This window comes from Nitrospira sp. KM1 (assembly GCF_011405515.1).
Taxonomy (GTDB): Bacteria; Nitrospirota; Nitrospiria; order Nitrospirales; family Nitrospiraceae; genus Nitrospira_C.
In genome coordinates, this window is record NZ_AP022671.1 from 1,267,376 (window position 1) to 1,382,718 (window position 115,343).

98 protein-coding genes and 2 pseudogenes (1 of these 100 cut by a window edge) are annotated in these 115,343 nt (G+C 53.0%); 5 read left to right on the plus strand and 95 right to left on the minus strand.

The features are described 5' to 3' along the window. On the plus strand, positions 1-543 hold the 3' end of the coding sequence (locus W02_RS05780) for a hypothetical protein (protein WP_173045656.1). 690 nt of this gene lie to the left of the window's left edge; the window shows 543 of its 1,233 coding nt (coding positions 691-1,233); its start codon lies off the left edge, out of view; it ends in the stop codon at positions 541-543. Positions 544-648: 105 nt separating this feature from the next. Here W02_RS05780 and W02_RS05785 read toward each other — a convergent pair whose 3' ends face one another. From W02_RS05785 to W02_RS05900, 24 genes are all read right to left on the minus strand, one after another. Continuing rightward, positions 649-1,449: an S-adenosyl-l-methionine hydroxide adenosyltransferase family protein gene (locus W02_RS05785; protein ID WP_173045658.1), complete on the minus strand. Its 801-nt coding sequence runs from the start codon at positions 1,447-1,449 to the stop codon at positions 649-651. A gap of 52 nt (positions 1,450-1,501) precedes the next feature. Beyond that, positions 1,502-1,978: a transcription elongation factor GreA gene (gene greA / locus W02_RS05790; protein ID WP_173045660.1), complete on the minus strand. Its 477-nt coding sequence runs from the start codon at positions 1,976-1,978 to the stop codon at positions 1,502-1,504. 21 nt (positions 1,979-1,999) lie between these two features. Beyond that, entirely contained in the window at positions 2,000-5,254 is a 3,255-nt protein-coding gene (gene carB, locus W02_RS05795; RefSeq protein WP_173045662.1) for a carbamoyl-phosphate synthase large subunit, read from the minus strand. 6 nt (positions 5,255-5,260) lie between these two features. Beyond that, complete coding sequence (locus W02_RS05800; RefSeq protein WP_197742152.1) at positions 5,261-6,241, minus strand: M48 family metallopeptidase; 981 nt, start codon at positions 6,239-6,241, stop codon at positions 5,261-5,263. Positions 6,242-6,249: 8 nt separating this feature from the next. Next, a complete protein-coding gene (gene sppA / locus W02_RS05805) occupies positions 6,250-7,221 on the minus strand; it encodes a signal peptide peptidase SppA (RefSeq protein ID WP_173045664.1) in 972 nt (323 codons plus the stop codon). Beyond that, entirely contained in the window at positions 7,214-8,386 is a 1,173-nt protein-coding gene (gene carA, locus W02_RS05810; RefSeq protein WP_197742153.1) for a glutamine-hydrolyzing carbamoyl-phosphate synthase small subunit, read from the minus strand. The genes sppA and carA overlap by 8 nt, the downstream gene beginning before the upstream one ends. Positions 8,387-8,400: 14 nt before the next feature. Continuing rightward, positions 8,401-8,904 carry a DUF4149 domain-containing protein gene (locus tag W02_RS05815; protein ID WP_173045668.1) on the minus strand — a complete coding sequence of 168 codons (504 nt, stop codon included), beginning with the start codon at positions 8,902-8,904 and terminating at the stop codon, positions 8,401-8,403. Between the two features lie 3 nt (positions 8,905-8,907). Beyond that, positions 8,908-10,194: a dihydroorotase gene (locus tag W02_RS05820; protein WP_173051379.1), complete on the minus strand. Its 1,287-nt coding sequence runs from the start codon at positions 10,192-10,194 to the stop codon at positions 8,908-8,910. Next, positions 10,194-11,114, minus strand: a complete 921-nt coding sequence (locus W02_RS05825; RefSeq protein ID WP_173045670.1) for an aspartate carbamoyltransferase catalytic subunit — start codon at positions 11,112-11,114, stop codon at positions 10,194-10,196. The genes W02_RS05820 and W02_RS05825 overlap by 1 nt, the downstream gene beginning before the upstream one ends. 13 nt (positions 11,115-11,127) lie before the next feature. Continuing rightward, a complete protein-coding gene (gene pyrR, locus W02_RS05830) occupies positions 11,128-11,703 on the minus strand; it encodes a bifunctional pyr operon transcriptional regulator/uracil phosphoribosyltransferase PyrR (protein WP_305080031.1) in 576 nt (191 codons plus the stop codon). 451 nt (positions 11,704-12,154) lie between these two features. Then, entirely contained in the window at positions 12,155-13,936 is a 1,782-nt protein-coding gene (locus W02_RS05835) for a hypothetical protein (RefSeq protein WP_173045672.1), read from the minus strand. Beyond that, positions 13,937-15,268, minus strand: a complete 1,332-nt coding sequence (locus W02_RS05840; RefSeq protein WP_173045674.1) for a glutamate-5-semialdehyde dehydrogenase — start codon at positions 15,266-15,268, stop codon at positions 13,937-13,939. Positions 15,269-15,428: 160 nt separating this feature from the next. Continuing rightward, positions 15,429-16,097, minus strand: coding sequence for a type II secretion system protein (locus W02_RS05845; protein ID WP_173045676.1), 669 nt, complete (start codon positions 16,095-16,097; stop codon positions 15,429-15,431). A gap of 15 nt (positions 16,098-16,112) precedes the next feature. Then, positions 16,113-16,682: a hypothetical protein gene (locus tag W02_RS05850; protein ID WP_173045678.1), complete on the minus strand. Its 570-nt coding sequence runs from the start codon at positions 16,680-16,682 to the stop codon at positions 16,113-16,115. Positions 16,683-16,700: 18 nt separating this feature from the next. Next, a complete protein-coding gene (gene pilO, locus W02_RS05855) occupies positions 16,701-17,252 on the minus strand; it encodes a type 4a pilus biogenesis protein PilO (RefSeq protein ID WP_173045680.1) in 552 nt (183 codons plus the stop codon). Positions 17,253-17,258: 6 nt separating this feature from the next. Further along, positions 17,259-17,888 (minus strand): PilN domain-containing protein, encoded by a 630-nt coding sequence (locus W02_RS05860; protein WP_173045682.1) that lies wholly within the window; start codon positions 17,886-17,888, stop codon positions 17,259-17,261. Further along, on the minus strand, positions 17,885-18,886 hold the full coding sequence (locus tag W02_RS05865; protein WP_173045684.1) for a hypothetical protein: 1,002 nt from the start codon (positions 18,884-18,886) through the stop codon (positions 17,885-17,887). The genes W02_RS05860 and W02_RS05865 overlap by 4 nt, the downstream gene beginning before the upstream one ends. Before the next feature lie 2 nt (positions 18,887-18,888). Continuing rightward, positions 18,889-20,637, minus strand: coding sequence for a GspE/PulE family protein (locus tag W02_RS05870; protein WP_173045687.1), 1,749 nt, complete (start codon positions 20,635-20,637; stop codon positions 18,889-18,891). 36 nt (positions 20,638-20,673) lie between these two features. Further along, positions 20,674-21,885 carry a type II secretion system F family protein gene (locus W02_RS05875; RefSeq protein WP_173045689.1) on the minus strand — a complete coding sequence of 404 codons (1,212 nt, stop codon included), beginning with the start codon at positions 21,883-21,885 and terminating at the stop codon, positions 20,674-20,676. 32 nt (positions 21,886-21,917) lie between these two features. Continuing rightward, positions 21,918-22,778 carry a LysM peptidoglycan-binding domain-containing protein gene (locus W02_RS05880; RefSeq protein WP_173045691.1) on the minus strand — a complete coding sequence of 287 codons (861 nt, stop codon included), beginning with the start codon at positions 22,776-22,778 and terminating at the stop codon, positions 21,918-21,920. Between the two features lie 8 nt (positions 22,779-22,786). Continuing rightward, the gene (locus tag W02_RS21870; protein ID WP_173045694.1) at positions 22,787-23,188 is read right to left on the minus strand and encodes a prepilin-type N-terminal cleavage/methylation domain-containing protein; all 402 of its coding nucleotides are present in this window, start codon (positions 23,186-23,188) and stop codon (positions 22,787-22,789) included. Continuing rightward, on the minus strand, positions 23,163-23,669 hold the full coding sequence (locus tag W02_RS05890; protein ID WP_173045696.1) for a type II secretion system protein: 507 nt from the start codon (positions 23,667-23,669) through the stop codon (positions 23,163-23,165). The genes W02_RS21870 and W02_RS05890 overlap by 26 nt, the downstream gene beginning before the upstream one ends. Further along, entirely contained in the window at positions 23,666-25,897 is a 2,232-nt protein-coding gene (locus W02_RS05895) for a secretin N-terminal domain-containing protein (RefSeq protein WP_173045698.1), read from the minus strand. Before W02_RS05895 ends, W02_RS05890 begins: the two co-directional genes overlap by 4 nt. Before the next feature lie 319 nt (positions 25,898-26,216). Then, a complete protein-coding gene (locus W02_RS05900) occupies positions 26,217-27,530 on the minus strand; it encodes a nucleotide sugar dehydrogenase (protein ID WP_173045700.1) in 1,314 nt (437 codons plus the stop codon). A 675-nt stretch (positions 27,531-28,205) separates the two neighbouring features. Here W02_RS05900 and W02_RS05905 point away from each other — a divergent pair. After that, on the plus strand, positions 28,206-29,564 hold the full coding sequence (locus W02_RS05905) for a fibronectin type III domain-containing protein (protein ID WP_173045702.1): 1,359 nt from the start codon (positions 28,206-28,208) through the stop codon (positions 29,562-29,564). Between the two features lie 36 nt (positions 29,565-29,600). Next, positions 29,601-30,467, plus strand: a complete 867-nt coding sequence (locus W02_RS05910) for a hypothetical protein (RefSeq protein ID WP_173045704.1) — start codon at positions 29,601-29,603, stop codon at positions 30,465-30,467. A 52-nt stretch (positions 30,468-30,519) separates the two neighbouring features. Here the strand turns inward: W02_RS05910 and W02_RS05915 are convergent. The 16 genes and pseudogenes from W02_RS05915 to W02_RS05985 form a co-directional block, all read right to left on the minus strand. Further along, a pseudogene (locus W02_RS05915) lies at positions 30,520-31,623 on the minus strand (IS3 family transposase). Between the two features lie 208 nt (positions 31,624-31,831). Next, the gene (locus tag W02_RS05920; RefSeq protein WP_173045706.1) at positions 31,832-32,719 is read right to left on the minus strand and encodes a decaprenyl-phosphate phosphoribosyltransferase; all 888 of its coding nucleotides are present in this window, start codon (positions 32,717-32,719) and stop codon (positions 31,832-31,834) included. A gap of 45 nt (positions 32,720-32,764) precedes the next feature. After that, positions 32,765-34,033: a glycosyltransferase family 39 protein gene (locus W02_RS05925; protein ID WP_173045708.1), complete on the minus strand. Its 1,269-nt coding sequence runs from the start codon at positions 34,031-34,033 to the stop codon at positions 32,765-32,767. A gap of 51 nt (positions 34,034-34,084) precedes the next feature. Beyond that, positions 34,085-35,203: a hypothetical protein gene (locus W02_RS05930; RefSeq protein ID WP_173045710.1), complete on the minus strand. Its 1,119-nt coding sequence runs from the start codon at positions 35,201-35,203 to the stop codon at positions 34,085-34,087. Positions 35,204-35,394: 191 nt separating this feature from the next. Next, positions 35,395-36,903 carry a hypothetical protein gene (locus tag W02_RS05935; RefSeq protein ID WP_173045712.1) on the minus strand — a complete coding sequence of 503 codons (1,509 nt, stop codon included), beginning with the start codon at positions 36,901-36,903 and terminating at the stop codon, positions 35,395-35,397. A gap of 60 nt (positions 36,904-36,963) precedes the next feature. Beyond that, the gene (locus W02_RS05940; protein ID WP_173045714.1) at positions 36,964-37,626 is read right to left on the minus strand and encodes an HAD-IB family hydrolase; all 663 of its coding nucleotides are present in this window, start codon (positions 37,624-37,626) and stop codon (positions 36,964-36,966) included. Then, a complete protein-coding gene (gene asnB, locus W02_RS05945) occupies positions 37,623-39,554 on the minus strand; it encodes an asparagine synthase (glutamine-hydrolyzing) (protein ID WP_173045716.1) in 1,932 nt (643 codons plus the stop codon). Before asnB (W02_RS05945) ends, W02_RS05940 begins: the two co-directional genes overlap by 4 nt. 152 nt (positions 39,555-39,706) lie before the next feature. Continuing rightward, on the minus strand, positions 39,707-40,525 hold the full coding sequence (locus W02_RS05950; protein WP_173045718.1) for an SDR family oxidoreductase: 819 nt from the start codon (positions 40,523-40,525) through the stop codon (positions 39,707-39,709). Positions 40,526-40,568: 43 nt separating this feature from the next. Beyond that, positions 40,569-41,618 carry an NAD(P)-dependent oxidoreductase gene (locus W02_RS05955; protein ID WP_173045720.1) on the minus strand — a complete coding sequence of 350 codons (1,050 nt, stop codon included), beginning with the start codon at positions 41,616-41,618 and terminating at the stop codon, positions 40,569-40,571. A gap of 46 nt (positions 41,619-41,664) precedes the next feature. After that, positions 41,665-43,194, minus strand: coding sequence for a GMC family oxidoreductase (locus W02_RS05960; RefSeq protein ID WP_197742154.1), 1,530 nt, complete (start codon positions 43,192-43,194; stop codon positions 41,665-41,667). Then, positions 43,145-43,537: a hypothetical protein gene (locus W02_RS05965; RefSeq protein WP_173045722.1), complete on the minus strand. Its 393-nt coding sequence runs from the start codon at positions 43,535-43,537 to the stop codon at positions 43,145-43,147. Before W02_RS05965 ends, W02_RS05960 begins: the two co-directional genes overlap by 50 nt. Positions 43,538-43,540: 3 nt before the next feature. Next, the gene (locus tag W02_RS05970) at positions 43,541-44,434 is read right to left on the minus strand and encodes a UbiA family prenyltransferase (RefSeq protein ID WP_197742155.1); all 894 of its coding nucleotides are present in this window, start codon (positions 44,432-44,434) and stop codon (positions 43,541-43,543) included. Positions 44,435-44,669: 235 nt separating this feature from the next. Continuing rightward, positions 44,670-45,911, minus strand: a complete 1,242-nt coding sequence (locus W02_RS05975) for a glycosyltransferase family 4 protein (RefSeq protein ID WP_173045726.1) — start codon at positions 45,909-45,911, stop codon at positions 44,670-44,672. A 69-nt stretch (positions 45,912-45,980) separates the two neighbouring features. Beyond that, positions 45,981-47,441 carry an NAD(P)-dependent oxidoreductase gene (locus W02_RS05980; RefSeq protein WP_232068662.1) on the minus strand — a complete coding sequence of 487 codons (1,461 nt, stop codon included), beginning with the start codon at positions 47,439-47,441 and terminating at the stop codon, positions 45,981-45,983. A 159-nt stretch (positions 47,442-47,600) separates the two neighbouring features. Further along, positions 47,601-47,975: pseudogene (locus W02_RS22040) on the minus strand (Gfo/Idh/MocA family protein); the annotation flags it as partial. Positions 47,976-48,022: 47 nt separating this feature from the next. After that, positions 48,023-49,165 (minus strand): glycosyltransferase family 4 protein, encoded by a 1,143-nt coding sequence (locus W02_RS05985; protein ID WP_173045730.1) that lies wholly within the window; start codon positions 49,163-49,165, stop codon positions 48,023-48,025. Positions 49,166-49,313: 148 nt separating this feature from the next. Between W02_RS05985 and W02_RS05990 the strand changes: the two genes are divergently transcribed. Then, positions 49,314-50,156 carry a class I SAM-dependent methyltransferase gene (locus W02_RS05990; protein ID WP_173045732.1) on the plus strand — a complete coding sequence of 281 codons (843 nt, stop codon included), beginning with the start codon at positions 49,314-49,316 and terminating at the stop codon, positions 50,154-50,156. 20 nt (positions 50,157-50,176) lie between these two features. On the opposite strand, the gene W02_RS05995 is transcribed toward W02_RS05990, so the two are convergent. From W02_RS05995 to W02_RS06255, 53 genes are all read right to left on the minus strand, one after another. Then, positions 50,177-50,911: a bifunctional 2-polyprenyl-6-hydroxyphenol methylase/3-demethylubiquinol 3-O-methyltransferase UbiG gene (locus W02_RS05995; protein ID WP_173045735.1), complete on the minus strand. Its 735-nt coding sequence runs from the start codon at positions 50,909-50,911 to the stop codon at positions 50,177-50,179. Positions 50,912-50,945: 34 nt separating this feature from the next. Next, complete coding sequence (locus W02_RS06000; protein ID WP_173045737.1) at positions 50,946-52,310, minus strand: O-antigen ligase; 1,365 nt, start codon at positions 52,308-52,310, stop codon at positions 50,946-50,948. Beyond that, positions 52,303-53,412 (minus strand): glycosyltransferase, encoded by a 1,110-nt coding sequence (locus W02_RS06005; protein ID WP_173045739.1) that lies wholly within the window; start codon positions 53,410-53,412, stop codon positions 52,303-52,305. Before W02_RS06005 ends, W02_RS06000 begins: the two co-directional genes overlap by 8 nt. A gap of 18 nt (positions 53,413-53,430) precedes the next feature. Continuing rightward, positions 53,431-54,078, minus strand: a complete 648-nt coding sequence (locus W02_RS06010; protein WP_173045741.1) for a hypothetical protein — start codon at positions 54,076-54,078, stop codon at positions 53,431-53,433. Then, complete coding sequence (locus W02_RS06015; RefSeq protein WP_173045743.1) at positions 54,075-55,280, minus strand: ATP-grasp domain-containing protein; 1,206 nt, start codon at positions 55,278-55,280, stop codon at positions 54,075-54,077. Before W02_RS06015 ends, W02_RS06010 begins: the two co-directional genes overlap by 4 nt. Positions 55,281-55,325: 45 nt before the next feature. Beyond that, positions 55,326-56,375: a polysaccharide deacetylase family protein gene (locus W02_RS06020; protein WP_173045745.1), complete on the minus strand. Its 1,050-nt coding sequence runs from the start codon at positions 56,373-56,375 to the stop codon at positions 55,326-55,328. Between the two features lie 47 nt (positions 56,376-56,422). Continuing rightward, complete coding sequence (locus tag W02_RS06025) at positions 56,423-56,575, minus strand: DUF5989 family protein (protein WP_173045747.1); 153 nt, start codon at positions 56,573-56,575, stop codon at positions 56,423-56,425. Between the two features lie 20 nt (positions 56,576-56,595). Further along, positions 56,596-56,991 carry an SxtJ family membrane protein gene (locus W02_RS06030; RefSeq protein ID WP_173045749.1) on the minus strand — a complete coding sequence of 132 codons (396 nt, stop codon included), beginning with the start codon at positions 56,989-56,991 and terminating at the stop codon, positions 56,596-56,598. 21 nt (positions 56,992-57,012) lie between these two features. Further along, complete coding sequence (locus W02_RS06035; protein WP_173045751.1) at positions 57,013-58,149, minus strand: glycosyltransferase family 2 protein; 1,137 nt, start codon at positions 58,147-58,149, stop codon at positions 57,013-57,015. A gap of 28 nt (positions 58,150-58,177) precedes the next feature. Beyond that, positions 58,178-59,449: a DegT/DnrJ/EryC1/StrS family aminotransferase gene (locus W02_RS06040; RefSeq protein WP_173045753.1), complete on the minus strand. Its 1,272-nt coding sequence runs from the start codon at positions 59,447-59,449 to the stop codon at positions 58,178-58,180. Further along, positions 59,446-60,489: a FemAB family XrtA/PEP-CTERM system-associated protein gene (locus tag W02_RS06045; protein WP_173045755.1), complete on the minus strand. Its 1,044-nt coding sequence runs from the start codon at positions 60,487-60,489 to the stop codon at positions 59,446-59,448. Before W02_RS06045 ends, W02_RS06040 begins: the two co-directional genes overlap by 4 nt. Before the next feature lie 3 nt (positions 60,490-60,492). Then, positions 60,493-61,875 carry a glycosyltransferase gene (locus W02_RS06050; RefSeq protein WP_173045757.1) on the minus strand — a complete coding sequence of 461 codons (1,383 nt, stop codon included), beginning with the start codon at positions 61,873-61,875 and terminating at the stop codon, positions 60,493-60,495. Positions 61,876-61,938: 63 nt separating this feature from the next. Then, positions 61,939-64,191 (minus strand): methyltransferase domain-containing protein, encoded by a 2,253-nt coding sequence (locus W02_RS06055; RefSeq protein ID WP_173045759.1) that lies wholly within the window; start codon positions 64,189-64,191, stop codon positions 61,939-61,941. A 54-nt stretch (positions 64,192-64,245) separates the two neighbouring features. Next, the gene (wecB, locus tag W02_RS06060) at positions 64,246-65,358 is read right to left on the minus strand and encodes a non-hydrolyzing UDP-N-acetylglucosamine 2-epimerase (RefSeq protein WP_173045761.1); all 1,113 of its coding nucleotides are present in this window, start codon (positions 65,356-65,358) and stop codon (positions 64,246-64,248) included. 44 nt (positions 65,359-65,402) lie between these two features. Continuing rightward, complete coding sequence (gene asnB, locus W02_RS06065; protein WP_173045763.1) at positions 65,403-67,349, minus strand: asparagine synthase (glutamine-hydrolyzing); 1,947 nt, start codon at positions 67,347-67,349, stop codon at positions 65,403-65,405. A 42-nt stretch (positions 67,350-67,391) separates the two neighbouring features. Further along, positions 67,392-68,396, minus strand: a complete 1,005-nt coding sequence (locus W02_RS06070; protein ID WP_173045765.1) for a UDP-glucuronic acid decarboxylase family protein — start codon at positions 68,394-68,396, stop codon at positions 67,392-67,394. A 277-nt stretch (positions 68,397-68,673) separates the two neighbouring features. Further along, positions 68,674-69,651 carry a hypothetical protein gene (locus W02_RS06075; RefSeq protein ID WP_173045767.1) on the minus strand — a complete coding sequence of 326 codons (978 nt, stop codon included), beginning with the start codon at positions 69,649-69,651 and terminating at the stop codon, positions 68,674-68,676. Between the two features lie 888 nt (positions 69,652-70,539). Beyond that, positions 70,540-71,697, minus strand: a complete 1,158-nt coding sequence (locus W02_RS06080; RefSeq protein ID WP_173045769.1) for a hypothetical protein — start codon at positions 71,695-71,697, stop codon at positions 70,540-70,542. Positions 71,698-71,775: 78 nt separating this feature from the next. Next, on the minus strand, positions 71,776-73,620 hold the full coding sequence (locus W02_RS06085) for a carbamoyltransferase (protein ID WP_173045771.1): 1,845 nt from the start codon (positions 73,618-73,620) through the stop codon (positions 71,776-71,778). Between the two features lie 44 nt (positions 73,621-73,664). Continuing rightward, positions 73,665-74,831 carry a glycosyltransferase family 4 protein gene (locus tag W02_RS06090; RefSeq protein WP_173045773.1) on the minus strand — a complete coding sequence of 389 codons (1,167 nt, stop codon included), beginning with the start codon at positions 74,829-74,831 and terminating at the stop codon, positions 73,665-73,667. A 16-nt stretch (positions 74,832-74,847) separates the two neighbouring features. Beyond that, positions 74,848-75,912, minus strand: a complete 1,065-nt coding sequence (locus tag W02_RS06095) for a hypothetical protein (protein WP_173045775.1) — start codon at positions 75,910-75,912, stop codon at positions 74,848-74,850. Positions 75,913-75,955: 43 nt separating this feature from the next. Beyond that, a complete protein-coding gene (locus W02_RS06100; protein ID WP_173045777.1) occupies positions 75,956-77,266 on the minus strand; it encodes a glycosyltransferase family 4 protein in 1,311 nt (436 codons plus the stop codon). 15 nt (positions 77,267-77,281) lie between these two features. Further along, positions 77,282-78,418 carry a glycosyltransferase gene (locus W02_RS06105; protein WP_173045779.1) on the minus strand — a complete coding sequence of 379 codons (1,137 nt, stop codon included), beginning with the start codon at positions 78,416-78,418 and terminating at the stop codon, positions 77,282-77,284. A 70-nt stretch (positions 78,419-78,488) separates the two neighbouring features. Next, entirely contained in the window at positions 78,489-79,751 is a 1,263-nt protein-coding gene (locus tag W02_RS06110) for a glycosyltransferase family 4 protein (RefSeq protein ID WP_173045781.1), read from the minus strand. 82 nt (positions 79,752-79,833) lie between these two features. Then, entirely contained in the window at positions 79,834-80,892 is a 1,059-nt protein-coding gene (locus tag W02_RS06115; protein ID WP_173045783.1) for an NAD-dependent epimerase/dehydratase family protein, read from the minus strand. 69 nt (positions 80,893-80,961) lie between these two features. Continuing rightward, positions 80,962-82,200 (minus strand): glycosyltransferase family 4 protein, encoded by a 1,239-nt coding sequence (locus W02_RS06120; RefSeq protein WP_173045785.1) that lies wholly within the window; start codon positions 82,198-82,200, stop codon positions 80,962-80,964. A 13-nt stretch (positions 82,201-82,213) separates the two neighbouring features. Next, a complete protein-coding gene (locus tag W02_RS06125; protein WP_173045787.1) occupies positions 82,214-83,671 on the minus strand; it encodes an SGNH/GDSL hydrolase family protein in 1,458 nt (485 codons plus the stop codon). Then, positions 83,664-85,052, minus strand: a complete 1,389-nt coding sequence (locus W02_RS06130; protein ID WP_173045789.1) for an SGNH/GDSL hydrolase family protein — start codon at positions 85,050-85,052, stop codon at positions 83,664-83,666. The genes W02_RS06125 and W02_RS06130 overlap by 8 nt, the downstream gene beginning before the upstream one ends. Before the next feature lie 95 nt (positions 85,053-85,147). Further along, positions 85,148-86,503, minus strand: coding sequence for a glycosyltransferase family 4 protein (locus W02_RS06135; RefSeq protein ID WP_197742156.1), 1,356 nt, complete (start codon positions 86,501-86,503; stop codon positions 85,148-85,150). Next, positions 86,434-87,414 carry a glycosyltransferase family A protein gene (locus tag W02_RS06140; protein ID WP_173045791.1) on the minus strand — a complete coding sequence of 327 codons (981 nt, stop codon included), beginning with the start codon at positions 87,412-87,414 and terminating at the stop codon, positions 86,434-86,436. Before W02_RS06140 ends, W02_RS06135 begins: the two co-directional genes overlap by 70 nt. Before the next feature lie 41 nt (positions 87,415-87,455). Then, on the minus strand, positions 87,456-88,379 hold the full coding sequence (locus tag W02_RS06145) for an aminotransferase class IV (protein WP_173045794.1): 924 nt from the start codon (positions 88,377-88,379) through the stop codon (positions 87,456-87,458). Positions 88,380-88,421: 42 nt separating this feature from the next. Then, the gene (locus W02_RS06150; RefSeq protein WP_197742157.1) at positions 88,422-89,273 is read right to left on the minus strand and encodes a sugar phosphate nucleotidyltransferase; all 852 of its coding nucleotides are present in this window, start codon (positions 89,271-89,273) and stop codon (positions 88,422-88,424) included. Then, a complete protein-coding gene (locus tag W02_RS06155) occupies positions 89,251-90,183 on the minus strand; it encodes a phytanoyl-CoA dioxygenase family protein (protein WP_173051384.1) in 933 nt (310 codons plus the stop codon). Before W02_RS06155 ends, W02_RS06150 begins: the two co-directional genes overlap by 23 nt. Positions 90,184-90,273: 90 nt before the next feature. Then, positions 90,274-91,893, minus strand: a complete 1,620-nt coding sequence (locus W02_RS06160) for a GMC family oxidoreductase (RefSeq protein WP_173045796.1) — start codon at positions 91,891-91,893, stop codon at positions 90,274-90,276. A gap of 21 nt (positions 91,894-91,914) precedes the next feature. After that, the gene (locus tag W02_RS06165; protein WP_173045798.1) at positions 91,915-92,511 is read right to left on the minus strand and encodes a gluconate 2-dehydrogenase subunit 3 family protein; all 597 of its coding nucleotides are present in this window, start codon (positions 92,509-92,511) and stop codon (positions 91,915-91,917) included. 105 nt (positions 92,512-92,616) lie between these two features. Further along, the gene (locus W02_RS06170) at positions 92,617-93,918 is read right to left on the minus strand and encodes a DUF4910 domain-containing protein (protein ID WP_173045800.1); all 1,302 of its coding nucleotides are present in this window, start codon (positions 93,916-93,918) and stop codon (positions 92,617-92,619) included. After that, positions 93,915-95,468, minus strand: a complete 1,554-nt coding sequence (locus W02_RS06175; protein ID WP_173045802.1) for a hypothetical protein — start codon at positions 95,466-95,468, stop codon at positions 93,915-93,917. Before W02_RS06175 ends, W02_RS06170 begins: the two co-directional genes overlap by 4 nt. Before the next feature lie 24 nt (positions 95,469-95,492). Then, positions 95,493-96,023 carry a dTDP-4-dehydrorhamnose 3,5-epimerase gene (rfbC, locus tag W02_RS06180; RefSeq protein WP_173045804.1) on the minus strand — a complete coding sequence of 177 codons (531 nt, stop codon included), beginning with the start codon at positions 96,021-96,023 and terminating at the stop codon, positions 95,493-95,495. After that, positions 96,020-97,255, minus strand: a complete 1,236-nt coding sequence (locus W02_RS06185; protein WP_173045806.1) for a class I SAM-dependent methyltransferase — start codon at positions 97,253-97,255, stop codon at positions 96,020-96,022. Before W02_RS06185 ends, rfbC begins: the two co-directional genes overlap by 4 nt. 52 nt (positions 97,256-97,307) lie before the next feature. Further along, the gene (locus tag W02_RS06190) at positions 97,308-98,360 is read right to left on the minus strand and encodes an NAD(P)-dependent oxidoreductase (protein ID WP_173045808.1); all 1,053 of its coding nucleotides are present in this window, start codon (positions 98,358-98,360) and stop codon (positions 97,308-97,310) included. 9 nt (positions 98,361-98,369) lie between these two features. After that, entirely contained in the window at positions 98,370-99,608 is a 1,239-nt protein-coding gene (lhgO, locus tag W02_RS06195) for an L-2-hydroxyglutarate oxidase (protein WP_197742159.1), read from the minus strand. Beyond that, positions 99,572-100,357: a glucose-1-phosphate cytidylyltransferase gene (gene rfbF / locus W02_RS06200; protein ID WP_173045810.1), complete on the minus strand. Its 786-nt coding sequence runs from the start codon at positions 100,355-100,357 to the stop codon at positions 99,572-99,574. The genes lhgO and rfbF overlap by 37 nt, the downstream gene beginning before the upstream one ends. A gap of 69 nt (positions 100,358-100,426) precedes the next feature. Beyond that, positions 100,427-101,308, minus strand: a complete 882-nt coding sequence (locus W02_RS06205) for a hypothetical protein (protein ID WP_173045812.1) — start codon at positions 101,306-101,308, stop codon at positions 100,427-100,429. 48 nt (positions 101,309-101,356) lie between these two features. Further along, a complete protein-coding gene (locus W02_RS06210; protein ID WP_173045814.1) occupies positions 101,357-102,640 on the minus strand; it encodes an ABC transporter ATP-binding protein in 1,284 nt (427 codons plus the stop codon). Positions 102,641-102,727: 87 nt separating this feature from the next. Next, entirely contained in the window at positions 102,728-103,561 is an 834-nt protein-coding gene (locus W02_RS06215) for an ABC transporter permease (RefSeq protein ID WP_232068663.1), read from the minus strand. Positions 103,562-103,644: 83 nt separating this feature from the next. Then, complete coding sequence (locus W02_RS06220) at positions 103,645-104,505, minus strand: XrtA system polysaccharide deacetylase (protein ID WP_173045818.1); 861 nt, start codon at positions 104,503-104,505, stop codon at positions 103,645-103,647. Beyond that, on the minus strand, positions 104,502-105,575 hold the full coding sequence (locus tag W02_RS06225) for a TIGR03013 family XrtA/PEP-CTERM system glycosyltransferase (protein WP_370467964.1): 1,074 nt from the start codon (positions 105,573-105,575) through the stop codon (positions 104,502-104,504). The genes W02_RS06220 and W02_RS06225 overlap by 4 nt, the downstream gene beginning before the upstream one ends. Further along, on the minus strand, positions 105,547-107,832 hold the full coding sequence (locus tag W02_RS06230) for an AAA family ATPase (protein WP_173045822.1): 2,286 nt from the start codon (positions 107,830-107,832) through the stop codon (positions 105,547-105,549). Before W02_RS06230 ends, W02_RS06225 begins: the two co-directional genes overlap by 29 nt. 13 nt (positions 107,833-107,845) lie before the next feature. After that, positions 107,846-109,399, minus strand: a complete 1,554-nt coding sequence (locus tag W02_RS06235) for a hypothetical protein (protein ID WP_173045824.1) — start codon at positions 109,397-109,399, stop codon at positions 107,846-107,848. After that, the gene (locus W02_RS06240; RefSeq protein ID WP_173045826.1) at positions 109,380-110,003 is read right to left on the minus strand and encodes a polysaccharide biosynthesis/export family protein; all 624 of its coding nucleotides are present in this window, start codon (positions 110,001-110,003) and stop codon (positions 109,380-109,382) included. Before W02_RS06240 ends, W02_RS06235 begins: the two co-directional genes overlap by 20 nt. 85 nt (positions 110,004-110,088) lie before the next feature. After that, positions 110,089-110,781 (minus strand): polysaccharide biosynthesis/export family protein, encoded by a 693-nt coding sequence (locus W02_RS06245; RefSeq protein WP_173045828.1) that lies wholly within the window; start codon positions 110,779-110,781, stop codon positions 110,089-110,091. Between the two features lie 98 nt (positions 110,782-110,879). Continuing rightward, a complete protein-coding gene (locus W02_RS06250; RefSeq protein ID WP_173045830.1) occupies positions 110,880-111,383 on the minus strand; it encodes a transcription termination/antitermination NusG family protein in 504 nt (167 codons plus the stop codon). 68 nt (positions 111,384-111,451) lie between these two features. Then, positions 111,452-111,805 carry a PilZ domain-containing protein gene (locus tag W02_RS06255; protein ID WP_173045832.1) on the minus strand — a complete coding sequence of 118 codons (354 nt, stop codon included), beginning with the start codon at positions 111,803-111,805 and terminating at the stop codon, positions 111,452-111,454. 416 nt (positions 111,806-112,221) lie between these two features. Between W02_RS06255 and W02_RS06260 the strand changes: the two genes are divergently transcribed. Continuing rightward, positions 112,222-112,728, plus strand: coding sequence for a response regulator transcription factor (locus tag W02_RS06260; protein WP_197742160.1), 507 nt, complete (start codon positions 112,222-112,224; stop codon positions 112,726-112,728). Between the two features lie 733 nt (positions 112,729-113,461). On the opposite strand, the gene glgA is transcribed toward W02_RS06260, so the two are convergent. Together glgA and W02_RS06270 are read right to left on the minus strand one after the other, a co-directional pair. Beyond that, the gene (gene glgA, locus W02_RS06265; protein WP_173045836.1) at positions 113,462-114,958 is read right to left on the minus strand and encodes a glycogen synthase GlgA; all 1,497 of its coding nucleotides are present in this window, start codon (positions 114,956-114,958) and stop codon (positions 113,462-113,464) included. 19 nt (positions 114,959-114,977) lie between these two features. Continuing rightward, positions 114,978-115,211, minus strand: a complete 234-nt coding sequence (locus W02_RS06270; protein ID WP_173045838.1) for a hypothetical protein — start codon at positions 115,209-115,211, stop codon at positions 114,978-114,980. Positions 115,212-115,343 lie beyond the last annotated feature (132 nt).

A 115,343-nucleotide genomic window follows, 5' to 3' on the forward strand; every position in this document is an offset into this window, starting at 1 on the left:
AGCGCCATGGACCCCGCAGGCATCGCGCCGCAGCGCATGATGAGCCACACCTTGGAAGCCGCCCTGGCTTATCAGAGCGCGTCTTGGGACGCGCTCTTGGCCTCGAGCTACAATCTCGGCAACGACTTGATGCGCAACGGCGCAGACAGCACCGTGAAGGTGCAGATGATGACGGCATCGTTTCGCCCGCTCAATACACTCACGATTGCTCCGACCTTCACCTACCGGGCTGAAATCCAGGACTGGTCCGGTGTCCGGATCAATTCTCCCATCGCCTCCCTAGCCCTGCACTACATGCAAAGCTACAATGTCCGGATCAGCGCCATGGGCAACTACATCGGTACCCGTTCAAGCGACGGGCTTATCGATACGGAAAATGTCGGAGGAAGGGGAACTCTCGCGTGGAACATGCAGCGGTCCAACCATTGGGCGACGCTCGTCTCCATTGAAGCGGGATACAACCGGCTCAGCAACCGCGTCATGCCCGCGGATGAAACCGAAGACATTTCCGGCCTCATACGCTTCGTCGTTGCCGCTCTCTAACCGTTCTGCGGTCTTTCCCCGCATCCCCAGCTAGCAGTGCGTTGACAAACCCTGTGCTGACCTCGGAAATGGCGTCATGCCTGAGACACGATTGTCAACAGCCTGCTAGGACAATCGCACCGGCTCACGGACAGCCACATTGAGCGATGACGCGGCGCTTCCCTGCTTGAGAAACACTTCCAGCCGGCCGTCGCTGTTCATCAGCGCATGCGCGCTGGCGGCGTCCCCTGCTTCGTAATTTCGGACCAATCCGTCGATGACATACCCGCCGATCCGGATCGACGGATTCGGCCTCTTCGTCAACTCTTGCACTTCCCGGACGTGGGCCATCGTGAAATTCGTGATGAGATTTCCAAACCGATCGACGTGGACGACCTCACCGACCAATGCCTGTTGTTGCCATTGCGGCACGCGAACCGGGAACGAGACGTAATCCTGCAGCACCGGACCGTAGGAAGCCACCGACTGCTGTTTCGTCAACCACGCCGCCGCCGGAGCAAACACATCGCGCCCGTCGAACGTCTGTCCGTCCGGCTCAAGACTATACTGCTTATTTCGGATTTCCCGCACCTCCGCCTCACCCTCTTCCGCGAGCACATGCGTGAGCACGCCGTTATCGGGAGCCAGGAAAAAATAGCGTGGAGTTTTGACGATCAGCGGCAGCCGGGCGCCCCCGACGCCAGGGTCGATGACTGCAACATGCACGGTTCCGGGGGGGAAGTAGCGATAGCACGACTTCAGGAGAAAGGCCCCTTCATCGACGGCATGAGGAGTGACGCGATGGGCGAGATCGATGATCGTGGCTTGCGGATTGATGGAAAGGATCACACCCTTCATGCTCGCCACGAACCAATCGTGGTCTCCGAAATCCGTCAGCAGCGTGATGATCCCGAGCGGATGCGTCACGGATGTCCTGTGGGGAAGACCGAATCAGAGCGAGACACCCACCGCCGGTCCTTCAGAATTCCTCGAATTTGATTCCCACCACTTCGTATTCGACGGTTTTTGCCGGGGTCGTGACCTCGACAAAATCGCCGACACGCTTACCGATCAACGCACGGCCGACCGGAGACTGGATCGAAATTCGGTTGAACTTCATGTCGGCCTCGTCCTGGCCTACCAACGTATACTGTCTCTTGGATTGCGACTCTTGCTCGACCACGAGCACCGTTGCTCCAAACACGACGGTGTCGGACGTCCGTCCGGCAATCTCCACAACCCGGGCTTCGGCGAGTTTTCCTTCGATTTCAGCAATGCGAGATTCGATAAATCCCTGACGCTCTTTCGCAGCATCATACTCGGCATTTTCGCTCAAATCTCCGTGCGCCCTTGCTTCCGCTATCGCTTCTATCACTTGCGGCCGTTCGACTTTCCGGAGTCGGTCCAATTCGGCTTTGAGCGCGTCATACCCTTTTTTTGTGATCGGTGTCGGCATGAGCCTGGTACCCTCTCTGCGTTATCGGTGATATTCCTGTAATGTTCGGATTGATAAATCTTTTCCGAGTACCGCCTCGATTCCCATGACGGCCGCCCGGGCCCCTCGCATGGTCGTAAAATACGCGAGGCCCTTGTTCAGCGCCTCCCGCCTGATCGAAATCGAATCGGTATGGGCGGATGCCGTTATCACGGTGTTGACGACCAGCGCGACTTCGCCGTTCTTGATGTGATCGACGATGTGAGGGCGGCCCTCGTTGACCTTATGAACAGTTTTGACCTCCAAGCCGTGCTCGCGCAAGTACAAAGCGGTGCCACTGGTCCCTTGGATCGAAAACCCGAGTTTCTGAAGCCGTGTGGCGATGTCGAGGGCGGCCGCCTGGTCGCTTTGTTTCACACTGATAAAGGCGGTACCTTGACGCGGCAAGACTGCGCCCGCGCCGGCTTGCGATTTCGCGAATGCCCAACCGAAGTCCGCATCGATGCCCATGACTTCACCGGTCGATTTCATTTCAGGGCCGAGCAGCACGTCAACCCCTGGAAACTTGTTGAAGGGAAAGACCGATTCTTTCACCGACAGATGAGCCGGTGTTTTCGCTTCGGTAAATCCCAGTTCCTTCAAGCTCTTCCCGATCATCGTCTTCATCGCCAGCTTGGCCAGAGGCACACCGATGGCTTTGCTCACGAATGGTACGGTCCTGGATCCGCGAGGATTCACCTCCAGCACATATACCGTACGGTCCTTGATCGCGAACTGCGCATTCATCAGTCCAATGACCCCGAGTTCCAGCGCCAGCGCCGTCATCTGACGCCTGATCTCCTCGACAATCGATTGATCGAGCGAATACGGCGGCAGGGAGCAGGCCGAATCACCTGAATGCACGCCGGCTTCCTCGATATGCTCCATGATGCCGGCCACGACCACCCGGGTGCCGTCGGAAATCGCATCCGCATCGACTTCAATGGCATCCGAGAGGTACTTATCGATCAGGACCGGATGCTTGGGCGAGGCTTTGACGGCCGAGGCCATATAACCGAGGAGACCCGCTTCATCGTAGACGATCTGCATCGAACGACCGCCGAGAACATATGACGGCCTGACCATGACCGGATAGGTAATCTGCGCAGCGACGCGGACCGCCTCATCGACCGATCTCGCGATGCCACTCTCCGCCTGCCGCAGTCCCAGCGTATTCAATAAATCGCGAAACCGTTCCCGATCCTCTGCCCGATCGATTGCATCAGGGCTCGTCCCCAGGATCTGCACACCGGCCTTGGACAAGGGCAGGGCAAGTTTGAGAGGCGTCTGCCCTCCGAACTGCAAGACGACACCCAGCGGCTGCTCGCGCTGGATGATGTTCATCACGTCTTCTTCCGTCAATGGCTCAAAGTACAATCGGTCAGACGTGTCGTAATCGGTACTGACCGTCTCGGGATTGCAATTCACCATGATCGTCTCGATGCCTTCTTCCCGGAGGGCCATGGCGGCATGCACACAGCAGTAATCGAATTCGATTCCCTGTCCGATCCGATTCGGCCCACCCCCGAGAATGACCACCTTCTTACGATCCGTTGGACGGGCTTCGCATTCGCTCCCGTACGTCGAGTAGAGATACGGGGTATGAGCCTCGAATTCCGCCGCGCACGTATCGACTCGTTTGTACGTGACCGCCCGAGCCCCGCGAGTCATGCGGGTGCGCGGCGTGCGGATCGACGGCAGCGAGAGACCGGTAAGTTGTGACAGGCGATCATCCGAGAATCCCAATTCCTTGGCTTCCCATAAAATCGTTTCGTCGAGTGTAGTCGCTTTCCCCTGGTCCTGCGATACCAAGTGAGATTCGAATTCCACGATATCCCGCAATTGGTTCAAGAACCAGACATCGATCTTCGTCAGCGCGAAGAGCTCATCATTGGACAGGCCGAGTCTCATGGCATCGGCCACGTGCCACACCCGTTCAGGCGTGGGAGTGCGGATCGTGCGACGCAGCTTTTCGGCGGCACCCTGACGATCGAAGTCCGGTGGAATCCCGCGATCGATGCCCAGGCGCGACACGAGTCCGTTCAACTCCAATTCAAGCGATCGAACGGCCTTTTGAAACGACTCCTTGAACGTACGCCCGATGGCCATGGCCTCGCCCACCGACTTCATCTGGGTCGTGAGCGTCGTATCGGCGCCCTTGAACTTCTGGAACGCAAAGCGGGGGATCTTCACCACCACGTAGTCGATGGTCGGTTCGAACGAGGCCTTCGTCACCCCCGTGATGTCGTTCGTGATTTCATCGAGCGTATATCCGACGGCCAGTTTCGCGGCAATCTTTGCAATGGGGAAGCCGGTGGCCTTCGAGGCCAGCGCAGAACTGCGCGACACGCGGGGATTCATCTCGATCACGACCATTTCGCCCGTGTCGGGATCGACACCGAACTGGATGTTCGACCCTCCGGTGTCCACACCGATTTCGCGTATGATCTTCACTGCGGCATTGCGCATCCGTTGATACTCTTTGTCCGTCAACGTCATGGCGGGCGCCACCGTAATACTGTCGCCGGTGTGAACCCCCATCGGATCCAGGTTCTCGATCGGGCACACGATCACCACGTTGTCTTTGAGGTCCCGCATGACCTCGAGCTCGTACTCTTTCCACCCGATCAGCGATTCTTCGATCAGCACCTGTCCCACGGGACTCATGGCCAGCGCCCAATCGATGAGTTTTTCGAACTCCTCCCGGTTGTATGCGATATTGCCGCCGGTTCCCCCCATCGTAAACGAGGGACGGATGATGGCGGGAAATCCGACGCGGTCCAAGACCTGAAATGCTTCCTCACGATTGTGAATGGTCCCGCTTTCCGGGACACGCAGGCCGATCTTCTGCATTGCCTGTTTGAACGCATCGCGATCCTCGGCCTTATGAATGGCCTCAGCGGAGGCGCCGATAAGCTTGACGCCATACTTGTCCAACGTGCCGCGCTTGACCAGGCCCATCGTGGTATTGAGAGCGGTCTGGCCTCCCATGGTGGGCAGCAGTGCATCCGGGCGTTCGCGCTCTACCACCTTCTCCACAACGTCGAGCGTGATGGGCTCCACATACGTCCGGTCGGCAAATTCCGGGTCCGTCATGATCGTGGCAGGATTGCTGTTGATCAAGATGACCCGATAGCCCTCCTCCTTGAGCGCTTTACACGCCTGCGTGCCCGAATAGTCGAATTCGCAGGCTTGACCGATGACGATCGGTCCGGACCCAATTAACAGTATCGACCTGATATCCGTGCGTTTTGGCATGAAGCGCTAACTCGTTTGAGGCATCGGGCCGATGGCAGGTTTAAATGGAGCCGGAGCCGGCGTGGTTTCGCCGGTGGTGCCATGATAGTGGTGCATCGCTTCCGGCAGCCATGCCTCCAGCTGATTGATTCGAGTGACATCGGACGGATGAGTCGAGAGAAATTCTGGAATCGCATGCTGCGATCGAAAGCAGACCTTGTCGATCATCTGTCTTGGACAGCCGCTCATCCGTTCCCAAAAAGGCACCGACTCGCGGGGATCGTAACCGGCTTCAGCCATCAGACGGAGACCGATGAAATCGGCCTCGGACTCCTGCTTCCGGTTGAACGGCAGCGCGACGTTGACTCCGTATGCCCCGAGCAGCCCTTGAATCGCCGCGCCGCTGGAATTCCCTGAGGCGGCGGCTCCCAAGGCGCCGAGTTGCGCGATCTGATCGATGATGCTCCGGCTCATTCGCTCGACTCCGTGCCGCTGAAGCGCATGCGCGATTTCATGCCCCATGACCGTGGCAAGCCCCGCATCAGTTCTCGTGTGCTTGAGAATACCCGTGAACACGGCGACTTTGCCGCCTGGAAGACAGAAGGCGTTGATGGTCTTGTCATCCTCAATGACTGCAAACTCCCATTGGTACTCCGGCTTGTTCGCGACCTTGGCAATTCTGTTGCCGACCCGTTGGATCGTCTCATTGATCTCGGGATTGGTGCTCAGCGGCGCCTGCCGCAACACTTCTCGGTAGGCGCTGAGACCGAACTGCAGTTCCTTTTCTTCCGAAAAGAAGATCAGCTGATCACGGGCCGTGCCAGGGGCACGATAGCAGCCGGCGAGGCCGCCGAACACTCCCAGAGCCGAACCGGCGCCCAAGACCGTGCAAAGTCCCATGACTCCTCTTGCCCCGAGAGCAAGCATCGTGCGCCGGCCCACGGAAGTCGCAAGAGCGCGGGCAATGGATGCTTCTACCTTGCCGGAACTTTGTGAGAATCTCGCCATCTTGAATTCTAGGGCATCCACAAATACATAAACTGCGGGGTGCCGCCGCGGATCATCGACAACATATCGACATTGGCCAAGCCCGCCAAGCCGGAACCGGCTCCGGACAGCGCACGTGAATAAATATTGTTGCGGTATTCTCCCGGTCGCTGATACGTAACGACGCGGGCCTCCGCCAATCCTGATTTCCGTTTCGCCAACTCAATGGCCTCATCCAGATAGCCGATATCATCGACCAACCCGGCGGCCTTGGCCTGCTCGCCGGAATAAATTCTTCCATCAGCAAGTTTTTTAATCTGATCGATCGAGAGATTCGGGCGCCCTTCCTGGACCACGGTGAGAAATCGCTGATAGAACGAATCGATGACACCTTGGAAGATGGCTTTTTCTTCGGGAGTCATCGTGCGGAATGGAGATCCCATGTCCTTCCTGGGTCCGGAGGTAATGGCATTGGCCTCCACTCCTACCTTTTCCAGCAAGCCCCTGGCATTGACGGTCAACATGATGACCCCGATGCTTCCGGTGACGGTGGAAGGATGTACGAGAATGGCATCTCCCGCCATGGCGAGGTAATAGCCGCCGGAGGCAGCCACATCCATCATGGATACGATCACAGGCACTTTCCTGGCGGCTTTGAACGTCTTCAATTCGTGATACAGGATATCCGATGCCGTGACAGTGCCGCCTGGGCTGTTGACCCTGACGACGACCGCTTTGATCTTCTCGTCTTTGGCCGCCCGTGTGAGTTCCTCCTTGAATGTGGCCAGCATGTTGGGTTGAGAAACAAGACCATCTTTTTCCTGTCCGCTGATGACCCCGGACAGATCAAGGAGAAGGATTTTTGCGCTACCTGTTCCGCTCACCTGAGTTTCACGTACCGGACCGGGTGGCTCCAGAAGATTGACGGTGATGCAGCCGGACGTCACGACGATCGCAACCGCCAGCAATACGATACCAAGACCGTTTCGAATTCTAAGCATGGGATTTCTCCATCATACGGATGAATTCCGTGAACAAATAGGCCGAATCATGAGGGCCTGGTGAAGCTTCGGGATGATATTGTACCGAAAACACCGGGCGGTCCATACAGGCAAGACCTTCGATCGAATGATCATTCAGACTGACATGCGTGACCGCGACTTTTCCGAAACCGGTCTCCAGAACGGGTGGTTTCTGCGGCACTGAAGCAATCGGCTCGACAAGTCGGACCGCGAAATTGTGATTCTGCGAGGTAATCTCGACCTTCCCCGTCCGAAGGTCCATGACCGGATGATTGGCTCCGTGATGACCGAACTTCAGCTTATAGGTTTGCAGACCCAGCGCCAACCCTAGGATCTGATGGCCGAGACAGATCCCGAAGATTGGACGACGACCGATCAACTCCCGGACCGCCTCCACAGCATAGGGAACCCCCTCGGGATCGCCGGGCCCATTGGAGAGGAACACTCCATCCGGATTCAACGCCTCCACCCGCTTGGCATTGGTTGATGCCGGCACCACGGTGACTTCACAGCCGACATCGACCAGCCGCCTCAAGATGTTATGCTTGACGCCGAAATCGTAGGCGACAACCTTCCAGCGTCGCGACGGCGGCGGCGTCCGAGGATCGAGGGATGGCACCCACTCACCCGAATGATCCGCCCAAGAGTAGGAACGATCGCACGTCACTTCTGCAGCCAGATCCCGCCCGATAATACCGGGAGCTTGCCGCGCTTTTTCGACTGCTCGCGCTTTATCCCCCTCCAAATGAGTGATTACCCCCTGCTGCGAACCCTGATCGCGCAGATGTCTCGTAAGGGCGCGCGTATCAATACCCTCGATGGCCACCATTTTGGCCGCCGCGAGATACTCCTGTAAATGCTGGCGGCTGCGCCAGTTGCTGGTAATCGCACTGGCTTCCTTTACCACGAATCCTTCAGCCCACATGCGGCGAGATTCGACATCTTCCGGAGTCACTCCGTAATTGCCGATATGGGGGCAAGTCATCGTAATGATCTGTCCTTTGTATGACGGATCGGTGAGCACCTCCTGGTAGCCTGTCATCGCAGTATTGAACACCACTTCACCGGACGTTTCCCCTTCGAATCCAAGCGCGCGGCCTTCGAAGACCGCTCCATCCGCCAAGGCTAACAATGCCTTCTTCACAATGCTCCGTCCTCTCATCTTAACGAACGCTTCGCCTTCATGACGAGAAGGCCCATGCCGAGACCAAGATTGACCATGTACAGGGAACGAACGGGCATATGCAGCCGGAAAAACGCCTCGAATGCGGCCTTCCTGGCCTGCTCATCCTTGGCAGCGAATGCCTCCGCTTGCAGCGTGGCGGCCAGTGGGTGCAGCACAAAAATAATCGCGGCCGCGATCAGACCCATACAGACCAGAAGCATGGCCTCCGATTTCGTCACCGCCAACGCAGCATCTCCGTACCTCCATCGACACCCGGCGACAACAACCAGAATGAGAAAAGCAGCCGCGACCAGCCGATTGTACCCTTCGAATGTTCTGGTCAGAAGAAAACCTCCAGAGTCCTGACCGCCCAAGGTGTTAAAGACTGCCGGAATCACGGCCCCTATCAACACAACCAATCCCCCAACCCAGACACCGAGTGCGAGCAACTCCAAACTCAACCCAAGCACCGCGCCCCACCGCCACGCGCGGCCCACGGCCTATCGCTCCGCTGCGGACAGGTCGAACACGATCCGGCCATTGACCACGGTTGTCATGACGCGCCCTTTGACCGTCCATCCTGCGAATGGGGTGTTCCGGCTTTTTGACCGAAACTTCGCCGGATCGACCTCCCAGGATGCATTCGGATCGATGATGGCCACGTCCGCATCGGCACCCACGGTCAGCGTACCTTTGTTCAGGCCGAATGCCTTGGCTGGAGCGGAACTCAGCTTGTCCACTGCGGACTCGAGCGTGAGCACACGTTCTTCGACAAGCGCCAGCGTCAGCGAAAGAGCCGTTTCCAATCCGACGATGCCGAACGGCGCTTCGGTGAATCCCTGCTGCTTTTCCTGGGTGGCATGTGGCGCATGATCGGTGGCAATGACGTCGATCGTGCCATCCCTTAAGCCTTCTTTAATGGCTTGAACGTCGGACCATGTACGAAGAGGCGGATTCATCTTGGCGCACGTGTCATAACCACGAACGGCCTCCTCAGTAATCGTGAAATGATGAGGACAGGCCTCGGCAGTCACCCGAATTCCCCTGGACTTCGCTTCACGGACCATCCGGACCGATCCGGCCGTACTAATGTGGGCGAGATGGAGTCTGGCGCCCGTTAATTCAGACAGCGAGACATTGCGCGCCACCATGACGTCCTCAGCCGCAGATGGAATGCCTGGCAGGCCCAGTTCCGTCGAAATAAGCCCTTCATTCATGCAACCGCCCTCGGCCAAGTGGATATCTTCACAGTGATCCACGACCGGGACGTCGAATGCCAGAGCGTACTCCATGGCACGGCGCATGACGAGGCTGTTCATGACGGGCTTCCCGTCGTCCGAGATCGCCACGCAGCCGGCACGGCGCAGGTCCCCGATTTCCGCCAATTCCTTGCCTTCCGATCCTTTGGTGATCGCGCCGATCGGAAGGACATTCGCCAAGGCAGCCGACCTGGCACGTTCCAGTATGAATTCGGTGATCGCTTGATTGTCATTGACCGGATTGGTGTTCGGCATGCAACAGACCGTCGTAAATCCCCCGGCCACGGCCGACGCGGCTCCGCTTCGTATCGTTTCCTTGTATTCAAACCCCGGCTCTCTAAAATGCACGTGCAGATCCACGAAGCCGGGCACGACCAACCGCTTATGCGCGACGATCCTCGTCGCTCCGGCGGGCGCCTGCACATCCGCACCGATGGCCGCAACTTTGCCGCGGTCGATGAGGAGATTCCCTACCCCGTTGAACCGTCCCGGATCGATGATGTGTCCGCCTTCTATAAAGATCACAATCAGCTCGCTCCCGACATGAGATACAGAATGCCCATTCGAACGGCAACGCCGTTCGCCACCTGATCCAGAATGACCGATGAAAGACTGTCCGCCACTTCCGGCGCGATTTCGACTCCCCGATTGATCGGACCCGGATGCATGACGATCGCGCCGGGATCAGCCGACTTGACGCGATCCGACGTCAGGCCATACAGGCGCGCGTACTCGCGGATCGTTGGGAACAATGCCCGCCCCTGACGCTCGAGTTGGAGACGCAGCATCATAATCACTTGAACGCCCGCGAGGGCTTCATCGAAATTGCGATAGACGCGCGCCCCGAGCCGTTCGACGCCATATGGCATCATCGTCGGAGGGCCAACCAATCGAACCTCGGCGCCGAGCTTGGAGAGCGCGTGGATATTCGAGCGCGCCACCCGGCTGTGCGCCACATCGCCCACGATCGCGACCTTGAGCCCTTCAAATGACAGTCCCCGCTCCCGAATCGTGTACAAATCGAGCAATGCTTGGGTCGGATGTTCGTGCCAGCCGTCTCCTGCATTGATGACGGAAGATTTCACGCCGCGGGCAAGGGCTTCTGCCGCGCCGGCCGACGGGTGACGCAGCACGATGATGTCCGCCTGCATCGCTTCGATGTTGCGCGCCGTATCCAGCAGCGTTTCGCCTTTGACCACGCTGCTGGAAGACGGGGAAAAATTGATGACGTCCGCACTCAGGCGTTTGGCGGCCAGCTCGAACGAGGTTCTCGTCCTCGTGCTCGGTTCGAAGAACAAATTCACCACGGTCCGCCCGCGCAGTGCCGGGACCTTTTTGATCTCCCGTCCGGTCACCTCTTTGAATGAATCCGCGGTTTCAAGAATCAGCTCGATCTCCTCCACGGACAGGGGTGCAAGGCTGAGCAGGTCTTTGCGTTTAAGACTCATGGCTCGTCCTCCTTCACGCCTTCAGAATCACTACACGGTCCTCTTCGCCGGTTTCCTCGAGCATGACATGAATCTCCTCGTCACGCGACGTCGGAATATTCTTGCCGATATAGGTGGCTTTGATAGGCAGTTGACGGTGCCCGCGATCGACGAGGACCGCCAGCTGGATTTCCGCCGGACGGCCCAAATCTATCAATCCGTCCATTGCGGCCCTGATAGTTCGCCCCGTGTACAGCACATCGTCGACCAGCACAATGATCCTGTCCGAAATGTCGAACGGCACCGAAGTCCTGCGCAACACCGGTTGTTCCTTGCGCAAAGCCAAATCATCGCGATAGAGCGTGATGTCCAGCTCTCCGATAGGAATCGAAACGCGTTCGATATCGAGAATCCTCCGCACCAGACGATGGGCCAGATGTACGCCGCCTGTGCGAATTCCGATAACGGCAAGATGCTCGACCCCTTTGTTGCGCTCGAGGATTTCATGGGCAATCCTTGTAAGCGCACGGGCGATGTCCGCCGCATCCATAACGAGACGTTCCTGTTGTCTTGGCTGTGGCATTTGCGCGGTCATTCGATGATTGGGCATAAAAAAACCTCCCCATCGATCAAGGATGAGAAGGTTGAACGTCGCAGGGTACTACGGCCGAACTCGCGGGCCATCTAATCTCCTTGCTCACCTCACCGGATGAGCATTAAAGGTGTCTGCATCTTAGCGTCGCTGAATCGAAACTGTCAAGCAATCAGACTTCGAAGAGCAGCCATTCTGCCGAGCAATGTCGGTAATCGGTACGCAGTCCGGAATCACATATCCTGGGAACGGCTGCGATTCAAGAAAAGGGATTCCATGGGTCTACCCTGGATTAAGGAGCCTCGAACCCGCCCGTCGTTGTAGCCGAAGGAGATCAGCTCACCGTTCACGCAACGATTGAAGTGCCACCCGTTAATGTGAAAAAACCCGACGGCAGTGCGGGTGGGTGCCCGAGCCATGGCCACGGCCATCATCAAACATCGGCCATGAGATCACCTCGCTCGCTCTGTCATTGCCTGACGACGTGATAGAGGGTGAGTCCGGCCTTGAGACGAGCTTTCGGCAAGATGTTCTTGTGCATTCGAAACGTCGGGAGCTGATCCACCGGTTCACTCCATGACAGGATCACCCCTGAAGAGGCCAAGCGGGATTCAAGCCCGCGGGGACCCGTGATAAAGGCATGCCCTCCGGCAGACAGCGCCGATCGAAGATCATCGACCATACGGCGCAGCGCCGATGAATGGATATCTGCGGCATAGGGAATCCAGTAATACATGAGATCATAGTTCTTGGGGATGCTGGGATCCTGCTGTACATCCGTGAGCGGGACGAACCGGATTCGACTCAGCCAATCCCAGCGCTGGAGTTTCGCACAGACGCCCCATAACTGTTGCGCCTGCCGCTGGGCCATGGCCGGCACACTCACGCGCACGGTATATTCTCTCGGCCGATCAAACGCCACGCAGGCGCCGATGACAGCGTCGCCGTTGACGATGAGAACACGATTTGCCGCTGCGAAGATACGGCCGACATCGCGATCCTGCTCAGCAAGATCCTGGATGTAATCCGCCACGAAGGGTTGCGCCGCAGTCTCACCGATTTCGTCTTCATGTGCAGGGTAGAGAAGGACGGCACCGAAGGCATCCTCGGGAGCGATCGGTGGAACCCCGCGGACAAATAGAGCCCGCCAATCCATCGGACTGATCATGTTCCTCTGAACCGGCAGTTCCCTGACCCCGTCCGGCAGCGTTACCGAAATGGTCTCCAGATGTTCCCGATCGCGAGCGGCGATCTTCCCGTTGACGATGGATACGCTACGGTCACAGTGCGCATATCCGTCTCGCGACTGAACGTATGGAAGGCCCGTCGAATCATCGGAGCAGGTAAGCTTCTGCAGCGTGCCAACCCTGAATGTCAGACACAGACGCCGTTCGCGGTCGAAGTATCTCAGGGGCGGATCAGGAGCCGGATGCCAGAGAAGCTGGCTGGATCGGCCGGGATCCATAAACGTCGAAAGTGGATCGCTTGTTCCCGAACCTCGCGGCACATAAAAACTTGAAAACAGCCTGAACGCCCCTTCGGATGGATAAGGAGGAATTCCTCGGTACCGCAACGGCAAGGGGCCGGCTCGTTCCCGCTGCTGATCGTCGTAGAGGCCCCGGATGAGCTCAAAGACTGCGGAGCCCGTTCCCGGCAACAGCGATTTGAATAATTCGACCACAGGCAGAAAGTCGACGTGATCCCAATGCATGGCCCCCATACAGGACATGAAGCGGGGCCGTTCGAAGTCCCCCTGCTCGAGGTGATACAGCGCGTCTTTACGATGCCGGATGGTCGCTGAGCCAGAGGCACCAATCACAAGATCCTCATCCCGGTAGAACCAGCGTATTTCATCCAGCGATACTTGCAGCGCCTGGGCGGCCATCCCGCGCAGATCATCGGGCGTCATCGGCCGCCGGCCGGGTCTGACACCGAGATTGACCGTGATTTCGTTCACAAGCCCCTGCGGCACGATTCCCACCCATGCGTCCCAATCCAATCTGACACGAGCCCGGCTCATGACGATTTTTCCGTCGGAGCCTGAAACCCATTCACACTCATGCAGGGGATTGCCGGCAGGATCGGTTGAAAGAAATCTGCGTCCGTCGGGACGATACAGGACAAGATGCCCGGTGGGCCGGCGAACGATGCGCCCGCCGGAGCGGACGATCTCGTCAGCCAAGATGCGATTCGAGGGGAAAAGGATGTGACCCGGTGTTTGGAGAGCAACGAGGAGAGGATCTGCAGGCATTTACTCGCGGATCTGCCCGCTCCCCAGGACGATAAACTTGGAACAGGTCAACTCTTCCAAGCCCATGGGTCCCCTGGCATGGATGCGCGAGGTACTGATTCCGATCTCGGCTCCGAGACCGAACTGATAGCCGTCATTCAGCCTCGTTGACGCATTCACTAATACTGCGCTGGCATCGACCTCCCGGAGAAACCGCATCGCCTTTTGATAGTCACCGGTCACGATCGATTCCGTGTGCCGCGACCCATGCCGGGCGATATGATCCACGGCCTCATCGATGTTCTTGACCACTTTGACGGCCAGCGTCAAATCGAGAAATTCCTTGCCATAATCGCTCTCACTTGCGGGCTTGGCCAACGAAGAGAGCTGGCAGGTTTTCTGGCACCCTCGCACTTCCACCTTGGCGGCCACAGCCTTTTCAATGAACCCCGCCAACCATGTCCGGGCAATGCCCTGATGAACCAGAAGCGTCTCCATGGCGTTACAGGTCGAAGGCCGCTGCACCTTGGCGTTGAAGGCAATCCGTTCGGCCATGGCCGGATCGGCGTCTCCATCCACATACACATGGCACACACCGGCGTCGTGTTTGATCACCGGAATGGTGGAATGTTCAGCGACGATGCGCATCAAGGATTCGCCGCCCCGGGGAATGATCAGATCGATGAACCGGTCTTGCTTGAGCAGAACGGGGACGAGTTCGCGTTCAGGCTTCGAGACGAAGCTGATCGCACCCGCAGGAATGTCGTTTTTTTCCGCCGCCGCCGAAAGTACAGCGGCGATCGCGCTGTTCGAACGAATCGCTTCGCTGCCTCCGCGCAGGACGCAGGCGTTTCCGGATTTCACGCAAAGAGCGGCCGAATCGGCCGTCACGTTCGGACGCGACTCATAGATAATCCCGATCACTCCGATGGGCACCCGCACACGACCGACTTGCATACCGTTCGGTCTCGTCCACATCGCCGGCATGCCTCCGACCGGATCGGGCAGCGCGGCCACTTCACGGATACCGGCTGCCATTTCTGATATTCGATCGGATGTCAGGCGAAGTCGATCGGCGGCGGCTTTTTTTTCAGGCGCATTCCCAAATGCCTCGAGGTCCTCGCCGTTCGCCGCGATCAGCTCAGCCGACTGCTCTTCTATGGCATCCGCCATGGCAGACAACGCACGATTTTTCGCTGCTGTGGAGAGTGTCGCCAGCCGGTGTGATGCCTGTCGAGCCCGTGTCACCAATTCCAATACATAGTCAGGGATGCTCTGAACCGGCAATTCATCCCCGTCTGTCTGTTCACCTGTATCGGCCGGTGTCACTGGATTCGCATTCTTCTCGGTCATGGCTTGGTGCGGCTCCCCTCGTGTACGGTTTTTCGTTCGACACAGGATACAGTGCTGCTTTCGAAAGGGTCAAGCGACGCTCCGGCAAAGGCAGTTCCCTTCAAACCGGAGATCCCTTCAGATCAGTACACCGTGCGGAGAACGTTTTGCGGAGAACGTCTTATTGTGTAGCCGGCAGAATCGGGCTGAACGTGCTGTCTTCCGGAGCCGTATCGTCGGAGGGTGTGGTAAAGGGTTCGGGGACACCCGGAGACGGCGCTGATTGCTGTGGAGAGCCTCCTGGGCCGGGTGGCGCGGTTGAGGGAAATAGACTGACTGTAGAGGGATTGGGGTGTTGGAAGATCCAATCGCGGTAGCTTTTCATGCCATCAAAGTGTCGCACGGCTAACGGAAATTCATGCTTCTTCATGGGCTCGCCTTTTCTGCGGGTCCGCACTCCCATAATTCCACCGCTGGGGCTTCTGATATAGTCCCACGTGCCGCGAGTCAGTGGATCGAGATAGACTTTCCGCAGATAGGGCTTCGGGAGCCTCGTGAGATCCATGAGGGATTGGGGATAGACTTCTCCCTGGATAACCCTGCCGGCCTTCATGGCGGTGGAATACAATGCCAGCGCATTCTGTATTTCGATACCCTTTGTCAGCAGATCCGCCTCCAATTCGCGCTGCATCATCATTTTCCACTGCTGGGCTCCCATAGTCGTCACAATCCCGATCAGCACGATAGCGAACATCAGGAACAGGTAGGTAATCCCCCGTTCACCGCCCGCATGGAGCGACACCAATATTGATCTTTTTGCAAGAAGCCAACTGGCCGTCCGGCGTGGCATCGGGAAACCCACTGTCTAGGGATCGGAAAGTTCTTCCTCAGAGAGAGGAACGGTATGTTCTTGCCTCGACCGTCGATCCTGTAACGTGATGCTTTCCGGTGTGATCTGCTTCACGACGATACGACTCTCCACGACTTGGCCTTTTCTCACCAGGTGAAGATCCTCATTTCTCGTCACGACCGCGAGATCCCGTGTCTTGTCCCATTCCTCACCGGTCCTTACGAAACCCAGATATTGGTACTGTGAGAGTTCCGTGTCAGCCTGCGCTCCGGCCTGTAATGGATCGCCCTCACCTTGCTGGTCGGACAGAGCTGCAGATGGAGTCGATGTCAGGGAGAAAATATTCCGCGGAACGACGAAAGCCAGATCCCGCTGTGTCCGAACGGCGGCGAGGAGTTCCAGCTGTACGTGGAATGGGTTGGAGGCCATCCTTGAGCTCCTCTGGACGGCTGATGCCGTTCCTGTCACGTTGGCAAGAGGCATGCGGAGGGGTTGCTGAGTCGTGAACCACTGCCAGGCTGCGAGTCCACTCCACAGCATCACGAGGACGACCAGCATTCCCATTTGTTTTTGAGTACTGCTCACGGAACAAGTCTCCCGGTATTACGACGGCTCGGACGGACTACCCTTCAAGTAGGTCGCAATCTTGATATTGAACGTCATGTTCCCATGCTGTGCAGGAGGATGCAGGAGAACGAGGTCTTCGATGTACACAAGTTCCTCTGCCGTTTCGATGTCATACAGAAACCGTCGAAGATCTTCGTACTTGCCTGTCAACGTCCCTTCCAACAGTCCTTTGCTGGTATTGGGAACCCCCGTGGCCTCTGTCTTGTACGAAAGCGACGGAAGTGTGACATGGTTCCGTTTTGACTCCTCAGTAATCCCGAGGGCCAGTGGGGCAAAATCATGCTCATCGGGCAGAGCAGCCCGCACTTGTGCCAGATCCTTTTTCGCACGGACGGCATTTCGATGAAGTTGGATGTCCTCCCTGGCCTGTCTCCATTCCGCCTCCAGCGCTACCACAGCGAGCCGAGCAGGCTCCGTGCCGGCCGTTCTCACAAGCATGAGCGCACCGAAAAGTCCCGCTGCCAGTACCACCCAGGGAATGAGCGGACCATACGGCTTTTTCAGTTCTTGGATCAGCAAGTTCCACATGGCAGATCACGCTCCGCCCTGGTGATACTTCAAGGTAAGGTCGAATTCGACCAGTCCGTCGCTGCCGACGCGATGTTGTCCCAGGACAGGATCGCGGAAGATGGGATGGCGCTGCATCTTCAGCGCAAGAGCCGTGACGTCCCCCACCGATACCGCCGAGCCGGTCAAGTGGACGACAGCGCTCGTAGAATCGAGCCTCACGCTTTTGATCGCCACGTTCGACGGAATGGCCGCTTCGAGACCCGAAAGAAATCGGGTCCATGAGAAATTCCGCTTCCCCAACATCTGATTCGCCAATGCCACTTCCGCCGGCAACCGAAGCAGGGATTCCGGCGAGACATCGATGCCTTCCTGCAGAGCGGCAGACATCAGTTGCCGGTCTTGGTCGCGGACCTGGTCCAGACGGGATCGGACCATTTCCCCCTCGAACATCCAGTCTGCGGCCTCAAAAATGCTCCACGCAATGCCGATCGCCAGCACGACGCACAAGCCGATGAGTCCGAGACGGGCCGGGGCAAAATAGGATCGGTGCCGGCGGCTGAACTCGAGCTCAAAATATCGTGAGCGCCGTGAGAGGGACATCACGGCACCTGAGAATGGCGGCCAGGTCACATACGGTGGGCGAAAATGCATCATGCGGCCATTCCTGCGACAGTGGGAAGGGTCGTCGAAGAGGAATTTCCACCGTGCTGGCTCCAACCGAGAGGAGCGAGATGATCCCAATTTAATCGATCGACGGTCATATTCAATTCGTGTTCCAGCGTGCCGGCCAAGTGGGCCCACTCGTCGGCCGCGGCTACCACGAGGCGACGAAGCGTCAGCTCCGGGTAACTTTCCCGACAGGAAAGAATCGACGCCTGGATCTCATGGACGATTCTCATTGAGAGCTCACTGTCGGTTCCATTTCGATGAGTCGAGGACGCCACGATGGCCGGTTTGTTCCTGATAAAGACGGGTCTGCCCCGGTGGATGACGAGACAGGTGAACCCACCGTCTGAACATGAAATCCACACGAGATCTTCGAGAAACGTCTTGTGTGTTCCAGATGCCCTGAGCCAGAGATTAAACAGATGGAGACTCGTCACACCGACTTCACGAGGAATCAAGCCGGTGGATTCACACAGTGATTCATATTCAGCAAGAATATTTTCTTGGATGGAAACGACGACCACCTGGTATGACGGCTCAGCCGCGCATGAAGCAGGAAACGTCTGCCAGACAATTTTCGCCCCCACCAAAGGAAGCCGCTGATCCTGCCCAAGCCGCCATCGAATGAGCGCGTCCTGCTCCTCCCAGCGGCGGGGCAAGCGTTCCAGGGAAAGCACGGTCATCCGGACCGACCAATCCGGCAACAACAACGTCACCGACCGCGGCAGATCGCGGGCGACGGCCCAGCCCCCTATGCGAAACCCGCGCGGCGTACCGACCAGCGCTCTCAGTCGCTCTTCCAGAGCGGGCCGGTCAATGACATTCGGTTCGATCGGTGACGCTTTCACAGCTCCATGAGGGATCTGAGATACGAGACATCGATACCGCGGCCGGCCGCGCCACGACCTCGACCGTTCTCCCCAGGACAGAGTCTGACTGCCGATCGTCACGCAATACTTCGGACGCCCGCCGCTCAAGCCCAACATGGCTAGCCTTCCTCGTTGAACGTAACCCGATTGATCTCCCGCAGTGTGGTCGATCCTTCGAGAACCTTGCGGACTGCAGACTGCCTCAAGGTGATCATGCCGGAGGTGACGGCCCGATAGCGGATTTCAGAAAGCGGACGCTCGGCCAGGATCATCTCTTTGATCTCGTCGGTGAGATCCAGAAATTCCGTGATGCACTTCCGCCCGCGGTAGCCGGTGCCGTGGCACTCGTGGCATCCCTTACCCTGATAAAAGGGCAGGTCTTTATACTCTTCGTAGTCGAGACCTGATTCCGCCGCGAGTGCCTCGTCGAGGATGACGACGGTCCGGCACGCCGGACAGACCATCCGGATGAGCCGCTGAGCCAACACACAGTTCAACGCTGCAAGAAAATTATAGGCGTCGATTCCCATCGATGCGAAACGGCCGATGACGTCGAACACATTGTTCGCATGCACGGTCGTTAACACGAGATGCCCGGTCAGGGCGGATTGAATCGCAATCTGCGCAGTTTCCGAATCGCGGATTTCTCCCACCATGATTTTGTCGGGGTCGTGTCTCAAGATCGATCTCAACCCCCGTGCGAAGGTCAGCCCTTTTTTCTCATTGACGGGAATCTGCACTACGCCGGCCAGTTGATATTCCACCGGATCTTCAATGGTGATCAGCTTGTCCTCTTTCACGTTCATCTCGGTAATTGCCGCATAGAGGGTCGTCGTCTTTCCGCTGCCGGTCGGACCCGTGACGAGTACCATTCCGTACGGCCTCGTAATGGCACGCCTGAATCGTTTGAGATCTTCTTCGTTGAAACCCAGGCGATCCAGTCGCAATGACGACACGCCCGTCGTGATGGCCTCGCGGTCCAGTATTCGAATCACGACGGATTCTCCAAATACGCTCGGAAGGATCGAGACGCGGAAATCGACCGTCTTTCGCTCGAGTCGCATCCGGAAACTTCCATCCTGGGGAACCCGGCGCTCGGCAATGTCCAGATCCGACATGACTTTGAGACGGGACACGAGCGGCGCATGCAATCTGATATCAAGCGGTTCCATCGCGGGCACGAGAATACCGTCCACACGAAACTTGACCTTTGTCGCCCGGTCGGCCGCTTCAATGTGGATATCGCTGGCCCGCCGCTGCATGGCACTGAGGAGAATGGAATCGAGCAGCTTGACGGCGGGGCTTTGATCTTCTCCGCCCGAATCGATGGTCAGAACTTCATCGCCGCGCTCATCTTCTTTGACCAGCACCGAACGATATTCGGCCTCCAGCTCGCGCAAGGCCTGGCTGGACCCTTCGCTTCGCTCCAGCGCCACGAGAATGGCACTCCGAGGGCTGACGACCAAGCCGAGAGGCCGATCCAGAAGCAGTTCCAGTTCGTCGAGTCCAAGAAGATTCTGCGGATCAGGAACGGCAATCACGAGAAGGCCGCCCTCCTCCGCAATCGGCACGAAGGGGTGCCGCTGCATCAATTTGATGGAGACGGAATCATAAAACGTCTGGTTGATTCGGAAATCCGTGAGAGGCTCAAATGGAAGTCCGTGCTGAACGGCCAATGCCTTTGCCAGTTGTTCTTCCGAGATGGAACCCTCACTGACCAGCGTCGATCCGAGCGCGGCGGATACTCCCTTCAACCGGTCCAGTGTCTGGCTGACTGTTTGCGCAGATACCATGGCCTGGTCAACCAGGACATCGGCCAAGGTTGACCTGACGGGTGTCCTCACTATGGAAGGCTGCTTGATTCCCATCTCGTCCTGCAAATGAGGTCTGCTCGATGCCGACCGCTATACGGTTCCAGCCAATTGGAAGACCGGGAGATACATGGCGATCACGATTGCACCCACCATGATCCCCATGATCAGCAACAAGACCGGCTCAATCCAAGTGGTCAATTGGACCAGGCGAAGGTCGAGGTCTCCTTCGTAAAACTCAGCCACCTCCTGCAACATCGCTTCGAGCGATCCGGTTTCTTCACCCACCGACAGCATTTCCATCGCCAATTTGGGGAACACATCGGGACGACTCAATGCCGCAGCCAATGTGGCGCCTTCCCGAATCTCTTCCACAGCGTCGGTCATGGTGGTGGCAATATATCGATTTGAAATGGCGCTCCTTGTAATGTGTAGCGCCTCGACCAGGGGAGTGCCTCCAGCGAGGACGGTTCCCAACGTCCTGGCCATCTGAATAGTGTGCTGCTTGATCGACAGCGTTCCGATCACCGGGGTGCGGAGGAGCAATCGGTCTATGGCCAAACGCCCGACCGCCGTGCCGTAGTAACCGCGACACAGCAATAGCAGGCCGCCGGCGCCGACCGACACCGGGATGACGTACGTTTTTGCGGTCACGATCATATCGATGAGAATCTGCGTGGCCAGCGGCAGACTCTTTGCCGACTCCCCATACACGGACACGAATGTCGGCATGACAAAGCTCAGCAGAAATCCCATCACCCCGACGCCGACAAGAACGAGAAATGCCGGATACGCCATGGCTTTTCCCAACTTCTGGCGCAGCGCGATGACCAGTTTCAAATAGATGACAAAGCGGTTCAGCACCTCCGCGAGGTTTCCCGACTGCTCGCCGGCTTTGATCGTGGCAATATAGAGTTCTGAAAAGTACATGGGGTGTTTGGCCAGCGCTTCCGAAGCGGAGGCGCCGCCACGGATATCCTGCCGGACGAGTCGAATCACATTCTGAAATCCCGCGTGTTGGGCGCGCTCAATGAGTAAATCCCACACTCGCAGCACGGGAAGCCCGGCTTTGATCAGCGCGAGCAGTTCCTGATTGAATACGAGAAAATGTGTCAGCGAAAACCCTCGCAGTGATGGGATACGAAACAACGGACGACTCGCAGTTTGTCCGCGGCGCTGCAGCTGGAAGATCAGAAATCCCTGTCCCTCCAGCTTCGAGCGAACGAGCTGTTCATCGTCAGCTTCGAGCTGGCCGTTGACGGTGGATCCGTCCGGTCGGGCGACTCTGTAGGCGAATACAGCCATGGTTGAGATGGCAGCAGGGGGAACGTTGCTGTTTACCGACTGCTGCCGGAACTCTGCACGACGGTTTCGTTCGATGGGAATTTGCTTGGAAGCCAGATAGCCTGCCCGACGACAATGAGATCATCATTGAGACCGTTCAATGACTTCAGTTGCTCCAGATCCACATGATGCCGGTGGGCGATGTTCCACAGGGTGTCCCCCGACTTCACCGAAACGCTGCGCATCGCGGGGAATTCAGAGCGGTCATCGGATATCGCCATGGAGTCGGTTGAGACTCCCACGTGGGCTGCGGGAGTGACGAGCATACGGACCGGAATCTCCGAACCGTACGGCCAATCGGCCGGAAGTGCACTCATCGCCGACGCCTTGGGGGCCTTCTTCGCCGCCGAATCCGCCGCAGCCGGCGAGGTCTCTTGCTCACCGTCCTGACTGCCGCCTGTTCTTGCCGGACGCCTCTGCATTTTCCTCATCTGACTCTGCAACAAGGCGCTGTTTCTGGAAACCCGTTCCCGCTCGGTTCTGGCCGCCGCGAGTTCCTCACGCTGAAGATTGATCACCTGTCTGGCTTCAGCCACACGGCGTTCGGCCTCCCGAACACGCCCTTCCAATTGAGCCCTTGCCACCTGCGCGTCGGCCAATTCCTGCCGCCGCGCCTCCAGCTCGGTGCGTAATTCGTTCAAATTCCTTTGCGTGTCACGAACCTGTGTTTTCAACGTATCGATGGTCAACTGAAGGTCCATGATCTCCGGTTCCGCCAACGGTTCCAATTCGCCGCATCCGACCGAGAACAACAGGGCCGCATACAACGAAGCGATCAGCACGGCACGAAAGGCCACCTGGGCAAGACGACCGCCTTGACCAGCCGGTTGAACATACATGAGATGAGTATTCATGTGACGACTTACCAACGGTTGTATGGAGTGCCGTTCGTGCCGATGTAGTCGGCGCCTGAAAACACGTCGATAATTCCTTCTTCCGACGCGCTGGTCATTTCCTGCCATGTCCCTTCAGAATTCGTAAACGGATCCTTGGGAACCGCCCGGAGGTATCCCGCCGAGACCAGCATCTGCAAGGTCAAAGGGTACTTTCCTTGGTCCGCTCGATGTTGATCGAGGACATCGCGCAGCGTGAACAAATCCTGGCGCAGAGCCGCCTCCTTGGCCTTGATGACAGACGCCTGATAGGTCGGCACCGCCATTGTGGCAAGAATGCCCACGATGGAAATGACGATCATGAGCTCGAGTAACGTAAATCCGTTGGGTCGCGTCTTGTTCGAACTACCAATCCCGATATTTCGTGCCATCGAGCGCCACGTCCTCACTTTTGGTCATCAAATCGTAGACATCATCTCCACACCAGCTTGTTGCAGTGGGGCTGTCCCGGTAACAACGGAATTGCCAATCCGCCTTCTTGGTAATTGGATCGATCGGCAGCGCTCTCAGATAACGGCGCGTGGTCGTCCCGCGAATCGTCGCTTCCTCGCTGGTCAGTTTCACTCCCATGAGCATGTCCAAAGACTTCGGATACCCGTAGATGCTTGTCGCGTCCTTGCATGCCAATCTGTTCTTGATGCAGAGGGGACCGATCAGTTGATCGCCATCCCGATTCCACTCCACTTTGAACGTGTCGATGGCCGCCCGGATGTTTCGCAAGTGCTGTCGCAGCTCTACTTCCTGCGCGCGTTTGGCCGACACTCGCCCTAAAGGAAGCGCCACAGACGCGAGGACCATGACGATCGTGAGCGTGACCATCAATTCAAGAAACGTCACGCCCGACTGTCTCACCGCACCCTCACGATGCCTTTTCCCTCCATGTCCGGATCGGCGGAGTTCCCGTCATTCGTGTCCTGAAGTCCCACACTGACCGGTGATACACCCGGGGACCGGGCGATGAACGTGGCAGTCACGATTCGCCCTCCCCCGGTTGCCCTCGGAGCAGACGATTCCACCTTGAAGCTGATGCGACCGCTTTCGTCATCTTGTTGCCGTGCTTCGTCGCTCGGAACAATCTCACCATGGACCAAAGACTTCAGCGCCATGACCTTCGGATCGTACTGAAGGCGGAACAGACCTTCCGGCGACGAGCGCAGCCGTTCATCGTGAAGGGCAAGTTTAAACTCACGCCCGACGGCTACAACGGTTTGATCCGGCTTGATTGACACATAGGGGCCTGCCGAGGTCATCCGTGTGAGAGACGCCAGAGGAGGTTTTGCCGCGCGGCTGGCTTTCGATATCTTGCCGGCCTGGGATATGTCGCTGAGCGCCTTTACTCCGCTTCCGCTTTTTCCCTGAGGGGTAAACAACGGCCCGGTGGCATAGGTCGATTCCGTTCCCGACCAGAACGCCTGCTTGCTCATCCCCGGCGGCGTCATGGTTTGGACGATATGGGGAGTCAAGGTGAGAATGACTTCCGTAGTGACCCGCTGCGTCTTGAATGAGCTCAAGAGATTGCCAATCACCGGCAAACTGCCGATCCAAGGGATCGTCACCTTGGTACGGCGATCTTCTTCCTGGAGGAGGCCTCCCAGCACGATGGTTTCTCCGTCCTTCACGTTCAGCATGGTTTCGGCGGATCGATTGCCGAACTTGAACTGCGTGATAGGAGGATTGGCCTGCAGCAATACTTGCTCGCCGAGACGCACGACCTCGATCTTCATCTTGAGTGACATTTCATTGTTGAGATGAATCAGCGGTTCGACGGTCAGCTTGACTCCTGTGTCCCGGAATTCGATCGAAGTGACCGTGGAGGTCGTTGGAACCGCACCGGTGGCCGCCTGCCCGGGAAGTACATTGGTCGTCGATAAGAGAATCGGCTGTTTGTCACCGATATTGATCTCGGCCTTCTTATTGTTCACGACGCGAACTTTTGGCGCTGCCAGCGTCTTGGCATCGGTCACCTGCTTGAAGAAATCGAGCTGCACATTCGTGGGCAGCTTAAGCAAGTAGTTGCCCTTGCCAAGACTCGTCAACTGTTGCAGTGTGAACTGCTGCGCCAGATCTCCCGCGATCGCTCCGGTAAAGCCTGGAGGGACGATGGCTCCGGCGACCTGCTTGGGATAGGTCAGGCCATAGGTTTGATCCACCGTTCGATCGACTTCGAGAACCTCGACGTCGAACAGCACTTCCGAGTCCAGCCGATCGTTGGCCAGGATGATCTTCTCGGCCATCTCGACCTTTTCAGGCTGGTCCCGTATGACGATCGTATTCAACTGCTCATTGGCATGTACGCGCTTGGAGTCCAGCATGCCCTTGAGAAGAACCGCCATGTCTTTTGCTTTCGCGTTGGACAGATAGAACGTTCGAACCATCAAATCCTGATACTGCTCCTGCTTCTGCTTCGTGTTCGGGCTGATGATCAGCAACCCGGGGGCAACGGTTCGCGCGAACAGACTGTTGCTGTTCAGGATCAGATTCAGCGCATCCTCAAACGGTGTGTCCTCTATGGTGATCGTGACGGGATCGTTACGAACATCCTTGTCGAAGATGAGATTCGTCCCGCCGGCTTTACCTATCCCCTCCAACACATCCTTGAGCCCGGCATTTCTGAAACGTAGTGTGACGGGCTGCTTCCGTCTGTCTTCGCGATCCGATGCCTGTTGCTCGGCCGTCAGCTGCGAAATGCCTTCCAGCGCCTCGGAATAGGATGGATCGAGTTCGGCAGCTTTGGAGAACGCTTCCATCGCTTCGTCCGTTCTCCCCAACTGAACAAGCCGTTCGGCTTCGCGGTACTGCAGACGCGATTCCTTGAGTCGCATGGCCTCTGCAAATCCGGACTGATGTTCAGGATTCGTCGGCTCCATCGACAGGGCTTTCTTGAACTGCTCCGCGGCAGGCTCGATCTGACGTTCCTTCAACAAGGCACGGCCACGATCCTCGTACTGGGCAGCCGCCCGCTCCCGTGCCATGGCATATTTGTCCTGAAGCGAAGGATTGAAGGGGTCATCCTTGAGCGCCTGGCGATAGGCCAATACGGCTTCTTCCCATTTACCGGCGGCCAGATGCTGATCGCCCATTTTGATGTCGTTGGAGGTGAAGTACGCGCATCCGCCTGATAGCGCCACAAATAAAACGATCAAAGGTCGAATGTGTGCGCGTGACCGCCGGTGCAGTTGGCAAGAATGATTACTCATAGCGTGTAACGGGAAGGCAAATATTCATATCGGCCCCAAACGGCGAATAACATTATGATGCAGGCGTATTGTCCTGCATCTCTTATGATTCGAGAAAGAAATTCGGATTTTTTACATGAGAGGGACGTTCAGAATGAACGGCGCTGAACGTCGACGGGGAATCGAGCGGACCAAAGAGAACGACATCGTTCGCGCGAGAGGATCAGAGTCTCCAATATTTCAATGTTGAGGGGAGCGTAGATCGATCAAGCATGCATTTCACATCAATCACAACTCCGTCTTTGCAGCTCCGCAGAGATTCGAGCAACATCTCCGGCTTCATGTCGGAAAACACACGGTGTGCAACGGCGATCACGATGCCGTCCACGCCCCTTAAGTCTTCCCACTTGCTGAGATGCACTCCATACTCCTCGACGGCTTCTTCCGGTTCGGCTATCGGATCATGGACGAGAACCTGCACTCCATATTCTTTCAATTCGTGGATAATGTCTGGAACCTTGCTGTTCCGCAGGTCAGGAACATTTTCTTTGAATGTGAGCCCGAGGACCGCCACCTTGAGGTCATTGACTGGACGATCGAGCTCACTCAAGCGTTTCATCGTTTGCTCGGCCACGAATTTCCCCATCCCATTGTTGATCCGCCGCCCAGCCAGAATAACCTGGGGGTGATACCCGACGGACTCGGCCTTACTGGTCAGATAATAGGGATCGACGCCGATGCAGTGTCCTCCGACCAGCCCGGGAGAAAACTTGAGGAAATTCCATTTAGTCCCGGCCGCATCGAGAACAGATTTCGTGTCGATGCCGAGGCGGTGAAAGATCAACGCCAATTCATTCATTAACGCGATGTTCAAGTCCCTCTGAGTGTTCTCAATCACCTTTGCCGCTTCCGCCACCCTGATGCTGGATGCGCGGTGAATACCCGCCTTCACCACCAACGCATAGGTGTCGGCGACTATTCCCAGGGATTCTTCATCCTGCGCGGATACGACCTTGATGATCTTTTCAAGAGTATGTTCTTTATCGCCCGGATTGATGCGCTCCGGGGAGTACCCGAGTTTAAAGTCAACGCCGCACTTGAGGCCTGATGCCTGCTCCAATATCGGCTGGCACACCTCCTCCGTCGCCCCCGGATATACGGTGGATTCGTAAACCACAATGGATCCGGGCGACAGATTGGCACCGATCAATTCGGAAGATTTTCGCAGGGCGGTCAAATCCGGTTGGAGCGCCTCATTAATAGGAGTCGGAACTGCCACAATGATGAAGTCGGCTGCCTTTAGGTCCGAGGCCTGGTGTGTGTATTGAACTTTCGAGCTCTTAAGATCGTCGGACGAGACCTCGCCGGTCCGGTCCACTCCCCGTTGAAGTTCTTCGATCTTTATTTTATTGATGTCGAATCCAATCACTGCCTGACGTTTACCGAATGCAACTGCGATTGGAAGACCGACATAACCGAGACCAACCACGGCGATCTTTCGCTCCGCACTTTTTTGACGAGTTCTCTGGACTGACATATTCCCCCCTGGAGGATTTTTCACAGAATGGCAGAATGGATAATTTCAGTCAACGAAGTCACGGGAAACCGACGATCACTTGCTTGTGATGCTGTGCGATCATGTTTTCAAAACTCTGGACCTGATAAGTGGGAGATCCAATTTCTCTCCGGACACGAAAGTCAGTGGCAGAATCCGCTCTGATTGTAAGACTGTGATCTCATCTTGTGCGAATATCCAAAACCACCAGCTGCACACTCACGATTTAGAGGCTGAGCCGAGTCCCGCCCACTCATTATTGGCAGACCCTAGCGCCCATTGCCAAATGTACTCACCTGATAACGATGGCTGTCAAACCGCATCACGTCCATAATCTTCAACGGTGTCTGCAGGAGCGTGCACTCTTGTCGAAAATGTCAATTTGAAGGGAAATTGTCTGCATCCTTCAAAGCACAGTGGTCTGTCAGTATTAGTGATAACAATCAACTGGTTGGCTGGAACTTCATATGCCTATTGAATTTTGCATTCACCATAACTTTAAGGGCACCGCTCTTGCTAGTGCACCCCCTGGTCGCCAATGAAATTTGACCCTATCCGTAGCCTCAGCGCCACGGAAGGGAGCGTTACCATCGGCAGGCCTGTTCTCAATAGACTTCGCGCGGTAGCGGGTTTTTTGTAATTTGGAGGACCTAGACCATGCGTAAGGAAGGCGGGGCTGCGGGGGTAAGAGTGTGGTCGCACGTCAGATTCGATTTTAAGCAGTTGTTATGCATACTGTATGTGACAGCTCTAGTGACGACTCAATCAGCACCAGAGATTGCATTCGGGCAAATCTCTTCGATGAAAACAAACAAACCGACCTCCACCACGATGACGGCTTCGCCCACGAGTTTCAACTTTACGGCGCCGGCCGGCAGTACGGCCTCCATGACGCAGACCCTGGCGATCAGCAGTCCGGCCGGCGGCGCGTTGAACTGGACCGTCTACGACGATTCCAACTGGGTCATCAAAAACGTGGGCGAGGGCACAGGTAATGGCACGGTCGCGGTGACCGTCCTCCCCGCCGGTATGAAACCGGGCACGCATACCTCCATGATCACCCTCACCGCTTCCGGAGCGAGTAACTCGCCCCTGCGAATCCCGGTGACCTTGACCCTCACCGCTGCCGCCGCCCCGCAAGCCGCCTCCGCTCTGACGGTGTCGCCGACGAGCTTCAGCTTTACGGCCCCGGCCGGCAGTACGGCCTCCATGACGCAGACCCTGGCGATCAGCAGTCCGGCCGGTGGGGCGCTGAACTGGACCGTCGTGGACGATTCCAACTGGGTCATCAAAAACGTGGGCGGCGGGACAGGCAATGGCACGGTTGCCGTGACCGTTCAGCCAGCCGGTATGAAAGCGGGCACGCATACCTCCATGATCACCCTCACCGCGGCCGGAGCGAGTAACTCGCCCCTGCAGGTCCCGGTGACCTTGACCCTCACCGCCGCCGCGCAAAATAACACGGCCAGTCAGCCTACCATCAGCCTGACTCCGGCCAGCCTGGCCTTCAGCACCACGACCTCGGGAAGCAATCCCTCGGCCCAAAACATTGCGATCCACAACAGCGGCACGGGCACACTCACGTGGAGCGTCGCCGATAATGCCAATTGGCTCACGGCCACGCAGGCCGGCACTACCGTCACCGCGAGCGTGAACAAGAGCGGGCTGGCCGCCGGCACCTACAACGCGGCGATCACCATCACCGCCTCCGGCGCCACCAACACCCCGCAGACCATCCCCGTCAGCCTGGTCGTGACTTCCAACCAGACAGTAAATCAGACAGCGATCTTGCAGTGGAATGCGAATAAGGAACAGAATCTTTCCGGCTATCGCGTCTATCGCGCGACATCATCCGGAGGCTATGGCGCGCCTGTCGCCACGCTGCAAGGTAATGTCACGAGCTTTACATCCTCGGGGCTACAGCTCGGCACCACCTATTTCTTTGTCATCACGGCTTATGATAGTCAGGGGAACGAAAGCGGTTGGTCGAATGAAGTAAGTAAGAGTATTTTTTAGCTGCACTAAACACACAGATTAGGGAGTTTGTAGGTTATGAAGCATGTGAATTTCGTATTGGGATATGGCTTAGGATTCTTTTTACTGGCAGGCGGCCTGGTTTGGAATACGGACGCCTCAGGTCAGGCGTGGCCGAATGAGCCACCAGGTTCACAATTGATCACAGACTTCTCATTCAGCACAACAGGTGGTCAAGGCTGGAGCTACAACTGGTGGGGCCAGATTGTTGATGATGCAACTGCTCCAGGAAGTCCATCCAAGGTTATGCAATATAGACGTCCTTTAGGCAGCGCTGGTGCTGGTGGCGATGCGTGGTACGACTTCCCTGACTCAAACGAAATCTATGTCGGATTTTGGTGGAAACCAAGTAATCCGTTTCAAGGATGGCCTCACCTTCAAAATAAGGTGGCCTTTCTCTGGGGCCCTCCAGGCCAGGGGCAACTTGTATGGTATATGTTCGGAAACGAAAGAGGAGGTCCCTACTCATTTGGAGTACAACTCGAAACTCCTTGGAGCAATTGTCATCTAGGAAGTGGTTTCGGAGATTGCCCTGGCAGTTATAACCTTTTCCCTAACCGAGGAGGTGGAACAATTGCTCTTGGCCAATGGCATAGGATTGAAATTTACGCAAAAGCAAGCAGTTCAACTTCCTCTCGTAATGGAATTTTAAGATGGTGGATGGATGGCGTATTACTAGGAGACTACTCTACAGTCAATTTGGCTTCACCTTGGACATGGTTCCAATTCACCCCCGCGTGGGATTCCTTTGATTCTACTCAAACTGAAGAATTTTCACATCGATTCGATCATGCGAGGATCAGCAAACCGAACGGTAGCGGAAGTCCAGCTCCTGCGTCCGATGCACAACCGCCAGCTTCTCCAACGGGACTTAGGGTCCAATAGATGCGTAGATATTTAGCAATTAAATCACTCATGACTACTGTAAACTCCCCCGTCAAGGCGACACTGCCAAGGGAGAACTTCGGGCTTCAAGATTGGCCCGATACGTGGCCGGCGGCAGGCCGGCCAATGCATCATGGGGCCGCTCTTCGTTGTAACTCTGCAACCATGCCGCAGTGATCTCCTGGATCTGGTCGAGTGACTCGAACACATAGGCATTGAGGACTTCGGTGCGATAGGTGCGGTTGAATCGCTCGATGAACGCATTCTGATCCGGCTTGCCCGGCTGGATGTACCGCAGTTCGATCCCGCGTTCGGCACACCAGGTCATGAAGCGCTCCGCAATGAGTTCAGGGCCGTTGTCGAGCCGAATCGCCTGCGGCCGTCCCCGCCCGGGTGTTGGAGCAAGTGGTGGCCGGATCACGCGCTCGGCTGGCAGCGACGTATCGATTTCAATGGCCAGCGCTGCCCGCACACCTTCATCGAGGATGTTGAGCGTCCGAAACCGGCGGCCGCCATCGAGCGTGTCGCATGAAGTCCACGGCCCACGTGGTATTCGGCTATGGCACCACGACCAACGAGTGGCGCAGCCGAAGCGGCAGCCGCTTCTTGGTCCGCCGTGGTAAATTCAGCCGCAACTGACAGTACACCCGCCACAGCCGCTTATGGTTCCAGGGATGGCCGAGGTTCCGGAGCCGATCGCAACACTTCCCACCGACTCTTGGCCGCCACCAGCGTGGTCAAGGCCACGATCACTGGCGCATCCCGCCGGGCTCAATCCACGAGCGGCCGATAGTACGCGGCCCGATTCAATCCCACGGCGCGACAGGCCTGCTGAACCGGGAGACCGTTCACCGTCACCAGATGCGTGACGACCTCCCGCCGTTCGGTAGGCCCTAGAGCTTTTTTGCGATGACATCCTTCAGCGCCAGATTCTCTAACGACAGGTCGGCATACATCCGTTTGAGCCGGCTGTTCTCGTGCTCAAGATCTTTCAGCCGCTTCACGCCGGAAGCCTCAAGGCCACCATACTTCGCTGTCCACTTGTAGTAGCTGAGCTGATGCCGTAGTGCCGCCAGATCTCGTTGACGGGGCGGCAGGCATCGGCCTCTTTCAGAATAAACACAATCTGCATTTCAGTGAACTTCGACTGGCGCATGGGAACCTCCTGGCTAGGGTGGTGTATTGTGCCAGAAAGTTCTCCCTACTGAGTGTCGTGATTTCTGGGGAGCTTACGAGACGATCTGCTCTTCGGAGAATTTCGACCGCTTCATCGATCCGCTCCTTTCGTCGAGGACCGTTGAAGCCAGTAGTCTACTCCAGTTTTACGTTGCCGTCGTTTTCGGGGGAGACGTCACTGGTGAATTTCACGCGAGGTAGACAATGAGGACAAATGTTACAATCCATCCAAGGATTGAAAACAGTACGGGGATGTCCTGCACGACAAGGTCGGTTGGGGATCCTCCAAGATCTTTTTGATGCACTAAATAGAGGTAACGGAATATCCCAAAGATGACAAAAAGACTTGTAAGATATAAGTGCTCGGAATGAAACCTGCTCACTGTGACAGTGTCCAATGTGTAAAGAATATAGGTCAATAAAGTCACAGGAGTAACAACAGAAATCAACTCGTCGACAAGCTTAATAGAGTATTCCTCTAAGACGGGTCGATGAGCGTTGGCCTCCGATCTCATCAAGAATAATTCGTGACGCCGTTTTGCCAGAGCCAGAAAAAGCGAAAGCAAAAACGTTGCGAGAATGAGCCAGGAGGACGGAATTACATTAATAGCAAAACCCCCAGCAAATACTCGAAGAACAAATCCTAGGCTAATACTAAATACATCGACGATAACTATATGCTTAAGCCATAAGCTATAGGCGACATTCATAACCCCATAAAGTGCTAGCGTACCTACAACTTCCAGAGAAAAATACGCAAGCGCAATAGCCAGTAACGAAAGTAAAATTGCCACAACACTAGCAAAACCTATACTTAGATCGCCTGATGCAATAGGCCTCAACCGTTTCTTCGGATGCATTCGATCATGTTCACGATCGTTAATATCATTCACTAAATACATGGAACTGGACATCAAACTGAAGGCAATCGCAACGTATAGCGATGGCAATAATTTGCTTGGCTGATTTGCCCCTCCTGAAAAAAACAATGGGGCCAATACAAAAGCGTTCTTAATCCAGTCGGCGGGACGCAGTGCCCTCCCAAGCTTGCTTGCCAACTTTCTATAATCCTTCACAAAAACCTGCTTACATTATTAATTCTGGATTTGTTCGCCAGTTCATCACCGATTTTTATACGTAATTAGTGGAAGCCATTTCAATCTCTTGCCAATGTCTTCAATCCCCAATCCCGCAATAGCAATCACGTACGGCATAATGGGAACCATATAGCGAAATAACGGCAACGCGAGCCAATGAACAATGATGAAGTATGCTATCAGCAGAAGCGGCAGCCATATAAACATCGAAGGCCTCGCATAGATCACATATATCCCCCAAATTGCAAAAAGGTAAAAGATCAGGTTTACTCCTAGAATTAAGCCATGGCTATTTCCAGATTCAGTCGAGTACCACATTCGAAAGAATTTTGCGGTCAAGAAGAATGGCATATCGCCAGGACTGCGAAGAAGCTTATTCCTGTAATTCTGAAGTCCTGCTTCAAACAAAAAATTCGCTTTTTCTTTAGGCCCACCTCCAGGTTTTGGCGTCAAAAAGCCGGTCTTACTCAGGTTATCCAAGTACTCTGGCAAGGTTCGCTCCCTACTTTCTATAGTATAGAAATCAGAGGATGATCCATAAAGAAACACCATGCCACCGGACGTCGCGACGGGAATAAACTCTTGGAGAACAATGTAGTTTCGCAATGTCCACGGCAACAACGTTACTACGAAGGACAAAAGAAATATGAGGCCAGCCTTACGTATTTCGTTTTGATTTTTGGCTAAAAAGATTAGGAGGAACCCAAGAGGTATTGGCAAAAACTGCGTCGTTCCACGCGTGAGTGTCGCCAATCCGAGTACGATGCCAGATGCGCAATAACATAGATAGGAATTGAATTTGACGGCCTGGATGAAGAGTAATACAAATGAACACAAGAAAAATGTAAAATGCGCTTCAGGACCGATATAAAGCGTTGTATATATGGCAAAGGGATAAACAGCCCAAACTACCGAAGAAAACTGCGCGATTGCCAAACTAAACACTTCTCGAACAATCAGGTATATAAGTACAACAGTTGCCGAATCAATAATCACCTGAAACACTTTGACGGCCAACTGAGCATTTTCAGAAATCAGTGAGCAAGCTGCTATGATCACGGCGTAGAAAGGAGGAGTAAGAACTGAAAAAGAAGGGTCGCTGAACCCTTTTCCTTCAAGCAATAGCTGAGCGCCACTCAGGTACGCGTATGTGGCATTAGTCGATAATGGGAAGTCTGGATACATCCACAATGCAAGAAGTCTGATTCCGAGAGCCGAAGTGAATAAAGCCAGTACCCATATCAATTCTCTCCTTGAAATCTTTGCGACGCTTTCCTCAATCTGAATTCCCAAAGCAGAGACTCCGCATCAAGACAAATCTATTTTTACATCAGCTTCTAAAATTCACCAACTCAAGACTGTTTCACAAATTTGCCTGCCAACCTGTTTTGGATCAAGTATTTCATCAAAATAATTTCGAGATGCTCTTGCAGTTGCAACCACCTTCTTTGGATTTCCCAGAAATTCTTCCAGCAAACTCGGTATTAGGCGATATTCAGTATCCATTGCGACAGGTTGGTCAGGAGATGTAGATGTATTTAGAGATAGGTAGTGCTCTCCTTCAACTAATGGAACAGTCCATTGCGTCTTGGGGTGTTGATCTAATACGGTACAACTTCCCAGTGCCAATTGATCGCACATACGCCATGGTACACAGTGATGCATGCCTAACCTGATAATACTAAGCCGGGACCGGGCAGTATGTTCCCAAAGTAGTTTAGGTGGTATTGGCTCCATAGTGTAGGCGATTCCGGCCTTTTCTAGCCGAGTGGTCATACTTTTGATATCTCCTCCGACTAAATAGGCAAGAAGAAATTTACTCCTCTTCGATTTGGCGACAGCCTCCAACAGCCGCAAACAGTGCTCGCTTCCTTCAACTTCATTATTCCCTCCCCAAACTCTAACAATAAAAGTGATGTCGACCGTCGGGGTCTGATTGCGCAGTGCTCGCAAGAGTTTCAGGTGCTCAATAACAATCGGATTGCAGTTGAACAGAGGAATGACACGCCGATCATACGAATCTCTCTTCCAATAATTAGTTTTAAAGTAAATGTCGTTCACCTTGGCAAGATCCGAGCTAGTAAGTTCACCGGAGTCATGGCTGTCGATGCAGACCTTCAATTCTCTTCCGTCCGATAGACGAAACAGATATTCTCCAACTAGTGGGGTTGTTGATCTGTCATCCGAGCCAAACAACCGTGCCACATTATTTGCAACTGATTTACTTAGAGGAGCCAACGGACCAAGCAACCGTCCTGCTGTGTAGGAGTCCCTAAATGCAGCTAAACTTCTTAATACTGCAGGAAATCTTGCTGTGCTGGTAATGTTGAGATTACCGCCCTGTTCTGCCAGATATAATCTCAAACCTTGTCGATAGTATTTTTGGTACCACTCATACCAAAAATCAAAGGGAAAACTTTTAGCCTGCACATTTGTTACATGAGTTTTATCTAATCGAGTCAAGCGACCCTCCAAAAGACACAGAAATGTTCTGGTTCCGCTCCCGTATTGTAGTCACACCATGATTATCAAATTTCTTGAGAACCATATAGGATTTTTCTTTTTTTCAGTTTGAAGACCCTGGAAAGAATCAAATTGCACTCAACATTCTCTGCGTTTCCCAAGCGATCGACTCTGAAGAGAGCACCTAGATGTTATTCTTTCCTCATACGGAATAACATCGTTACACCCTTCTCAGCCACGAAATCTCCTTTCGAGAGCAGAAATTCCTTGAGCGGTTCAGACAATTTGTATCCCAATAGATAATCATATTTTGAAAATATGACATCCCACTTTACTTGATCCACGGTGATATTCCGCTCAATTTGTACATAACCTGTATCGGAAGAGCGCCGATGTATCAGGAACGCCCCACGCGCAGCCCACAGGGTCGGAACGAATGCATGTCGATAGATGGTTGCGTAATGGGCCGTATTGAAGAAATGCATGTCCCAAAGCCAGCTTCCGGTCAATGATGGATCGTGAACAAACATGGGGTAGAGCCTAGCCCCCTCGGGTAATTGCTTCAGCATCTGCACCTGTTCTTGTACTTCTTCGCCGATGCGATCCCAGTAATACCAGACCTCTGCCACTCGAACGACACAAACGCACAACAAGCCAATCAGGAGATAGCGCCCTACCCGTTTCGATAGATCGATCCTGAGCGCCAACAACATCAGAACGATGGCTGGGACTACGATGCGCCGATCCACGTACGTTGATTGAACCCCGCCGCTCATCGGGGCGACGGCATACAGAACGAAAAGTATTCCTCCAACAAAAAACAGCTCTCGGCTGACGAGTGGATTGGCGGTAACCTTCAGAGCGAACAACATCAATACAACGAATGACAGACCAAGTCCTCCGTCGATAATCAAATCATAGGTCAAGAATGGATATAACAATCCCATGACTTTCTTGACGAGGACTGGTTGCCACCATTCCATGGGGGCTTTCTCTAGAATTCCCGAGCTGTACCAGAGATAGATAAGGGTCGGCGGCACTAACGGCAGAAACCCGATAATCTGCTGAATTCCGAGCTTCTTCGCTTTGAGCAAATCCAGCCCCGCGAGACACGCGATAGAGACTCCCAGGAACACAAACGCAGACAAATGCGTGACATAGCAAACGCCTGCGAGGATCGTGATCATAAAAACACGCCCCATGGTCCATGCAGACCGGAACCGTAGCCACAATGCCAATGTAACGAAAAAGAGGCCAAGACCCAGCAGATAGTTCGGCAACCCCATGGGCCAAAAGAAATTATAAAGAAACAGGGTGCTGACGGGAGCATGCCAGTGAGGACGGGCATAGATAGCAACTCCCAGCAGATGAACTCCCATATTGAAAACCAGGATGATGAGCGACAGAAACAGCCTGCTCGCCGTTTCTACGCCCGCCATATGGATAAGGGCTGGCACGATCAGATCGCTGGCCAGATTGGGAATCAGCCACCAATTCGGTTCATACGCATAGGTGGCTTGATACATCTCATTGCTGCTGTACTCATGAATGATCACGGCTCGAGCGAAGTGGTTGGGATAGTCATGCATTGCCGGGTACGGGGTGAACCAGACCGGACAGAGTTGAAGCAGGAATAGACAGATGAAGGTCAGGCAATACGCCCGCTGTTCGTCAATACATTCGAACCATCTACCGTGCATTGTCCCCACCTTCTTGAAGTTACTAGCGGACCGGATGGTCTCAGAAATGTGCGGGGCACATTAATCACGCCAGACGACAGTGTGAATTTTGTCTCTTTGTACGAGCGCTTTGGTCTTGGGAGAGCCGTTGACCAAGACGCCACGGTCCGCCAGACGCAACATGGCGAGATCCGAGCGATGATCCGCATAAGCTGTAACCGGCTGGTGACCGTATCGAGATCTGATATCTTCAAGGGCCCCTACCTTTTCCGGTCCTCGCATATTCGCACTTGTTAGTTTTCCAGATAGCCGATCGTCCTTCCACTCCACCTGCGTACAGATCACCTCATCGAACCCCAATCGGGATCCCAGTTCTGTCACATAGCAATCGGGGCTGGCAGTAAGCAGGATTAATGTATCTCCCGCCTGACGATGGGCTTTCAATGTCGCCAGACCTTCCGCCCGCATCTGCCGACGCAAAAACCAATCCAGGAACTTCTGATTCCATGACGACAGGTCTTGTTTCCGAATCCCCCCTAGAATGGCGCGCAGAAACAATTCCTTGAGTCTCGCATTGTCAATCAGTCCGGTGCCGAACAACAAGACGACGCCGGGCAAGTGCAGACACCTCACGATACGCCAGGGCCGATGAAGAAGAAATCCCGTGAGGTAATACAAAAAGCTATCGCTTCGAGAGAGCGTATGGTCCAGATCGAAGAGCGCGATATCGCGGTGTCGTGTCACGAGAGGTCGAAATTCCCTTCTGAACGAGACCTGTTCCTCAGCAACAGCCGATGCCACAACATAAGCATGAGGAGGGCCCACAGCTTCGTCTCGTGATTATTCGTCCCGCTCTCATGCTCTCGAATCAGTTTCGAGACCCCGCGCTCATTCAACAGTCCAAGTTCCTGGAGCGCCTTATCCGCCAAGCAGTCGCGCATGAACCCTCGCAGAGGTCCCCGCAGCCACTGGCTCAAAGGAATCGAGAAGCCTTGTTTCCGACGCCGTAGAATGTTCGCCGGAACGATGCCCTCCAGCGATTTGAGCAACACATATTTCTTCGTGATGCCGTGCAGCTTATATTTGGCCGGAATCGTGGCGACAAACTCGACGACCTTATGATCCAGGAACGGCACACGCACCTCCAGCGAATGCCACATGCTCAGCCGATCGGTTTTTCGCAGCTCATCGTCCGGCAAGTAGGTTGCCATGTCGGCCGACAACATCCAATCAAGCGGATCATCACAGTGGGGGACTCGTTCCATGGCGGCGGAGGTGAGATAGTCACCGGATCCGCGAAGGGACTGAAGTACATCCTGGCTCAAGATCTGGGCTTTACCCTGGTTATCGAAAGCCGACAAATAATGCTGATACCGATGTGGGAGAGGGAGATCCGCTCCCTGCGAGAATCGTTTCAAGCGATCGATCCACAGCCCCGCCACCCTCATTTCGGGAAGCGCATTGACGATGGGGTTTAGAATGCCTTGCCGTAGGGCTTTCGGAATCCTTCGATACCGTTCAGCCGCCAAAGCTCCTCTGTATCGCTCATACCCGGCGAAGAGTTCGTCTCCGCCCGTGCCCGATAGGGCGACCGTGACATACTTCCTGGCCGCCTCGCAGATCATGTAATTAGGAATCGCCGACGAGTCCGCAAAAGGTTCGTCGAAGGATTGCACGATGGCCGGCAACATGCTTTCAATCTGCTTGCGAGGATCGTGATACAGATATTCGGCATGATCCGTTCCATACCGGTTTGCAATGGCCCTGGCAAACGGCCGCTCGTCGACTCCGACCTCACCATCTTCGAAGCCGATGGTGAACGTCTTGACCTTGCCACCGCTCACTTGCGACATCAGGCCCACGATCGCACTGGAGTCGACCCCCCCGCTGAGGAAAGCGCCGAGCGGCACCTCGCTGATGAGATGAAGACGGACAGCCTCTTCCAAATGATGCAACAGACCTTCAGCATAATATTCAAGCGGCCGGACCCTGTCCGGCCCCGGCCTCAATTGCCAATACCGTTTGATCTCAAATGTCCCATCACTCCACATCCCCACATGGGCCGGAGGAAGTTCCCGTATCCCTTCATAAATTGTGCGAGGCCCCGGCACGTACTTGAACGTCAAATAATCGGAGAGCGCGGGCAGATCGATCCGAGGTTCGAACTCCTTCACCGCAAGCAGGCACTTGAGTTCTGAACCGAAGTATAGTGCCCCGCCCTTCAGCCAATAGTAGAAAGGTTTGATGCCCAGCCGGTCTCGTCCGAGGAGGAGTTTTTTCCGCCGATCATCCCAAATGGCAAAGGCAAACATGCCCCGCAGATGGGTAACGAATTCTTCTCCGAATTCTTCATAGAGATGAACCAGACATTCCGTATCCGAGGAGGTGGCCAGTCGATGCCCACGTTTCTGCAAGTCCTCCTGGAGCTCGCGATAATTGTAGATTTCCCCGTTGAATACTACCCACACTGATCGATCTTCATTGTGGATCGGTTGTTTTCCTGTGTCGACATCGATGATCGCAAGGCGCCTCATGCCGAGACCGACCCGATCGCCGAAATAGAAGCCCTCGTCATCGGGCCCACGTCGGGTAATACGCGCGCACATGCGGCGCACCATCGTCTGGTCAACCGCTCCACTATCCGGATAGACTGCGCCGGCAATTCCACACATATTTGGGGATCCCGTTGTAGATTCTCGCGCCTTTTACAGATGCAGCCTTGACCTGATCACGATCCTCGACGCTGTGTATCGTGGGACATTCTTCATCACCAATGGAAAACTCTCGTTGGACTTAGAGGGGAGAGCCGGTGTTCTGGACAGTACTATCGGCACATCATCTTCTTCAAAATCTTCAGGGCAAGATCACGCCCCAGCAGACGCTTCGCCCAGTGGGCCTTGATGGCATTCCCACCCACCAGAACACAGAGGCCGGGATTCTTACTATTGATCGCGTTCACGATTGCGCGAGCAACCTGCTCCGGCGGTATCCCGTATCGACTGTTGGTTCGCTCGACGATTTTGCTGTAGAGGTCGTCGATGAATGGATTGCCTTTTGGTCTATAGTCGTTCCCCGTCTCATTGAATCCAGTGTTGACATTGCCGGGTTGAATGATCACGCACCGAATATCCTTATAGGACAACTCAATGCTCATACACTCATAGAAAAGCTCCAGCCCCGCCTTTGAGACGGAATAGATGGATTCCATGGGAATCCCGACTCCGGCCGATACTGAGCTGACTGTAATGATGCGTCCCCCCTTACGAATCAGTGGAATGACGTCCCGCACAAACCGGATGTGCGAAATCAAATTCACATCCAGAACGCGATCAATAATTTCGTCCGGCAAATACTCGGCGGGATATGTATTGTGCACGGCAGCGGTCACGACAACGACATCCAGCGCACCCACCTGCTCTTTTACCCAATCGAGAGTACGGCTTACCTCGCCTTTATCGGTCAGGTCCATGCGAAAGGTAAGGCCTTTCTCGCCCCATTCGGTCCGGCATTTGCCGAGTTCCCGTTCGTCTCGATCAGCAATCAATACATGTTCGCTTTGAGCGAGAAGCAGGTCCACCGTGATGCGGCCGATTCCTCGCGCCCCGCCGACAACAAGCACATTTTTCCCCGACCGACTCATCATACGTTGATCCCTTCCGAACGACGGGAGCGCCCTGCCATGAGAACTATCTCGCCGGCCTGCTTCCTTTTCCTGCAAGCTGCTTCACCAACCACAAGACTCCTTGATTGAGAGGAGACCGATGGGGCGACCCATGCCCTTGCCTCCCCTCACGATAACTCTTCACAAACCAGTCGTAACTCTCCTTCAGCATATCGAGATTGGAATAGCGGGGTTTCCAACCCATTTCGAGCAGCGGCTGAACGTCAAAATGACAGGGTTTATGATAGGTCAGATAGTGCCAAGGGACCAGCGGTGAAATCCTCATCCAATACAGTACCCGAAGCGCGTTGATGGCAAGAACCGGCGGCAATCCCTTGACTCTGGAAGCGCTGCCTGCATAATCGATCAAGGCTTCCAAATCACCACGGAGCGTTCCAAAGCGGTCCGTACCGACGTTGTATGTCCCGGGCTTCCTGGCATCAAGCGCCAACATATAGAAATCCATGAGATCGGCCGCATGGATAAACTGAAACTTGATGTTTCCATTTCCGATCACATATACATTGGTATTTTCCATGATCCATTGAAAGAGTATCTGGAAAATACCGAGCCGTCCTCCCCCCAGGGTCGCGCGGGGGCGGATGGTGATCAATGGGATGCTGTGCCGTGCGCAGATTTCCTCAACGGCGTGCTCACCCGCAAGCTTGGACCTCCCATACGGTTCTACAGGTTTCGTCGGCGTATTGTTCGTAAGCGGTTCTTCGTTGGGGATACCGAATACAGCCGTTGAACTCGTATGGATCAACCATCGGACGCCCGCCTTGGCCGCTTCCTCTGCAACGATGCGTGACCCGTCGACATTGACTTCCCAATATTTTCGGCCTGCATCGGTCTGTGCGACGAGCGCAGCGTTGTGATGGACCACGTCAACGTTCCGCATCGCGCGCGCGACACCATCACGATCCAAGACGCTGCACTCCACGTAGTGAATGTCCTTCGGGCGCGTCGGGTCTTCCCATACATCCAACACCAAGACCTCATGGCCGCGCGCACGCAGGCGGCGCGCAACCAGGTCGCCGACGAACCCCGAGCCACCTGTAATGAGATGCTTCAACGGATCCTCCTCTCTTTACCGACAAGGACTTCCATGGCCCATGCGGTCAATATCTTTGTCCCGATGCCACGGCTCGCTTTTCAATGAATCGAAGCGCATTGCGATGGGCAATCGCCATGACCGATCCCTGGGGATTGACGATGGTTGCTCCCGGCAAAAGCGAAGAGTCGCTTACATACAGGCCGTCTGTTCCACGAACCTTGCCGAAGGAATCGGTGGCACAACGAAATTCATTCTCGCCCATCGGACAAGTGGAAAACAGGTGCAGGGCGGAGAGGCTGGCCCGTTCTTTGGGAAGCTCAACAGGAATGCGCTTCAGGTCCTCGAGTGAACGAAGAACCGGCGAACCGGCAATTCCCGGATAGAGCGCCACGGCACCGGCCGCGAACAAGCATTCACCAAGCTTCTGCAGTCCTTCACCGAGTTCCCTCATGTCCTCGGAACTATATCGCAACCGGACGAATGCATCGCTGAACGCCGGCAGTGTTCTGACGACACCCCTCCCACCGGTCGTTTGAACATAATAGATCCCCATGTGTCGCCAGTTTCGCTCGACTTCCACAAGGTGCTCCGGATGATCGACTAGTGCCAACGCAAGCAACGGTCGCGAACTGATGGAGCACCCCATGCTGAATCGTGGATCGAATTGCTTAATTTGATGAACCGGATCCAACTGGCCTGGAGGATTGATTTCCTCGGAGAATGCAGCGACCACTTTGATCATAGGATGGAACCGCAAATTGTCGCCGATGTTTCGCGTGATGCCTGACCGGCGAAGCAGCACAGGAGTTTGGGTCGCTCCACCAGCCACGATGACGGTTTTCGCCATCAGATCAAACCTTCTCGCGGACTTCGAATTTTCGAGGGACCGAGTGCGAACCTGCCATTGCCCTCCGTAGCGAGAGAGGCGCAGGGCTCTCGCACCCGGCAAGAGGCGACCTCCTGCTTGAATGAATCTCGGAACAAAAGTTTCGGTCATCGACTGTTTTCGACCGATCATACGACCGGATTTCGCATCACGTTGGTAGGTGACAAGACGCGGAATCTCCTCGGCTTTCCATCCAAGACGCGAGGCCCCTTCATGAAGCCTCTGCGAAAGCGGCGGGGCTTGACCCGGCAAATTCGACACGCGGGCAACCTGCTCACATGCTTCATAATGAGACTTCATTTCAGCATCCGTCAGGCCGTCGATTAAGAAATCTCGTCGCCATGCGGCAAGGACATTCGCAGGAGCACGGGAATACAGACCTCGGTTCACTTCACTCCCGCCCCCCACACAGCGCCCTTCGACATAAGCCATTTTGGCTTCCCCGATGCCTACCGTGACGCCGCCATTTCGATATTTTTGCGCGACTTCATCACTGGAAAAATGGAGGGCGGAGTCCAGAGGAAGATCAGGACCTTCTTCGAGAAGGAGTACGTCACAGCCGGCTTCCGCAAGCAGCATGGCTGTGACGGCGCCACCGGGGCCCGCTCCAATGATGGCCACCTCCGCCTTTAAATCGCCTGAGCTGGGCATGGCCATTTCAGGAAGACAATTCGTGGCCGGATGTCTGAAGCCGGCCATCATCGGCATACCGCTCCGAATACCAGGCGAATATGACGAAGGCTTCGTAGAACTTGACGAGGTCGCGCCGAACTCCCCATGCCGAGGCTTTCCAGGTATGGACCTGGTGAATGCGCTGCTCTTGAGTCAGAAGATGAAACGGTCGTCCCCTGGATATCACCGGCCAGATACCGAAAACCAACGTCAGACACCTGAACGGAAATCGCAAATAATCGGGCATCCGCCGGCACTGGTCCAAAACAAAACTCGTTACGGTATCACGCGACGACTGCATACCCTCGGCCGACGAATCACAGCGGTCGTGGATGATCGACTCTGCCAATGCGGCTACGACTTGTTCGAAACTCGTCACCGGTCATTCCTTCTCATCGAGCGTCCAGAGAACTGCTGGTTCGGCGCCGAACCAATTGTGGAGCGCTGGTATCCGTGTAAAGAGCAATACCACAAATATCCCCATGCAAACTGTCAAATACACCATGAACGGGATCTCGCGGTAGAGCCGTTCCGGATGTTGTACCGGACTGTTCGGCCGCAGCCCGATCTTCAAATAAAACGTCAGCATCCCCGCCGCCAAGGGCACAAATAAGATCAATTCGATGTGATAGCGAATCATAAAAACCCCACCGAACAAGGCGCTCGCCGCAGCATAGAAAAACAGGCTCAGCAACAGCCGTTCCTCCGTATAGTAAGCGAACGACTCCCGGTAGGCAGCCGCAGCCCCCTTATCGCCAATGTGGCGATATTCGGCATAGCGCTTGACCGCCATAAAAAATGCCCCGACCATCCAATAGGCGAGCAGGAGCGACGCCGGAGGTAATCGGTCAGGAATGAGCGCAAACCATCCCAACAGCAGCCGAAGGGGATTGTTAATCGATTCCGAAAGCACATCGAGATAGGGCCATTCCTTCGTTCGCATCGGCGGCACATTATAGAGCACCCCCATCACCCACAAAGACGCTGCCACGACGGCAAACGGTCCGTTGACTTTCCATGCCAACCACATCCCCAATAGTCCCAAAGTGATCCATTCTATATAGGCGAGATCGGATCGTACCAATCCTCTCGGCACCGGCCGATTGCATTTTTCCGGATGCAGGCGGTCACGCGGGCCATCCAGTAGTTCATTGATCACGTAATTGCTTGAAGCCACCAAACAGGTCGCAACCAGGCCGATGGCCACCGGAGCCACACTCTCCCACGTTACCAAGTCGGGATTGGAGAATACGGCAATCGGTACGCCCAACATCATGAAGACATTCTTGAACCAGTGGTCCACGCGCGCAATCTGGACGTACGGCCACACGCCACTAAAGTTTCTTGGTATGGTTAGCGATTGCATGAGCGCCCTTTCTCAATAAGCCGTCTGGCTCGGGATCTTTTCATATAAACAGCATCTGCACGAAACAATGTATAGGATCCTAGCTGCAACAGCCGTCCTGATACATTGCCATCGACAATCTACGGATGTTCGAGAAATTTTTGCTTTAGACAAGGCCGGTGACTCGATGCCGATTCTGCATGGCAATGTCATAAGCATCCAGGAGAGTTTGCCCGACAACTGTCCACGAATACAATCGTCCGACACATTCGGCACCGGCGATTGACAAGGCGGTCCGCAGTGAGGGATCTCGAAGGAAACGCAGGGTTTCATTTGCGAACTGCTCATCTGTCTCGGCCATGAGAAGATGTCGCTCATGTTCCAAAGAAAGTCCGGAAGCGGCAAACGGAGTTGAAACTACGGGAACCCCCATAGCAAGACTGTCAAGAATCTTGAGCCGTGTTCCTCCACCGCTAATAATCGGGCACACGCAAACGGCGGCTCGACCGAAATACGGACGGACATCATCCACGTATCCTGTCACATGAATTCGAGAGTCGGTCTTGCCGAACTCTTCCAGCCACCGTGGAGGATAGCGCCCCACGATATAGAATTCCACGTCAGGCATCTGCGTCACAACCGAAGGCCAAATGCGCTTCAGGAAATAGTCCATGGCCTCTTGATTGGGATGCATGTCCAAGCTACCACAGAACAGGATCACCGGTCTCCCGGGATCCGTTCTGAATGTGAAATAATTCGTATCCACTCCGTTGGGCACAACGTGGACCTTCAAACCAGGACAGGCCCGCGTCAGCACAGCGCTTTCTTCTTGCGATACTACTGAGTTAATTCCAAACTGCGGGCACCAGTTTCGCTCAGCCGTCAGCAATCTGGCTGCTTCCAGAGAAAAGTATCCTTTCATGAACAGGCTCGCCGCATTTTTTGCACGGACTGCAATCTTGCATGACTCCACGTCATGATGATTCAGTACTGTTCCAGCCTTTCCTAGCAATGGAAGGTATTGAGCCAGACCCAATGCATCCACGTGCACAACGTCAGGGGATAAAGAGGCTATTACCCTGGTAAGTTTATCCGCCATTTCAGACGAGCGCAGCCAGGCAAAATCGTAGGGCTCTCCCGAAAGTATGCCTCGGAGTGCCAGTCCATACCGAGAACGTCCCGGAGAGGAAGATCGTATCGATACCCAGTTAACTGAGGCACAGAATGCCGAAAGAGCTTTGATGCAATCTTGTGGAGTGACATCGCTAGGACGGGTGATTGGCTGATCAAAGGCGAGGACGTGGACTTCGCACTTCCTGGAAATCTCGCGAATGAGATTGTAGTTTCGTTGGAGAGCTCCCCCTTTCGGAGGGTACGCAAGATTATGCCCTAGCCACAGGACCTTCATCACTGTATCTCGATAAACTTACTCAACAACGAGATGCATGAGTTCCTTAACGTGACGAGGAATCAAAACTCACACGTCCGTCCTTATTTGAGAAGCAAGCTTCTTAATAGCAGAAGCATCGTAAGACGAAACGCTGAACACCTTGGCCACATTGATTGCCGGTCTGCCCGGTCGAAGCATTTTCTGTGCAAAAGTCATCAACCACGACAAAGGGACAAGAATCAAATTCGGAAGCCAGAGCACCGTTAGATCAGGATTGACCTTTCGAAGGTAGTCCAGCAATTCGCGTTTGGTCGGCGAAACAGGATCGAGCAAATTCAACGGGCTGGGCACACTCTCCCAAGTTTCTGTCATCCATGCGAAAAACTGTCCTGCAAAACCTACATCGACAACACCAAGCTTGTCATCTGAAGAACCAACGGCAATAAAGAAATTACCCAGGCGTTTACCAAGACGACCTGGCGGCTCGAAATTGTCATAACTAATCAATGCTCCAGGACGAACCACTTTGACTGAAATGCCTAATTCACGACCCAATTCGACCGCGTGACGCTCTGATTCCAATTTTCCCCATACATACGGTCCCGAACCTTTGCTATTGGCCTCGAGAGGGTGATGGTCACCAATAGGTCCTTTTTGCGGCTGGGCGAGTACAGCGAGACTGCTGACATGAATGAAATGCTTGATCCCCGCAGCCGCTGCACCTCTGATAACGTTCGCAGTGGCATCTATCGAGTTGCGCTGGTGCTCCGGCCATCCTCCGGCAGTTTCAGCCGCGGCATGAATGACAGTCTCAATCCCCTTGAACAGATTTGCCTCGACGCCAGCTGAAATATCCGCAATCACATACTCGACTCCACCGATACGGTCCCAAGGAGACGGCTCACGGCGAGCGACAATACGTACGGAGCGACCTCTCGACACAAGAGCCTTTACGATTTCTTTTCCCAAAAATCCGGTCCCGCCCGTCACGAGAATCCCTCGGCTATCGACAGATTTCGGTGCGGCGAGCGCCAGTGCTCTTGCCTCACCTTGTTTCAGGGCTTCTGACACCCGTTCGCAAATCCGAACCGTCTCAAGCAGGCTTTCAGAAGACAGTGGAGATGGTGCGTTGGTTCGGATCGCCTCATAGAATGACGAAAATAGCTCTGCCAACCCCGGATAACTTCGTTGACGCTTCAGAAAACGGCGTCCCATGGCAATGGTTGTACCGGAAATAAGTTGCCAGCTCTGTCTGTAAGGCGCCAGAAGCTTATCAAGACCCGATGAGCCGGGGCCGATCGCTCGTTGAGTGGTGCTCCGTACGTAATCGGCAAAAAGTGATCCGTTCTTGCCGACCACACGCAAGTAACTTTCAACCGGACGACCCTCCAATGTAACAACTAAGTTTCCTGTTACTTTTCCACGACGAACCACCGCATGGACTGTTCCGGATTCGCTCACGCTGAGCGAGACCACCTCAACTGATCCCTCTCCGGCCAGTTCCAAGACATGCAACAAGAGATAGACCGGATGCGGCAGGATATCCAACAACTGATGATCGGCTCGCAATACCGTGCGTCCTCCCGGTGCATGTCTGACCGTGCGAAATGAGAAGTAGCTCTCGACATGCGCAACGTTGCCGATCGAGGGTAAATAGCGGGAGAGCTCAATGGTTGGAGGCTCGAACAGCAGTTGATGGCCGGCACACACAAGACGCTTCTTGACCTTTGCCAATTCCAATATCTGATCAGCGTCATTTACTCGCTCAGCAAATGGTTTCTCTACATAAATATGGCAGCCGGCGTTCAATGCAATTTTTGCAAGTGAGGCATGCGAAGCTGGAGGCGTGCAGATGTGCACCACATCCGGCCGCTCAGATGCTAACAACTGTTCCGGAGTGCCATACCGTACGGCGTTCGGCACTATCGACTTCATTACAGACTCGACAGCATCTGAAGGATCCGCATATGCGACCAACTGCACGCCGCTACACGCATGCATGGCTCGGGCATGATGCTGTGCATGGCGACCAGCTCCGAATAGTGCAATGCGAATGGGCAAAGACTGAGTTGATGTCGTCATGCGGAAATATCAGCCTATATCAAGTCCACTTTTTAAGACTACCGCAGTTATTCCTGAAAGAGCTGACGATAGAGAGTCACAACTTTGGCCCCCATTAGCTCAGATGAGAATTCTTGCTTCACACGCGTGAGCGCAGCCTGTCCACACTTCTCCATAAATAAAGGATCACTCAAAAACGCTTCGCATGCTCCGACAATTTCATCCGGCTTGGCAGGCGGCACGAGCAAACCATGGACTTGATTGGTCAATACCTCAGGAATACCGCCCACAGCGCTTGCCACTATCGGCCTCGCAAGGGCCATGGCTTCCAAAAGCACCATCGGTATCCCTTCGTGCAGGGATGGTAACACGAAAATATCCATGGCGCGTATTAAATCGCGCGTGTCGTCTCGATGTCCAAGAAACCTTACCTTGCTTGAAATATCTGATTTCCTTGCTATCTCTTCAAGAAATCTTCGCCGAGGCCCACTCCCCACTATGACGAAGCAAAGGTTCTTGTGCGACTGGAGCAGTTGTTTTGCGGCAGTCAAAAAATGCTCATGCGCTTTAACTGGCGTTAATCTGCCAACAGTTCCAATAATAATTTCCACCTTATCGACATCCAAATGTTTACGCACTTCCTCGTACGGCTTGGCTTGCTGGACATGCTCAATAGGGATTCCATTATGGATCTTTACGACGCTAGCTGATCCAAACTTTTGACTCAACAGGTGCCCGATTTGAGAGGAAACAGCAATAAGGCGATTCACCTTCGTCCTGATGACAACGTCATCACAGAACTCATAAAATCTCATTCGAATAGACGGAAGGCCCTTGAAGGGCTCTGATAAGCCGTGGACGGTCCTTACTACATAAGGCACTCCGCTTCTCGCCGCTGCCATTGCGCCCAGTATGTTGTCTTTATATTTATGGGTATGCAAAAGATCAAATTTCCGCTCCCGGCAGTAGTCAGTCAATTGTTGCAATATTTTCAAACTTGATTGTGCCGTTTCAGGGAATATGTATACAGGCACACGCAGTTTCTGAAGTTCAATTGCCAATCTTCCCTCATTGAAAAGCACCACGGTAAGGTCTAATTCCTGAAATCTAAGAAGAACTTCAATCAAAACGACCAATTGGACTTCTGCGCCAGCCCAAAGATCGCCCATTGCTACATGACAAATTCTTAGTTTTTGGTTTTCTTTGATCATTCTGCTATATGACTTTTTCCGAGACTGGTAAAGCCAATCACTGATAATCCCATTCGTATCTCGCCCATCCCCCTTGAAAAACAGAAACAACCAACTCTAAAATTAAACCAGAGGTAACAAGCTGCCAGAAATAAAGGAGTAAATCTTTGTGCCACTCTCTACACACACTCTGTCGGTCATAAGATCATTTCTCACTGCCGATCAAGCCAATAAGCTTAGAGCTCTACAAGCTTCCCGTTTTCGTGGATTCCAAGGTATAGTATTTCGCCTTCTATTCGGGTCCAATCTTCCAGCTTTAGCTCAGATTTATAATTCGGACAAGTGGGGAAGTCATTGGTATGCCCAGCACTATGAGACTCATTTTAAATCTTTGCGGCGTCGGAATTTAGCAATTCTGGAAATAGGAATTGGCGGGTACGAGAGGCCAGATGAAGGTGGAGGCTCATTGAGAATGTGGCGTACTTATTTCCCAAAGTCGAGAATCTTTGGAATCGATTTGTATGACAAGAGTTTTCATGATGAAAGACGCATACGAACTTTTCGCGGCTCTCAGATTGATCCTGAATTTCTCCACCGGGTGCTAAATGAAATCGGTCCTATCGACATCATTATTGATGATGGAAGTCATATGAATGAGCACGTTTTATATACCTTCAACGTTCTGTTTCCTCACCTAAATCCAACAGGGATTTATGTAATAGAAGATTTACAAACTGCCTATTGGCAATCCTTCGGTGGTTCTTCAGATCTATTAAATAATTCAAAGACTAGCATTTCTTTTCTAAAGCAACTTGTCGATGGATTGAATTATGCCGAATTTGAGATCCCAAGCTACGAACCAACCTATTTAAACACTCATATTGCAGCTGTTCATTTTTATCACAATATCGTCTTTATTCAGAAGGGAATAAATGATGAAAAGGGTGGGGGACCAGACCTGGGGAGACAAATGAATTTTAACGAGAGCAATCGTATCGCGCTACCCATTTAAAACTGCAACGCTAGAACATCTTAATCTACTTTAGAACAGACAGCATGATAGACGAACTCTGACAGTCCTGTGTATGCTTTGATGTTCGATTTGACAGAAGAAGACCTAAGATCTTCCGCCTTGGCTTCCTTATAATTATTGATGAATTCGGCTTTAATGGCGAACCCGTGCTGGCTCAGGAACTTTCGGATGGATTCCTTTGTGAATGTATATGGATGGCCTCGGTCAATCTTCAGTTTTGAAAGAATACCGTGCAAGAATCCTCCCCATGTTGTGTGGATATTGACGGCTACATAAAATAGACCATCCCTAGCCATCGTCCGATGAATTTCCTTTAATACCTGTCCTGCTGTGTGAACATGATCCAAAACATTATCGAGAATGATCACTGTGAATCGCCCGGACTCAAAGGGGATTTTTTCGCCTCCTCCCTTTCCATACTTGACCTCCTGGCTTCTTAGCTTGGAAAGGGTTGAATCTGCCGCATAAAATTCTTCTAGAGGATCAAGTGTATAACGATTCCCCCAATTTAGGAATGTCACAATACCAATTGGTCCACTCCCAATCTCGAGAACGTTGACTAAACTACGTTGCTGCGACGTGAGTCTGTTTCCAAGATGCTCCTCCATCATCTTTGCTTTCCAGGCATACCATCCAAGTTGACTTTGGCTTCCTGAAGCAATCTGGCTTGCGAGATTCTGCCAGTAAGACTTTTCATACGCTTGTGCCGCAATCCATCTTTCCTCAGTAACCACAATGCCACCCCCTCTTGTCTTTGAGGTTCACAAATCAAACAGGCCTGAACCTCTTCTCTGAACCAGAGATAGAAACGACACGACCAATGCTCCGATTAGTCCCTGGATCGAAGCTCGCTCCTAATTGTGTCAGCCTGTCGACCATCACATTGCGAAGCGCTATTATGAAACCCATCATTACCCAAAAACTGGGATACCAGAGCGTTGAAATGAAAATGCTGCTGACCAGAAAACCAATCATACTTCCTTCCATTGCTCTAGCCATCAGAAGCGCACTTCTGTTTTCATTATCCACTATCCCCTTCAGACCTGGACCAGCATTCATACGAACAATGCGCTCGATTGTTTTGATATCCTGACGATTAAAATACAACATGGCAAGAAAGATACTGACACCTACCAACCCCATCTCCGGCATAAGAGTAAAATACAAGGAATGTGCAGCACGCCCCGCCCGTGATCTATCCATATGTGTTCGACCTGCTTCATACACTTCAAATGTCCATGGGAAATTTCCTTGCCCCACCCCTAGAATCGGATTACTGAGAAACATCTCGAACCCGATACCCCATATGTAGAGTCGATCGCCTCCAGTCCCTGTATCCATTTCTTCTTCGCTGAATGAGGACTTAACTTCGTCCCAATATGTATCTGGCGCGACGGATACCATGAAGATCATCAGTAGAATGATTAAAAACACCGACCCAATTTTCATAGGGGATTTAAGCCAACAATATGCCCCCGCGGCAGACATGCCCATGAACCCGCCCCTTGAAAGAGTGACCATAACAGTAAATACATATAGACCAAGCAGCAGAATATACTTTCCTCTAGTCGCAAGCGTAGGCTGGGTATACATCATGAAAAATGCAAACGGGATGACCATATTAATAGCCATGCAGAAATCATTCTCATCCCCCATCCATCCACCTACCCCGCTTCCCCCCGATGCAATGCCCATAAGCGCAGTGACAACATGTAAGTTAAGCCAAACTAATATTAATGTTCGCACTCGCTCGAATGTGTTCACGTACGTTATCAGTCCGAGATAAAGGCAAAACACTAACAGCATATCTTTGAACGTCATCGCAGCCCAAAAATTATTTATCGCTATGGGAATATGGATGATCATTAACCCTAAAAGCGGAAACCATAATTTGGTTTGCGGATTTTTTAGGGAGAATTTTCCCGATGATAAAATCGACAAAGCAATAATTGCATTAATAATAGTAGGGAACGGAATCGACTTGATACCAGGTATGATTTCCTGCGGCCTTCCAAACTCGAAAATCAGGGACAGCAAAACAAGGCGAAATGGCCACGGGCTTTCTCCGGCCGTAGCAGGCATAGCCTGCAATGGTAATTTCAATTTCGGCAGTGCCGTTGTGGTATTAGCCATTGCAACCAGAGACAAGTGAAGCGTAAGTTTGCTGATAGTTTCCAATCATAGACTGAACCGTGAAATGCTCAGCTACACGGTGCTTTCCTGCTGACCCAAACTGTTTCATCCTATTTCGATCTGTCAGCATGGCCGTGAGCGCCGCTGCTAATGCGCCAGAGTCCTTCGATGGAACTATAAGTCCGGTCTTGCCCTGCACAACCAACTCCGGATTTCCTCCAACGTCGGTAACTATCACGGGTTTCCCAGCGGCCATTGCCTCGAGAAGAGCTATGGACAATCCTTCGGATAATGACGGCATGACGAACAGATCCATAATTTCTAGCAACTTCGGAACGTCGTGCCGAAGCCCCAGAAATCTCACCTTCTTTTCTATCCCTAAGTCATGAGCTTGAGATTTCAGATGAACTTCAAGCTCCCCCCGACCAACCAACAGAAATATCGTGTGGGGAAATACTTTGAGAATGGACGGAATAGCATCTAACAGATATGCGTGACCCTTTACCGGGTAAAGATTCCCCACCACTCCGACCACCACATCCTCATCAGGGATGCCCAAATCTTGCCTTTGCTGCTGGATTTCGAATGATCCTGCAACCAACATTCCTTCAACGCCGTTATGAATGACATGCACCTGATCGGAAGAGATTCCGACCTTTTCGACCACAAAACGCTTCAAATCTCCTGAGACAGTTACCATTCGCGCCCGCCGGCTCAAAACACGATATGCCCAACGTCGACGGGCCTTATCGGAGAAATAGTTTTTCCCATGCACGGTCGCCACCATAGGAATGCCTGCCAACACCGAAACTATTCCCCCGTGTACGATAGCATCGAACTCGTGCGCCTGAATGAGATCCACCTTTTCCGAACCAATCAGACGATAACACTCCCGCATCCACTTCCAGTGAAGAAACCCGTCGCTCGGCAGCACGTACGTTTTGAGCCCTCGGCCTTCACATTGATCTTTGAGCCAGCCTGACCGGAATAGACCGACTACCGATCGATATTTGGTTTTGTCCAGCGATGATGCCAACGCACAGACTATTCTTTCTGCTCCACCAGGGCCGCTGCTACTAGAAAGATGGAGAACTGTTTTCATCGATTAAGCGGTATCGAGCTAGGCGGCAGAGGTATTGGAGCCGCCAGCTTGCGTTCGTTTGTTCTGGGAAGCTTTTTTGGCCAATTGATCACAGACAAGTTCGCAGGATTCTTTGATTCGATCGAAGCACACCTTGAAATCCTTCTCAGTCCCGCTATAGGGATCATCGATGTCCAAGGATCCAGTTCCGCAAAAGCGTCCGAGAAGAAAGATCTTATTCTTTGCGTCCGGATATAGCCGCGTGACTCGATCCTTTTGAGCCACTTCCATGACGAAAATGAGGTCTGCTTGGTTCACCAGATCATGAAAAAGGAGAGTCGTTGCGTGGGATCGGAGGGATATTCCATATTGCAACGCGACCTCCTGAGCCAAGCGGTGCGCAGGTTTCCCCGGAGTGGTTTCGATTCCGGCCGATTTGACTATAATGGGATATCCCTCTTTTTTTATTCTATCCGTGAAATAAACCTCCGCAAAAGGACTGCGACATACGTTGCCCTTGCAAAGGAATAACACTGTGCCGACAGAATGAGGTAACGGCCGAACAGGCCTCAGCCGTTCCACTCCTCTACGGAGAAAACCGAGTCTCGCATAGACGTGATTGCCGGTTTCTTTCCATGCATCCCAGAACGTCTTCACGCCATGACCGGAATATCCGCTCGCATTCATACCGAACCCCGCATCAATGTTGACAAGTAATGCGCCCACTCGAAATATCCAGGCCCTCTATCGCTCCACCGTTCCACCTCGTAAAATGTATTCTTGTCGAAGAGCCGACAAAATTCCTTCACACAGGCCCACCGCGACGGATAATCGGAAGGAAGATTCAGGTCTCTGTCGGACTTCCGAATCCGCGCAAGCAAATGATCCAAATCGCCGAGCAGCCACCGTGACTTCGTGCCGATGCGATACTTGCTCAAATCAGTTTCGAATCGCTTACCGGAAGCCAGTTTCATCAAGAGAGCAGGGAAATTCATCCCCGCATCGATTGCCAACTGCAATGATCCCCAAAAACGACCGTTGATTTCCATCAAATAGGGAATACCCGTACTCCGCTCAATCTTGAACTCCACCATCGCGACCCCATGCCAGGCAACTTGAGTCAGCAGACGGACTGCATAGTCGGCCATTTCCTTCGGCAGCTTGATGCTTTCCCTCAACACACTCACTCCACCGGCAGGAGGCTTTTCTCTGATTCGACGATGGGCAAACAGAGCCAATGGCGCTCCTCGATCGAACAGCGCAAAAATTCCTTGCCCCTCACCTTCGATAATCCGTTGGATCAAGGAGTTTTGACTTAGATACCGTACCTCACCAAAAAGCCGTTCCAGATCTTCCCGGTTGCTTACTCGATGAACGTTGGTTGCAACCCAGTTGCCGTCCACCTTCGTCCGCGATTTTGCCGGTTTGACGATGAGTGGAAACATGCCTGCCGAGGAACAGGATGTTGGAAGACGCCCGTTCTCGACGAATACAGTATCGGGAATCGGCACGCCCAGTTCTCCCGCCATCTTCGAAAGCCTGAATTTATCGGATACGGTTTCATAGGTCGCCTGGTCCGGCATGGGACGTGTCGCCTTTTCCGGAAACTCATCACGCCGATCGGCGATGAGTTGCATGGCCATGTCGGAGATGGGGATGATGAAATCTACATGTTCCTGACGAATCCCGGCAATCAAGGCGTCAATAAAGCCTTTTGGCTCGGTATAAGCAGACGGATATCGAAACCGCTTGTTGCAGTAGCGTGAGCTTCCGGCGAGGGATCGGTCGGTTTCTGCTCCGACGACCACGTTGATTCCTTCGGCCCCCAATGCCCTTGTCACAGCAAGACTCGAGCGTTCGTTCCCGTCAGTGATCAATACCCGCATCATTATGTCTCTAAGGCCGACCTAGGCCCCTTGAGGGTCTTGCCCTCGCTAACGAAATCCTGACAGCGCAAGAGAAAAGAGGGCCGGAGTAGAGCAGATGTCCTGATGCATTGTAATCCGGCGGAGAGCAAATATATCAGATGGGATGTCCGTCTCCATGCCAGCATCGCATGATACCGCTGCTCGATATCCGGCGTTCATGACAGCGTGCTTTGCCTTCGCATCATAGTTCCCATTCGGGTAGCAGAATACCGGAGTGACGGCCGCACCGCTGTCTTTCAGTTGTTCGTAAGATCCGATCGCCTCCCTAGCTATGTCCTTCTCGGTAAGAAGCGTCAGCAGCCTATGGGAACGCGAGTGTGATCCGAATGAAATGTTTTGAGCAGACATCTCCCGTACTTCCTGCCAATTTATCAGGACACGGTTCTCGGGAACGGCAATCTCGATGAGCTCGGTCAACTCGGCAAGAATCGATTCAAGGAGGCCGTATTCGATTTGCTTAAATCGCTCAATGACGTCGTCATAACCAACCACATTCCCTGCAGCCTTATTCTGCCGTTCGTCCCACTGATGAATTGGGTCACCGGTTGTCTTGGCTATCTTGGTATAGAGCCGGTTTCGCCTCTCCGGCGAAACCGCATCAGAGTCGGCATGCCGTAGAATAAAGCTCAGTCTTTCAGGCCAAAACCACCGGTTCGATCCGATAAAGTCGGTGGGCAGAAATACAGTGGCCGGCAGATCGGCTCGTTTAAGAATGGGGGCGGCATTACGGTAGTTGTCGAGCCATCCATCATCAAAAGTGATGACGCAATAGGCTTGCGCGTGATCCCATTTACCTCTTTGCCATCGTTCGAGCAATTCATCAAACGCCAGCACATGGAAATGTTTCTTGAGGTAGGTGGCATGCATCTCGAACACATCGTCCAGCACGTACATCCCCGGCTGCACGATCTGTTCTGCCAACTCTTGGGAGGTCAACACTCTGTGGTAGGTCAGAATGACAACGGTGCCTCTGTGCCGTATCCGAGGCATACCTGAGAGCTTGTATCCCCCAGCCATTGCTTTCCATGCAACCTTTTTGAGGTCTGTCAAGCTCATGTGCATTCATGCGGATCTGATGCTTGAGATCCATGTATCGGTGTCAACTAGAACAAGGTGTAAATAAACGGCGCCACTGCCGAGCCTTGGGTCAATACGATGAGGCTCCCAAGCAGCACCAGCACGACGATGATCGGTAATAGCCAGAATTTTTTCCGTTCCTTCATAAAGGCCCACAGCTCGACTAAAAAATCACCCATGTCATCCTCCTCCTACATTGTCAAAACATGTTCTTCATATGTGACGGGGCCCGGGGCTCACGTATGACGCGATACGTATGCACCGTCGAATCCCACGATCTGCGCATCGGATCACGCCCCATGGCGCTCATCACCAACCCCATCGGCACAACCATCCCGTAATACAGCACTCCGAGAATGATACGGGTATTGATCCAACCCAACACATGCCCTATAGCCATCCAACCCTTAAATACCGGAGCAAGGAGGGAAGGCATGACGAGACCAAGCGGAACCAATGATCCTCCAACGATGATCGCCCACAGGCGAACGTCGTCGCCGCGCCATATCAGCGGCCAGATCCCGATGAAGAGAAAAATTCCGCCGACCATCAGGCCGAAATCTCTGAGCTGTTTCGTTTCAGGTTGCTGAATCATGGAGAGCTCCCTTTGATATTTTCAGCGTTTTGATGGATCCCAGTATAGGATGCGGTCGCCGCGAAGATACCGCACCCAGGCGTCCAGAATAGACACATTGACCATCACGAAAAACGACGGCAGGCGGAACATCGCAATTTTTGGTAACTTCTGAGACCATATGTATAGAATGGCTATTCCATAAAATGCCAGTTGAAGAGCGAATAGCGAACTGTATAATCCGTGATGCACGGCTAAGACGGCATTGCAGATGAACGCAATGATTAATGCGAATGGAACGACCCATCGACAGAGTTTATGACTCAAGAGTTGCCAGGCAAATACGTTGTACTTCAAAGGGTTTAAGAGCGTCAGGCTTCGCATAAAAACAGAAATCCCTCTTACGACCGTCCGTACCTTCCGCTCATACTCCTTTCGCTCATCGGCAAGATTCGTATAGTATCCGATGCTCTCCGAATCCGATACCCCTCTTAAGCCTCCCCTCACACTGTTCAGTAGGGTATTGAAGTCACTCTGCAGGTCGGGAGCCCAATTCCGGCATACCTCTCTTCGAGCGGCAAAAAACGATCCGCTCAAGCCAACGAGACTATTGACCGACGATTCAAGCCGGCGCAAAAGCATCTCGTAAGCGACATACGCTCCTTCTCCGCTGACACGACCGTCCTTGTCCACAAATCGGTCGACGCTGCTGACACAACCCACTGAGGGGTCGGCGAAATTTGTCACGATCGTGGCGACAGCATTCGGACGAAGGGTGGTCGCCACGTCTGAAAAAATAAGTACCTCGCTCTCGGTCGACTCTACCGCGAACTTTTGCGCGGCCTCCTTTCCTCCTTTCAGGGGAAGTCTAACCAGCCGCACTCCCGATGAAGCGAACGCCTGCACGATCTCGTCGGTTTTGTCGACTGAGCAGTCGGATGCCACGACAATATCCATCCGATCCTTGGGATAATCCTGCTCAAGAGTATTTAAAAGCTTGCTCTGAATCCGCTTCTCCTCGTTGAACGCCGTGATGACAAATGCTACCGACGGCTGAATCGGCTCCTTCTTGACGACCTTCCGATGAAATAAGCCCAGCAACGCCAGTACCAGTGGGTACCCGGCATAGGCGTAGAGTACGAATGCCACGGAGATCCAGAATACAATTTCGATCATCATCGAGTTTACCAGGAAGATCAGGGCGCTATCAGGTACGCGGCCCACGGCTCGTTTGATAAATCGGCGACGGTGATGACATCTCCATCCCGACCCCGATAGGTTCATGTGCATGGAGGCCGCGAAGAAGCTCGCAAATTCGTATTTGATCGCCAGGACGAACGAATCCGTGCGTCGGAAGTGTGACAAGTCGGTTCACGACCTCATCGGCCCCAGGATACCGACCATTTCCTATCAACCCTTGGAGTTGAGGAATTTGATGAATCGCCGCAGGATAGCAACCACTGATCCCGAGTCCGCGCTCACTCGACTGAGCTATCAGACGTTCCTTGACCCTTCGGTCGCGAACGAGGATGGGCAATCGGAGATAAGCAGCATCCTCAGCCGAAAGCACCGTCACTTCCGGTGCGGTGTCCCGGATTTGGCGGATCAATCCTACAGCCTGCTCTCGTCTCGCCTGAGTCAGCCTCTCCAAACGTTGCCTCCATCCTACAAGCGTTGATGCAAGCACATCCGTCATTCGACGAACAGAAAAGTCTGTGTAGAATCGCGTCTCTCCCAGGCCTAGAAATGGCAATCCTGCCGGAAGCCAATATAATGGCGGCCGAATAAATACATTGGTGCCGGCAAGTTCCATTATGCTGCGCGCGGCATCGAACCAGGATTCTTCCGCCAATTTTCCATATTCCCCATCCAAGATCGTTGCGGCATCCGGCGAGTTCGCCAAAATAACCGCTCCATGTCCACACGAGAGGTTTTTCCCCCGTCCCAGGCTGAAAAACCCCACATCTCCGACTGAACCGGACCACTTTCCGTTGGATCGCGCCCCCATGGACTGAGCCGCATCTTCAACGACAGCAATTCCTCTGGGTTTACATATGCTCATAACTGTATCAACAGCTGCGGGCATGCCGAAGAGATGAGTTGGCAGCACGCAGAGCGTTTGATCATCGATGGTTTGCTCAAGGAGAGTATGATCAAAATCCAAAGTCGCCGGATTGATATCACAAAGAGAAACTTCGAGACCCGCCTTGACGATGGCGGAGGGCACGGAAAAGCATGTATATGCAGGAATGACGACTTTTCGTCTTGTTGAAGTTCTTGCAAGGGCGGACAGAATAACTGTCAGCGCAGCCTTGCCCGAGGACAGCAAATAGGACCGGCGAGCTCCGAACTCTGACACGATCTCGGACTGAAACCGTTCTACAACATGCTTTCCATCAAACAGCCGGCAAATGCCTTGCCATAACGCTATTGGCGGCACTTGAGCCGCGGTCGGCGGAAGCATACGTTGCATCTTCATGGCAGGTATTTCACAATACGCGGGCCAATAACATTGGCGACAGGGAGAGGCAGTCGGCGCCACAACGATATCGCCATCCGATAGCGCGGATTGTCCGGATTCAACTCCGGCATTTCATGGCAACCGTTCAGCCAATAGTACCAATATAACGGAGTCGGCTTAGCGCCCCACTGCTGCTTGAAACGATACGTCCCGCTATCTACTGTCGACCGCCCGAAATCAAACACCCTACACCCCTGTCGGCATGCATATTCGAGAACCGTGCTATAGAGCAACATATTCGGGGACAACCGATCGTACCGTTGGTCGGAGGACGCCCAAGGAATTTCCATCATGTTACGGAATCTATATACGAAGCCTGCCGCGGTTGTCGTGCCTTTCAACGTAACTGTGGCAACGGCTGCTTCTTTTGGAAATGTTTCAAGGATCTTCCTAAAGAACGCCTTTCCGTACACCGGTGTTCCCAAGTCTCGCATATTTCTGGAAAATACGCCGTAAAAGTCGTCGAGGAATTCGATTCCCCCGACTTGAGCTACCATTCCCTCCTTTGAGGGGCGACGAATCTGACTCCGGAGCTTGGATGGAAACCCCGACATCAAGGCATCAGGACTTTCGGGAAGCGAAAGGCGCATCGAGACCTTATGCTTTTTACACGGCCAGGCGACCGGCAGGGCGGACGACTGGCGTAACTCTGCATGCCTGACATTCAACCGGTCCGCCGCGCGGGAAAGAGCGTCTGCCAGCGGCAGGATCGCTTCACCATCGGTTACATCGATGCCGCCATAGTTCAGGAACGGCATGGACGTCAGAAACTTTCCAAACATGCGGCTGGTCGATAGGACCGAGGGCAATATCCCCCGGATATTCCCACCGTCATCCTTGGCAGCAAGATAAAGCGTTTGATGTCCGAAAACCTCTTCAATGACCTTCCGCCAGGCTGTAAGGTGATAGCCTGTGACGGTGGGCGACGCCGTGACATATTGATCCCATAATGCATTGGCTCTTTGATCGCACTCGAGTTCTTCGACCCGCCAATTCACAAGTCACGCTCCACGTCGGCGCTGCCATGCAGGATCCAATTCGTCCAACGTTTTGGCCAGGCTTGCGGTCAAGCTTCGATAGTTGAAGCGATTGACCTCCTCCCGATCAGGAACTGCAAGCGCCTCTGGATGTTCGATCGCATGTAGCAATGTGTGTCGAATCTTCTCAGCGTTATTCGCACAGGCCAGTCCCAGGCGATGCCGCTGAACAAGATTGGCCGTGGCACCTTCCCCTCCCACCAGCAATAGAGGACGCCCGGTGGCGATATATTCGTAAATCTTACCGGGAATCTGCATGGGAGAGTCGGGTTGAATGACGAGTAGCGCATCAGCCTTTGACATCTGCTGTAAGCATGCCTGGTAAGGGACCGGCGGATGGCGTTCGAGCATGCCGACTTTCTCGAGCGACTGCGCAAGATCTTCGCAATCCCTCCCGGCCACTTCCCATGCCCCCACGAATTTCAAACAGAGTTTCGTGCTATCGACTTTACCCATTTTGTGGAGATCAACGACGACCTTCAAGAGCACCTCCGGGGTGCGCTTCCCGTAGACCGTGCCGAAATGGCATAGTTCCAATCTATTCTTCACCGTATTTGGCTTGCCAGATCCCTCTAGAGCAACCGCGAATGAATCAGGGTCGAATCCATTCGTTATGGTCAGAGACTTTTTCTCGATGTTCGGATAGTCTTTAACAAGCCGTTCTCGTAGTTCATGTGTGTTGGTAATAACACGAGCGGCAGCTTCGCAAATTCCTCTCTCCAATTGTCGCGCTCGCTCGTTGAGACTCTTCGATCCGAAAGAAACATACGGATTGCCGGTCCACGGATCACGATAATCTGCAATAAAGGGCACCCTCCAGAATTCCGCGAGTCGCCTACCGACGAGAAAACTGGTCCATGGCCCCCCGGTCGCAAAGACGACATGCGGCGTTTCGGTACCGGGCATCTTCGTGGCAAAGGTCAACGCAGGGTTCAGCCAGGCACACTGAGGATCGGGAAATGCGAACATTCGATCGAGCAAATACTCTTTAAATCCAGCCAATTGTCCGGTCCCAGGCTGTGAAAGTTCTGCACCTGTTGGAGCAACCGTATGAGAGACGCTCCTATTCATACTCTTGTTAGCGGCCCCGAGAAGCTTGTCGCGTAAGGCAATTATCGTCTGAATAGGATTTCCATGACGAACAGCATCAACCTTCACGCCATCGGGCAATTTGTCGAGGAGCTGTGAATCCACGGGATGCACCGGATATACAGAGTCACGGTGTGCGGCCAGCACGCGCGGACTCCATCCGTATGAATCTAGAAATCGTGAAAATGCGAGTGGACGCATCGCCCCGCTGGCTGCAACGGGAGGAAAATAATACGCGACGATCAGGATTCGTTTCATACGATGCAGAACACGCCGTGCCGTGGCTTGAGTGGGTTCGCAGCAGAAGCGGACGATCTATTTCTAACCTATCGCAGCCTTGAGCTCTTTGACGCCGGAGGCATTGGACCGTTTCGCCAATTTGTCGTCAAGGAGCAACGCATCCACATAGAACTTTGTGGCCCAGTTCAATACTTCGAATTTTCCGTATTCGCCATCAAATGGATACGCGCCCTTGATCCCGCCTCTCAGTCCCGGATTAGCGCTGGAGCAGTGTTGCGTCGTCTTCAAAAAGGAAAGAATACGCTGTGCAGACGTTTGATAAAAGGGATTACCGGTCACCGAGAAGATTTTCAGTAGTATCCCTGCAAGTTGTGCGTTACCAGTCAGGCAGCTCCATTCGACTGTTCCATTCCAGGCCTCATCAAACCGACCGGGAAAACTGCCGTTAGGGCGGATTCGACTTGCCAGCGCGTCAGCCGTCAATTTAGCCTTGGCAAAATACTCATCCTTCTTCAAGGCTTCGGCTGCCCCCAGGATGCCTTCGACAACGTAGCAGATGGTATGAAGGAGTGGAGTCTGAGGATTGGTGAGACAATTCTCCCTGAACCATCCATTCGGCTCCTGTTTCTCGATTGAAAATCGTATGTTTCTGTCTCCGGCTTTCACGAACTGTTGATTGCCTAATCGCTGACCGGCGAGGATGAGCGCCCAGCCAACTCTCGCGTTGTATGTAGTCGTGCTGGAGTTTGCGAATCGTGAGTTTCCCTTGCGCCAACCTCCATCTTCGTCCTGGACGCCTATGAGATAATTGGCGGCCCGTTCACATGCCTCAAGGTATTTTACCTGCTTTGTTTCATCATACGTCCGCAGCCAACCCAGAATGACTTGACCGGTATTGAACACAGCCGGCGACGGGTTGGGATTTACGATCCCTCCCATTACCGCCCCATTGCCCATCTGAACGGAGATTTCCCAATCCGCCATTTCGATGGCTCGGCGTCGCAGATCATTATCTTTAAGAAAAGCGGAACAATCGAACATGGTCGGAATGATGTATCCGGTTGTCTCAGGATAAGATGCCTGCCATCCTTTGTTCCCCAGATAATTGTTCCAGGCCACGCTATATCCTCTGGAAACCCCTTTGTCCGGGGTCGCATCCTGAGCACGCTTGAGCCATTCCACGGCTTCTTTTAAGTGAAAGATGTTGTCCCGTACGAGCAGGTCTCTCTTGGCCTCCTCGCGTGCCAGTTCCTCGAATGCCTCACGGTTCGCAAGCGAAGAAGTTCGTACCGTCTCCGTCAGGCGATCGCTAATCTTTTGGATGACGCCACGGTCCTGCTCCGGAGCGTTCTTTGTCGCCTTCATTACGACCTTTTCCATGATGTACCGCAAGGGGATGGTCGCTCCGAAGAGTTTCTCAAACGAGAACGCCGCTGAGTAATAGCCTCGAAGCAAACCTGGAGCGCGTCGCCCTCCAATGCCGTTGATGAAGAACGCGTCTAACAGATACTTATGAAATCCGAAGCCGACTCCCCTCCCTCGAAGACCGTGCATTTGTCCATTCTTCAACCAGGGTTTGACCTCAAACCAGTGATTGTAATTATCGTAGTCGATGCCCCATTCCGAAAAGGGCGACAACGACCGAAAAAATAATTTGAATGGCGCATTGAAGACGGATCGAATCTTCGACATCCGGATTTCTTTCCAGATGGTCTTAAGGTTCCAAGTATTGTACAGCTCCAAAATGAGGTCGCCATGGTCTCGGGTGATCCGGCACAACTCGCTAATGGCCTGCTCCTGTTTCTTCAAATGTTGAATAACCCTGCAACTGATGACGGTCCCGAACAGATTGTCTTTAAATGGAAGATGTTCTAATTCACAACAGACGTGGAAATGACCACGTTTTCTGCGTCGAGCCGCCTTGAGAAGATTCAACGACGCGTCTATTCCAACTGAGACAGTATCTGCCGGCAGCGTTTCAAGAAACCGTCCATTGCCGCACCCGGCATCCAATAGAAGATCCAATTTATCTTTATCGAAATAGTACGTCAGGCCGTAAATCTCCGATTCATGATTATAGACGCCGAAGATAGTGTCAGCGCCTTCCACGTTGGCATCGTATAATTGGGCCTTGTCCTCGGAGTCCCAATAGCGTGTGAATAAATGCTTCATCTCCGTTTCGACATTACATGGCAGCAACACGGGAATGCCTTCTACGATCGGAAATACAAACAGGCACTTTGCGCAGGACAACGCCGTTTCATCATGCCGGAGTGCAAGTTCACCCTTGCACTTGGGGCAGCAGAGCATTTGGTAAAAGTCGTTCTTGTTCAAAGGATGACTCCTGTTTGTGGTGATTGCCAAATACGTCCGACCGTTGCCCTCTACCTACAATTGCTCGACGAGAATATTAACCACACGTTCAGCCGCCTGACCATCCCACAAAGGAGGAGGAATAGAAGGCCTAAGGGGGATATCAAGAAGCGCGGCGGCCTCTTTTTCGATTCTGGATGGTGTCGAACCAATGACCCGGTTGGTCCCATGCGTGACGGTCACAGGTCGCTCGGTGTTTTCCCTCAGCGTCAAGCATGGGATTCCTAATACTGTGGTTTCTTCCTGCAGGCCACCCGAATCCGTCAGCACGATTCTCGAGCTTGCCACCAGGGCCATGAAGTCAAGATAGCCTACCGGATCGATGCAGCGGATACCCTTGTTCACAAGGGTATCCTTTCCGAAATGCACATGATCCGAAACCCGTGACAGCGATTTGAGAGCGCCGATCGTGCGCGGGTGTACGGGAAACACCAACGGACACCGCTCGGAGATCGTGCACAAGGCGCTCATCAATCCCTCAAGTGTTCTCATATCGTCTACATTCGACGGGCGGTGAAGAGTGACCACTCCATAGTCGGACTTACGCAGATTGAGCGTGTCGAGAATTCTTGATTGCGCCCATAGCTTTCTCGACGCTTCCAAAGAGTCGATCATCACGTTACCCACGAAGAAGATCTTGTCTTTGCACACTCCTTCATGCAACAGATTCGTTTGCCCGCTCTCCTCTGTCACGAACAGAAAATCGCATACGGCATCGGTCACGATGCGATTGATTTCTTCCGGCATGTCTCTGTCAAAACTTCTGAGCCCTGCCTCCACATGAGCCACCTTAATCTTTAATTTGGCGGCCGTGACGGCCGCCGCCATCGTGGAGTTGACATCACCGACGACGAGGACTAGATCGGGCTTTTCTCGCTCCAAGACCGGTTCCAGTCGTTTCATGACTTCTGCGGTTTGGAATGCGTGTGAACCTGACCCAACATCCAAAGAGACATCGGGCCTGGGGATATCCAGTTCCTCGAAAAATCTTCCCGCCATGCTGGCATCATAATGCTGTCCGGTATGAACCAGCAGTGGACAGATCTGAGGCCGTTTCCGCATGGCTTTGATGATAGGAGCAATCTTCATAAAGTTCGGTCTGGCGCCTACAATATTTACAATTTTCATATCCGAACCTCGAGGGAGACTGACATATCCATATCCAGGGCTAGCTAGACCAACTGGTCTGTCTGCTCGGTTCCCCTAACGGTTTCTCCAGGAACCGGTCGATCCGTCGCGGCATTGCCTTGGAGAAGTTCTGCAATCATTTCAAACTCAGCGAGGTGAAACAAATCATGGTGTACATCGACCTCGCCCCGCCTGTGACGCTCCAAATCGTTCACAATAGTCTTTGTGTTATAGATCCCTCTCTCGCGTACCTCACGGCTGCCAAGAACATCCGCCATGGGTTCATACAGAGACTGGGCAAACCATTGCCGCCCGGCGGTTGGGAACCCCATCTTATCGGGTCGCGAGCGCACGGACTCAGGAATCCGGTCTCTCATAGCCTCGCGCAGAATATGCTTGTTCCAAGGGCCTCTTATCTTCCAGTCACTGCCAAGAGCCGATACTAATAAAACCAGACGATAGTCTAAAAACGGCAGGCGCGCTTCAATGGAATGAGCCATGGAGTTTCGGTCTTCGATTCGCAAGTACAGAGGCAGAGGAGAATATAGAACGGATTGCCTGAGAACTTCATTCAAGGTATCCCCACCTCTCAGACGCTCCTCACTCGGGAAAGCCGACGTAAGCTCTCGCGAGAACCAAGGGTGTTGTTGGATTTTCCGAGCGTGTCGATTGTCTGAGATCATCCGATAGCTGCCGTAACGCTGAAGCTTTGACACTATGAGATCGGTCAATGACTTCTTGAATAGCTGAAATGGCCTTCCACCATGAACGGCTGTATACTCATTGATCTCGGATACAGCACCGCGTATTGAACTCCGGTTTATCAGTTCACGCCAGTAATCAAAAAAGTAGCTGAAATATCCCCCGATCGTTTCGTCCGCGCCCTGACCGTTCAAGACCACTCGTATGCCGTTCGACGCCACGAGATTCATGAGGTGAAATCCGACCGCGGCTGTCATGGTGTGGACCGGCTCGTCGTGGTACCAGAGCATGCGTTTAAGGCTTCCCCACAGTTCCATCGGAGTAGTTTGCAGTTCATACAGTTGGGCGCCGGACAGCTTCAATGTATCGGCGATGTAACGAGACTCGTCGAACTCCTTGGCCATGTAACAAAATGCTCGAAGCGGACCGGCGTCGGATTGCTGGATTTCTTTACGCTCTCTCGCGGCTGCACACACGATCGAAGTCGAATCCAAGCCTCCCGAGAGACAGACTCCCACGGGAACATCGCTGCGCAGCCGGAGACGAACGGCATCTTCAAACAGATCTGCGAACTGTCGGACCGGAGCTTCCACCTTCGTCTCAGAGGTGTTGTCCGGATCCCAGTATTTCCAGACTTTCCGCGAGCCGTCCAATCGCTGTTCGAAAGCGGATCCTGGATCGATCGATTCAATTCCTTCATAAAAACTTTCGCGCGTGTCATCCAGATGGCCCTCGAGCAGGAAACGTGAGGCCACCTTCCAGTTGATCCCGCCTCGATATAGGCCGGAAGCACGAATCGCTTTGATTTCGGACGCAAAGAGAACATGCCCCTGTTGCCGATATACGAACAGCGGCTTGACACCGAACCGGTCCCGAGATCCAAATAGTAAACGATCGACACGGTCATAGATCACAAATGCCCACATCCCATTAAACTTTGACAGGCACTCGGCCCCCCATTGCCGATAGGCATTCAGCAGCACCTCGCTGTCGCCGGTTGAACGGAACTCGTACCCTAAGCTCGTGAGCTGACTTCTCAATTCAATGAAATTGTAAATTTCCCCGTTGAACACCAATACGTATCGCCCATCACTACTTACCATCGGCTGATGTCCGGTCGCAGAGAGATCCAGAATGGCCAGCCGGCGGAAGCCTAACCCCACCGGCCCACTCAGATAATGACCCGCATCGTCGGGACCTCGGTGCATGATCGACCGCGTCATGCGTTCCAGTGCCGACCGCTCGGCAGGTTGCCCGGACAAGTTACAGATGACTGCAATACCGCACATCGTTCGCTCTCTTCAATTTCGAAGAACCACGGCTACCACGCGTTAGACGACCTGCCGAAAGTAATCGATCGTTTTTCTCAACCCGTCTTCCAGTTCGACCTCCGGCTCCCATCCCAGAAGCAATTTTGCTCGTCTGATATCTGGTCTTCTGACTTTGGGGTCGTCTGCGGGCAATGGCCTGTGTTCAATCTTGCTCTTCGAACCAGTCAGCTTCAAGACGAGATCGGCAATTTCCTTCACTGTCAGTTCACGGGGATTGCCGATATTGACCGGATCATGAATCGTTTCGGGAAGCGGCTGCGCAGATTTTGTAAGAAACGTCGACCGGTCGGTACGCTGATCGATCGTTTTGTCGGAATCCGCCAGGAGCAGAGCGGTGATGCCTCGAACCAAATCGTCGGCGAAACAAAAGCTTCTTGTTTGCGCTCCGTCACCGAATACGGTAAGCGGTTTGCCCTGCAACGCTTGAACGACGAAATTTGAAACTACTCGGCCGTCGTTCGGCCGCATCCGCGGACCGTATGTATTGAAAATTCGCACGATTCTCGTATCCAGCCCGTGATAGCGGTGATACGCCATGGTAATCGCCTCGGCGAACCGCTTGGCTTCATCGTAGACTCCCCGAGGGCTGATGGGATTGACGTTGCCCCAATAAGATTCGGGCTGAGGATTGACAAGCGGATCACCATAGACTTCGGATGTACTGGCCAATAGCAGACGGGCTCCTTTGGCTTTGGCCAACCCGAGCACCTTGTGAGTTCCTAATGCTCCGACTTTGAGGGTGGCAATGGGCATTTCCAGATAGTCCTGAGGGCTGGCCGGTGAGGCGAAATGCAGGATCGCATCCAGTGTCCCGTCGATGTGCACATAATCACATACATTGTATTTGATGAAACTGAAGCGTGGGTGGCCCATGAGATGGGCGATATTCTCGGTTCGCCCGGTAATTAAATTGTCCATGGCCACGACTTCATGTCCTTTGCCGATCAACAAATCGCTCAAATGGCTGCCTAGAAACCCTGCGCCGCCGGTAATTAGGATACGCATCGCCGTTTACCTCCTCTGATCATTGAACCCCATTCTGTCCATATGTCGCCGGACGAGCACCGGGCAACAGAAGCAATTGTCCGTTCCCGATTGATGTGACACCGTCCCGCTCAATTGTCGGAGAAAGCCGTGCTCGATATCCTAGCAGAACTTCGCATCATACATAATGAAAACATTACTTTTGTGGGAGTTCTTCACTACACCTCGCTGAAAAGTAGTCTCCTTATGTACTGATCCGATTTCCGCTTGCTATTCGCCGGCGGTAAAGATTCACTACTTAAAGAGGCGGAGAGGATTGCAGCGGCATTTCCATCTGGAGGAAACGACGAATTTCTTGTGCAACAATGTCATACCCTTCAGGGGTATAGTGTGCCGGCTGCCGAAAGGGGAAAAGATCCAAGGGGTCTGGTTGCCGCCAGAATACCGGGACAATATCCACGATCGGAATCTTGAGCTCGGAGACAATGGATAAGACGGTTTGGTAATGAGGGTTTGCCTGCCCCGTCTCCGCGTACCGCTCAAACTGGGGGAGATAAACGAATATCATTTTTCCACCCCAGTCATAGACCGTATCTTTTGCCGACTTCACGATCTGTTTAAATAGATCAAGGTCCTGCGGACTGACGCTGGGAGTCACTTGCTCAACTGAACTTTCCGGTGTCGGCTTGAATATTCCGGCGAGCAGCTTCCAGACATAGGAAAGCTTGATAAGCTCCTCAACCCTGCCATTGTAATTGTCTACTTGGAACAAGCCTCTCAGGAGACCCGCCAAGCGAATGGTTGCGGTTCCACCGAAGGCCATGAGCTCAGTGTATGACATGAGGGCATCGTCAATTTCGCGCTGTTTAAGAACAAGGCCTTGAGTATAGAGTGGGTCGAGGTAATTAATGAGCAGCGATCGGCGCTCCTGGATCAAATCAGTCAGATCATTGGTCTCGCAATACACCCAAAGGAGGACCTTCGGTTTGAGAACGGAGAGATACTCTTTCAACGTCGCTAATTCTGCCAATGGACCGTTACCATCATTACCAAGGTTGAGGGTTGTCGGATAAGTTTCTCTTAGTAGAGCTGAAACACTTTGCTCGCTCGGCACGCACGCCCCATGGGCAAATGAGTCGCCAACGACGGCCAGATCAGGATTCTGGTTTTTCCATGACCCTCCAGGATTGGCAAACCCATGTTCGTCGTTCTGTAACAGAATATATTTGCCCTGTTCATTGCAGTAGACGGCCGTCCTGTTCGAAATCCCACCCAACGGCACTATCGGTTTACCGTTCAGTTCGACAATAGGAGTTTTTCGTCCTCGCGGCCAATCTTTGAAAAGATGTGAGGATGAAATGGAGGGCCATGCATCCACTCCCGTCCGTCGGAGATCAAGCATCACATTGAGTCTTGACCTGACATCGAACTCCTGACCACGACTTCGGGCCGCATCACTCAGAGCTTGAATGTGGCGAGGACCTCGCCGCATCTCCTGCCAGTGACTCAATGGGTAGGTTTCATTGACACTCGAGTTGACGACAAGGATGAGATTTGTGCCATATAGTATGACAAATATACATGCACCGGCCAATGCGGCATTGACACGATGTTCCGGGGCAGCCAAGAGTATTCCGCCGCACACAAGCGGTACGATGAGGAAAAAATTGTAGTGATTACTCCACCCATAAGTCAGAGACAAGCAGGTGAATAACATTATCCCGCCGATCCCTCCGGTTTTCAAAATGGAATCGGCCGCTTGCAAGATGGTTTTTTCTATGAGGATTCGAGAGGCACTTTGACCACTGGAACTCAGCATGATTTCGTGATGACCTTTACGTTATGTATGCAGGAGGATTATTGAAATGGAAGTACTTGCCGGTGCAGGCGATACTGTGCAGGTTGCACGAGGCTATTAGGAAAAATCCAGAAATACCTTTAAGCCCATCACCACCTTATGAAGTGAGCATGCCCAATTCATTTTTTCAATCTGAAATCAGTGGAGCATCTCCAAACAGTTTTTCAACAGCCTGCCAGGGGATCATCGTGCAGTATAATCCTCAAAACCCAGGACTACAATCAGCATGTATGACTCTTTGCAGATCGATCCCCAATTCGCAATATTCTTTTGCCATCAGTACATCTTCTTCTTAGCTCACGATCTTTACTGTAATAGTTGCGGTGAGGTCTTCTTGTCAGCAATCAAGGGAGCCACCTGTGCGGCCAACCCTTCCATGGCTTGGTCTGTCGCATGTTCATTCAGGTGAGCATCCCAAGGACCTACCCGCTGGTCCTCCAAATAGATAGGAACAGCAAATTGGCGGAAACCAGCGTTGACATACTCCATATTCTCCTCCCGCTGCCTTCGAGAGGCGCGATAGTAGCGGCCCGAAAACTCGTAAATATCATCCTCTTGACTCACCAGTGCGGCATCATCATACATAGGCCTGAACAATGCGAATACTGCATGATGTGCGGATGCTTCCTCCGACATCAACCGCAATAAGCTACGCGTCAAATCCAAGCCGTATTGCATTCGCTGACTTCGTGGAGAAAAGTAAATTGCCAGATGGCTTTTTTCGCTCAGGAGATTTTCATCCTTCAGCAAGCCCTGCTTCCGCAAGTTTTCCCACTTTTGATTGGCTTGACCGCCTGATACGTTTAGCGGTTGATACGAAGCCGGCAACCAATCTTCCCAATCAGAATCGGGCTCGGCAGGTGCCATCCTCGCTCTTGCAAGAGCGCCTAATCGGAAAGACGGAATGGGCAATTGTCCTCCGATACGTTCATCGGGCCATTGCAGAGTGCCGTCGGACAGAATGAACGTAGGTTTTCTCGTTCCGTTTGCAGGCATGTGGGTGGGGAAAATATTGTTCCAGATATCATTGCTCGGAGTTTGCCAAAGAATGAGCATATCCGCTCTGAACTTTTGAAAGTACTCTCGAATAGCCAACAATTCTTGATCATTCCCGTACCCCGAAGCGCCGAGCGTAAAGACTTTGACTTTCTTGCCATACTTAGTCGCGAGATAGTGCTCGAGCCTTCGTTCCGGCATCCATCCGAACGCGCAGCAGGCAGACGCTTCAACCTGAGAATCACCGACTAAAAGAATGACGGTATCGTCACTCTCGTACTTGATTGGACGTCCGCGGAATCCCAGTTGATTTCCTTCCAGAGGCTTGAGAGTGGATCGCCAACCTGAAACGGCAGGGCTCGGAAATCCTGCAAGATGGAGTGCGAGTTCAATAGTTCCAATAGAGAGCGCGGCTAACAGAACGATAGCAAGAGTGGCTGCAAACCTGCGAACCGGAACGTGCCGCATCTAGAATAACCGTCTTGAATCATTCATGCGCTTATTCAAAGTGGGCCGACCATCTCGTTCGAATTTATGGCGAGTCTGCTAATCGAGCTCAAACTCTTTCTTCCAATCCGTATCTCCTTCCAATGGTTTCTGATCCTTCTTATACAGCACACAATTCTCGAGCACGAGAACGTCCATTTCGGTCCGCATGAAACATCGGAACGCATCTTCCGGGGTACAGACAATCGGTTCTCCGCGCACATTGAATGATGTGTTCACCAAAACGGCATACCCGGTTTTGGCTTCGAATGCTTTCAGCAGTTCATAGTAGCGTGGGTTCGTTTCCTGATGTATGGTCTGAACACGTGCAGAGTAGTCCAAGTGTGTGACGGCAGGAATATCCGATCGCGGCACGTTGAGGAGTTCAATGCCCCACAACCCCTTTTGGGCCGCCGACATTGGGCGGCGACGCTTTTCCTGCACCGGCGCGACGATCAGCATGTAGGGGCTGTCTGAATGGAGGTCGAAATAGTCCGATACCTTTTCACGCAGCACTGACGGCGCAAAGGGCCTGAATGATTCTCGGTACTTGATCTTCAGATTCATGATCGACTGCATCTTTGCACTTCGGGCGTCACCGAGAATGCTTCGTCCGCCAAGAGCCCGAGGACCGAACTCCATCCGTCCCTGCAACCAACCGACGACTTTTTCTTCGGCGAGGTCCTGCGCGACCTTCGTGGCGAGCCCTTGGTCGTCCAGGCGAATGTATGGAATGTCTTGGCCCTTTAAGTATTGTTCTATTTCATCGTTCGTGAAGGAAGGTCCGAGGTATGATCCCCTCATCCTGTCATGCCGGCCGTCCGAAACCCTGGGTTTTCCTTCAAGCTGATGCCATACGGTCAGTGCAGCTCCCAGTGCTCCGCCTGCATCTCCCGCCGCCGGTTGAATCCATAACCCCTTAAAAGGTCCCTCGCGGAGTACCCGTCCGTTGCCGACACAATTGAGTGCGACTCCGCCTGCTAAACACAGATTCTCCACTCCCGTTTCCCGGTGAAGGGTGCGTGCCAAACGCAGCATCACCTCCTCCGTCACTTCCTGAACCGACCTGGCGAGATCCATCTCGCGTTGAGTGAGCTTGGACTCGGCCTTTCGGGGAGGCCCACCAAACACGTCGTCGAACTTTCTGCCGGTCATGGTAAGGCCGGTGCAATAGTTGAAATATTCCATGTTGAGCCGAAACGTGCCGTCTGGTTTCACGTCGATCAGATGCTCGTAAATCGCTTTCACGTATTTCGGTTCGCCATAGGGCGCGAGGCCCATCACTTTATATTCGCCCGAATTGACCTTGAAGCCCGTGTAATAGGTAAACGCCGAATACAGCAATCCCAGGGAGTGAGGGAATGGAATGTCCCACAGCGGGACGAGGCGGTTCCCGTCTCCCCGCCATGCCGACGTCGTGGCCCATTCGCCGACTCCATCCATGCACAACACGACTGCGGATTCATACGGCGAAGCAAAGAAGGCCGAAGCGGCATGAGACTCATGATGTTCCGAAAATAGGAGCGGGGGCAATTCGGTTTTTTTCATTCCGTCTCCGTGAACGAGAAACTCCTTCACGAGGAGACTCTTCAGTAGCAACTTTTCTTTCATCCAGACGGGCATGGCCGCTAAGAACGACTGGATCCCCTTAGGGGCAAAGCCCAAATATGTTTCCAAGAGACGTTCGAATTTGATCAGCGGCTTATCGTAGAAGACGAGATGGTCGACGTCTCGCAGCCGAATTCCTCCTGCCTGGAGACAATATTCGACGGCCCGGTGCGGGAACCCGGGGTCGTGCTTCTTCCGGGTGAAGCGCTCCTCCTGCGCTGCCGCGATGATCTCACCATCACGAACCAGGCAGGCGGCACTATCATGGTAATAGGCAGAGATCCCGATGATATTCATGGTCACCTTTCTCCTTCTCAGAAGACTTTCCGCGGCGGCCGCCCTCATGCTGCTTCAAGCAGGTCTTTAAACACTCCTTCGTATCGAAGCACGAGTCTATTGTAATCGTACTCGGTCTCCACGGTGCTCAACCCATTCTTTGCAAGTCGAGACTGCAGCTCCGGATCACGAAGCACACGGCGGATGGTATCAGCCAACGCCACGCTGTTGCACGGCTCTACCAAGACGCCCGTCTGGCCGTCCGTGACAAATTCCGGGATCCCTCCGACCCGCGTCGCCACAATGGCCTTTTCAAAGGTCATGGCTTCGAGTAACACGATGCCGAACGGTTCGGACCGGGAAGGAAGCACAAACAACTCACAATGACGAAACAGGGCGGGAATATCTTTGCTGGACACATCACCAAGAAATACCACGTGATCATCAACCCCCAGATGTCGCGACATGCTCTTCAATTTAGTCTCTTCGGGCCCGTCGCCTGCGATGACAAACCGATGGCCTTGCAGTTCTTCCCTTAGAATACGCACCGCTTCCAGGAGCACATCAATTCCTTTCCGATCATAAAGCTTGGCAACTGTCAGCACATACGGCCGCAAACTTGTAACATCCGCCGTTGGAGCCTTCGAGGCTTGAGTCCGGATGCGCTCGCATTCCACTCCATATGGCAAGTAACCCCTATTGGGCGGCAGCTCTCCGAGTATCTGTTCCGCCTGCCTCAGTAAACTCGACGAGTGCGCCAGAACCTGATCCCCGTCTCTGATCACTTGCCGTACGATTTTCTGATCCAGACCGGACAAGACATGCAATGACAGCACGTCATCTCCATGAAGTCCGACAAGTAGCTTCAGATTCATAACCCTTTTCAAGATACTGAAATACCACATGAACGGCAGTGGGTATTCCAAACAGACCAACTGTATCTTCTGTTTCTGCAGAAAACGAGCAAGACGAAACATTGTCGGGATAAAATAGAGCATGCTCGCCAGCAATCCCTTGAGCGGGGCTTCGGGGATCCAGATGCCTCTCATATACAGCTCGAAGACATGTTCATCATGAACTTGATGACAATTTACAATGGAATCCGATTCGCCGGCGCGCAGAACAATCACATGGTGTCCCCGTCGCCCGAGGAACCGTCTCAGATCCTCGATGTAGGTAGCGACACCTCCCGTTTGAGGAGTAAAGAAAGGTGTGACGATCAAAATGTTCATCGTGTTATCTGCCAATTCACTGGAACGTCAGTCGCCGGCGGATCACTCTACCGTCCCGGTTCCGATCACCGGTTTTCCCGAACTCATTTGAATGCACATAGTATAGATACACTTCTCGCCCGCTGCGGCGCGGTTGGTTTTCCGTCCCGGCAAGCGTGACATACATTTCATGTCCGGGATCGTCCACGATTTTATGAAAGTGTGTCCACTGCAGCGCGTCTTCTGATTCTGCCCAATACAGGTCGGAGTTCGGCCAGGGTTCCCCGATGAACACCGCTATATATTTTCGGATATATTCATTGTAGGAGATGTCGCCGAGCAGGAAGGATTCTCCCCGCTGTTCGATCAATGTGCTCGACTTCCCGCCGATGCCCGGTTCCGACCAGTGGCCTTCAAAGTACTTCTTCCAATCGGAAACTGTGCGATGTTCGGTGGCCGCCTGCAAGACATCGACAATCCGAGCTCTGGCGACCCCGTGATTGACAGGCCTGTTTACTCCCGATTCATCAAGCAAATCCGCAAAGTAGAGATAAAAGTATTCTCCGACGACAGCATACGCGCCCCAACCGATGTCCCAACTGGACCGCCGAATTTGATAAAAATGGGCGGTTCGTGGCAGATGAGGAGTGACAATCGCTCCCAGATCAATCCAAGTCTGCCCCTCGTCCAATGAGCGGGCGATTCCTATTTCGCTGTAAAAGGGAAGATAGTTGGGGGGAACGATGTAGAATTCAGCGTGATAAAACATGAGAAGACAGCCTGTCTTCTCGTCACGATAGATCGGCCCGCCGGCCACATAGTCATAAGGTTTTTTTAATTCTTGAATCTCTAATTTCCGCACTCCATCGGATATTGGATTATCCAACGTTCCTATGGCCGAAACAGGATATCCGGCCGAAGCTGCGTAGAACTTATACTTTGCGCCATCTTTGACTATACCCATGGTTCCGTCCGGCCAGGAATATGGACGCTTCTCAGCTGTGAGCACGACTTCCGCCGGACCTATTTGCAAAGACGGACCTGCATCTTTTTCCCGCTGGAGGTGCCCACACGCATTCAGGCCGATTAGTTCGACCAGCACGACGGCACCTATAACAATTCCAATGCATCTCATGTAACCAGGATCAATCCTTTTGAACAGTACCAGAAGCGAGCAATTTTTCAATTCCGCTTTCGTAGCAGTCAATCGTCCGCTTCCAGGTCCACTCCCGCTTCACATATTCCGATGCTTCCAGCCCTTGCCGATCTCGTTCATCCCGTTGCCCAACCAGCAGATCAATGGCTAAAGCCAATTCGGCGGGGTCCCGATCGACGAGAATGCCGGTCCGCCCATCGACGACGGATTCACGAACTCCACCTTCTTTAATCCCTATGACTGGAGTTCCACAGGCCATCGCCTCCAACGCCACTAACCCAAAGGGTTCCATAATGGGAACAAATACAAGCGCCAACGCCCGATTATAGACGGAAACAAGCTGCTCTTCGCTGGGATGACGGAGAATCTCCATCTCTACGCCGGCCGTCCTGGCCAATGAGATGATAGTAGAACAATATTCCGGGTCTTCCTGATGTGTAACTGCTTCAGGAGTGGCAATGACCATTCGCGGTCGGCGAGACTGTGGGATGCGAGATAGTGCATCGATAGCGAGATGGTGTTGTTTTGCATCGACAATCCTTCCCGCGGATAAAATCATCGGTTCGACCGTCAGCCCCAATGGACGAAATGTCGAAGTATCCACGCCATACCGGCAGACTGAGGAAAAGCGACGTGACCGTTGGAACAATGCTTCCTTCGAATAGTATGAATTGGTAAATACGGTTCCCGCTCTCGCCAGCCCCTCTAAATCCCTCGTTTCTCTGACGCCCGACCAGATTCCGGGAGCCAATCGGCACGCCCGGTCATATAATCTCCATAACTCGGATGATTGCTTCGGCGTATCACGCTGCACGTAGCGAATACCGGTCACCTCGTGACTGTACACGACAGTCGGGAGCTTCAAGAATGTCGTCAACAGCACCGTATAACTCGGAGAACAATGATCGATATGTACGAAATCATATTGCCTCGATTCAATGTCGACGGCAATCGACCTGAGTCTCTCTTTCAGTGATCGGTCATTCAACATATCGCGGGCCAGTGTGACCCACGCATGGAGTACATACGGTCTCAGGACCGTAGTATTCTGAGCAGAGAGATGATGAAAGCATTCGCGCACGTGGGGGCCGAGCGGCCAATGAGAAAGGTTGGGCTCACCGATTCGAACGATATATTCATCAATGACATGGCCCCGCTGAGCGAGCTCCCGAACCATCTCATAGGCAGCCCGTTTGGACCCTCCGGAGTCGCCCGTATGGCACCAGGCAATCTTCCAAGGTTTACCCGCCCTGACTTCATGCGATACTCTCAAGGATAGCGGCTCTGATGCTTGTATCACCTGTATACCTGCTTGTTACTGTGGGCATGGAGACAAGACTACTTGTCTCAATCGTTCCATAGACTGCTCAATATCGAAGTGCCGCCGCATGTGAAGCATTGCAGCTTGTCCCATCCGCTTCCGTTCGCCCTCATGATCGAGCATGTATCCGATGGCACGCTCGATAGCCTCAACCGATCCAGGCTGGACGATGCGGCCATTGTCCCCGTCTATGACGACCTCTCCGGTTCCACCGACGTCAGTTACCACAGGAGGTATGCCCATCGCCATTGCTTCAAGGAGTGCGAGCGGCAAACCTTCCTTGTCGGACGTCAGCACGAACAGATCGGCTCGCTTCAAGAACGGTCTGACATCATCAACATGTCCGATGAACGAGACATGCTCCAGAAGATTCAGACGATGGGCCTGGGACAAGAGATCGTCCCGCATGGGGCCCGTGCCCAAGATGAGGCATCGCCACCCCGAATGCAGCTCTTTGAGCCGTGCCAAAGCGTCGAGCAATAGGTCGATGCGTTTAACGGAAGACAGTCTGGCTGCACATACGATAGTCCTATCGTTTCTTATGCAGCGCTCGGAGACACCTTCGCGATCGGCTTCAGGGGAATACCGTGCCAAATCGATACCATTGCGGATCGTGAGGGTCCGGTCAGCCGGATAACCATACTCCTCGACAAGCCGTCGGCGGATGGCTTCACTGACACACACGGTCAAATGGCCGAGCCTCGATTGAACTCTTCTGGCCAAGAGATATCGAGTACGCCAACCGAATAGTCTCTTGACGACTTGTACCAGTGGCGGCCCGCTCTGAGGTGGCGGGACCGGATCTGCGATCAAATGTTCAATAACGATAACCCTCTTCACTCCGGACAACCTTGCGGCCAGATAGGCCGACAAGGGATAGTGATCGAATACGCCTTTTACGAAAACAAGCACTCCATTTCTGTGCCGAAGAAACACGCGCCAAAAGGAGAGAAATTTGTTCGTCCGAATCAAGGGCAACTTCTCAATCCGTACATTGGGTCTGTCCTCTAATGCCCGAGTATAAAAATCCTCGCTGAAGCAGAGAATCACGCAGTGGATTGCATCGTCCATTCTGCGGACAAAATCGATCAAGTGCTTTTCCGCACCGCCAAATTCCGGCGTCTGCACCACAAACGTAATCCGCCTGGTTATCATATTCAAGGATAACGACACACGGTGAGCAGAAGCAGGAGGCCGTCCGTCAGATAGATTTCGGTTGCAACGCGTCAGCGTCAGTCATCGCTTTTCGCGGCGTCAGCAGGCCTATCGTCCGATCCGTGGCACGATCCCAGGAAAACCATTCGGACGAGAGCTTAAGAGCTCCGATTCTCAATCGATCGCGAAGCTTCTCATCGCCGATCAATTCTTCTAGGACTGCCGCTAATGCATTGGGATCGTTCGGTTCGCAAAGCAGCACATTCTCCTTATGGACGAATGCCTCGTCAAGCCATGGCCCTCTCGTGGCTACCATCGGCAGTCCGTGAGCCGCCATAGAGGAGAACGAGCTGTTGTTCAGTTGCACCCCTTGGACGAACGTAAAGACACCGGCATCCGCAGTCCGAAGGTAGCGCGATCCGACTTCGTCTTCGGCCTTGAACGATCCTGTCCATATGATGTTGTCTTTTAGTCCGAGTTGACCTGCAAGATCATACATGCGTTGGACATATGAGTCTTTCCCATCTGCATCCAGTCCAAATCTTCCACCGACAAAAAGGAGCTTTGCGCGCGCGTTCTTGCGTACAAGCAATTCAACAGCCCGCAAAAGCGTTTCAACGCCCTTGGCTGGATAGATATAACCCAGAAACGCGATGACAAAGTCTTCCGCATTGATCCCAAGTTTTTTCCGCTCATCATGACGATCGGTATCGGACAAGCTGCACATGAGCATATTGGGAGGCGGCGGAATCAATTGAGCCTTGCCGTCTATCGGCGTCTTTTCCTCCTGCAAATACTGGCGATGCTGCTTGCAGAGGAGAATGAGCTCATCACTGTCTCGCAACAATGTCCCGTAGCTGTACGATACGTCGTGTTTTCCCGCCAATTGCAGGACAAGCCATTTCCGAAATCCCCTCGAGAGAAGAGAGCCCCGTGAGGGATCGGATGCCAAGCATACATTCTCAAAACGTGTCACGAACGGCACGGAGGGAAACAGTCTCTTCGCTATGGTCGGGATGAATGTCACCATGGGATGAAAATTGTACATCAGCCCCAGATACATCAGAAGGATCGCATCCGGGGCGGATTGTCTCAGAAATGCAACGAGACGGCTGGTTTCACTCCACGACCAGGTGTCCATCACCGCATGGACTGTTATCCCGGAGTCTCCCGTTCCAATATTGCCGCGGGTCGTCAAAACATGGACATCAAGGTTACGATTCGCCAACTGCTTGCAGAGGAAGAATGCGTTCGTGGCCTCCCCTGCATGTAGAGGAGGGTATGCGGCTGAAATGACCAATACTTTCATTGAATATTCAGTACGGAAGGACGCCGTCGGAATCGCATTTCGATGAGCTCAGCTTCACGGATACCCTAAGCACTCAAATCACTCAGTGATGCGAGTCTCGCTTGCGCCAGGAAAGATAGATTTCCTCGAATATGGTTTTTAGATCTTTGGTGATGTCCCAGCCGGGATAATGTTTCTTCATTTTACCGAGATCGCTAATGTAACAGATATGATCGCCTTCTCTATTCTTGTCAACATAGTCGTAGACCATTTCCTTCCCGGAGATGGCTCTGGCTAATTCAAACGCTTCGAGGATCGAGCAACTATTGGCCCTTCCTCCGCCCAGATTGTAGACTTCTCCTGATCTCGGCTTTTGAATGAACGCATCGATAAAGCGCGCAACGTCCATCGAGTGGATATTGTCCCGAACCTGCTTGCCTTTGTATCCAAATACAGAATATCGCTTACCTTCGACGTTGCATTTAATGAGATAACTCAAAAACCCATGTAACTCGACGCCTGAATGGTTCGGACCGGTCAAGCATCCTCCTCGCAAACAGCATGTCATCATGCCAAAGTACCTGCCATACTCCTGCACCATGACGTCTGCAGCAACCTTCGATGCCCCAAATAATGAATGCTTCGACTGGTCGATTCTCATCGATTCGGAAATGCCTGCAAAGTCTTCCGAGTGCGAATAATCCCAGCGCGTTGCATGCTCCACCAATGCCAGTTCGTTGGGAGCGTCTCCGTATACCTTATTCGTCGACATATGCACGAACGGTGACGCATGCACATGAAGTCTGGCCGCTTCCAAAAGATTCATCGTGCCCACGGCATTGGTATCGAAATCTTCGAAGGGAATTTTCGCCGCGAGGTCATGCGACGGTTGAGCGGCAGTATGAACGATGGCATCGGGCCGCAACTCCTCAAAAAGGGCTGTCACATTCTTGCGATCTCGAATATCGAGCTCATGGTGGACAAAATTTCGCAATTCACCCTGAAGGCGACGCTGATTCCAGCGAGTGTCTCCATTCGGCCCGAAAAACTCCGCTCGCGAATTGTTGTCGATTCCATGCACAGCCCATCCATTTGCAGAAAAATATCCGCACACTTCGGAACCGATCAAGCCTGAGGACCCCGTGACCAGCAGTTTTTTCATTGTTTTTACAACAGCAGATGGATCTGCCGTCCCCTGTTTCCTACTCCCTGAGGGATTCGTATGTCATGATCAAGCAGCTCTCCGACTTGCCACCTCGCCCGCACCGAGTACATGAAGCATGTGGTTCGTCGCCGTCTCCCAGGAGAACCATTCACTTGCCAATTTCGCGGCACCTCGCGCAAGCCGTTTTCGAAGTTGGCCATCATCCAGGATAAGCCGCATGGCCGCCGCCATGCTTTCGGGAGACTTCGGAGTGCAAAACAAGAGGTTCTCACCATCTATGAAAGTCGGCTCAACATGGGAGGCACGTGTCGCCACTGTGGGCAAGCCATGCGCCACCGCTCCCGCAAAGGAACTATTGTTCAGGTAAACTCCAAGGTCATGCGGAAATACGCAGATGTCCGACGCATATAGGTATCTTGAGGCAAGGTCGCTATCGGTTTCAAACGCTCCGATCCACTTCACCTGGCGGTCAAAACCCAACTCCTTTGGCAACTCGCGCATTTCCTGAGCGAAATCAGGCCGATCCGGATATTCATGCGCAACCACTCCGCCAATCAACAGTAACCGCACATTTTCACGCCCTTCACAAATTATATGGAAGGCTCTCAAGAGAGTCTCTACCCCTTTCGGAGGATAGATGTACCCAAAATACACGAACACCACGTCGGCTGGCGTATACCCAAGCGAAAAACGGACCTGCCGCCGCAATTCAGGGGTGATGTTTTTTGCGATGGTCAGAAGCGGAGGCGGAGGAATCAGCGTTAACTTTCCGTGAATGGATGGAGACAGATCCGCCAACATCTGCTTGTGGCGGTCGCTCAGGACGATGACTGCGTCACTATCGCGGAGCAGCGTACCGAACACATAGTCGACGTCATGTCCGGCCCATCGTTCGGCAAGACGTCTTACCACGCGCGAGAGTAATGAGAATTTGTCGTTATTGCATCCCATGGGATATTCAAATTGCGTCACTATCCGGCATTGAGATCGTATTCTCCTGATGACAGTTGGTGCGAATGTCATCATGGGATGATCTTGATAGATCCAACCGATATAGATAAATAGCACGACATCAGGCGCACAGCGCGAGACAAAATTGGCAAACCGAGGCATTGCATGCCAGGACCAATCATTCATCCAGGGATGAACGGTGAACGGAAATGATGGATCGACACGACTCCCGTGGGTCGTCAACAGCTCGACATGAAGGCCTCTCTTCGCGAGCTCAAGGCAGATTCGATATGTATGGTCGGCTTCTCCGGCTTTCATGGGAGGGAAGGCGGCTGAAATCACAAGGACCTTCATGGGAATGACCTTCCTACGACTTTCGATCCGGCAACATTCTTTCGACCGCGTCCCTCATACATTCAGCCGCGATGCGATTGCCTTCCGCTGAATAATGTTCGCCGTGCCCGGGAGGCATAAACACGTCCGGGCTGTAGGACTTTGCCATACACTCACGGATATTGAGATGCGGCAGTTCGCCCCGTCTGAGCGTCTTGGGGCCTATGAGCTCATATGGCAATTGATCCGGCAGTTCGCCCACAGATGGAAGGTACACAATCAGGGGTCGTGCGCGATCTTGCCCGGCAAGACTCAGAAATTTTTGAAGGAGAACCCGGTTGACCTTTTCCAACTCATCTTCGGAAACCTGCGCTCGCTCAGGCTCATGAAGCGGGTAGAGAGAAATAAGAAGCCTGAACACATAGGACCGATTGAGCCATGCCCATCGCGGACGATCCCACTCGGTCTCATTGTAACTGAGATCGTAATCGATAAATGGAAGTTCGCGTATCGAGGGTTTCGTGAACATCTCGTTCACCCCGATGAGCGGATGATTGATCTGATGGAGCTCTTCGCCTTCCAGGACGAATCTGGGTTTTGCGAACGGTGTTTCACCTCCCGGAAATAGCAGAAAGCTGTACGCGGAGAATGTGCGCACAATGTCATGGTTTACAAACGCCAACAATACGATGTCGGGCTTCCATTGGCGAACGTCTCGAACATAGCGAAGATACATTTGATCGATGCCATAGCCACCCACGCCGAAATTGAGCACCCGACACTGTGAACCAAACTGCTTGTCTAACGCGTAGGCCCACGACTTCTCGTTGGAAACCTCTTCTCCAAACGTGAACGAATCGCCGAGCAGCGCGATTGTACAGCCTGGAGAGTCCTTCGCGAACGATTCCCCGGGTCCGCTGCTCCTCAAGCCTTCGAAACTGCTGAAATACAGCCCGTCTGCACTTTTCCTGTTCGAACCGATCGTCCATCCAAGATCCTTGTCTTCCACCCAGAATGTAGGTTGTTGTTGTGCGCGCTCCAGGATCGACTTGAACTTGCCTGCAACGACCGACCATGTTCTCGGATAAAGGAGTTTTCCCCCGATCCGCTCCTCCGTTGTAGATTCGACGACCAGGATACGAAGCAGAATCTCGGAGGTGATCACAATCACGGTCACGACAGCGAGATTCATCGAGATGGCAAACAGGCATTCCCGCCGATCGTTCTTCGAAGCGGATGTACAGCTTCGGACAATGAATACCAGGGCAAGACACAAAGCCAGTGAAGCGACGAGTGCGAGCATGCCCGGACGACTGGAAAGAAATTCTCCGATGCCAGCCTTGCCTTCGGCACGATAGGCCAACATGAGAATCGCGATGCCCAGAACCTCGGCCATGTAGAGGGCGGCGCTCACCCATTTGAAAGACATTCCCGAGACTTCGGATTGCCGACCATGGACTGAAACCGATGGATCCCCGCACGACTTATCCATGAACTGACGGAACCTTTTCCTTCGAATGCTCACGTCCCTTTGCTAACGCATGCTGAACATCAGGCAAAAGACAGTCGGCAATCGCTTGGTTACCTGTAGCGCTGTAATGAGAATTGTTTATGACGAACCGTTCATCGGCTTCGACGGTCTTCAAACACATCGTCGCATCTACAAAGGTGCCCCCGACACCTTCCATGAGGGCAGGTGTATAGACCTTCTTCTTATCCGGCTTGAGATCCTCACGAGTCGGAAGATAGGCAATGATGGGTTCGGTTCCGTTTGCAGCCGCCAACTCCTGCAGAGATCGGATTAAGGCAGTATTCACATCCCATAGTGCATCCTCTGACACCTCAGCACGACCAGTTTCAAATAGAGGATAGAGCGAAGTCACCAGACGGAAGCCATAAGACTTGTATGCAAGGTCCCAATACCGCTGTTCCCACTCCGAGGACAAATACCACCGGTCATAGGAAATGTAGGGCAGCTCGAGAATTGATTTTCGGCTGAATATTTCCCGAGGTTGCGGGAGAGGTGAATTCACCTGGACCAAGCGAGGCCCGTCCATGGTGAATCTGGGTTGTGCCCATGGGCATTCCCAATCCGTCATAACCAGAAAGCCATACATACCCATGGTCCGGGACAGCGCCCCATCCGTAAAGGCTACGACAACCACGTCGGGATGCCAGGGTAGGATATCTTGCTTGAACCGCAAGAACATTTGGCCGATGCTGTAGCCTGATACTCCAAAATTCAACACCTGGCAATCCGGTTTTAGACGGCCTTCAAGTCTGGCTCCCCACGACTCATGAAACTGCACCCGTTCTGCGAGAGCGAACGAATCTCCGACAACGGCCACCCGACATGCAGAGTGACTTCCTACATAGGTCTTGATCTCAGCCGGGCTCCGAATACCTTCCGCGGTGCTAATCAGCAAACCATCGAGGCTTCGGCGTTCCTTGCCCACCGTCCAACCTAATATTGGATCGGTTACGAAAAACGTCGGCGCCGATTCAAACTGATCAAGCATCCGAGAATACCGATCCACAACCGCATCCCAGTCCCTGGGCCTGAGCAAAAGTTTCCCGATGTGTTGTCCTGCGAGGTCACTGAATGCCAGCCAGCGCACCGAAAATTCGGCCGGTACGATCACCAGGGCCGCGATCAGTCCATTTCTGATAACCGTGCGTCTCAAAGAGGCCCACGACAACGCTCGTGCCCGCCAAATGCTTAGAGATGCCGCTGTGCAAACGCCCATCCCGGCTACCGCGCACAACCATCCGGGCGGGCTGGACAGAAATGAGTACCAATCAGGTTTATAATTGTATCGATAGAGTGTGACGATGAATACGCACGTGATCAGTTCAAGCGCGCTGAGCATCATGAACAGCCGCCTATCAACGCGCGCGTCTAACACCTTCATCGTAGATTTGAGATTTCAGCCGGTGAGAACAGTGAATCTGTCCGAACGATTTGGGGTTATCCGACCAGATCTTTGTACAGGTCTCCGTACCTTTGCGCCTGAAGGACAAGCGGATACTCTTCCAAAGCGATCTGTCGAGCATACAGTCCCATGCTCCTGCTCCTGTTGTTCGCTCCGTTCGTGAGCAGACTGACAATCGCAGCTCTCAGTCCATCAATGTCTCCGGGTTTAACGAGAAGGCCTGTTTTCTCGTGGCGAACCATATCCCGAACCCCTCCCACATCAAATCCGATGACAGGAACTCCGCATGCCATCGCCTCCAATACCGTATTCGGCAAATTATCCTGAAGAGAAGGAATCACGAATACGTCCGCGGCACTGTATGCCAGAGAGAGAAATCGGTCGTTCCCGACGTAATTCAGATGTGAGCCCTGAACACCCGCTTCGATTCTCGGAGCATTGTTCCCGACGGAGAGAAGCCATAAACGGTCAACCGATCGTTCGCAGCCAAGAAGCGCTTTGGCGAGAAACTCGAATCCTTTTCTTCGGTTATCGACTGCTTCCGCGAGAAATAGAATGACCTTGGCGTTCTGCGGAATGCCCAGGACATCCCGGGCGCTTGCACAATCGCGTGGCGCGAAATCCTCGAGATTGATCCCGTATGGAATGATCTCCAACCTGAACCGACCGAAGATCGAACTGTTTGCAACCACCTGTCCGAGCCAACGGCTCGGCGTGACAATACAGATTCGGCGCGGATCGATCCCGGACATCACAGCTTTTTTTCGTTCCCATACCTGCCGTGATAGATCGTGTTCTTCTCGAGATCCGAGCTGAGGACAGGAACCGCATTGCTGCCTATATGATCCACATTCCATATCATAGTGGCACCCGCCCGTGACGGCATTCATGTCATGAAGCGTCCACACAATCGGCGCCCGCCTGGAGGCTGTGGGGAAAAATCGCTCATAATCGACGTATGCCGCCACCCAATGGAGATTCATGACATCGCAAGCAGGGACCTGCTGAACGACTGAATCTCCATAAGGCGTGCGGTCTTCACTGAACAATTCGAAGCCGGGAGGCCGCGTGCGGACATACGGCTTGAGACTTTTGACAATCGCGTTTCGGCGCACCCGCCGTTGGAATCTGCTGCTCAGATTCATCGGCAGCACATACTCCATCACTTTTGGGTCCTGTCCGGAACGATACTTCACCACCATTGATGAATCGTGTCCGATTACGGACAAACCGCTATGGAGCCGGTAGGCAGATAACGCCGCACCGCCCTTGATGTCATATGTACTGAGATGAACGATCTTCATTGCTTGTCGAAGCGGACTCAATACACCTTCGATGGCGACCACACTCTCTTCAACATCCGGATGATCCGCTCCCGAATGCCGTACCACAGCGCAGATCCGACGCCGCGATAATATTCAGGAATGTACGGCAATGCGAAGCCGCCCTTGATCCACTGGAACAACGGCGCCTGCGCGCGGTACATGCCTTCCCATCGCTCGAGATACGTCTGCCATCCCAGGCGAGCCAGAATGGGCTTGAGACTACTCCACTCCATGGGGTGCTGAGCGGCAAACCGTGCGATGGACGGATCGGAATCCAGAAATTTCAGATAGACACGGGTATCCTCGGCGAGGGATGCACACTTCAGAGACCAGCCGAAACTGACCGGACTATAGCGCCAGCGGAAGCTGCTCCGTTGACTGATGGCAACGGAGCCCCTGAGACACAGCTTGATCAGGATAACGTCGTCGGTGTGCGTACCTCCCGGTATCGGCGGATGCCCTCCATCCGCCTTGATGAAATCCGCACGTCCCAGGACCGTGGAGTAGCTTTCGAAGCCATAGGCATTCCAAGAACGAATAAAATCCGGCCCGGACATGAACTCAGGGATACGATCGGAGGAGGTTCGCAGGAACTTGCCTGCGGCATCGACCACCTCCACGCGGGCGAGAGCGACCGCCACCTCAGGATGACGTTCGAGAATACCCACCAGGTCTGACACATAATTGGGACTCAACATGTCGTCGTAGTCCAGAAATGCAAAATAGTCTCCTGTTGACTCGGCGATCAGTTGATTATAGTGAACAGGAAGCGGAACGGTTTGCGGGTTCTGCCTGAACCGGTACGGCCGCGGGTAATACTTGTCGGCAAGCGCTTTGACTGCGGTCCCATTTTCTCCATTATCGGATACAATTACCTCGATATTGTCGTAATCTTGGGACGCCACCGACTGCAAAGCGTCCACCAGATAATCCAATCTCTTGTAAACAGGAATGGCGATCGTCACTTTCTTGTTCATTCCCACTCCTTCAACCAATCGCAGCCATGATCTGGTACGGCCTATGCCATCCGTTTCACCGCAGGCAGCGGTGTCAATTCAACTGACGGGTGCGGGTCTACCCCTCTCACCGCATCGAGGTATCTTCGCTGTACCGTCGAGAGAATCGGAGATTTTTCTGACAGAGCGAATCCGTCGATCGACGTCGCCAGAGTCACTTCGTGCAATGTTCCGCAGACACCGATTTCATCCGCCACCAGAAGCTCCGTGCGGTCGATCGGTCGATTCACAAACTTGATTCCCATGGAATGGGCCAATGATTCGACGATCTTGAGGGTAATACTCTCCAATGCGCCCTCCGTCGCCGGGGTTGTCACGATCGTTTCATCACGAACCATCAGGAGACAAGAGGCGGTCGCCTCGGCCACGCGACCCGATTGGTTGAGCAACACCATGTCGTCACAGCCCAGAGGCTTGCCCTCGATCCTGGCCAACCTGGACACCTGATAATTGCTGCTGGTCTTGATGCGGGCCGGCAAGGCGACGTCGCTGCTTCTCCTCCATGTGCTGACACCGATCTTGATCGATTGAGGCGGCTTTTTCTCCTGATGATACGCCGTCAACACGAGATCGGACACCGTGTTTTCTCCCCAATGCCCATCCGTCACAAACAAGGTTGTGCGGGCCCACATATCCTTCTCAGTGCTTACCAAGGCCCCGATGAGTTGATTGACCGCCTCATGATACTGTTCAAAACTGTATTCGCAGGGAATGTGAAGGAGTCGTGCAGACCTCTTCAGTCGCTCATAGTGATGGCGCATCATAACGACTTTGAATGTTCCATCTGCCTGCCAGTATCCTTTAAGGCCTTCGAAGACATTCAGGCCTCGGGTCACCGCTTCGCACCCGATGTGTAGAGAGGCCTGTTCCCAGGGCACGAGATGACCGTTCATGTATGCAAATGTCGGCCGCTGCAATTGTGCCACGACTTCCTCCTATGTGCGCATGATTGACTGCACAAACCAACGTTATAAGAAGATCTCAGGGATAGCAGAGAGTGCCTGGGGCGTTCCAATATCGATATACTTACCATTCGCAAAGGTGATCCCTTCGATTCGCAGTTTCTTCCGCACGGCAGCTTGCAACACTGCTCCGACAGGAAGGTCTCCCTGGGGATCGATTCTGCGATTCATGGCCGAGCCCGCACGGGAACGACTGTCAGATGCTCGCAGATAGCCGTGCAGAAACTCGGTGAATGTCGGAGTCCATACCGCGCAGAGCCATGCATACCGCAAACGCGTCCTTCTCGGCTTCAACTGGATGTCACGCACCCTGCCGTCTCGGCCAATGTCGATCATATCCATAGCCTGAGCTTGATGCGCCGGGAACAATCCCAGTACGACGTCTGCACCTTGCCGCTCAAGCCGATTCAACAATTTTGAAAATACGCTCGTCGGTTGGAAAAGGATATCGGGAAATCCGAATGCCACGACTGCTCGCTTGACGAATGAATACGCCCTGTCGATCGTTTCAGGAGGACCACCGGAGCCTTCAATTGCAATATACGCAATGTCCATCCCGATCAACGCTCCGTCTCCCCAATAGGACGGGATATCCCATTTGCCTTGTCGGATAACCATGTAGCATTGGCGGATTCCAGCCTGCCTCAGGCTTTCAAGGAGATAGTGGCTCGCGACCTTCGGACGCGTTCCTATTATGCCGGGAAGCGGCCCTCGCCCTATAGGAAACAATTCCTTGCTGCAGGGAAGCGGCGCGAGACGCCTGGAATGGCCGGCTGCAGGGATAAGAGCGACGACGTCGCGGCTCCCGATGGCCGTGCAGCCCGAATGGCCACGATCAGTGGTGATGTCCGGCCTCATGCTTGTACATCAGTTCACCGCTGTCGCTGGTCTCATCGTCGTATAGGGTCACGATATCATTGGGGATATGTGCATGATCAGTTGCCCGAAGATAGTCTCTCATCGTGGTACCGGTACATTCAGAATCGATATTCGGCGCCCCCTTTTTTGCTGCCGCATCATCCAGATTGACGACTCGAAAATCTATACTGAAGCGCGTCTTGCCCGATGTATTGGGCACGCTCGAGTGCAGTTGCGCTCCCGAAAACAAAATGATGCTCCCCGCGGGAGCAATCAACCGGATCTGAGGGTCAAGCTCAACGGTCTCGATCGGCTTCGGGAGTGGACGAGGATCCTCCTTGAGAAATTTTCCAACGTGATCACCCCGATGCTGCAGATTCCACTTATAGTAGTTGTATCCCTTCGAGCTGTTCTTCACTCCCTTTGTCCAATATGCCGGATGAAACGCCATGGCATTGTTGGACTCGATATCAAAAATTGGGATCCACCAGTTAATCTGGCTCGGGGGAGCAGAATACCAAGTATCCCGATGCGGATGCCACGCGTAGGCAATTCCAGTGGTCAGATAGTTGTCGCTGGTTGAACTTCGCATTTTCGGCACATCAAAATACGTCTTTTCCAAATCACACCCCATGTCGGTAAAAATATCCCGCATTAACGCTTTCGATTGGGGGTGATGGATGAAGCCGGGTTTCAGCTTGATCAGAATTTCGGCAAATTCTTCCACGGAAACAAGATGCTGCGCCGATTCAGGGTCGTGAGGAGCGAAGGCTTCCCTGATAAGCCCGCGCGCAAATTCAATGAATGCCAACGTGCTCTTTCTGGGAGAGTAGACAAACAATTGTCCCTCGAACAATGCTTGCCGCCTATCGTCGTCGCTCATCGATGAGTCGTAATACACAGTGTTCATCATGTCCTCCGCCACGGACGGTAAATTATGTCAACGCTTCCCGTGACCGGGCTTCACAGATGCACGATTCCATGTTTAGTCGGCGCATGGTTACAATTCCCCGCGCTTGAACGAGGCAATCATACCATCGGCCGTCCGGTTTGCGAGAGCCATGATTGTCAACGAGGGATTTGCGCCCGCCCCGGTGACGAACACGCTTCCATCAGCAACAAACAGGTTGGAGACGTCGTGCGTGCGGCACCAGCGATCAACGACGGAAGTCCCTGCGTTCATGCCCATTCGGCACCCGCCCATGTAGTGAGCCGAGGTTCCCGGCTTGTGATCTTCAGGTTCAAAGATCTCACGCGCTCCAGCAGCTTGGAATAATTCCTTGAGAGACTTTGTAAACGCCGGAATCATGTTTCGATCGTTTTCACGATGCTCGCTGGTAATGTGCGGCGCCGGAATTCCCCTGTGGTCTTTCAGCGTTGCACTCAGGGTCACTCTATTCCTGACATCCGGAAGTTGTTCACCGCAAGCGGATAATTCAAAGCTGCGCCCGATCAGATTCTTGACTCTGGCTTTGTGTGCGCTTCCCCATCCGGGATTGTTCATGGCCACCGCTTGCGGCCACGACCAGTCCTGGTTGATCATGATTTGCCAGCCTCGCGCAAACGCATGGTCCCGATTGGTCGCATAGAAATGCTGGGTATATCCTCCTCCCGGAGGACCACTCCAAGGATCGAGAGGTTCCTCGAATCTGCCCGTCAGCGCCGATGAGAGATGTTCCATAAAATACTGGCCCACCGTGCCGCTTGAATTGGCGAGACCGTTGGGAAAGTGCTTGGACGTACTCAGAAGGAGCAATCGCGGAGTTTCTACGGCATTTCCAGCCAAGATAATCGCACGGGCTGAAATTTCTTGTTCTGCGCCCTCCGAGTCGAAATAGATAACGCTTCTGGCCTTTCCATCCGGACCCACGGTAATTTCCCGTGCCATACAATTCGGTTTGATCTCCACGCGTCCGGTCGCTTCGGCCTTCGGAACATATGTCACGTCCATGCTCGACTTCGCTCGAATGCGACATCCATAGCCGCAGACTCCGGCACGAATACAAGGAGGACGCCCCCCCCATGGCTGAGTCGGGATAGCGAGAGGGATCTGAACCCAAACCCACCCCAATTTCTTCGCACCGCGCTGCATGACTCTACTCGCGCAGCTCAGTTCATGGGCAGGATTCGGAAAAGGCTTACTCCGAGGAGGATCATACGGATTCGCATCTCCTGGCGCCGGCCCTGAAACGCCCAATTCGTATTCGACCCGAGTGTAATAGGGTTCCAGATCTTTGTATGTGATGGGCCAGTCCTCACCCACGCTGTCTTCGCTTCGTGTTCGAAAGTCCGACTCATGAAATCTAGGAACTTGCGCCTGATAAGCCAGAGTGGATCCGCCAACACCCTTGGCGCGGGTGAACACAAAGCCCTCTTCTCCGCCTGCACTATAGAGATTCTGGCGTGGATCCGGCGGCTCAAAAAATATCTTGGTCGCAGATTTTACGAAGTCATGTTGATCGGTCGGGTAATCAATGGCGGGATCGAACCGTCGCCCCGCTTCTAACACGACTACCTTGAGTCCAGCCTCACCCAACTCCTTCGCGACAACCGCTCCTCCGGCACCGCATCCGACAACGACGACATCGACCGGTGCTTTTCTGGATTGAAGATTAGCCATATAGCAGACGACTCTGGGCGATCACCCCGCGCAGCTGGATTGGCGTCCCACGTATCCGAAAGGAAAAGGAGGACCCGAATAGCCGACAGATTTCCAGGCGATATCCGTCGCATAGAATATCTCGGGGACGTCACGGATCATCTGTTCCTGAAGGACCAGCGCTGCGTCCGTAACCCCCACGTACTTTCGATAATACCAGTGTTCCAACTTTCGGCGAATTTTCTCTGAGAATGATTTCGGCTCAGCCTGGACCCATATTCGCTGTCTCGCCTGGTCGACCTCTGAAAACATCTTGACTTGATTTTCAGCATTCAATTCGTGGAACCCGCTACCAAACCTGCTCCTGGCAATATCGTCGAACGCCCTCAACCCCTCACGGTATCGCTGCTGTAGAATCGAATCGGCGGTCACCTTGCGGGTAATTTCATGTACAACGCCGGCTTCTCTTGCGCCGGGACCTGCTGCATCGGAAGGAATGACAACCGCGGTCAAGTCCTCAAGAATCTGCTGTTCATTCTCAGATAGGCACTTCACTGAAGAACAGCGATCGTACGCTCGACCCTCTTGCGGTTCTGCAGCAAGGGCGTGACCACGCGTCACCCAACCGTCAAATCGCATAATTTGAGCGACAATAGGTTCTGCACAGATCAGCATACCGGCAGTAACAAATGCACGACGAAGAAAGATGCGTCTCGAGCATGCTGTGGATTGATTGCCCATTGATCAATTACCCAATCGTTCCAACAGACCATGGCGATGCAACTGTTCAGCCGCGGTCCGTATGAGGTCGAACGATAGATTGGCCCGTTCGGCAATGTCCAAGAGCGATTGTGCTCCGTCGGAGAGATTCAGCACCCAAAGCATCGCGAGCTCGTTCACCGGCTCCTTGGTGTCTCCACCGACCGCCCTATACAGCCCGCGTTTACCGAGTTGTGGTTCGCAGAACGGATTCAACGACCGGTAGGTCCAATTATTCTCGACCAACGAAACTGCATTCAGACATGTCGAGAGTGAATCCTCCAGCGATTCGGGTTTGATGAAGTCAAGATTATCGGCCGAGGTGTGGTATTCCGGATATTCTCCATGGGGAGTTCGCATCAGACAGCCGACCGGTAAATTGAACCCCGGGGAGCAGTATTGCCGTTCATCATAGCCATAGGGGAAAAAGTCAATGATTCGATAGTCCCTTCCCGAATGCCGTAAAATCTGTGCCATCGCACGATCGATAACCGCATTTCCTCGTCGTGAACGCTTGTAGGTGAAGCCTCCTGTATCGCCCACGCCGGTGAGAACCATCCCGTGCTTGATACATTCTGCATGCTCTTTATTTTGAGCCAACCAGGCAATGGACCCAATCGTACCGGGTACGAAGACAAATCGAAGTGTGTGCCTGAGGCGTTCACGCGCACACAGTTCCGCCATCCACGTCGCAACGGTGATTCCAGATAGATTGTCATTGCATAGGGATGGATGACAGATATGGCAGGAAATGAAGATCTCATCCGTCGATGCACCCGGGATATGCAGTTCGCCATAACTCAGTGAGCCGGCCTTCAGCGTTGAGTCGATACACACATCGTATTGGCCGTCCGGAAGCTGTTTGAGAAGACGATCGCTGAGACAGAAACCCCAGTTCTCTTTGTAGTACGAGGTGCGGTAGGGAATCCAGTCCGGACGATCCGGAAGAGTGAACAAATGAGGCCGCAATTCTGCAAGGGACATCCGGGCACGAATCGGGGCGCTGTAATTCAGAATATGCAGGTTGGATTTTTTGAAATCTACAATGCGTTCGCCTTTTACATTCTTGATATACGCATCGGAGATATTCCATTCGACTGGGACGGTCCAGTCAAAGATAGGGGTTCCGGTGGGCACTTCATTGATTGTCAGTGGAATGCGTTTCTGAAGAAGACGCAAGGTTTCCCGGACCCCATCTCCCGTAATGCTACGGCAAATGGGATACAGTTCTCCCGCGAACTGATGCATCTCATGCCCTACGCCCATTGGCACTACAGGCATCTTCATGGTTTGGTCATGGAGAACAGCCGGGTTTTATCGGAGTTAGCCTTCGTCAGCTTGATATTGGAGTGATCGAGATAGGCTAAAAGTTGCTCTGCAACCAATCGATAACCCGCGGGGCTGTAATGCGTTGGGAGCCGCAATGGAAATAATTCCATGGGGTCATCGGAGTCTGCGAATACAGGATGAAGATCAATCAACTCGATGCCTAGAGAATTCACGATCTCCAGGATGCCATCCCTGTCGGGCTGGCCCCCAACGGGAGTATACCGTTCATACCGCGGAAGGTAGACAAAGACAAATTTCCCACCCCAGGAGTTTACTGTATGCTTTGCTTCTTGCAAGATCGATCTAAATAGCTCCAGATTCTCCTTCCCCACCGAGGGCTGATACGGAACGGCCCGAGCGGTGCTCGAGGAAATTTCCTTCGCTCTGGATCCTGCCAGACCGACAAGGTCGAACACATATGACAGCTTAAAGACTCTCTTCCAGTCTTCCGTGTGAAGGGACGGATGGGTAAACCAGTCCATAACTTCCGCCACCCCCGCCGAAAGGCCTCGACTCAGTAGCACTGTCTGGACATGTTCACGCAAGGCTTGATCAATAACATCCTGCCGCGCTTCGAGATGCTGGGTAAATCCCGGCTCGAGATATCTTTTTAACAGAGTTCGCCGTTCCTTGATCATATCGTACAAGTCATTTCCGCAAAAATACGACCAGACGACGATCTTCGGCCGCCTCGACACAAGATACTCTTTTATCGTCGCAAGCTGAAACAGCGGCCCGATACCATCATTCCCGAGGTTGAGGATCAAGGGATACCGTTGCCGTACGACTCCGACGTAGGCCTCGTTACGGTGGACACACCCGCCATGAACAAAACTGTCGCCGACCACAGCGATCTCGACATCTTTCCGATTCCACAGACCCTTGGGGTTGGCAAATCCCCGTTCATCACTTTCGTATGTGATGTACGATCCATTCTCATTGCAATACACCGTGAAGGCCTTGGCGATACCTCCGATGGGCAAGAATTCCTGCCCATCCACTTTCAATAAGGACTCGCGGTCATCTACAGGCCAATTACCATAATAGTGGGTCCACCAATCCCGCAGAAGAACCCTGGGAGAGATGGACGGCCAAGCATCGACACCAAGTTCCCGTAACGCCAACATCACTTCCAGCCGGCTGCGTTTGTCGAAAGAAATACCGAGCGCCCTAGCCATCTGAGCACGGTCCGGAGTTTCTTCACCCGACTGTGAGACCACCCACCTTGACGAGGGTTCGTGACGATGGGCGGCACCGACTATCGACATCATGAAATTGAATACAAAGGCCGTTCCCAGCACCGATACCGCGCAGATGACTACTCTTCCTCTCACGGCTATAGAAAACGCAAACATGGCGCCAAAGCCGAGACCGAGAAGGATGAGGCTGATATAGCGAAATCCAAATCCGTGCAGAATCGCAAGAACGAAACCTATTAGGACAAAGAATGCCGCAAGAATACCGAGCGACACATTTGTCAGCCGTTCAAGCCGGGAAAGAAGTTTCATGGATTTGCGTGCAATGTTTACGAATCAAGCATGGAAGTCCGGATAAGACTGATCCCGAGTCGAAATGGTTCTGGTGTCCGAAGGCCATGCAATCCCAAAACACGGGTCGTTCCATCGAACCCCCCGGGCCTGTTCCGGCGAATAGAGAACCGACATGTGATAGAAAACTTCGGAACGCGCCTCCAATGTTTGGAACCCGTGCGCACACCCCTTTGGGATGAGAAACATCAGGCCATTATCGGCGGAGAGTTCGGCCGCCACATGCTGTCGAAATGTTAAAGAGGATGGCCGCAGATCGAGAATGACATCGTAGATCGCTCCGCGGATGCACTGGACGAGTTTGACTTCTTCGTGAGGGGCAAGTTGGAAGTGCATGCCCCGGAGCGTGCCTTTTTTTTCGTTGTAGGAAACACTGGCTTGAAGCCACCTGACATCGATGCCATGTTGACCGAATTCGTCCACACAGAAGGTGCGGGCGAAATATCCCCGTTCATCGACCATCCGGACCGGCTCGATAAGAAATGCGCCTTGAATACTTGTTTCAGTGAACTTCATGGGTAAACGGTCACTTCGGGGATAGGAACCACAAACTTTCCACCCCATTCCCGGATATGCGCCATCTGTTGCATGACTTCCTCCCTGATATTCCATGGCAGGATCAGAAGGTAATCAGGCCGTGCTTCCCGGATCATTTCGGGTGCATGAATGGGGATACGGACGCCGGGCAACAGGTGACCTTGCTTATGAGGACTTCGATCCACCGTAAAGTCGATGAGGTCCGTTCTGACACCGCAATAGTTGAGTAACGTATTGCCTTTCGCGGGCGCACCATAGGCTGCAATTCGCTTTCCTTTCTCCTTGGCAGCGATGAGAAAGGAAAGCAGTTTTCGCTTGGTCGCTTCTACGCGAGGACGGAACGACATGTAGTTTGCCAACTGTGCAAATCCGGCATCTTCTTCGCGAGATTTTAAAGCCTTCGCACGCTCCCCTACTGGCTTCGAGTTGTCCTGGGCATGACACGCATAGATTCGAAGAGATCCTCCGTGCGTGGGCAACTCCTCGACATCAAAGAGCTTCAACCCGTGGGTTGCAAAGACCTTCTCAACGGCAAGAAAGGAAAAATACGAAAAGTGCTCATGGTAAATGGTATCGAACTGGTTCTGTTCCATCAGTTGGAGCAAGTGAGGGAATTCCATCGTAATCAACCCCGTCTTGCCCAACAGGACTTTCAGTCCCTTCACGAAGTCATTCAGATCGGGCACGTGGGCCAGGACATTGTTCCCGATGATCAGGTCGCCCGCCCAGCCCTTCTCTCGCAAATCAATCGCGGTTTTCTCGCCAAAAAACGCCACCGTGGTGTTAATGCCCTTCTGCTTCGCCACCTCCGCCACATTCGCGGCAGGCTCGACCCCCAGGACGGGAATTCCCCTGGCGACGAAGTTTTGGAGAAGGTATCCGTCGTTACTCGCGATCTCGATGACCTTCGACTCTGAATTGAAACGGAAGCGCTCGGTGATCATATCGACGTACCGTTTCGCATGTGCGAGCCAAGAATCGGAAAACGATGAAAAATACGCATAATCGGAAAAAATATCATGCGGGCTCGAAAACTGTTCGAGCTGGACCAGCAAACACTTTTCACACACAAAGGCGTGCAGCGGATAGAACGGTTCCATACGATTGGCCTGATCGGCCTTGATGTAGGAATTCGCCAATGGAGACATGCCGAGGTCAAGGAATGTGTGTTGAAGCGGGGTTCCGCATGACCGACACAGTGATCGTCCCATCTGCATCTCCTTTCATCCCGACGAATATCCAGCGTAGGTTAGGTCTTCCTCTTCAGGAACGATCCTTCCACATCAAATTGTCACTTAATTGGCCGACTTCTCGAAGTCGTCTCAGTGTCACTAAACGCATGAACTCTCCGGACCTGAATTCAGGGTCACGGAACTGCATGGTCATCAACCCATCGCGGAGATCGACGACCGCTCCTTGCAAGTCTACCGACGGCAAGAATCCCTGCCCCAGCTTAGTGAATTTATCGAAATTCACGCGGTAGGAACGTTTGTCCGGCTGTGCGTCCTTGTTGACCGATACCTCCACGTTCGGAACGAGTTTGGCCACGGCAGCAGCCAGATCCTTGACTTGATAGTTCCACTCGTCACTCCCCACATTCACCGTCAAATATTTTCCCCCGTCACGGTGATCTCGCTGAATGGCCCAATCGATGGCTCTTGCCATGTCCTTGACATGAATGAGGGGACGCCACGGCGTGCCGTCACTCAGAATATTGATGCGTTGGGAGACCAATGCCCCCGCTACAAAATCGTTCAACACGAGGTCTAGCCGCAGCCGGTCGCTCATGCCGCAAGCGGTTGCGAACCTGAGACAGGTCACGGTGAAAGAATCAGACGCTAGGGAGGCAAGATCACGCTCCGTGAACACTTTTGATTTTGCATACGCCGTAAGCGGGTTCAGGGCATCTTCTTCGCGCCGCGGACCTCCCTCGGCAAAACCGTATACACTGCAACTGGAAGCGAAAACGAATGCCTTTACGCCGACGCGTTTCGCTTTAGCAGCCAGATCCAGACTGGCACGGTAGTTGATGTCCAGCGTCACTTCTTCAAATAGCGCTCCCATTGGATCATTCGAAATCGCACAAAGGTGGACCACGGCATCGGCCCCGCGCAGAACCTCTTCTGGTACCTGCCGGATATCACCGAAATGTTGGATGTCGGCTCTGCTCTCAGGAAATCGCTGGGCACCGGTCAAACAATGCGCAAAGAACCCGCTGTCATAACCCACCAACTCGATTCCCCGATGCGACTCTCTGAGGCGGCGCAGCACCAAGGGACCTACGTAGCCCATGTTTCCAGTCACGACGATTTTCATGTTTCCTCCTCAATTCAAGACGGAACGGATGCGCTCGCACACATGCTCTGAAAACGGCAAGCTGCATGTAAACGCGGGAGAGACGGCATTCAACACGTGCATCGACCGCTTATCGCCCTCAAGCACAAAATCCATCTCGAGTTTGCGCTTCTTGATATCGATGAGCTGAGCCCGTATTCCCGGTCTTCCCCAATTTTGATATTGATCCGGCTTTACCCCTTCGGCCAGTTGACACGCCAATGCAATCATTTTTTGCTTCGAGTACTTTGCCAATTCCTCCAGTGCAAGCGCTGTAAACCCGAAATTGGAGCTGGCCAGCAATCCAAGGCCTCGCGTGGCGACTTCAACGAATTCTCCCAGACGAAAATTTGCCAGCCCTCCATACTGTTCCCTCCAAAACCCGGGAATGGCGGTGGGCCCGATCTTCGCTTTCCCGCTTGCAGCCACTGTGAAATGTACACCCAGGAACGGGTTCTTCAAATTCGGAACAGGATAAATATTGGTGCGGATGGACCCGGGAGGCTCACTGGAATAGAGATACAGTCCCTTGAAGGGTAAAATGCGATACTGCTCAGAGAATCCAAAATCGCGCGCGATGTGGTCCGCATACAAGCCTGCGGCATTGACAACGTATCCTGCCTCGCGAACGCCGTGACTCGTCATCACGCCTGACTTCGTGGCACGCAGATAACGTACCCCGCACTGGAGTTGCACGCCTTCTTCAATCGCGTCTTTTTTCATCGCCTGCATGACGAGCGCAGGATCCACGGTCGAGGTTGCCGGAGAAAACAACGCTCGTCGGCATGTTTTCACACGCGGCTCAATGGCCTTCGCGTCTTTTTCCGAAATGTCGTCGAGCGGGATACCGTTTGCGCGACCTCGCCTCAGCAATTCATCCAGCCCTGCGTGCTCCGTCTCATCCTTTGCCACGACAAGTTTTCCGCACTTGTTCAATGGAATGTGCTTCTCTTCGCAATATTCGGTCAGCTGGCGATTCCCCCTCCATGTAAACTTGGCCTTCAAACTGTCCGGAGTGTAGTAAAACCCGGCGTGCAGCACACCGCTGTTGCGGCCGCTTGCGTGTAAACCGCAGTCGATTTCTTTTTCCAGGAGATGAACGGAGGAGTCGGGGAAGAACCGTCTAAGCTTCCGCGCAATATTCAACCCGATCACACCGCCGCCGATGACAAGAAAGTCCGGTCGCACGGCACTTACCAGATTTTCCAGGGGGCGCTCGAGGATTGCCACATCTCTTCGAGGTAATTTTTTTCCCGCAGCGTGTCCATGCACGACCAGAACCGGTCGTGGCGATATCCCATCAGTTGTCCTTCTTTTGTCAGCCGCTCGAGCGGTTCCCGTTCCCAACTCGTCTGATCCCCATCAACATAGTCGATGACTCGCCGGTTCAGAATGTAAAATCCTCCGTTGATCCAGCCCTCTCCGGTATTCGGCTTCTCTTTGAACTCCATTATTTGATCCTGGATACGATCGTCATCGAATATCATTCGTCCAAACCTGGCCGGTGTGCGGACCGATGTGACCGTGGCTAACTTTCCATGAGATTGATGAAATTTGATCGACGCCGATATATCGACATCGGCCACGCCGTCGCCATAGGTAAACAAAAAGAATTCTTCCTTCTCCAGCCACTTCGAGAGCCGCTTGAGGCGCCCACCCGTCTGGGTATGCAACCCTGTGTCAACCAAGTGAACTTTCCAGTCTTCATGCTGCTTACCGTCATGAATCGTGGTCTTCCCACTATCCAGATCGACTGAGATGTCCTTGTTGAAGGCATAGAAGTTTAAAAAATACTCTTTGATCATTTCACCCTTGTATCCAAGCGCGACGATAAACTCTTTGACTCCGTGGGCGGCATAGATTTTCATGATGTGCCAAAGAATCGGCTTCCCGCCTATTTCGATCATGGGCTTGGGACGCAAATGCGTCTCTTCAGACAACCGTGTGCCCAGCCCGCCGGCCAAAATGACAGCTTTCATGATGATCTCCCTTTCGACAGTTCATGAGAAGCCAGGCCCCATCGTCGTCGCATACAGAGTTCTCCTTCGCTAGCCCGCAGCGATAAAATGCTCGGTGTCGTTGAGGTCTATCGAAGCCGACAACTTGTACGCATCCGGCGCCCCGTACAGCGGATGATCGAAAATATGGAGGCTGTACATCATCGCGATCCACCACCATCGAAAGCGAGGTGGCACAAAGTATTCCAATCCTCGAATGGGAGAAAGTTTTCTCACGCTATTCCTGTTATTGAATTCAGTAATGGTCAGTAATTCGGCGCCATAATCACTGACGTCTTTTCCTATGGCACTACGGAATGCACATGGGACGCGAGGGATGAGCACGTCGTGGCCGCTCTCAAAGAGGGTCAGGGCATCCTTTGTGGCACTGTACATACCCGTATCAAATCCGACGAATGCAACTGGCGCCGGCTTCTGCGCAATAAACGCCGGCATGGTTTTGTCTAATAAGCCGATCCGAAGCTCGGAACGGCGGAGGCGTCTTTTCAATTCTTCGACGTCGCACGGGTAATAGCCCTCCGACCATTTATACGGCATATCGCGGTAATCGAGTGGTTTTGGAATTCCGACTCCCGTGTCAAAGCCATACACATCGATCTTGATGCCAACCAGTTGTTCACACAGTTGCGCGGAAGACTCCATTGCCAACAACCCGGCCCCACCTGCCACTCCGACCTCGATGACGGAAACTCGCTCAAAACCCAGCACTTTCCCCAATGCGGCACCCTGCATAATCCCCCAGACGTAATGCGGCCTCTTGGACGCGACCGGATCGGCCATTAATCTTTCCATGGTGGCCCATAACCATCGATAACTGTTATCGAACGGAACAGGCTCAGGCTCCGGGATTTGACCATGCGAACCATTCCCCAGCCCCGGAAGGATCGATCTAATGATTCCTCTGATTCCCATTCCTTCTCCTTTATCAACCTTGGTGAGGCAGACTCTCTCAGTATTCTGTCATCGCGAACTGAATCGAGTCCCCCACTGCAATTGAGGCCTGATGACACCAAGCATCTCACCCGGGTGATCTCCTCGCATGGAATTGCCGTCCATTCGATCGATGATTTGAAAGGCAACCGCTTCACGTTCATAGAATTGGACATGACTGGGGGTGACGGAAAAGCAGGCCGGACTGACAAAAAAGCTTCCTTCGGTAAGAAAATTCCCGGGGATTCTGACGGTGCTCACATATTGCCCGGCCGGTCGTGATTGATGCCTCCATGCCGGGTCGAGGTCGAATGTCTCGAACAAGTCCAGCCCCTCTCCATTCGTCAAGACGACTGCAGGGGTGAGCACCCAGCCTGGCCGCAACACCTCGAATTCCATTTCGAGGAGAATTTCTTGGGAAATATCGATCGCACTCGTGGTCTCTCCCAGCGCATTCTTTACTCTGACGGCCAGCAGACGTGCCGTTTCATCTCCCGGTGCTTTGGCAGGATCATTCCATTCTCGAAGGCAGCCGGACCCGGACCCGCCATGCAAATACTTGCTTACAACGTCCTGGGCGGATCCATCAGCCGCCAGTTCACCTTTATCCAATAGGAGCACACGTCGGCAAAGCCTCGATACCGCTTGCATGTTGTGAGAGACAAAAATGACTGTTCGTCCCTGATCACCGATCTGATGCATCTTATCGAGGCATTTTTGCTGGAACTGCAGATCTCCGACGGCCAGCACCTCATCGACGATCAACACTTCAGGCTCCAGGTGGGCTCCGACAGCGAAGGCCAGCCGGACGTACATCCCGCTGGAATACCGTTTGACCGGTGTATCGACGAAGCGGGAGATTCCGGCGAACTCGACAATCTCATCGAATTTCTTGTCAATATCCGACTTGTTCATGCCCAGAATGATGCCGCTCAGATAGATATTGTCTCGTCCGGATAATTCCGGGTGGAATCCAGTTCCGACTTCCAGCAGCGTTCCTACACGGCCATAGATTTCGGCACGACCACTTGTCGGTTCCGTGATCCGGGACAGGATCTTGAGCAATGTACTTTTTCCAGCCCCGTTTCTCCCGATTACGCCCACCACCTCACCGCGCCTGATTTCAAACGAAGCGCTCTTTAGAGGCCAGATCTCTTCACGATGCGTAGCAGACGTCGTCGATCGCCGTATCGATCTCAACAGTCGCGACAATGCGCTGGTGACACCTTCGGACAAAGTCTCGGACGCAGCGTCTCCGACGTTGATCACGTATTTTTTTGCGAGCCGCTCAGCCTTGATCGCGATGTCGTTCATGTGCCCGGCCGCTCTCCAATTTTTGATAGGGGAAACCCGTACAATAACCTTAGAAACGTTCGCTGAATCAGAAGGAAAAGGCGGAGATCAAATCACGTCTGCGAAGGTACGCTCGACTTTATTGAAATAGGCGATGCCCCCGATCAACAGCACGATCACGAGGCAACCACTCTGAGCTGCCAGCAAAGGATCGGGTGGTTCAGTGCCGAGTAAAACCCATCGATAGCTTTGAATCAGCCCGACCATCGGATTGATGTTATAGAGCCATTGCCAGTCTTTGGGAACCATGCTGAGCGGATAGACGATCGGTGAAGCAAACATCCACACTTGGGTCAAAAGAGGGATGACGGCGCCGACGTCCCTGTACTTTACATAGAACGCCGCGAGCCACAAGCTGATCGACAGGGCAGTCATCACACTCATGCCAATCAACAACGGTAGAAGCAGAACCTGCAAGCCGGGAACGATCCCATACCATCCCATCATCACGAAAAGCAGAACAAAGGAGATGCCAAAGTCCACTAGTCCACCCAAAACAGCAGACATGGGAACAATGAGCCTGGGGAAGTACACCTTGGTCACCAGATTGGTTTCAGCGACAACGCTCGATCCGCCTCGATCCAGGCTCTTCGCGAAGTATGTCCATGCCACCAAGGCCACATACGTAAATACGGGATAAGGAACTCCCTCCGAAGGAATATTGGCCAAGCGGCTGAATACGAGCGTCAAGACGATCATCATCAGCAGAGGCTGCAAGACCGCCCATGCCAAGCCGACCATTGTTTGTGCATAGCGCGCCTTGAGATCACGCCATGCCAAAAAAAACAAAAGTTCTCTGTAATCCCAAATTGCCTTCAGCTTGAGGGAAATAAACCCGCGGCTTGGCTCGATGACGATGCTGCTCTGATTTATTGCAGTCATATGTTTCATTGCGCAGAGATGTCTATTACCGTCGTCATGCGCTCGAATGGAGACAGACTCGGATTGCGCATCCGAGCCGATAATCAGTGCAGCGCATGTTCAACCGTCGAGAGGCAGTTCTGGAGAGGAGCGAACTTAAAATCCTGCAGTAGTTGGCGCAACCGATCCTCTGTCCGCTTGAGGTTTAAATAATGACGGATTTGTGAAAGCCATGGACCATTCATGCGAGGTTGGTCAGGATCGATTTCCCATGGATGAAGGTACATGACGAGTTGCGATCCCCGCTTCTCGAGATCCTTCAAGATGACCTTAGAAGCCGCATAGGGCAACAGACGGAAATATCCGCCACCTGCTACAGGCAATTGAAATCCACAAAGATTCATCGTGGACGGAGGGAATTCCCAGATGGGACCGGCAGGTGTCTCTATGCGCAGATGCGTTGAAGCTGTTCGTTCGACTCTCCTATGCTGAAATCGGTCGTACATGCTCGAATCGTAGACGTACCCTTCTTCAACAAGAATTGCCAACGCCCAGGCAGTTGCATTGGAGATGCTGAAGCTTGGAGCGCGATATCCGGAGACAGAGTTTCCGATGATATCCTCGAGAATCATTTTGGCTTTTCGAACGTCCTCGCGAAAATGTCCGGGGGATTGACTTGTGACGAGCTCGTGCCCGAATCCGTGTGAAGCGATTTCATGCCCGGCAGTCACGAGATCGCGCACAAGCCGAGGATGCCGCTCCGCCACCCATCCGAGGACAAAAAATGTCGCCTTCGTCTCATATTGCTCGAGCAGATCAATGAGCCTTCTCGTATTCAATTCGACTCGACTTTCGAGCTGATCCCACTGCCGGCGCCTCGTTTCAGACCAAAACGCCGACACTTGAAAATGCTCTTCGACGTCAAACGAGAGGCTGTGAAGATTCTGGTTGGATTGGACCGTCATCGTGCTCCATGGCCGCAAAGAATGACTCGAATCGTATCGAGCAAAATACGACAATCCAAAGCAAGGGAGAGGTTTTTTACATAATACAGGTCATACTGGAGCTTGACATGAGCATCCTCGGCAGACGCGCCGTATCGAAATTGTGTTTGCGCCCAGCCCGTAATACCAGGCCTCACCGCATGCCGGATATCGTAATAAGGAATGACAGACCTCAGCTCCTGCACGAAAACAGGGCGTTCCGGGCGGGGACCGACCAGGCTCATCTCACCCTTTATGACATTCAAAAGCTGAGGAATCTCGTCCAGCCTCCATTTTCTCAAATACCACCCGATGCGGGAGATTCTCGGATCTCGCTCTGATGTCCACCTTGCTCCCCCCTTTTCGGCGTCAATGAACATCGAGCGAAACTTCCAAATCATATAGGGTTGCGCCCGCAACCCCACTCGGACCTGCCTGTAGAAAATCGGCCCCGTCGAATCCAACTTGATGAGCATGCCTAGTATCGCCATGACGGGCAGCATGATGAAAAGTCCGATCAAAGACACCAGGAGATCCATCGACCGCTTTACCGTCTTTATGATCAATCCTCTTCGAAACCCGGTTGAAAATATAATCGCGCTAGGCTTCAATTCGTCGATCGGTAGCCGCCCGGACTCTTCTTCATAGAGGTGGTGGCCATCCCAGATATCAACTCCCATGCCCTTGAGCTCAAGGAGCATTTGGACAGGAAGGACTGCACGACGATCTTCTAAACAAACCGCAATCGTATCAACATGATGCCGCTCGACGATATCGAGGAGTTGATCCATTGTGCCGATAATTTTCATCCCGACAAAGTCATCGCCGACCTGCATGCCGTCTCTGGCTAACACGCCCACGACGTCCGTGAAGACCTTGCTGCGCGAAAGCAGCACTTGACAAAGTCCTTTTGCGAGGGAGCCGACACCGAGGATGAGAATACGCCTACGGGCTCCAGGAAGACGGAAAATTGCTCTAGGGACATGGTCCATAGAGAAGCTGCCAACCTTTTCAGTAGCGGCTCTATCGGAGCTGTTTACGCTGAGGTTCATAGTAGCTTCGGCTGTAGTACGGCATATCCGTAGAATCGACTCCGTTGAGGACCACTGCCATGGGGCGTTCCTCGCCTATGAGCTTGATGGCGCGATTGACGGCGTCCCGCCGTGTCTCACGAGCGCGAATCACGAAGGCGACAACGTCGCCCATACGGGCAATCAGGTTGGCCTCAGCGACAGGAAGCAGCGGAGGCGCATCCAGAATTACATATTGAAACCGTGTACGTAATTCAGCCACGACCCCGGACAAGTGGTTGATGTGCGCCAGCGCGGTAGCACCGGCTTGGAGATTGCCGGCCGGGATGATCCAAACTCCCAACTGTTCGTGATACTCGAGGCATTCGTCCAACTTTTTTTTGCCCAGCAGCACGTCCGAAAGTCCTGCACCAACCTCTATGCCTGCCAGGGCATGAATCATCGGCCTCTTCAAGTCACAATCCACGATAACCGTTTTCTTTCCGTAGTCTCTGGAAAATACATGGGCGAGATTCAGACCTGTGCAGGTCTTGCCTTCGCCTTGAAGGGCGCTGGCTACCGCAACGACGGTCGATTCTTGTTGTCCCATCATCAATTCAAGCCGCGTAGCGGCAACTCGATATTGTTCCGCGACAACGGATCTGGGATACCACATGGCGACTAACTCAGGGCCGACACTCACTTCAACATCAGCTTCGACCGCAGAGTTCGACCTCTCCCATTTAAGGCCAGGCAGAGGCAGCAACCGATCTGCTCGGCGGCTGGAGGTCATGACGGCATGCTTGGCCGATCCGCTCCAAACTGATTTGTAGTTCGAGATTGACGAAATAACGGGCAGGCCCAGCCCCACCTCCACTTCCTCCGCGGAAACATATCCTCTTCTCAATAATTCGAGCCCGAATGCGCCGCCAAGTCCCAGGGCGCACCCAACTCCGAGCCCCCCCAGCATGATCAGCAGAATGTTTGGCTTTTCAGGCAGCCTCGGAAGAGTGGCCGGATCGATAATGCGAAGCTGCGTCCCCTGTCTTTTCTTCTCGAGTTCTCCGGCCATGCTGACATTCATCTTCTTGTCGAGCAAAGCCTGATAGCTTTTTTGGAGATTATCGTAATCACGTTGCGTGACCATCAATTCCTGCTGGTGAAGAGATGTCTTCTCCAGTCTGCCTTCATACTTCTTTACCTCGGAAGCAATTCGTGCCTTTCGTACGCTGATAAGCTCCAACTGTCCCAGGATGTCCTCGCGCTGCTTCAACAGCTCGGCCTTGTAGGGATCCAGTGCTTTTTTTCTACCTCTGACGGAAGAGGCATTCTCCGAGTCCTCCGGACCGGAATTGAGCCCGATATATTCTTCCGTCGTCATGCTCTGCAATTTTCTAATTTCGTTCCTGATCATGGCGAGATCCGGATACGATTCTTTATAGACGGCTTGCATGCTTAGAAGCGTGCGCTCTAATTCGTTGATCCTTGCAATTCGCGGATCACGGGCCGCACGCTTGGAGCTCATTTCATTGCCAGGATCTTCATATTCGCGAATGGCTTTGTCCACGGAGGCAAGCTTCGTGTTCAGAGCTTTTTCCCCTTCATGCTGGGCCGTCGACTCGGCTTCCAGACGGTCAATAGCGCGCAAATTGGATTCCATTTGTTCAGGAAGCGCACCCAGGTGTGACGCCTTAAATTGAGCAAGGGTCTTCTCTTTTGCCTCCAACTGAAGCTTCAGCTTATCCAATTCATGCTGAAGGAATTCTGACGAACTTTCGGCGATTCCGACGCGGCTGCTTGCGATCTCTTGAATGAACAGTTCCGCCATTCTGGCCGTCACATCGCGCGCCATTACCGGATCCGAGGCCACAAACGAAACCTTCAAGAACGGTGACTCTTTTGGTGTTTCAATCTTTACCGAGTCTCTCATGCTTCCGACTATTCCCTCTTCGAGAGCCGGACTCGAATATTCCTTGTCATATCCATAGAGATGAAATTCTTGTGCTACTTGAATCAGAAGCTCGCGGCGATATAGGACCTGTCGCATTTTGTTGATGCCCGATTGAACCGCCTCCAACTTATCCGGCACAGCTTCGGTTGTCGGAGCATCAACCCCCTTTACATATCGAACCTTCTGTTCCTCAAAATGCAGGAGTGTGCTGGAACGATAGCTCTTGGGAAGCCACAAGCAAAGAACCCACGCGACTCCGACGGAGAGAATTATTGGAAGAATAACCAGCCACTTATGGTTCTTGATGATTTTGAGGTAATCCTCGGGGGTACTTAAGCCAGTGCTCACACGTTCTCTCCTTCTAGTTCGTCAGCTTCATGTCTGGAATTGGATTCGGGGAGGGCGTTGGAGAATTCGAAGCGCCGCCTCCAATTGAGCTGAAACTTCCAGCCCGGAAGAATTGGCGACTATTGAACGCGTATGACAGAGACACCATGATCATTTTCTTAGAGAACGCAATGTCCTCTCCCACTGTGCCGCCCTGAATACCTCCAGAATTCGCAAAATATAACCATGAATAGGTTATGCTCCCGACAAAAGAGGAACCGAAGAGATAGTTCAATCCCCCTGTCAGACCCACCGTATCAAATGTCGAGGCCGGGGTATTGATGGATCCGTGGGAATAGTTTAGGCCCCCATTCGCGGTCAAATTTGATGTGAGTCCCGCTGTAGCATTGGCACCGATGACATGGGCTTTCATGGGACCGGCCCCGAATGCGTAGCTTGGGAACACGCTCAAGTTATAACTCAGAGTGGCGTTATACCTTCCTGGGGCAAAAATTGCGCCAGGCTGAAGACTGCCGGCTAGAGGCGGTAATCCTTCGAAAGGACTGAGAGAAGAAAGGGATGCTCCCGCGGCCTTCAAGGTCTCTGAATAGGACGTATAAGAGAGAAGCGCTAATGCCGTGGGCGTTAGTTGCGACTTGATTTTTTCACCCGGAATTTGCGATTCAATGGGAAGAGTGAGGAGTCCACCACCACTTAATGAGGTATTAAACTCTCTCGACCATTGCCTGCCCCAATTCAACATTCCATTGATTGTTGTAAAGGATCCTGAGCCTCCGCCACCTCCGGTGGTAGAAGAACTTCCGGACTGTTCAAAGTGAGATAGCGTCGTGGTGGTGCCCACACTGTCTCTGGCTGAAAGCCGTGTGGTCAGCGTTACAACACCCGTTTGCCCGCTTGTGTCGAAAAACTGATTGTTCAATCCACCAGATTGATTGCCGAACTTAAGTTGAGTGTATGAAAAGTTTCCGCTCATGCTGGTTACCGGTGTGAGCCGATACCCGCCGGTAATCATTGCCATGATATTTTGCATCGATACGCGACTTGCAACAAGGCCGGCATCCAGTGGGCCCACTACTCCCACGGTACCAAATCCTCCACTCATACTACCCACGCCGCTCGCTCCAAAGGCACTCATGGACGGAGTGTATTGATAGGTGCCCATCACAGACAAAGATTCTATCCGTGGAACAAATTTATAAACATAATTGCGCAGATCTACCATCCCCGATGCATTGATTCCCGTATAATCAAGACTTGGGTTGTTGACATATTTTGTCACAAGCGCGCCGACAGAAAGACTTCCGGTGATACTCGAGCCTGTGTGTGAAGCGATAATCTGAGGCGTAATCATGGCGTAATAGTCTTCCGGTTTGGTTCCCGGTGATAATAAAGACTTGGGCGTGTAAAACACATTCGAATCATACGTCCCGGTTACAGACAACGCCGGGATGATTCGCGTTTCGGCCAACACCATAGATTCAATCACCCACTGCAGAAAAACCAGCGAGAGCAGAGCTATGAAGGAACGACGGTTCACCAAGCCGGTGTCACGGTACGACAATGACATCACCGGCTTTCAGTATGATATTCGCATCCAGATTCTTACCCTGAACGATATCTTGATAAGGAACGGGTATCATGACCTGCTTTGCTTCCCCCTGGCCATTTTTAACCATTCGAAGGACGTGCACATTATTTCGAGATGCAAACGTCGTGAATCCGCCTGCATATGAAATTCCCTGCAAGACGCTCGCAAAAGACTTAAGCACAAATTTCCCCGGCCTCGCCACTTCTCCAACTACAAAGACATGGTAGCTATTGATCTCCTTGACTTGTACGGAGACAGTCGGGGTCGACATGAATTCCGCGAGACCCTCTGCGACCTGTTTGGACAGCGCCTGAGCGGTGAGACCTGCCGCCGTCACATCCCCGATCAATGGCAGGGAGATCTTTCCGTCCGGACGGACGATAACCTCCTTTGACAGTTCTTGATTGCGCCATACGGTTACCACAAGTACGTCCTCGGGACCAATGAGAAATTCTGTCGGAGGAGCGGACATACCACGGTATTGCGTTTCCTCCGCGAAGCAGCCTAGCAAGCCAGCGCTAATAACCATAAAACCCAAGGCTGAGAGGATTGTCCTATACCGCATACCGATTATTCCGTTCATAACTTCCTCTTTCCAAATTCACGTCTGCGTTCATAGAAAGTCAATTCATGAGGCTCCGAGCATTCGAGTCTTTGCTGATGCAAGCTTACCGGCTGGGCAACACCACCATCGTCTCCGACGGAACCACAATTTGATCGCCAGGTTTCAATTCGATGTTTTGACCGGAACCGTCTCGAACCACAATGTCATCGTAGCTTGCCTTGAGCTTTGTCAATCCTTCACCGTCCTTTGCAAACCGGAAAATTACGATCTTATTTCTGGCTGCCATAGCCGTGAATCCACCGGCAACGGTAATGCCCTGCAACAGGGTAGTCTTACTCTTTAACGGATACTTCCCTGGTTTATTGACTTCGCCCAGTACATATATTTGATAGCTTTGAACTTCCTTCACCATGATGGAGATCGTAGGATTCTCCATGTAGGCCTTGAGCCCAGATGATATTTCCTCGGTCAATTGCGCTGGAGTTTTTGCTACAGCAGAGATGTCACCGAGCAAAGGAAGCGAGATCCTTCCATCCGGCCTGACTTGGACCTGCTTGGAAAGGTCGGCATTTTTCCAAACTGTAATTTCCAGAATATCCTCGGGACCAATTATGTACTCTGATGTTACGATCAGAAGAGACTTGTCCGTAGAACCAGTACCCGATGAACTAACACTCGTTCTCGTATGGGACGCCTTTTTGGGGTCGATTTCATCTGCGAATACATAACTATTGGTAATGATTGAAATAATCACGAGTGCGGTTTTCAGGACAGCGTGAAGACTAAAGATTCGCATATTAAGACTCCTCTACAAACGTATTAAAGATGGGCTACCGCCATTTGAGGACATACCCTCTAGAGTCTGAAGCGCGGATGTCTCATGTTTCCGCTATTTTAGACGGCTTCTGAATATCTCTCAATATCAGAAACCTGCACAACTGCTCTACTCTGATAATACAATGTACGTAGTAACACAACGACCCGCTCTTTTCTTGGGAGGGACGAATCAAATACTGCTTTGATACCCGCCAAGGGTCCATGCATTATTCTGACCATCTCTCCCTGACAAAAAGCAGGAAAACTTATCGTGTCATGCTCCTTCAACTTGTTTCTAATGTCTTCAAGGAATAATGGATCGACTTCAGCAGGAGTTTGGCCAAAAATCACAATCTTTTTTACCCCTCGGCAATATGAGACCGTCCTATACTGCGAAGTGTAATCGAATCGTGCAAAAAGGTATCCAGGGAAGAGGCCGGATAGACGAACTTGCTTTCTCCCCCGTACTGAAAAGCTTTCCTTAACCTCCGGATAGTACGTTGCTATCCCTGCTTGTTCCAGGGTTAAAGCGGTGGATCGCTCCTGCCTGGGTTTTGCCATTACCGCATACCACTTATCCACGTTCTCTCGTATCTCTAAGTGATGATTTGTGAATGCCTTAAGAGGGAAATCCTCGCAGATCTTCCCGACTAAAACATAAACTTGAGTCCGACGAAATAAGGACCTGCTCCATTGTTTTGTCCAAAAGGTATTTTTCTCGTCCATCTCACTTCCGCGAGCGTGGGCGTCTCCGCTACCGCGGTTGGTGTCGGAACATATACCTTCAAAACTTGTTCTACCGGTGGGGCTTGATCCATGAGAATCAGTATGCCTCCATTGCTTATATTGACCGATAAGGCCTTCCCCTGACGGGCGGTCGTTGCAGGTTCATGAACCGGTGCCGTTATTTCATAGGGGATCGTTCTTAGTAATGCCACTCGCTCATTGTGTTTTTCAAAATTCGTAACTATCGGCCATTCCCAATCTTTACGTCCCACATCCATCTTTCCCTCCTTAATTCGTGGCCGCTCCATGTCATCTAAGTCATTGCAAATCGTATTAAAATGGTGCTTTCCTGCACTCTAGGCCTATCAAGCGGCGAATAGCGGTCGATCCAACCAAGTATAGAAAGTATGAAGAAAAGGGACAATACCGATGATGTAGGCCACAGTCTCAAAAGGTGGGTGTTGACTCCCTCGAAAGGGTTAGGTAAAGTTTCCATCCAATTCGCACCTGCTGCCCAATGGCTACATTATCAGAAATCATCCGATTGTCTAGCATTGCTCTCATCCCAGAAAACAGGGCCTCTCCCTAAGAGATGAGCGACTCACTTCCAACTCCAGATCCAGCTGAAACTCTAGCCGATCAGCGAGCCGGTCCCGGCATAGTTGTTCTGTCTGCTTCCATGCAGCTGCTGCACATGAACCGTCAGGCATCCGAACTGGCAAAGCAAATCAATATTGCGGAGCATGGCGGCGGGAGTCCAAGAGCGGCGCATGGAGTTCTCCCCACTGCACTCACGGAACTCTGCGGTGAAATCGTAAAGGCTCTTCATGTCAGGACTGAAGCCAAGGATTGGGAACAGTTCGAAATCAAGCGAGTCACTGGAAACCCGGAACAACCTGTGCTTCTTAGAGGATTTGGACTGCCGGATCGCGGGGGGGTTCAATTCGCGAGACTTGTCGTAACATTGGAGGAGTTAGGCCGTCGTCAGCAACTGAATACAGATCAAGCAAAAGAAAAGTTTCAATTGACCAACCGAGAACAGGCTGTTGTAGAGCATCTGGCCAAGGGATGGACAAATAAGGAAATTGCCAATGCTCTTCAGATAACCGAGCAAACCGTCAAAGAACATATCAAGCACATCATGCGAAAAACGAATGCGACTACGAGAACCGGAATTCTCGTACAAATTTTCAATTCATGATCGATCTCAACGATTTACTCTATAACCAAAACAAATCAATCCTTGAAATCCGGCTTCGTTGGGTTCCTCAGACAATCTGTGTTGCACATTCAGTTCAAGCTGTGCAAAATAAACAACAGTGAAGCATATTCACCACCATCCATAAATATCATAAGTTCATGGAATAAAAGCGAATTATAACTTATCAGGATGGTCTATGGTTTGCACAAAGCACCCAATATGAAATTCTCAAGTTTCATTCTATTGACAGTTTGCACTCTTACTACTCTTACTATGGTGGGCTGCCAATCCAATCAACCCCTTCGTTCCGGGTCTTCACCTAATTTTATGGGACTTTGGCACACCTATTCCCATTGCCAAGCAGTGACCGATCTAGACGAATTGAGGCAAGACGCATCTGCGTTGAAATCAGCATCGGAGCCGCAGGCTGGTGACGGGTTCGTCGTCCCCTTGCCAGGTCAGATTGAGCGGATGGTGGTGGCCCCAGGAACTCGGCAGGCAGTTGACATTAAAGCCATGGCTGCATCATGCACTCTGCGGGCTGGACAGACGGCTCTCAATTTACAGAAATTCGATGTTGCCAAGCCCATTCTGGAGAGCATTGTCCAGTATTACCCGCAGTCCGAGTATTCATACTATTCCAATCAAGCCAAATCGATGTTAGCCGTAATTGACGCTGCCATGCTCAAGGTCTCATTAAACTTCCGATAGGTCTCACCTGTCGCTGGTTAACCTAGCCTTCTTCTCCCACGAGTTTTAAGAAGAGATCCTCATAGAATCTGGCCGATCGCGCCCACGAGACATCGGCTCTCATACCCGCATCGATCACCCTATTCCAGATTTCCTTTGTCCGATACACCTCCGCGGCTTCCAGCAAGGCGGCTAGGAGAGACTCAGAAGTTGCACTAGCCAGGTGAAAGCCATTCGCTTTCGGCGAAGACTTTGCTTTTTGATTGAAAGGAATTACCGTGTCCGCCAACCCACCCGTCTTCGTCACGACCGGAACCGTACCATAACGCAAACTGTACATCTGGCTGAGGCCGCAGGGTTCGTAACGGGAGGGCATGATGAACATGTCCGCTCCTCCCTCAATACGGTGGGCAAGCTTCTCATCAAATCCAATGTAAAGTCCCATACGATCGGGGTAACGCTTCTGAGCCTCACGAAAAGCCGTCTCATGAGCCGGGTCTCCTGTACCCAAGACGATCAACTGCACATCGTAAGATAGAAACTTGGGAATAATGGCCTCCAGAAGATCCAAGCCTTTCTGAGAAGACAACCTCGCAATCACCGCAAACACAGGAACCGGTATTTCAGGAAGAGAGAACTCTCGTTGAAGTGCCAGCTTGCAGGCGCCTTTACCCTCGCGTTCATCCGCCGAATAATTGGCAGCAAGAAAAGGGTCAGTCGCTGGATTCCATCGCTCACTGTCGATCCCATTGAGAATCCCATACAGTTGGTCTTGACGGTTCCTCAAGACTCCTTCGAGGCCAAAACCGAATTCTGGCGAAAGAATCTCTCTTGCGTAAGAAGGGCTGACAGTCGTAATCCGATCGGTAAAAATAATCCCTCCCTTCAAGAGATTAACTGAATCATAGAATTCCAAACCGGCAGGGCTGAACAGTTCCGAAGGAAGCCCTGTTCCAGTGAACTGTATTCCTGGGAATATTCCCTGATAGCCAACGTTGTGGAGCGTCAAAACCGTCTTCACATTCTGAATTTCACTGCGATGGCGGTCGACAGTCTTCAGGTATACGGCGCACAGAGCGGTTTGCCAGTCGTGAACGTGCAGCACATCCGTCTGCCAGGCCCTTTCTCCGGCAAGGTATGCCATCACCTCGATCACGGCACGCGAAAACCAGGCGAATCTGTTTAAATTGTCCGGATAGTCGGCCCCGTGTTCTTGATACAGCCCGGAACGATCGAAAAATCGATCATGGCGGCAAGTCCAAACGCGAACGGTCGAATCTCCAAAACCGGTTTGGATCACGTCTTCTTCAATTTCGGATTCTTCTGTCCCTTCCGCGGTCGCAATAGGGAGACGTGCTATGCTGCGAAATCGCCGCCCCGAATCAGCGACCGATCGATATTTCGGCAGCAGCAGGATGACGTCGTGGCCCAACTTGGCAAGTTCCTGCGGCAAGGCACCGGTCACATCGGCCAAGCCTCCCGTTTTTGCATATGGAACGGCTTCCGAGGCGGCCATAACAATGTGTAATCGCTGTTTCACGAATGCTCTGGAGGGGAAATTACCGGGAAGGTGCCGTTTCAAGTTTGGTTTTGAATTTATCTTCGTACTGCCATCCGCGGCCGATTGCGTGGAGCTGAGCACCGCTGAGCGCTTCTTTATAGACCAACCTTTCGTCTAAAAATACGACGAGCCATCCGCGATCGGGATAGGCCAGGAACAGTGCCTCTCCTGTTTCGACGTCGGCATCCCAGCCCCGAGGAACTTCTCCAATTGCCAGCCTCGACCTCGGCATGAGCGAACCATCCTTCATGCCGAAAAACTGCATGAACTCAACCCGCTGGTAAGCGGGCATCCCCCAGACCCCGACAAAGGCTCTTGGCGTGAGTCTTTTGAGGACCAACTCGTTGTGACGAATGTGCTGCTC

Excerpts from the sequence above, each read along its gene's own strand:
- greA (WP_173045660.1), bottom strand. The coding sequence starts at position 1,978 with ATGCCGACACCGATCACAAAAAAAGGGTATGACGCGCTCAAAGCCGAA.
- carB (WP_173045662.1), bottom strand. The coding sequence starts at position 5,254 with ATGCCAAAACGCACGGATATCAGGTCGATACTGTTAATTGGGTCCGGA.
- W02_RS05800 (WP_197742152.1), bottom strand. The coding sequence starts at position 6,241 with ATGGCGAGATTCTCACAAAGTTCCGGCAAGGTAGAAGCATCCATTGCC.
- sppA (WP_173045664.1), bottom strand. The coding sequence starts at position 7,221 with ATGCTTAGAATTCGAAACGGTCTTGGTATCGTATTGCTGGCGGTTGCG.
- W02_RS05825 (WP_173045670.1), bottom strand. The coding sequence starts at position 11,114 with ATGAGTCTTAAACGCAAAGACCTGCTCAGCCTTGCACCCCTGTCCGTG.
- pyrR (WP_305080031.1), bottom strand. The coding sequence starts at position 11,703 with ATGCCCAATCATCGAATGACCGCGCAAATGCCACAGCCAAGACAACAG.
- W02_RS05835 (WP_173045672.1), bottom strand. The coding sequence starts at position 13,936 with ATGCCTGCAGATCCTCTCCTCGTTGCTCTCCAAACACCGGGTCACATC.
- W02_RS05840 (WP_173045674.1), bottom strand. The coding sequence starts at position 15,268 with ATGACCGAGAAGAATGCGAATCCAGTGACACCGGCCGATACAGGTGAA.
- W02_RS05845 (WP_173045676.1), bottom strand. The coding sequence starts at position 16,097 with ATGCCACGCCGGACGGCCAGTTGGCTTCTTGCAAAAAGATCAATATTG.
- pilO (WP_173045680.1), bottom strand. The coding sequence starts at position 17,252 with ATGTGGAACTTGCTGATCCAAGAACTGAAAAAGCCGTATGGTCCGCTC.
- W02_RS05860 (WP_173045682.1), bottom strand. The coding sequence starts at position 17,888 with ATGATGCATTTTCGCCCACCGTATGTGACCTGGCCGCCATTCTCAGGT.
- W02_RS05865 (WP_173045684.1), bottom strand. The coding sequence starts at position 18,886 with ATGTTGGGCTTGAGCGGCGGGCGTCCGAAGTATTGCGTGACGATCGGC.
- W02_RS05870 (WP_173045687.1), bottom strand. The coding sequence starts at position 20,637 with ATGGGAATCAAGCAGCCTTCCATAGTGAGGACACCCGTCAGGTCAACC.
- W02_RS05875 (WP_173045689.1), bottom strand. The coding sequence starts at position 21,885 with ATGGCTGTATTCGCCTACAGAGTCGCCCGACCGGACGGATCCACCGTC.
- W02_RS05880 (WP_173045691.1), bottom strand. The coding sequence starts at position 22,778 with ATGAATACTCATCTCATGTATGTTCAACCGGCTGGTCAAGGCGGTCGT.
- W02_RS21870 (WP_173045694.1), bottom strand. The coding sequence starts at position 23,188 with ATGGCACGAAATATCGGGATTGGTAGTTCGAACAAGACGCGACCCAAC.
- W02_RS05895 (WP_173045698.1), bottom strand. The coding sequence starts at position 25,897 with ATGGGCGATCAGCATCTGGCCGCCGGTAAATGGGAAGAAGCCGTATTG.
- W02_RS05900 (WP_173045700.1), bottom strand. The coding sequence starts at position 27,530 with ATGTCAGTCCAGAGAACTCGTCAAAAAAGTGCGGAGCGAAAGATCGCC.
- W02_RS05905 (WP_173045702.1), top strand. The coding sequence starts at position 28,206 with ATGCGTAAGGAAGGCGGGGCTGCGGGGGTAAGAGTGTGGTCGCACGTC.
- W02_RS05910 (WP_173045704.1), top strand. The coding sequence starts at position 29,601 with ATGAAGCATGTGAATTTCGTATTGGGATATGGCTTAGGATTCTTTTTA.
- W02_RS05935 (WP_173045712.1), bottom strand. The coding sequence starts at position 36,903 with ATGCACGGTAGATGGTTCGAATGTATTGACGAACAGCGGGCGTATTGC.
- asnB (WP_173045716.1), bottom strand. The coding sequence starts at position 39,554 with ATGTGTGGAATTGCCGGCGCAGTCTATCCGGATAGTGGAGCGGTTGAC.
- W02_RS05950 (WP_173045718.1), bottom strand. The coding sequence starts at position 40,525 with ATGATGAGTCGGTCGGGGAAAAATGTGCTTGTTGTCGGCGGGGCGCGA.
- W02_RS05960 (WP_197742154.1), bottom strand. The coding sequence starts at position 43,194 with ATGCCGATGATGGCCGGCTTCAGACATCCGGCCACGAATTGTCTTCCT.
- W02_RS05970 (WP_197742155.1), bottom strand. The coding sequence starts at position 44,434 with ATGATGTTGGGCGTACCGATTGCCGTATTCTCCAATCCCGACTTGGTA.
- W02_RS05975 (WP_173045726.1), bottom strand. The coding sequence starts at position 45,911 with ATGAAGGTCCTGTGGCTAGGGCATAATCTTGCGTACCCTCCGAAAGGG.
- W02_RS05985 (WP_173045730.1), bottom strand. The coding sequence starts at position 49,165 with ATGATCAAAGAAAACCAAAAACTAAGAATTTGTCATGTAGCAATGGGC.
- W02_RS06000 (WP_173045737.1), bottom strand. The coding sequence starts at position 52,310 with ATGGCTAATACCACAACGGCACTGCCGAAATTGAAATTACCATTGCAG.
- W02_RS06005 (WP_173045739.1), bottom strand. The coding sequence starts at position 53,412 with ATGAAAACAGTTCTCCATCTTTCTAGTAGCAGCGGCCCTGGTGGAGCA.
- W02_RS06010 (WP_173045741.1), bottom strand. The coding sequence starts at position 54,078 with ATGAATGCGAGCGGATATTCCGGTCATGGCGTGAAGACGTTCTGGGAT.
- W02_RS06015 (WP_173045743.1), bottom strand. The coding sequence starts at position 55,280 with ATGATGCGGGTATTGATCACTGACGGGAACGAACGCTCGAGTCTTGCT.
- W02_RS06020 (WP_173045745.1), bottom strand. The coding sequence starts at position 56,375 with ATGAGCTTGACAGACCTCAAAAAGGTTGCATGGAAAGCAATGGCTGGG.
- W02_RS06025 (WP_173045747.1), bottom strand. The coding sequence starts at position 56,575 with ATGGGTGATTTTTTAGTCGAGCTGTGGGCCTTTATGAAGGAACGGAAA.
- W02_RS06030 (WP_173045749.1), bottom strand. The coding sequence starts at position 56,991 with ATGATTCAGCAACCTGAAACGAAACAGCTCAGAGATTTCGGCCTGATG.
- W02_RS06035 (WP_173045751.1), bottom strand. The coding sequence starts at position 58,149 with ATGATGATCGAAATTGTATTCTGGATCTCCGTGGCATTCGTACTCTAC.
- W02_RS06040 (WP_173045753.1), bottom strand. The coding sequence starts at position 59,449 with ATGAAGATGCAACGTATGCTTCCGCCGACCGCGGCTCAAGTGCCGCCA.
- W02_RS06050 (WP_173045757.1), bottom strand. The coding sequence starts at position 61,875 with ATGAAACGAATCCTGATCGTCGCGTATTATTTTCCTCCCGTTGCAGCC.
- wecB (WP_173045761.1), bottom strand. The coding sequence starts at position 65,358 with ATGAAAATTGTAAATATTGTAGGCGCCAGACCGAACTTTATGAAGATT.
- asnB (WP_173045763.1), bottom strand. The coding sequence starts at position 67,349 with ATGTGCGGTATTGCAGTCATCTGTAACTTGTCCGGGCAACCTGCCGAG.
- W02_RS06070 (WP_173045765.1), bottom strand. The coding sequence starts at position 68,396 with ATGCGTATCCTAATTACCGGCGGCGCAGGGTTTCTAGGCAGCCATTTG.
- W02_RS06080 (WP_173045769.1), bottom strand. The coding sequence starts at position 71,697 with ATGCGGCACGTTCCGGTTCGCAGGTTTGCAGCCACTCTTGCTATCGTT.
- W02_RS06085 (WP_173045771.1), bottom strand. The coding sequence starts at position 73,620 with ATGAATATCATCGGGATCTCTGCCTATTACCATGATAGTGCCGCCTGC.
- W02_RS06090 (WP_173045773.1), bottom strand. The coding sequence starts at position 74,831 with ATGAACATTTTGATCGTCACACCTTTCTTTACTCCTCAAACGGGAGGT.
- W02_RS06110 (WP_173045781.1), bottom strand. The coding sequence starts at position 79,751 with ATGAAAGTATTGGTCATTTCAGCCGCATACCCTCCTCTACATGCAGGG.
- W02_RS06115 (WP_173045783.1), bottom strand. The coding sequence starts at position 80,892 with ATGAAAAAACTGCTGGTCACGGGGTCCTCAGGCTTGATCGGTTCCGAA.
- W02_RS06120 (WP_173045785.1), bottom strand. The coding sequence starts at position 82,200 with ATGAAGGTCCTTGTGATTTCAGCCGCCTTCCCTCCCATGAAAGCCGGA.
- W02_RS06125 (WP_173045787.1), bottom strand. The coding sequence starts at position 83,671 with ATGGATAAGTCGTGCGGGGATCCATCGGTTTCAGTCCATGGTCGGCAA.
- W02_RS06130 (WP_173045789.1), bottom strand. The coding sequence starts at position 85,052 with ATGATGCTCAGCGCGCTTGAACTGATCACGTGCGTATTCATCGTCACA.
- W02_RS06140 (WP_173045791.1), bottom strand. The coding sequence starts at position 87,414 with ATGAACAAGAAAGTGACGATCGCCATTCCTGTTTACAAGAGATTGGAT.
- W02_RS06150 (WP_197742157.1), bottom strand. The coding sequence starts at position 89,273 with ATGAGGCCGGACATCACCACTGATCGTGGCCATTCGGGCTGCACGGCC.
- W02_RS06155 (WP_173051384.1), bottom strand. The coding sequence starts at position 90,183 with ATGAACACTGTGTATTACGACTCATCGATGAGCGACGACGATAGGCGG.
- W02_RS06160 (WP_173045796.1), bottom strand. The coding sequence starts at position 91,893 with ATGGCTAATCTTCAATCCAGAAAAGCACCGGTCGATGTCGTCGTTGTC.
- W02_RS06165 (WP_173045798.1), bottom strand. The coding sequence starts at position 92,511 with ATGCGATTTGACGGTTGGGTGACGCGTGGTCACGCCCTTGCTGCAGAA.
- W02_RS06170 (WP_173045800.1), bottom strand. The coding sequence starts at position 93,918 with ATGAAGATGCCTGTAGTGCCAATGGGCGTAGGGCATGAGATGCATCAG.
- W02_RS06175 (WP_173045802.1), bottom strand. The coding sequence starts at position 95,468 with ATGAAACTTCTTTCCCGGCTTGAACGGCTGACAAATGTGTCGCTCGGT.
- rfbC (WP_173045804.1), bottom strand. The coding sequence starts at position 96,023 with ATGAAGTTCACTGAAACAAGTATTCAAGGCGCATTTCTTATCGAGCCG.
- W02_RS06185 (WP_173045806.1), bottom strand. The coding sequence starts at position 97,255 with ATGGGACGATCACTGTGTCGGTCATGCGGAACCCCGCTTCAACACACA.
- W02_RS06190 (WP_173045808.1), bottom strand. The coding sequence starts at position 98,360 with ATGAAAATCGTCGTGACTGGAAACATGGGCTACGTAGGTCCCTTGGTG.
- rfbF (WP_173045810.1), bottom strand. The coding sequence starts at position 100,357 with ATGAAAGCTGTCATTTTGGCCGGCGGGCTGGGCACACGGTTGTCTGAA.
- W02_RS06205 (WP_173045812.1), bottom strand. The coding sequence starts at position 101,308 with ATGGGAATCAGAGGAATCATTAGATCGATCCTTCCGGGGCTGGGGAAT.
- W02_RS06210 (WP_173045814.1), bottom strand. The coding sequence starts at position 102,640 with ATGAACGACATCGCGATCAAGGCTGAGCGGCTCGCAAAAAAATACGTG.
- W02_RS06215 (WP_232068663.1), bottom strand. The coding sequence starts at position 103,561 with ATGACTGCAATAAATCAGAGCAGCATCGTCATCGAGCCAAGCCGCGGG.
- W02_RS06220 (WP_173045818.1), bottom strand. The coding sequence starts at position 104,505 with ATGACGGTCCAATCCAACCAGAATCTTCACAGCCTCTCGTTTGACGTC.
- W02_RS06225 (WP_370467964.1), bottom strand. The coding sequence starts at position 105,575 with ATGAACCTCAGCGTAAACAGCTCCGATAGAGCCGCTACTGAAAAGGTT.
- W02_RS06235 (WP_173045824.1), bottom strand. The coding sequence starts at position 109,399 with ATGTCATTGTCGTACCGTGACACCGGCTTGGTGAACCGTCGTTCCTTC.
- W02_RS06240 (WP_173045826.1), bottom strand. The coding sequence starts at position 110,003 with ATGAACGGAATAATCGGTATGCGGTATAGGACAATCCTCTCAGCCTTG.
- W02_RS06245 (WP_173045828.1), bottom strand. The coding sequence starts at position 110,781 with ATGCGAATCTTTAGTCTTCACGCTGTCCTGAAAACCGCACTCGTGATT.
- W02_RS06255 (WP_173045832.1), bottom strand. The coding sequence starts at position 111,805 with ATGGATGTGGGACGTAAAGATTGGGAATGGCCGATAGTTACGAATTTT.
- W02_RS06260 (WP_197742160.1), top strand. The coding sequence starts at position 112,222 with ATGAACCGTCAGGCATCCGAACTGGCAAAGCAAATCAATATTGCGGAG.
- W02_RS06270 (WP_173045838.1), bottom strand. The coding sequence starts at position 115,211 with ATGCCGAGGTCGAGGCTGGCAATTGGAGAAGTTCCTCGGGGCTGGGAT.